117 protein-coding genes and 1 tRNA gene (2 of these 118 running past the window's edge) are annotated in these 111960 nt (G+C 58.5%); 57 read left to right on the forward strand and 61 right to left on the reverse strand.

Annotation, left to right across the window (positions count from 1 at the left end; translation table 11 throughout):
• On the reverse strand, positions 1–200 hold the beginning of the coding sequence (metH, locus tag AC13RC_RS12090; RefSeq protein ID WP_488557254.1) for a methionine synthase. Its footprint begins 3577 nt before the window's first position; 200 of the gene's 3777 nt are visible here — the first part of the coding sequence; it begins with the start codon at positions 198–200; its stop codon lies beyond the left edge, outside the window.
• Positions 201–468: 268 nt separating this feature from the next.
• Between metH and AC13RC_RS12095 the strand changes: the two genes are divergently transcribed.
• Positions 469–1725 (forward strand): AGE family epimerase/isomerase, encoded by a 1257-nt coding sequence (locus tag AC13RC_RS12095; protein ID WP_488557255.1) that lies wholly within the window; start codon positions 469–471, stop codon positions 1723–1725.
• Positions 1726–1767: 42 nt separating this feature from the next.
• On the opposite strand, the gene AC13RC_RS12100 is transcribed toward AC13RC_RS12095, so the two are convergent.
• Together AC13RC_RS12100 and AC13RC_RS12105 are read right to left on the reverse strand one after the other, a co-directional pair.
• Positions 1768–2256: a heme-degrading domain-containing protein gene (locus AC13RC_RS12100; RefSeq protein WP_113332860.1), complete on the reverse strand. Its 489-nt coding sequence runs from the start codon at positions 2254–2256 to the stop codon at positions 1768–1770.
• A 59-nt stretch (positions 2257–2315) separates the two neighbouring features.
• Positions 2316–3275: an ATP-grasp fold amidoligase family protein gene (locus tag AC13RC_RS12105; RefSeq protein WP_488557256.1), complete on the reverse strand. Its 960-nt coding sequence runs from the start codon at positions 3273–3275 to the stop codon at positions 2316–2318.
• Between the two features lie 72 nt (positions 3276–3347).
• On the opposite strand from AC13RC_RS12105, the gene AC13RC_RS12110 reads away from it, so the two are divergent.
• The gene (locus AC13RC_RS12110; protein WP_488557257.1) at positions 3348–4856 is read left to right on the forward strand and encodes an oligosaccharide flippase family protein; all 1509 of its coding nucleotides are present in this window, start codon (positions 3348–3350) and stop codon (positions 4854–4856) included.
• A gap of 4 nt (positions 4857–4860) precedes the next feature.
• On the opposite strand, the gene AC13RC_RS12115 is transcribed toward AC13RC_RS12110, so the two are convergent.
• A complete protein-coding gene (locus AC13RC_RS12115) occupies positions 4861–6021 on the reverse strand; it encodes a GumK N-terminal domain-containing glycosyltransferase (protein ID WP_488557258.1) in 1161 nt (386 codons plus the stop codon).
• 334 nt (positions 6022–6355) lie between these two features.
• On the opposite strand from AC13RC_RS12115, the gene AC13RC_RS12120 reads away from it, so the two are divergent.
• From AC13RC_RS12120 to AC13RC_RS12130, 3 genes are all read left to right on the forward strand, one after another.
• Positions 6356–7324 (forward strand): polysaccharide lyase family 20 protein, encoded by a 969-nt coding sequence (locus AC13RC_RS12120; protein ID WP_113388870.1) that lies wholly within the window; start codon positions 6356–6358, stop codon positions 7322–7324.
• 131 nt (positions 7325–7455) lie between these two features.
• Positions 7456–7752 carry a hypothetical protein gene (locus AC13RC_RS12125; RefSeq protein WP_069612587.1) on the forward strand — a complete coding sequence of 99 codons (297 nt, stop codon included), beginning with the start codon at positions 7456–7458 and terminating at the stop codon, positions 7750–7752.
• 309 nt (positions 7753–8061) lie between these two features.
• On the forward strand, positions 8062–8268 hold the full coding sequence (locus AC13RC_RS12130; RefSeq protein ID WP_488557259.1) for a hypothetical protein: 207 nt from the start codon (positions 8062–8064) through the stop codon (positions 8266–8268).
• A 92-nt stretch (positions 8269–8360) separates the two neighbouring features.
• Here AC13RC_RS12130 and AC13RC_RS12135 read toward each other — a convergent pair whose 3' ends face one another.
• The 4 genes from AC13RC_RS12135 to AC13RC_RS12150 are packed head-to-tail and all read right to left on the reverse strand — an operon-like array spanning position 8361 to position 11522.
• Positions 8361–8576: a hypothetical protein gene (locus tag AC13RC_RS12135; protein ID WP_488557260.1), complete on the reverse strand. Its 216-nt coding sequence runs from the start codon at positions 8574–8576 to the stop codon at positions 8361–8363.
• Positions 8573–9685 carry a DUF1073 domain-containing protein gene (locus AC13RC_RS12140; RefSeq protein ID WP_488557261.1) on the reverse strand — a complete coding sequence of 371 codons (1113 nt, stop codon included), beginning with the start codon at positions 9683–9685 and terminating at the stop codon, positions 8573–8575. Before AC13RC_RS12140 ends, AC13RC_RS12135 begins: the two co-directional genes overlap by 4 nt.
• A gap of 48 nt (positions 9686–9733) precedes the next feature.
• Positions 9734–11218, reverse strand: coding sequence for a phage terminase large subunit (terL, locus tag AC13RC_RS12145; protein WP_488557262.1), 1485 nt, complete (start codon positions 11216–11218; stop codon positions 9734–9736).
• On the reverse strand, positions 11175–11522 hold the full coding sequence (locus tag AC13RC_RS12150) for a hypothetical protein (RefSeq protein ID WP_145632572.1): 348 nt from the start codon (positions 11520–11522) through the stop codon (positions 11175–11177). The genes terL and AC13RC_RS12150 overlap by 44 nt, the downstream gene beginning before the upstream one ends.
• On the opposite strand from AC13RC_RS12150, the gene AC13RC_RS12155 reads away from it, so the two are divergent.
• A complete protein-coding gene (locus AC13RC_RS12155) occupies positions 11521–11736 on the forward strand; it encodes a hypothetical protein (RefSeq protein ID WP_113388873.1) in 216 nt (71 codons plus the stop codon). The two genes, AC13RC_RS12150 and AC13RC_RS12155, sit on opposite strands and share 2 nt — an antisense overlap.
• A gap of 101 nt (positions 11737–11837) precedes the next feature.
• Positions 11838–12554 (forward strand): 50S ribosomal protein L11 methyltransferase, encoded by a 717-nt coding sequence (locus tag AC13RC_RS12160; RefSeq protein ID WP_210296478.1) that lies wholly within the window; start codon positions 11838–11840, stop codon positions 12552–12554.
• Between the two features lie 31 nt (positions 12555–12585).
• On the opposite strand, the gene AC13RC_RS12165 is transcribed toward AC13RC_RS12160, so the two are convergent.
• From AC13RC_RS12165 to AC13RC_RS12185, 5 genes are all read right to left on the reverse strand, one after another.
• Positions 12586–13251, reverse strand: coding sequence for a DUF6362 family protein (locus tag AC13RC_RS12165; RefSeq protein WP_183813019.1), 666 nt, complete (start codon positions 13249–13251; stop codon positions 12586–12588).
• Positions 13226–13642, reverse strand: a complete 417-nt coding sequence (locus tag AC13RC_RS12170; RefSeq protein WP_069612591.1) for a hypothetical protein — start codon at positions 13640–13642, stop codon at positions 13226–13228. The genes AC13RC_RS12165 and AC13RC_RS12170 overlap by 26 nt, the downstream gene beginning before the upstream one ends.
• A 55-nt stretch (positions 13643–13697) precedes the next feature.
• The gene (locus AC13RC_RS12175) at positions 13698–13982 is read right to left on the reverse strand and encodes a hypothetical protein (RefSeq protein WP_145316635.1); all 285 of its coding nucleotides are present in this window, start codon (positions 13980–13982) and stop codon (positions 13698–13700) included.
• Positions 13983–14056: 74 nt separating this feature from the next.
• The gene (locus tag AC13RC_RS12180; RefSeq protein WP_113388877.1) at positions 14057–14281 is read right to left on the reverse strand and encodes a hypothetical protein; all 225 of its coding nucleotides are present in this window, start codon (positions 14279–14281) and stop codon (positions 14057–14059) included.
• Positions 14278–14484, reverse strand: a complete 207-nt coding sequence (locus AC13RC_RS12185) for a hypothetical protein (protein WP_113332826.1) — start codon at positions 14482–14484, stop codon at positions 14278–14280. Before AC13RC_RS12185 ends, AC13RC_RS12180 begins: the two co-directional genes overlap by 4 nt.
• Before the next feature lie 158 nt (positions 14485–14642).
• On the opposite strand from AC13RC_RS12185, the gene AC13RC_RS12190 reads away from it, so the two are divergent.
• The 3 genes from AC13RC_RS12190 (at position 14643) to AC13RC_RS12200 (ending at position 16590) form a co-directional block, all read left to right on the forward strand.
• Positions 14643–15431: a LexA family transcriptional regulator gene (locus AC13RC_RS12190; protein WP_145316633.1), complete on the forward strand. Its 789-nt coding sequence runs from the start codon at positions 14643–14645 to the stop codon at positions 15429–15431.
• A 122-nt stretch (positions 15432–15553) separates the two neighbouring features.
• The gene (locus tag AC13RC_RS12195) at positions 15554–16147 is read left to right on the forward strand and encodes a hypothetical protein (RefSeq protein ID WP_488557263.1); all 594 of its coding nucleotides are present in this window, start codon (positions 15554–15556) and stop codon (positions 16145–16147) included.
• A 47-nt stretch (positions 16148–16194) separates the two neighbouring features.
• On the forward strand, positions 16195–16590 hold the full coding sequence (locus AC13RC_RS12200) for a nuclear transport factor 2 family protein (protein ID WP_488557264.1): 396 nt from the start codon (positions 16195–16197) through the stop codon (positions 16588–16590).
• Positions 16591–16658: 68 nt separating this feature from the next.
• Here AC13RC_RS12200 and AC13RC_RS12205 read toward each other — a convergent pair whose 3' ends face one another.
• From AC13RC_RS12205 to AC13RC_RS12235, 7 genes are all read right to left on the reverse strand, one after another.
• Positions 16659–17309 carry a response regulator transcription factor gene (locus AC13RC_RS12205; protein WP_488557265.1) on the reverse strand — a complete coding sequence of 217 codons (651 nt, stop codon included), beginning with the start codon at positions 17307–17309 and terminating at the stop codon, positions 16659–16661.
• 3 nt (positions 17310–17312) lie between these two features.
• Positions 17313–18377 carry an ATP-binding protein gene (locus AC13RC_RS12210; RefSeq protein WP_183813010.1) on the reverse strand — a complete coding sequence of 355 codons (1065 nt, stop codon included), beginning with the start codon at positions 18375–18377 and terminating at the stop codon, positions 17313–17315.
• A gap of 208 nt (positions 18378–18585) precedes the next feature.
• Complete coding sequence (locus AC13RC_RS12215) at positions 18586–18951, reverse strand: hypothetical protein (protein ID WP_113388882.1); 366 nt, start codon at positions 18949–18951, stop codon at positions 18586–18588.
• Positions 18952–19126: 175 nt separating this feature from the next.
• A complete protein-coding gene (locus AC13RC_RS12220; RefSeq protein ID WP_488557266.1) occupies positions 19127–20458 on the reverse strand; it encodes an ABC transporter ATP-binding protein in 1332 nt (443 codons plus the stop codon).
• 21 nt (positions 20459–20479) lie between these two features.
• Positions 20480–22240, reverse strand: a complete 1761-nt coding sequence (locus AC13RC_RS12225; RefSeq protein WP_488557267.1) for an ABC transporter permease — start codon at positions 22238–22240, stop codon at positions 20480–20482.
• A 1-nt stretch (position 22241) separates the two neighbouring features.
• Positions 22242–22568 (reverse strand): hypothetical protein, encoded by a 327-nt coding sequence (locus AC13RC_RS12230; protein ID WP_488557268.1) that lies wholly within the window; start codon positions 22566–22568, stop codon positions 22242–22244.
• A gap of 709 nt (positions 22569–23277) precedes the next feature.
• Positions 23278–23613 carry a hypothetical protein gene (locus AC13RC_RS12235; RefSeq protein ID WP_488557269.1) on the reverse strand — a complete coding sequence of 112 codons (336 nt, stop codon included), beginning with the start codon at positions 23611–23613 and terminating at the stop codon, positions 23278–23280.
• A 135-nt stretch (positions 23614–23748) separates the two neighbouring features.
• Here AC13RC_RS12235 and AC13RC_RS12240 point away from each other — a divergent pair, with 135 nt between their 5' ends.
• Together AC13RC_RS12240 and AC13RC_RS12245 are read left to right on the forward strand one after the other, a co-directional pair.
• On the forward strand, positions 23749–24711 hold the full coding sequence (locus AC13RC_RS12240; RefSeq protein ID WP_488557270.1) for a hypothetical protein: 963 nt from the start codon (positions 23749–23751) through the stop codon (positions 24709–24711).
• Positions 24712–24726: 15 nt separating this feature from the next.
• Positions 24727–25224, forward strand: coding sequence for a GNAT family N-acetyltransferase (locus tag AC13RC_RS12245; RefSeq protein WP_488557333.1), 498 nt, complete (start codon positions 24727–24729; stop codon positions 25222–25224).
• A gap of 199 nt (positions 25225–25423) precedes the next feature.
• Here AC13RC_RS12245 and AC13RC_RS12250 read toward each other — a convergent pair.
• Positions 25424–25499 (reverse strand) — tRNA-Ile (locus AC13RC_RS12250).
• Between the two features lie 163 nt (positions 25500–25662).
• On the opposite strand from AC13RC_RS12250, the gene AC13RC_RS12255 reads away from it, so the two are divergent.
• A complete protein-coding gene (locus AC13RC_RS12255) occupies positions 25663–26406 on the forward strand; it encodes an SIMPL domain-containing protein (RefSeq protein WP_092711542.1) in 744 nt (247 codons plus the stop codon).
• 125 nt (positions 26407–26531) lie between these two features.
• Here the strand turns inward: AC13RC_RS12255 and AC13RC_RS12260 are convergent, their stop codons facing one another.
• The 4 genes from AC13RC_RS12260 to AC13RC_RS12275 all read right to left on the reverse strand — a co-directional run bounded on the left by AC13RC_RS12260 (position 26532) and on the right by AC13RC_RS12275 (position 28463).
• Entirely contained in the window at positions 26532–26870 is a 339-nt protein-coding gene (locus tag AC13RC_RS12260; protein WP_092711544.1) for a hypothetical protein, read from the reverse strand.
• A 247-nt stretch (positions 26871–27117) separates the two neighbouring features.
• Positions 27118–27423: a hypothetical protein gene (locus AC13RC_RS12265; RefSeq protein WP_069612602.1), complete on the reverse strand. Its 306-nt coding sequence runs from the start codon at positions 27421–27423 to the stop codon at positions 27118–27120.
• A gap of 178 nt (positions 27424–27601) precedes the next feature.
• Positions 27602–28027 (reverse strand): secondary thiamine-phosphate synthase enzyme YjbQ, encoded by a 426-nt coding sequence (locus AC13RC_RS12270; RefSeq protein ID WP_488557271.1) that lies wholly within the window; start codon positions 28025–28027, stop codon positions 27602–27604.
• Between the two features lie 82 nt (positions 28028–28109).
• Positions 28110–28463 (reverse strand): DUF1428 domain-containing protein, encoded by a 354-nt coding sequence (locus AC13RC_RS12275; RefSeq protein ID WP_488557272.1) that lies wholly within the window; start codon positions 28461–28463, stop codon positions 28110–28112.
• Positions 28464–28607: 144 nt separating this feature from the next.
• Between AC13RC_RS12275 and AC13RC_RS12280 the strand changes: the two genes are divergently transcribed.
• Positions 28608–29000, forward strand: coding sequence for a GNAT family N-acetyltransferase (locus AC13RC_RS12280; RefSeq protein WP_113352045.1), 393 nt, complete (start codon positions 28608–28610; stop codon positions 28998–29000).
• A gap of 14 nt (positions 29001–29014) precedes the next feature.
• Here AC13RC_RS12280 and AC13RC_RS12285 read toward each other — a convergent pair whose 3' ends face one another.
• From AC13RC_RS12285 to rpoD, 8 genes are all read right to left on the reverse strand, one after another.
• Complete coding sequence (locus AC13RC_RS12285) at positions 29015–29941, reverse strand: LysR substrate-binding domain-containing protein (protein ID WP_488557273.1); 927 nt, start codon at positions 29939–29941, stop codon at positions 29015–29017.
• Between the two features lie 288 nt (positions 29942–30229).
• The gene (locus AC13RC_RS12290) at positions 30230–31459 is read right to left on the reverse strand and encodes an MFS transporter (protein WP_488557274.1); all 1230 of its coding nucleotides are present in this window, start codon (positions 31457–31459) and stop codon (positions 30230–30232) included.
• A gap of 94 nt (positions 31460–31553) precedes the next feature.
• Positions 31554–32285 (reverse strand): B3/B4 domain-containing protein, encoded by a 732-nt coding sequence (locus AC13RC_RS12295; RefSeq protein ID WP_488557275.1) that lies wholly within the window; start codon positions 32283–32285, stop codon positions 31554–31556.
• 81 nt (positions 32286–32366) lie between these two features.
• Entirely contained in the window at positions 32367–33173 is an 807-nt protein-coding gene (locus tag AC13RC_RS12300; protein ID WP_488557276.1) for an AraC family ligand binding domain-containing protein, read from the reverse strand.
• Between the two features lie 92 nt (positions 33174–33265).
• Entirely contained in the window at positions 33266–34243 is a 978-nt protein-coding gene (locus AC13RC_RS12305; protein ID WP_488557277.1) for a DMT family transporter, read from the reverse strand.
• 138 nt (positions 34244–34381) lie between these two features.
• A complete protein-coding gene (locus AC13RC_RS12310; protein WP_488557278.1) occupies positions 34382–35836 on the reverse strand; it encodes a DUF930 domain-containing protein in 1455 nt (484 codons plus the stop codon).
• Positions 35837–36071: 235 nt separating this feature from the next.
• A complete protein-coding gene (locus AC13RC_RS12315) occupies positions 36072–36872 on the reverse strand; it encodes an APH(3')-II family aminoglycoside O-phosphotransferase (protein WP_488557279.1) in 801 nt (266 codons plus the stop codon).
• Between the two features lie 101 nt (positions 36873–36973).
• Positions 36974–39034, reverse strand: coding sequence for an RNA polymerase sigma factor RpoD (rpoD, locus tag AC13RC_RS12320; protein ID WP_113332283.1), 2061 nt, complete (start codon positions 39032–39034; stop codon positions 36974–36976).
• Positions 39035–39142: 108 nt separating this feature from the next.
• On the opposite strand from rpoD, the gene AC13RC_RS12325 reads away from it, so the two are divergent.
• Positions 39143–39373: a hypothetical protein gene (locus tag AC13RC_RS12325; RefSeq protein ID WP_145316595.1), complete on the forward strand. Its 231-nt coding sequence runs from the start codon at positions 39143–39145 to the stop codon at positions 39371–39373.
• A gap of 111 nt (positions 39374–39484) precedes the next feature.
• On the opposite strand, the gene tdh is transcribed toward AC13RC_RS12325, so the two are convergent.
• Both tdh and AC13RC_RS12335 read right to left on the reverse strand, forming a co-directional pair.
• A complete protein-coding gene (gene tdh / locus AC13RC_RS12330; protein WP_488557280.1) occupies positions 39485–40522 on the reverse strand; it encodes an L-threonine 3-dehydrogenase in 1038 nt (345 codons plus the stop codon).
• A 21-nt stretch (positions 40523–40543) separates the two neighbouring features.
• The gene (locus tag AC13RC_RS12335) at positions 40544–41731 is read right to left on the reverse strand and encodes a glycine C-acetyltransferase (RefSeq protein WP_488557281.1); all 1188 of its coding nucleotides are present in this window, start codon (positions 41729–41731) and stop codon (positions 40544–40546) included.
• Positions 41732–41993: 262 nt separating this feature from the next.
• On the opposite strand from AC13RC_RS12335, the gene AC13RC_RS12340 reads away from it, so the two are divergent.
• Complete coding sequence (locus AC13RC_RS12340; protein ID WP_488557282.1) at positions 41994–42764, forward strand: SDR family oxidoreductase; 771 nt, start codon at positions 41994–41996, stop codon at positions 42762–42764.
• A 39-nt stretch (positions 42765–42803) separates the two neighbouring features.
• On the opposite strand, the gene recQ is transcribed toward AC13RC_RS12340, so the two are convergent.
• Together recQ and dnaG are read right to left on the reverse strand one after the other, a co-directional pair.
• On the reverse strand, positions 42804–44684 hold the full coding sequence (gene recQ / locus AC13RC_RS12345) for a DNA helicase RecQ (protein ID WP_488557283.1): 1881 nt from the start codon (positions 44682–44684) through the stop codon (positions 42804–42806).
• Positions 44685–44691: 7 nt separating this feature from the next.
• Complete coding sequence (gene dnaG, locus AC13RC_RS12350) at positions 44692–46677, reverse strand: DNA primase (protein ID WP_488557284.1); 1986 nt, start codon at positions 46675–46677, stop codon at positions 44692–44694.
• Between the two features lie 569 nt (positions 46678–47246).
• Between dnaG and AC13RC_RS12355 the strand changes: the two genes are divergently transcribed.
• Both AC13RC_RS12355 and AC13RC_RS12360 read left to right on the forward strand, forming a co-directional pair.
• Positions 47247–47480, forward strand: coding sequence for a hypothetical protein (locus tag AC13RC_RS12355; protein WP_092711581.1), 234 nt, complete (start codon positions 47247–47249; stop codon positions 47478–47480).
• A 349-nt stretch (positions 47481–47829) separates the two neighbouring features.
• Positions 47830–48732, forward strand: a complete 903-nt coding sequence (locus AC13RC_RS12360; RefSeq protein WP_488557285.1) for a hypothetical protein — start codon at positions 47830–47832, stop codon at positions 48730–48732.
• Here the strand turns inward: AC13RC_RS12360 and AC13RC_RS12365 are convergent.
• Positions 48713–49165, reverse strand: coding sequence for a GatB/YqeY domain-containing protein (locus AC13RC_RS12365; RefSeq protein ID WP_488557286.1), 453 nt, complete (start codon positions 49163–49165; stop codon positions 48713–48715). The genes AC13RC_RS12360 and AC13RC_RS12365 overlap by 20 nt on opposite strands.
• A 299-nt stretch (positions 49166–49464) precedes the next feature.
• Between AC13RC_RS12365 and carA the strand changes: the two genes are divergently transcribed.
• Positions 49465–50673, forward strand: coding sequence for a glutamine-hydrolyzing carbamoyl-phosphate synthase small subunit (carA, locus tag AC13RC_RS12370; RefSeq protein WP_113332276.1), 1209 nt, complete (start codon positions 49465–49467; stop codon positions 50671–50673).
• 116 nt (positions 50674–50789) lie between these two features.
• On the opposite strand, the gene AC13RC_RS12375 is transcribed toward carA, so the two are convergent.
• The 4 genes from AC13RC_RS12375 to AC13RC_RS12390 form a co-directional block, all read right to left on the reverse strand.
• Complete coding sequence (locus AC13RC_RS12375) at positions 50790–51362, reverse strand: EVE domain-containing protein (RefSeq protein ID WP_488557287.1); 573 nt, start codon at positions 51360–51362, stop codon at positions 50790–50792.
• A gap of 92 nt (positions 51363–51454) precedes the next feature.
• Positions 51455–52852: an MATE family efflux transporter gene (locus AC13RC_RS12380; protein ID WP_488557288.1), complete on the reverse strand. Its 1398-nt coding sequence runs from the start codon at positions 52850–52852 to the stop codon at positions 51455–51457.
• A gap of 148 nt (positions 52853–53000) precedes the next feature.
• On the reverse strand, positions 53001–54257 hold the full coding sequence (locus AC13RC_RS12385) for a TCR/Tet family MFS transporter (protein WP_488557289.1): 1257 nt from the start codon (positions 54255–54257) through the stop codon (positions 53001–53003).
• A gap of 159 nt (positions 54258–54416) precedes the next feature.
• Positions 54417–55328 carry a LysR family transcriptional regulator gene (locus AC13RC_RS12390; protein WP_113332273.1) on the reverse strand — a complete coding sequence of 304 codons (912 nt, stop codon included), beginning with the start codon at positions 55326–55328 and terminating at the stop codon, positions 54417–54419.
• 121 nt (positions 55329–55449) lie between these two features.
• Between AC13RC_RS12390 and AC13RC_RS12395 the strand changes: the two genes are divergently transcribed.
• Positions 55450–56442, forward strand: coding sequence for an aldo/keto reductase (locus tag AC13RC_RS12395; protein WP_488557290.1), 993 nt, complete (start codon positions 55450–55452; stop codon positions 56440–56442).
• Between the two features lie 51 nt (positions 56443–56493).
• Here AC13RC_RS12395 and ypfJ read toward each other — a convergent pair whose 3' ends face one another.
• Positions 56494–57417, reverse strand: a complete 924-nt coding sequence (gene ypfJ / locus AC13RC_RS12400) for a KPN_02809 family neutral zinc metallopeptidase (protein ID WP_488493421.1) — start codon at positions 57415–57417, stop codon at positions 56494–56496.
• Positions 57418–57510: 93 nt separating this feature from the next.
• Positions 57511–58002 carry a DUF2306 domain-containing protein gene (locus tag AC13RC_RS12405; protein ID WP_488557291.1) on the reverse strand — a complete coding sequence of 164 codons (492 nt, stop codon included), beginning with the start codon at positions 58000–58002 and terminating at the stop codon, positions 57511–57513.
• An 85-nt stretch (positions 58003–58087) separates the two neighbouring features.
• Between AC13RC_RS12405 and AC13RC_RS12410 the strand changes: the two genes are divergently transcribed.
• The 6 genes from AC13RC_RS12410 to AC13RC_RS12435 all read left to right on the forward strand — a co-directional run bounded on the left by AC13RC_RS12410 (position 58088) and on the right by AC13RC_RS12435 (position 66556).
• The gene (locus tag AC13RC_RS12410; protein WP_488557292.1) at positions 58088–58909 is read left to right on the forward strand and encodes a LytTR family DNA-binding domain-containing protein; all 822 of its coding nucleotides are present in this window, start codon (positions 58088–58090) and stop codon (positions 58907–58909) included.
• 354 nt (positions 58910–59263) lie between these two features.
• Positions 59264–59851, forward strand: coding sequence for a DUF1190 domain-containing protein (locus AC13RC_RS12415; RefSeq protein WP_488557293.1), 588 nt, complete (start codon positions 59264–59266; stop codon positions 59849–59851).
• An 11-nt stretch (positions 59852–59862) separates the two neighbouring features.
• Complete coding sequence (locus tag AC13RC_RS12420; RefSeq protein WP_488487011.1) at positions 59863–61032, forward strand: glutathionylspermidine synthase family protein; 1170 nt, start codon at positions 59863–59865, stop codon at positions 61030–61032.
• A 222-nt stretch (positions 61033–61254) separates the two neighbouring features.
• Positions 61255–64740 (forward strand): carbamoyl-phosphate synthase large subunit, encoded by a 3486-nt coding sequence (carB, locus tag AC13RC_RS12425; RefSeq protein ID WP_488557294.1) that lies wholly within the window; start codon positions 61255–61257, stop codon positions 64738–64740.
• Between the two features lie 253 nt (positions 64741–64993).
• A complete protein-coding gene (greA, locus tag AC13RC_RS12430; RefSeq protein ID WP_069612629.1) occupies positions 64994–65470 on the forward strand; it encodes a transcription elongation factor GreA in 477 nt (158 codons plus the stop codon).
• A 6-nt stretch (positions 65471–65476) separates the two neighbouring features.
• Positions 65477–66556 carry a glycosyltransferase family 4 protein gene (locus tag AC13RC_RS12435; protein ID WP_488557295.1) on the forward strand — a complete coding sequence of 360 codons (1080 nt, stop codon included), beginning with the start codon at positions 65477–65479 and terminating at the stop codon, positions 66554–66556.
• A 9-nt stretch (positions 66557–66565) separates the two neighbouring features.
• On the opposite strand, the gene AC13RC_RS12440 is transcribed toward AC13RC_RS12435, so the two are convergent.
• Genes AC13RC_RS12440 through AC13RC_RS12450 form a run of 3 tightly spaced genes read right to left on the reverse strand, consistent with a single transcriptional unit; the run spans position 66566 to position 68916 of the window.
• The gene (locus tag AC13RC_RS12440; RefSeq protein WP_488557334.1) at positions 66566–67480 is read right to left on the reverse strand and encodes a glycosyltransferase family 92 protein; all 915 of its coding nucleotides are present in this window, start codon (positions 67478–67480) and stop codon (positions 66566–66568) included.
• A gap of 55 nt (positions 67481–67535) precedes the next feature.
• Positions 67536–68444 (reverse strand): glycosyl transferase, encoded by a 909-nt coding sequence (locus tag AC13RC_RS12445; RefSeq protein ID WP_488557296.1) that lies wholly within the window; start codon positions 68442–68444, stop codon positions 67536–67538.
• A 4-nt stretch (positions 68445–68448) separates the two neighbouring features.
• Entirely contained in the window at positions 68449–68916 is a 468-nt protein-coding gene (locus tag AC13RC_RS12450) for an Lrp/AsnC family transcriptional regulator (RefSeq protein ID WP_015340578.1), read from the reverse strand.
• Positions 68917–69154: 238 nt separating this feature from the next.
• Here AC13RC_RS12450 and trxB point away from each other — a divergent pair, with 238 nt between their 5' ends.
• The 4 genes from trxB (at position 69155) to AC13RC_RS12470 (ending at position 73170) form a co-directional block, all read left to right on the forward strand.
• Positions 69155–70129 (forward strand): thioredoxin-disulfide reductase, encoded by a 975-nt coding sequence (gene trxB, locus AC13RC_RS12455; RefSeq protein ID WP_095435379.1) that lies wholly within the window; start codon positions 69155–69157, stop codon positions 70127–70129.
• A 23-nt stretch (positions 70130–70152) separates the two neighbouring features.
• Complete coding sequence (locus AC13RC_RS12460) at positions 70153–71049, forward strand: LysR family transcriptional regulator VtlR (protein WP_092711607.1); 897 nt, start codon at positions 70153–70155, stop codon at positions 71047–71049.
• A gap of 564 nt (positions 71050–71613) precedes the next feature.
• Positions 71614–71907 (forward strand): ArsR/SmtB family transcription factor, encoded by a 294-nt coding sequence (locus AC13RC_RS12465; protein ID WP_069612851.1) that lies wholly within the window; start codon positions 71614–71616, stop codon positions 71905–71907.
• Positions 71908–72057: 150 nt separating this feature from the next.
• Complete coding sequence (locus AC13RC_RS12470; RefSeq protein ID WP_113332265.1) at positions 72058–73170, forward strand: alkene reductase; 1113 nt, start codon at positions 72058–72060, stop codon at positions 73168–73170.
• A gap of 137 nt (positions 73171–73307) precedes the next feature.
• On the opposite strand, the gene AC13RC_RS12475 is transcribed toward AC13RC_RS12470, so the two are convergent.
• Positions 73308–74285 carry an SDR family oxidoreductase gene (locus tag AC13RC_RS12475; protein ID WP_488557297.1) on the reverse strand — a complete coding sequence of 326 codons (978 nt, stop codon included), beginning with the start codon at positions 74283–74285 and terminating at the stop codon, positions 73308–73310.
• Positions 74286–74377: 92 nt separating this feature from the next.
• On the opposite strand from AC13RC_RS12475, the gene AC13RC_RS12480 reads away from it, so the two are divergent.
• Both AC13RC_RS12480 and AC13RC_RS12485 read left to right on the forward strand, forming a co-directional pair.
• Positions 74378–75292: a LysR family transcriptional regulator gene (locus AC13RC_RS12480; protein ID WP_145632449.1), complete on the forward strand. Its 915-nt coding sequence runs from the start codon at positions 74378–74380 to the stop codon at positions 75290–75292.
• A gap of 2 nt (positions 75293–75294) precedes the next feature.
• Positions 75295–75810: a GrpB family protein gene (locus AC13RC_RS12485; protein ID WP_145632825.1), complete on the forward strand. Its 516-nt coding sequence runs from the start codon at positions 75295–75297 to the stop codon at positions 75808–75810.
• Here the strand turns inward: AC13RC_RS12485 and AC13RC_RS12490 are convergent.
• Positions 75807–76088 (reverse strand): DUF2188 domain-containing protein, encoded by a 282-nt coding sequence (locus AC13RC_RS12490; RefSeq protein ID WP_092711617.1) that lies wholly within the window; start codon positions 76086–76088, stop codon positions 75807–75809. The genes AC13RC_RS12485 and AC13RC_RS12490 overlap by 4 nt on opposite strands.
• Before the next feature lie 271 nt (positions 76089–76359).
• Between AC13RC_RS12490 and AC13RC_RS12495 the strand changes: the two genes are divergently transcribed.
• The gene (locus AC13RC_RS12495; RefSeq protein WP_371864925.1) at positions 76360–77421 is read left to right on the forward strand and encodes a calcium:cation antiporter; all 1062 of its coding nucleotides are present in this window, start codon (positions 76360–76362) and stop codon (positions 77419–77421) included.
• 140 nt (positions 77422–77561) lie between these two features.
• Here AC13RC_RS12495 and AC13RC_RS12500 read toward each other — a convergent pair whose 3' ends face one another.
• Positions 77562–78764, reverse strand: a complete 1203-nt coding sequence (locus tag AC13RC_RS12500) for a pyridoxal phosphate-dependent aminotransferase (protein ID WP_113351865.1) — start codon at positions 78762–78764, stop codon at positions 77562–77564.
• A gap of 517 nt (positions 78765–79281) precedes the next feature.
• Between AC13RC_RS12500 and AC13RC_RS12505 the strand changes: the two genes are divergently transcribed.
• From AC13RC_RS12505 to AC13RC_RS12525, 5 genes are all read left to right on the forward strand, one after another.
• Positions 79282–80442 (forward strand): PQQ-dependent sugar dehydrogenase, encoded by a 1161-nt coding sequence (locus AC13RC_RS12505; protein ID WP_269244961.1) that lies wholly within the window; start codon positions 79282–79284, stop codon positions 80440–80442.
• Between the two features lie 99 nt (positions 80443–80541).
• Positions 80542–81432, forward strand: coding sequence for a DMT family transporter (locus AC13RC_RS12510; RefSeq protein WP_488557298.1), 891 nt, complete (start codon positions 80542–80544; stop codon positions 81430–81432).
• Positions 81433–81930: 498 nt separating this feature from the next.
• Complete coding sequence (locus AC13RC_RS12515) at positions 81931–82146, forward strand: cold-shock protein (protein WP_004116423.1); 216 nt, start codon at positions 81931–81933, stop codon at positions 82144–82146.
• Positions 82147–82294: 148 nt separating this feature from the next.
• Positions 82295–82732: a BA14K family protein gene (locus AC13RC_RS12520; RefSeq protein ID WP_488557299.1), complete on the forward strand. Its 438-nt coding sequence runs from the start codon at positions 82295–82297 to the stop codon at positions 82730–82732.
• Positions 82733–82964: 232 nt separating this feature from the next.
• Positions 82965–83513 (forward strand): AAA family ATPase, encoded by a 549-nt coding sequence (locus AC13RC_RS12525; protein ID WP_488557300.1) that lies wholly within the window; start codon positions 82965–82967, stop codon positions 83511–83513.
• A gap of 8 nt (positions 83514–83521) precedes the next feature.
• Here the strand turns inward: AC13RC_RS12525 and AC13RC_RS12530 are convergent, their stop codons facing one another.
• Positions 83522–84166 carry an MBL fold metallo-hydrolase gene (locus tag AC13RC_RS12530; protein ID WP_488557301.1) on the reverse strand — a complete coding sequence of 215 codons (645 nt, stop codon included), beginning with the start codon at positions 84164–84166 and terminating at the stop codon, positions 83522–83524.
• Between the two features lie 244 nt (positions 84167–84410).
• Between AC13RC_RS12530 and AC13RC_RS12535 the strand changes: the two genes are divergently transcribed.
• The 6 genes from AC13RC_RS12535 (at position 84411) to AC13RC_RS12560 (ending at position 89265) form a co-directional block, all read left to right on the forward strand.
• Positions 84411–85049: a DUF1236 domain-containing protein gene (locus AC13RC_RS12535; RefSeq protein WP_145316556.1), complete on the forward strand. Its 639-nt coding sequence runs from the start codon at positions 84411–84413 to the stop codon at positions 85047–85049.
• Positions 85050–85296: 247 nt separating this feature from the next.
• On the forward strand, positions 85297–85560 hold the full coding sequence (locus tag AC13RC_RS12540) for a hypothetical protein (protein WP_092711633.1): 264 nt from the start codon (positions 85297–85299) through the stop codon (positions 85558–85560).
• Positions 85561–86017: 457 nt separating this feature from the next.
• A complete protein-coding gene (locus AC13RC_RS12545; protein ID WP_488557335.1) occupies positions 86018–86488 on the forward strand; it encodes a MarR family winged helix-turn-helix transcriptional regulator in 471 nt (156 codons plus the stop codon).
• A gap of 76 nt (positions 86489–86564) precedes the next feature.
• Positions 86565–87266, forward strand: a complete 702-nt coding sequence (locus AC13RC_RS12550) for a response regulator (RefSeq protein ID WP_069612646.1) — start codon at positions 86565–86567, stop codon at positions 87264–87266.
• Positions 87267–87289: 23 nt separating this feature from the next.
• Positions 87290–88672, forward strand: a complete 1383-nt coding sequence (locus AC13RC_RS12555) for an ATP-binding protein (protein ID WP_069612647.1) — start codon at positions 87290–87292, stop codon at positions 88670–88672.
• 11 nt (positions 88673–88683) lie between these two features.
• On the forward strand, positions 88684–89265 hold the full coding sequence (locus AC13RC_RS12560) for a DUF1349 domain-containing protein (protein ID WP_488557302.1): 582 nt from the start codon (positions 88684–88686) through the stop codon (positions 89263–89265).
• A 34-nt stretch (positions 89266–89299) separates the two neighbouring features.
• Here the strand turns inward: AC13RC_RS12560 and AC13RC_RS12565 are convergent, their stop codons facing one another.
• The 4 genes from AC13RC_RS12565 to AC13RC_RS12580 form a co-directional block, all read right to left on the reverse strand.
• Complete coding sequence (locus AC13RC_RS12565; RefSeq protein ID WP_152096218.1) at positions 89300–89641, reverse strand: tRNA-binding protein; 342 nt, start codon at positions 89639–89641, stop codon at positions 89300–89302.
• A gap of 93 nt (positions 89642–89734) precedes the next feature.
• On the reverse strand, positions 89735–90574 hold the full coding sequence (proC, locus tag AC13RC_RS12570; protein WP_113351860.1) for a pyrroline-5-carboxylate reductase: 840 nt from the start codon (positions 90572–90574) through the stop codon (positions 89735–89737).
• A 1-nt stretch (position 90575) separates the two neighbouring features.
• Positions 90576–91076: a type III secretion system chaperone family protein gene (locus tag AC13RC_RS12575; RefSeq protein WP_069612651.1), complete on the reverse strand. Its 501-nt coding sequence runs from the start codon at positions 91074–91076 to the stop codon at positions 90576–90578.
• Positions 91077–91466: 390 nt separating this feature from the next.
• On the reverse strand, positions 91467–91727 hold the full coding sequence (locus AC13RC_RS12580) for an accessory factor UbiK family protein (RefSeq protein ID WP_069612652.1): 261 nt from the start codon (positions 91725–91727) through the stop codon (positions 91467–91469).
• Between the two features lie 264 nt (positions 91728–91991).
• Here AC13RC_RS12580 and lgt point away from each other — a divergent pair, with 264 nt between their 5' ends.
• From lgt to AC13RC_RS12610, 6 genes are all read left to right on the forward strand, one after another.
• Complete coding sequence (gene lgt, locus AC13RC_RS12585; RefSeq protein WP_488557336.1) at positions 91992–92879, forward strand: prolipoprotein diacylglyceryl transferase; 888 nt, start codon at positions 91992–91994, stop codon at positions 92877–92879.
• A gap of 77 nt (positions 92880–92956) precedes the next feature.
• On the forward strand, positions 92957–94054 hold the full coding sequence (locus AC13RC_RS12590; RefSeq protein WP_113332252.1) for a class I SAM-dependent methyltransferase: 1098 nt from the start codon (positions 92957–92959) through the stop codon (positions 94052–94054).
• A 136-nt stretch (positions 94055–94190) separates the two neighbouring features.
• Entirely contained in the window at positions 94191–94973 is a 783-nt protein-coding gene (gene pgeF / locus AC13RC_RS12595; RefSeq protein ID WP_488557303.1) for a peptidoglycan editing factor PgeF, read from the forward strand.
• Between the two features lies 1 nt (position 94974).
• On the forward strand, positions 94975–96126 hold the full coding sequence (locus AC13RC_RS12600; RefSeq protein ID WP_488493428.1) for a M24 family metallopeptidase: 1152 nt from the start codon (positions 94975–94977) through the stop codon (positions 96124–96126).
• Positions 96127–96181: 55 nt separating this feature from the next.
• Positions 96182–97060, forward strand: a complete 879-nt coding sequence (locus AC13RC_RS12605) for a hypothetical protein (RefSeq protein WP_488557304.1) — start codon at positions 96182–96184, stop codon at positions 97058–97060.
• A 104-nt stretch (positions 97061–97164) separates the two neighbouring features.
• Entirely contained in the window at positions 97165–98097 is a 933-nt protein-coding gene (locus AC13RC_RS12610) for a ribose-phosphate pyrophosphokinase (protein ID WP_069612657.1), read from the forward strand.
• Positions 98098–98111: 14 nt separating this feature from the next.
• Here AC13RC_RS12610 and AC13RC_RS12615 read toward each other — a convergent pair whose 3' ends face one another.
• The 3 genes from AC13RC_RS12615 to AC13RC_RS12625 all read right to left on the reverse strand — a co-directional run bounded on the left by AC13RC_RS12615 (position 98112) and on the right by AC13RC_RS12625 (position 102370).
• The gene (locus AC13RC_RS12615; protein WP_152092630.1) at positions 98112–99347 is read right to left on the reverse strand and encodes an MFS transporter; all 1236 of its coding nucleotides are present in this window, start codon (positions 99345–99347) and stop codon (positions 98112–98114) included.
• A 25-nt stretch (positions 99348–99372) separates the two neighbouring features.
• Complete coding sequence (locus AC13RC_RS12620; protein ID WP_488557305.1) at positions 99373–100833, reverse strand: hypothetical protein; 1461 nt, start codon at positions 100831–100833, stop codon at positions 99373–99375.
• A gap of 94 nt (positions 100834–100927) precedes the next feature.
• Positions 100928–102370 (reverse strand): hypothetical protein, encoded by a 1443-nt coding sequence (locus AC13RC_RS12625; RefSeq protein WP_488557306.1) that lies wholly within the window; start codon positions 102368–102370, stop codon positions 100928–100930.
• A gap of 301 nt (positions 102371–102671) precedes the next feature.
• Here AC13RC_RS12625 and AC13RC_RS12630 point away from each other — a divergent pair, with 301 nt between their 5' ends.
• From AC13RC_RS12630 to AC13RC_RS12650, 5 genes are all read left to right on the forward strand, one after another.
• Entirely contained in the window at positions 102672–103289 is a 618-nt protein-coding gene (locus AC13RC_RS12630; RefSeq protein WP_113332245.1) for a 50S ribosomal protein L25/general stress protein Ctc, read from the forward strand.
• A 244-nt stretch (positions 103290–103533) separates the two neighbouring features.
• Entirely contained in the window at positions 103534–105900 is a 2367-nt protein-coding gene (locus AC13RC_RS12635; protein ID WP_488557307.1) for an EAL domain-containing protein, read from the forward strand.
• Between the two features lie 14 nt (positions 105901–105914).
• A complete protein-coding gene (locus AC13RC_RS12640) occupies positions 105915–106646 on the forward strand; it encodes a substrate-binding periplasmic protein (RefSeq protein WP_488557308.1) in 732 nt (243 codons plus the stop codon).
• A 73-nt stretch (positions 106647–106719) separates the two neighbouring features.
• Complete coding sequence (gene pth / locus AC13RC_RS12645) at positions 106720–107436, forward strand: aminoacyl-tRNA hydrolase (RefSeq protein ID WP_488557309.1); 717 nt, start codon at positions 106720–106722, stop codon at positions 107434–107436.
• Between the two features lies 1 nt (position 107437).
• Positions 107438–107917 carry a GNAT family N-acetyltransferase gene (locus tag AC13RC_RS12650; protein ID WP_113388934.1) on the forward strand — a complete coding sequence of 160 codons (480 nt, stop codon included), beginning with the start codon at positions 107438–107440 and terminating at the stop codon, positions 107915–107917.
• A 16-nt stretch (positions 107918–107933) separates the two neighbouring features.
• Here AC13RC_RS12650 and clpS read toward each other — a convergent pair whose 3' ends face one another.
• Positions 107934–108245 carry an ATP-dependent Clp protease adapter ClpS gene (gene clpS / locus AC13RC_RS12655; protein ID WP_069612856.1) on the reverse strand — a complete coding sequence of 104 codons (312 nt, stop codon included), beginning with the start codon at positions 108243–108245 and terminating at the stop codon, positions 107934–107936.
• 233 nt (positions 108246–108478) lie between these two features.
• On the opposite strand from clpS, the gene ychF reads away from it, so the two are divergent.
• A complete protein-coding gene (gene ychF / locus AC13RC_RS12660) occupies positions 108479–109582 on the forward strand; it encodes a redox-regulated ATPase YchF (protein ID WP_069612665.1) in 1104 nt (367 codons plus the stop codon).
• 44 nt (positions 109583–109626) lie between these two features.
• On the opposite strand, the gene AC13RC_RS12665 is transcribed toward ychF, so the two are convergent.
• Positions 109627–110387 (reverse strand): IS5 family transposase gene (locus AC13RC_RS12665; protein ID WP_488557310.1). Its coding sequence is split into 2 segments (ribosomal slippage): positions 109627–110060 and positions 110060–110387, totalling 762 coding nucleotides; the frame shifts between segments, so codons are not numbered across the junction.
• A gap of 179 nt (positions 110388–110566) precedes the next feature.
• Positions 110567–111691, reverse strand: coding sequence for a hypothetical protein (locus AC13RC_RS12670; RefSeq protein WP_488557311.1), 1125 nt, complete (start codon positions 111689–111691; stop codon positions 110567–110569).
• A 184-nt stretch (positions 111692–111875) separates the two neighbouring features.
• Between AC13RC_RS12670 and AC13RC_RS12675 the strand changes: the two genes are divergently transcribed.
• Positions 111876–111960: the 5' end (the start) of a MaoC family dehydratase gene (locus AC13RC_RS12675; RefSeq protein WP_488557312.1), read on the forward strand. Its footprint extends 380 nt past the window's final position; only the first 85 of its 465 coding nucleotides appear in the window; it begins with the start codon at positions 111876–111878; the stop codon falls past the right edge of the window.

The raw sequence follows: 111960 nt of genomic DNA on the forward strand, positions 1-111960 counted from the left end.
TTGTTGCCCTTCTGGTGGCAGGCACAGCCGACGAAACGATGACCGCGAAACTGATCTTCGTCAAAGCCAAGGCCTTGAATCTGCGTGCCCATGGCGCCATCAAGCACGAGGATTCGCTCGCTCGCAGCCTTTCGCAAGGCCTCAAACACCTCGCTGCCGTCGCGCTTCGCCGTTCCCGAACCAAAAAGATTGTCAAACATAAGCGAACTCCTCTGGCCTGATTGCGACTTCACAACCAGATCACATAAAGATATCTTTATGTCAACATATCTATGCTTTTAACCACTCGATAGCAAGAACGATGCGTCCATCCTTCCGGCCGTTTCAGGAAAATAACCGCACCATGGGCTAATTGCCGATCCGACCATGGACAACGCAGTGCCGACGACACAGTTTCGTCCATAACGCCATGACAGCGCTTTCGGGCGGCGCTATACGGCGTCAGGAAAAGAATCCATGGAGGACGGCATGAACATACAGGTTGAACCCGCAGCGCTCGGAAACTGGAGCACGCGCGCCTACCATCGGCGTTGGCTGCTTGATCAAGCGGACGCGCTTTTCGATTTCTTCCAGTACCGCGCCGTCAATCCCAAAGGCGGCTTCTACGACATGGATGATGCCGGCAAGCCGTTGGATAAGGCAAATCCCGTGCGCGGCATTCATTCGACCGCCCGCATGGTGCACTGCTTCTCGATCGGGTCGTTGCTCGGTCGTCCCGGCGCAAACGAAATTGTCGACCACGGCATGAACTATCTATGGAATCATCATCGCGACACGGAGCATGGTGGCTACTTTTGGTCGCTGAACAATGACGGCCCCGTCGATTCCAGCAAGCAGGGCTATGGCCACGCTTTTGTGCTGCTTGCTGCCTCATCCGCAAAGACGATCGGCCATCCAATGGCCGATGGCATGTTGGCAGATGTCACGGAAATTCTGAATACTAAGTTCTGGGAAGCGAAGTACGGAGCGATTGCCGAGGAATTCAATCGAGATTGGTCATTGATCGATGGAGGCACCTATCGCGGCCAGAACTCCAACATGCACCTGACGGAAGCCTTGATGGCCGCATTCGAAGCGACCGGCGACAAGACATATCTCGAAAAAGCAGAAAGTATCGCCGATCTCGTCATTCGCCGCTCGGCTGGATCCGTCGGCTGGCGCGTTGCCGAACACTTCAACGCCGATTGGGTGCTCGACAAGAATTACCGCGGCAACGAGATGTTCCGTCCATCGGGAACGACACCAGGGCACTGGCTGGAATGGGCGCGTCTCATTCTGCAACTCTGGGCGCTTGGGGAAAAGCGTCATGACTGGATGCCGGAAGCAGCCAAGGGTCTCTTCTCCCAATCCATGTCACTCGGCTGGGACAACAAGAAGAATGGATTCTTCTATACACTCGACTGGGAAGATATGCCGGCAAAGCGCAACAAGCTTTGGTGGACTGCATGCGAGGGTGCCGGTGCGGCCCACTATCTGAATGAACACGTCCCGAGCGATTTCCACGAAGAAAGCTACCGCAAGATCTGGAGCGTAATCGGCCAGGCCTTTATCGATCGTGCCAATGGCGGCTGGCATGAGGAACTGACGGAAGATCTCGTTCCCGCTCACACGCTGTTCCCGGGCAAGGGCGATATCTATCACGCCCTGCAGGCATGCCTCATCCCCCTCTTCCCGGCAACGGGAAGCTTGACCAAAGTCATCGCCGAGGCTGGCGGCAAGATCTGAAATCGGCGGCGGCGCCCGATCGACGTGCGCCACCTCGCCGCTTTATGCGAGGCTGAGATTGTGAAGCTCGTGGCCGAGAGTGAGAGCCAAGGCTTCGACAACGAGATTATGGTCTTCCCGCTGCGGCAGCCCAGAAACGGTGACGGCGCCGATGCAGCCCGTGCCGTTGACGAAGATCGGAAAGCTGCCACCAGACGCGGCATATTCGGTGCTGGAAAGCCCGTTGTCTTCGATCGTTTTGCCCTGCTGCTGCAGCCGCAACGTGCTGGCGTAGCTGCTTCGGAAGTAACGCAGCACCATGTTGCGCTTCCGACGGATCCAGTTGGAATTGTCGGGCGTCGAACCGGGCAAAGCTATGTAGAAAACCGGCATGGAATGAAGCGTGATATCGATAGCAACACCCATGTTGCGCTCGCTGGCGAGGTCGCGCAACAGCTTGCCGAGTACCCAAGCGGTCGAAAGGTCAAAAGCATCGAAACGCAGCGTTTCCTCTTGCAATTCGATTCGAGCAAGGTCCTGGTCGATCGTCATGGAAAACCTTCTTTAAAAATAGATCGGCCTATCAAACGCGCAGAGAATGATTTGTCCACCTATCTCTTCGGTATTTCGAAGCCAAGCTGCCACTTCTGACCGATTGAGAAGTCATATTCATCCGGCTCGAATGCCTCGAAACCTCCGCCTGGATAGAAGGTCAGCTCCCCGACGCGGACCCATTCTGCCGACGCATAGAGATCGACACGAACGAAGTCGATATCGCGAGCGACCGTTTCAGCGACGTGAATCATCTCCTCAAGCCGCGACGGGCGGGCTACTTCGCCTGGATAGAGACCGAGATAGTCCCGGTCATAGAACGGCAGCTTCTGCCAGTCGGGAGTGTAGTTGCACGAATAGCCTCGACCATTTTCGCGTATGTCGATCTCGATATGCGAGACCTTCCCGCCAAATGTGAAGAACCGGTAGTCCCACGGAACTCGCCCATCAATGAGCAGCATGCTTTCAATAAGAATACGAGGCTTTAATTGGCTGTAAGCCCACTCTCTGTTGTAACGGGAATGATTGATTGCCAGCCACTCGCCGGACGGATCGTTCTTAAGGAGACGATCGACGTCGGCTTCACCGTAGAGAAATCGCCCCACACCGCTCGCATGGGTTGGCTTCACAACGGCCGGCAATGAAATCCCTGACCAATCCACGGAGGCTAGATCGTTCCCAACCCAAAGCGTCGGGATAACATATTGGCTGCCAACCCTTTCTCCAATCAACCCTTTCGCATCGGCCTTGTCTACGAGCTGCGGAAAGAGAGGGTTGCGATCGTATAATTTGCGCGCCTGTACCTTCTCAGTAAAGGTTTGAGGGGATGACAAATTAGGGAATTTGCCGCGAATGGCGCGATATTTAAGTGCGCAATAGGTCTTATCGGGCAAAGGCGACATGAGCCGCCAGAGAAAGTTGTGCGCGCGCTCTTGCAATCCCTTCTGCAGATATCCCGGGATGAGAAATCCATCTTGATCGGCGGCTCGATCTATCATGGTGACGGTCTCGAATTTCAACTAGAAAGCAAGTGAAAACTATCAGCCGCCCTTTAACACAAGGTTATGCGTAAGCCTTCAAGATAGATAGCCATGAGCGCGTTCGTATCCAATCTCCTGAAAAGCTCGTTGATTAGCTTGGCGGCGACATCCATCTCGCTTACCGCGGGCTTTGCGAGCAGCATCATCGCAGCCCGCCTGCTCGGTCCTGCGGGGTCTGGCAACGTCGCCTACGCATTATGGATTGCAACGTCAGCTGCAGCATTGGCCGACATGGGCCTGCCTCAGACCCTGCTGCGCAATGCGGGCGGTCACGCGGACGATGGTGATGCATGGAAGGCGTTGGTCGTCACTGCGCTCCGCAGTTTCCTTATATCGGTCAGCATGGTCAGTACAGGGATTCTTCTCTTTGCCGCGATCACCTATGCTTATCGCGATGCATGGCATGCGTGCTTCTGGCTGGTCACCGGGCTCCTCTTTCTTAGTTATGCGTTCTACGCATTTTCCACAGCCGTGGCACGCGGAAGAAACCGGTTCGGGCAGACCGCCCGCACTACCCTGCTCGGCGGGGCTATGCAGGTCCCACTTGTATTCATCGGAGCCTGGTTGCTAGGCCCGACGGGAGCTTTAATCGGCTATATCGCCCGCTACCTACCGCAAGCCTTGAAATTGCGCGACTATGTCCACCCCACCGCAAGATACTCGCGGAAAAATCTATCGCCGGAACTGTTGCGCTATGGCCGGTACATCTGGTTCAGCGATCTCATCGAGATCCTCATCCTCTCCCGCATTGAATTCCTTTTTCTCGGCATCTTTCTTTCTCCCACCAGTATCGGCTACTTCGCTGCCGGACTCGGTCTGGCCGGTCTTATCGAACAGATCATGCTCCAGATATCGCCGGCATTAATCGTCAACTTCACCGAAGCTCACGCAAGAAGCGATCCGCAGTCTCTCAATGCAGCTTACAGGCGCGTCATCCGCATAGTCGCCCTGGTCATGCTGCCGATCAGCATGGGTGGCGCAGCCATCATGCCTGAGCTTTTGCCGACGATCTTCGGCGATGTTTTCGAGCCCGCCGTGCCGGCTGCAACCACACTGCTAGCCTTCGTATGGCTTGCCGGCATGTCCGTGGTCCCCTGGGGTATCATCAGTGCAGCTGGACGAAGCGCCATTGTGCTACGCGTGCAGATTACAAGCGCTGTAGCAACGATACTCTTGCTAATCGCTTTCGTGCCATCCCTCGGCCTGGAAGGCGCGGCTCTAGCTCGCGCGATGACCGTGACATTGACGTTTGTGTTGCTTTGCTGGATGGCCCGGAAATATGTCGGCGTCACAGTCCCTTTGACTGCGTTGGCGAAAACGGTTCTTGCGGCAGCTCTCTGTGCGGGTGCAGCAAGCCTCGGCATTTACAGTCTCGATGGGCTACCGGCACTTTTAAGCGCCATTCCCGCTGGAGCAATTACCTATCTGTTGGCTATTCGTTTCTTACGCTTGATTACGACCGAAGACGTACAAATTCTGATGACGACGGCTGGTGGAAGATTGCCGAGCGTATCACGTCTTTTCGCTGGCAGATTGCTAAGCTTCCTTGTACCCGGCTGAGCGATTATTGGGCTTCGTATGCGGCAGCCAGAGTTTGCCGCGCAACCTCGTCCCAGGTCATTATTCCATCGCGGAAAGCCGCCGAACGCTGCATCGCCAGCGCTGCGTCGATCTTTTCTCGCCAGGCGACCTCGCCATCCAATCGATAGGCAATCCCGTTGGTGCGGGTAAAGGGTACGAGGTCAGGTAACAGGATCGGCAGACCACAATAGCTGTATTGGGCGAGTTTCAGGCTCGATTCCGCGAGATAGACCTCATCCGCGGTCAAGCGATAGGGAGCAATACCGAAATCAGCATGTTGCACGTAAGGGATGATGCTCTCAAAGTCCCTTTCGCCGTAGATGGTGACATTCGGTCGGGCCCAGCCATTCCATGTGGCACCAAAAACATGAAAATTCACATCCGGCGCGGCAGCAGCCATCGCGGCGACGGAAGTTTGGTCAAAAAGCATATTGCCGATGGAAATTGCATTGCGGCTACCGGGGGTATAGGGGGATGGCAGTTCGCGATCGAACAGAGTCGCATCAACGCCTTGCGGGATAGTACGCACACGCCCGCCAGGGGGGAGCATGGCACCCAGCCGCTGTGAAGGAACGCAAATCGCATCAAAGTGGGCGATCTGCCGAACTTCGATATCCTGTAGCGCCGAGGCAGCCCCGATGGTTCTCAGTAGATCGCGACAAAAATACAAAATCCGCGCCCTTGGATTTATTTTCTTGACCTTGGACAAGAAAGCCAGAGCGGAACCGCTCTCAATCAGCACCAGATCTGCGTCGGCTATAGCACGGCGCGCAAAGGGAGGGAAAAAGCTGCCATAGAGCCAAAATAGCGCGGGGCTAACTGCATTGATAAAACGGTTACCGGAACTGAAAGCATGTAGTGGAGGGAGATATGCGCCGGCTCTCAAATTAGCAGCGATGGTCTGAAACCGGTTTGCCTGATCTTGGGACAAAGCACGAAAGCGCCGGCGATCCTTAAGCAAAGTGAGCCAGCTGTGGCCGATAGTGAGAAAATGGACTTCATGCCCCTGCTCGGCCCAGCGGGATGCAATGAAGTGAATTGACGCCTTGCGGTAGCCGCGCAAAAACGCATGCGACGTCAAGATCACGATTTTTCGTCGTAGCTGCGCCTCTCGGCTGCCCAGCTCTAGTTCACCATTTGCCAAAGGCGGTCCCCAACAGCGACCCTCAGCCGGTTTATGTCATGACCGACATTCAAACATCGATGAGGTCGCAGCGACGAACAGTCATGTCCGGGGCATTGATAGCCGCAACCAAAGCCCAATTCCGCGGGATATGAGCCGCAAGCGCCTAACATGCGGTTAAAGTTGTATCACCAATCATCACATTCATAGGCTGCAGCTCGCCTGGAGTTGATCAGAATTGAACAGTGGGTCATCAACCCGGCCTTTTAAAGTAACACGGCTCTCGCTTGCCTGTGGGAAGCGAACAGGTCATTGATAAAGCTTTACGAATGTCTCGCCACAGGAATAGCCCAGCATGAATGCAAAGTACGCACTGCCCGCCATATTGGCCTGCACCTGCGCCGCAACACCGGTTCTGGCCGATAGCCCCTCACAAATGGTGCTGCGTGATGGTTTCGACGGCACAGATTTCGCCCCCTCTGGCCATCTTTATTATCGCGACAACTTCGAGCAAGAGGCCGGAACGATCGAATTTCAATCGGAAGTCAAGCATTCTGGAACCGGCGCATTGAAATTGAGCGTCAGACCATTCTGCCCACCGGGTAAAGCAAACTGCAGCGAGAGAGCCGAAATATGGGAGCGCACAAAGTATCGCGTTCCATACGACCAGGGGGTTTGGTACGGTTTTGCCGTAAAATTCGCCGATCCCGTACCCTCAGGCGACCATCGCTACCTTATCGCGCAATGGAAGCGAGAAATCGGGCCGAACGCCAAAGGGGATTTCAGCCCCTTCCTCGCACTGCGGCTCAATAATGGCAAACTCTTCGCAACCGTTGAAACCAACTACGTTGCTCCCATCAAGAAACACAAGCCCGAAAGCAACGGCAAAGCCTGCAGCGATGACGAAGCGCCGGTCTGGTTCCGTCCCGACACCAATCAAATGCGCGCATTGGTGGCCACCGACGACAACTGGGACGTATCCGACGGGCAAGAATTTACAGGCTGCACAGACGCCATAAAAGTAATAAATCGTGGAAACAAGTTGCCAACACCGACATCAGGCTGGATCGACTTTGCCATTTACAGTAAACCAGGCCCCGATGGCTCTGGCCATATTGAGATATTCGCTAACAACAAATGGATCGTTACAGTTACCGGTCACATAGGACATGCCGATCACGGATTAGGAAAGAATCAATACTTCAAATTCGGCCCTTATCGCGCCGCCGATACAACAGTGTGGACGCTTTACTATGATGATTTCCGCCGCTCACCCCACTGCGCCGATGTATTATCGGATCCCAGCCTTTGCCCTATCAAGTGACAAGGTTGCCAAGGATGCGTGCCTCTAGATCAATTGAGCGACCCACATCCCGAGCGTGCGCTTTTTTTGAGAAATGGCCGAACTTTTTCCTTTCTCGATAGTTATCTTTTTTCGTGAAGGAGGTGACCGAAATGCTTACTACCCATCGCGATTGCAAACAGCATGTGAAGAGGAATGCGATACCCTCACTAGGTGAAATTGAAGGGCGAGTTGCGGTCCTGGAAATTGTCGCCCAGTCTGCGCTGACACATGTGTTCGACGAAGGTGAAGTCGATATCGATGCGGCCTTGCTGGCCCAGATCCGTAGAGCGATGCACCGCAAATGCAAGGACTTGAAACTTGACGGCGACGATACGGCATCGGCACTTTTATACGCCGAGGAATTGATTGAGGCCGCGGTTAAGGCGTCGCACCCAATCCATCAATGATGCCTTCTCCGCCAAGGCTGGTTTTGTCCCTCTTAGTGGCGCTGGCAATTACGCTCGGCGTCCTCTTGTTTGTTGCACCACACGATACAGCGGTGAAGATTGTCCCTTCCGTCGCACCGCCCGGCGGGCATCAAAATCGGCAATAATTTGCCCAAGAATAGACCTGTGTCACGTTAAGACACATGCAGTCTGTCCCATATCAGGCTGCCGTTAACGTCGCGCGATGAACTCGGTTGCAAATTTCCAAAATCCAAGCAGTGTTCGCTTCACCCGCCCGATGCCAAGCTCCAGCAATGAATGGTGTAGCGAATGTCTATGATGGTCAATGCGCCGCTTTACCCCGATGACATCGATGTTCTCGCAGGCGCACTTTTTGCATGGTGTGCCGAACGCAGTATTAAATTACAAAGTCAGGAAGGTCTGTCGGCAGCCAATCTGGCCATAGATCTCTATAATGCCGGCTATCAAACACAAGATCAGTTGCTTGGCGCATTGCATGGCTACGATTTTCATTGATGCCTCGCCCGGACATCCAGCTTTGCATCTAAAACCCGAGCACAATTTCTCCAGGGAACGTATCGAAAAATGCGGCGGTAGTGACCGCTGTTTTATGCCGCATTCTCTTTGAAGGCATTAGCGATACAGTCTCGCTCTTCGAGAATTCCGGACCATTCATCCTGATAATATGTAGAGTCGTAGATCAACGTGAAAGGACCTTGATAGCCAGCCGCGTTGGAAAGCTTAATGCAGCGGACATAATCCTCTGCATCAAGACCCGTTGCTGAATAACGCCCCTTTGCATGACAAAGTTCGGCCCGGCTCATGATCTTTGCGAGATCCTCGTATTTGCCGTCCCGCTCCCAGTTGCCGAAATCACCGTTGAGGCCGACTTTGCCGTGCAAAGCATCAAGAATCCGATTGACCTCCGTCGGTCCGGGTAACAGGTTGAACCAGTTTTCTTCATATCCGCCGTGCCGGTCGCGTTCATTCCGGCGGGAGACTGACCAAGCAATCGCGTGACCGGAATATCGGCCGCGCCGGCGACGATCTGCAGGAAGGCCATCAGAATATCCGTAAGACCAGAGAGCGGTGCGCTCTTGCTGTCGTATTCCTCTTCGGCATCGAGGATCAGGGTGCCGTTGACCCCCTTGATGGTGTTGGCGAGCGCGTAGCGACGCAGCACCGCATCCTCATAGGCCTGATTGCCGATATTCGCCGAGAACTGCGGAACCTTGATGATGTCGATCTTCGCCTCGAAGACGAGGCTCGCGATGTTGGCCGCCGTACTGTCGGCATTCTTGATCACGTCGAAGGTCGCGGCCAGCACGCTTTCGCCCCAAGCATGATTACCCATGCCACCAAAATCCTCATTGGTCGCCATCACCCCCTTGAAGATGACGAGCCGAGACGGATGGATGGTCACCTGAATGCCGTTAGCACCGGTCAGCGTGTAGAATTTCGGCGTGCCATACCATTCCGAGGTCGGATCGCTCTCGATGTCCCCGGCAGCCACCTGACGGCGCGTCAGCACCGTCAGGTGTTTAAGGCCGCCCTTCCCGATCCGATCCGCCTCAAGCGGCAACGCTGGATCGGCATCTTCCGCGCCAATGAACAGGGCAGCGCCACCGAAAAGCCGTGCTTTCGTCGCTGCTTCCAGCACTTTGCCGCGTAGATTGAGACGTCGTTCCTCCGCATCGAGCAAGCCGATTTGATCGCTCGCCGCCTGCCAGTTTCGCCATTTCCGGCAGCTATCCAGCGCCGGAATGTCGACGATCTTGCGCGGCAGCCAGGAGCCGCGATAGGCGGCAATGATCTGCTCGTCCGTCAGGATCGGCTGCGTATAGAAAACGGATGCCGCCTTGTCGCGTTCGGTGCCCATGCGGGATGCAAGGCTCACCAATCCGTCGCGAACCATCGAGAATACCTGCCCCATGGATTGTCCTTTGATATGATGTGATGAAGAGGCACGCACGAGGCGAGCCTAGAAGTTGCTGAAGCTGAAGGACGAACTCAGCGCGAGTTCGTTCAAAGCGTCGGCGAAGGCATCGACCTGATCGTCAAACTGCCCATTCGGAAAGGCGCAGACCTCATCCAGAAATGCTTCGTTCCAGTCCCCGCGCAAAAGCTTGACATTTCCTGCTTCAGCCTGCGCCGAGGCCGGCTTGGCGCGCATCGCCTTGTCACCGGTTGGCGATATGGTTTTTACAGGAAAGCCGGCGAGCAGTTTGATCTTGGTTTCCGCATCGGCCTTGCCGGCCGCACCCGGATCTTGCGGCATGCGGATCGTCACCGTCGGCCCGTCCTGCGATGCAGTATTCTTGAGATTGCGCTCCACCTCGGCGGGTGACCAGCGTCCGCGCGCGATGGTTTCGACATAGAAAACACCGCCGATCAAAGCCATGCGCAGACCGACTGTCCAGTCCGGCTTGCGACCGGGACGCGCTTTCGAAGCCGCGAAATCCCAGGCGCGGCAACGCTTTGCGCCTGCAGGCAGCGCTTCGACGATCTCGAAATCGTTGCGCTGAAATAAACCGCCCGAGCGAGGCGCAGGCCGCTGCTGAAACTGGCCTGCCACCGCATAGGAGCCAAGCGGGACCTTGTCCCGCTCGACCACCGAACGAGGAAAGCGCTGCGGAAAAAGCAGTTCGCCCTCCTCAGTCCTGGGATCGACAAATCCGATCGAGGTCCGGCATCGGCGCTCCGGCTCGAATTCCATCGGCAGCATGAGATGTTCGTAACCGAGCCCGAGCGCTAGGATAGTGCCGGAGACATCCGCCTCATGCAGCCGCTGCATCACAACGACGATCGCCGAGCGTTGAGGATCGTTGAGCCGCGTCGGCACGGATTCGCGAAATGTGCGAACCGTGGACAAACGTTCTGCTTCGGATTCCGCACCATCGACCGAATGTGGATCGTCGATGATGACACGATCGCCGCGACCACCGGTCAACCTCGAAAACGGCACCCCCTGGCGCGAACCAATACGGGTGTTGGCGAAAGCCATCTCGCCCGTTCTCGTCAGCTTGACGACATCACCCCAAAGCGCCTGATACCATTCGGAGGCAACGAGGTCGCGCATGCGCCTGTTGTCGCGCTTGGCGTAATGTTCCGAATAGGAGGCGCCGAGATAGCGCAGCTGCGGCTTGCCTTTCGGCCCCCATTCCCAAGCCGGCCAGAAGACGCCGCAAAGAAGCGACTTCATCGTACCTGGCGGCACGTTGATCAGCAGCCGGGTAATCTCGCCTGAAGTTACTGCTTCGAGATGTTGGCAGATGGCATCGATATGCCAGCCATGAACATAGTCAACGGAGGGCTCGACGACGTGCCAGGCCTCCCGAACGAACCCCGTCAGCGATTGGCAGTTGGCTCGAATTCGTTCAGCATCCAAGGCAAGCCGGGTGGCGACCTCGGCCTGTTCGCGCTCAGTTCTCCGTTTTGCCCTCTCCTCCTGGATCGCCGCCATCATCGTCGCCGGATCCGGCAAGCGGACTGAAGAGGGATTCGAGTATCGCAAGCTGCTCATCCGTGGCATTGGTTAGGTCGATGGTGACGCCGCGGCCTCCTTTGGTCCCGGCGCCAGAGCGCTCGCTAGGTTTCTGATGAACATAGGAGGCTGCTATCTTTGCCATTTCATCGCGCCGCTTCTGATCCGCTTCGTCGTCGCGCATTACTTTCAGCATGTAATCAAGCGGCGTGTCGTCGGCGGAAACGGCCTTGCGACGGCGCGCACGCGGTTTGCGCGGCGCGACCGGCTTGTCGGCATTGGTCATGCTTCAGATTTCCGATGGGATTTTGAAAGAAAACAAGCGGTTCAAAACAACGCTTGCGGTCGACAGTGCGTCGCTGCAACTGTTCTCATCATGCCAAAATAGATACCGCATTTCGGCGCAGTTGGCGACACCCTTGAAGGCCGATCGTCGCGCAAGGAATGAGGACTTTGACGGAGGCAGAAAACAAGCTATTGAAATTGCAGATAAATATTAAATTTTTCGGTCCGACAAATTGAACGATATACCCGTCAACGCTTACCCGTTGGCATCGAAATATCCGAGACATGTGCAATCAAATTCAGTCAAGGGAAGCTCTTGAGCAGATCCGCGCCAGATGACGATCCGGATGGTCCCGCGGGCCGGGATTGGGTTCGGTGGTTCATCGCCGCCAATCTCCCGGTCCTGCCCGTTCCCGGTATCCCCGGTATGCGCCTGCATAAAGCAGGCCCGCAAAGCGGACTGCGGCGCCTCGCCGAGCGCGATCCGCAATTCGGCTCACCTTACTGGGCGCATTATTGGGGAGGAGGTCTGGTTCTGGCTCGTCATCTTCTCGACAGGCCCGAAAGCGTGGCTGGTCACCGCGTATTAGATCTCGGTGCCGGCTCGGGAATTGTCGGGATTGCCGCTGCAAAGGCAGGCGCAGCAAAAGTCTATGCCGCCGATGTCGATCCCTATGCAATTGCAGCTATCGAGCTCAATGCCGCACTCAATGACGTGATGATCGATCGCCTACTCGCAGACCTGACGAAGAGCGAGCCGCCTGAGGTCGACGTCATATGCGTCGGAGATCTTTTCTATGAGGCAGCGCTTGCGGAGAGCGTCATTGCTTTTCTGGACCGCTGCCTGGCTCGGGAAATCATGATTCTGATCGGCGATCCTTGGCGGGCTCATCTGCCGACAGCACGGCTTCGACTTCTCGCAGAATACGCCGTCCCAGACTTCGGCGAGGTCACCACAAAGACCCGCCCAGCCGGCGTTTTTGCGCTTGGGAGAGCAAGGTCACCAAACGGAGATATTGGCACATCACAATGATGGCGGGTTCGGACCGCGTCATTACGACGGCTCAGGCTTTCATCTTGGCACGCCTGCGGTTTTCCCGCTCCAATCGCTTGGCCAGTTCGGCAAGTTCGGGACTTGCCGCATCGAAGACAGGCCGCGCATCATCCGGCAACCAGTGTGTCTTATGCCTGGGTGCCACTGGTTTCACTCGTTCGATGCCGCCCGGCGAGTTGGGCATCATCGGTGCAATGCGCGACCAATCAGGCTCTTGCAAGATCGGAGAGATGACAAGGAGCGCACCTGCAAGACTCTGAAATTCGCTTTGAATACGTCGTTCGGCCGTGCGCCGGACGCGCCCCGTCCGCCCGCAAAAATCCCGAAACGAGCCGGCAATATAGGGCGCGGCAAGGCAAATGGACCATCGCGAAAGCAAGATGCGCCGCTCCTCATCCTTGACGTGAACCCGAAGCCATTCCTGCAAGACCTCCTCTGCCCGGCTGATCGCCGCAGCGCTCGGACGATAGCGAACGCGGATATCGGCCTGATCCATCGGTTCGGGCAAAACCTCCGGCCAGAGCGTCCGCATCCTGTCGGGCCGGATGCCGCGTACGTCGAGATGAACCATCGTATCGGCAGCTTCGACGAAACGTGCACGGATGATCAGGCTCAGATCGGCGATCTCGGCCGCGCGAAGGGACAGGTCATCAAACTGCAAGGCGGACCGGTGCATCAAGTCGTTTCTCCAATTCCTGATAAATCAGCGTTCGCAATGTCGCCCGAACTGGCCACGGCCGCCGCGCCACCGCATCCGTGCGCAATGTGGCAAGCGCGATATCATCGAAGGCGCCCAGAAGATCGCCGGGTCGCTGCAGCGCCCAATCCTGTCGTTGCGCTAGAACATCGGATACGGCGCCGATCGTGTCCGACCAGAGTTCATCGCGATTGCTCCCGGTTTGCCGGATGCATCGTAGAACGAAGACCAGATGGCCATCGCCGTAGCGGCCTCGGATTTCCTGCATCGTGCCGCGCGCATGGCTCTCCGCAGGCGCACGGCGCCGATGGACAGGAACCAGCTTGATGCCGAGTCCATCGAGAAGAAGATCCAGCCTGCCTTTGGTCATGACAGTTCAACTCCTTTCGTCGGTGAATTTGATACTTTTTTCATCCATGGACCGCTCATGAAGCGCTTCCAGTGACGGCGATAGGGCTGTGCGATTTGGGTTTGAAGAAGGCCTCCGCCTTGGAAATTGCCTCCACCCTCGCCCCATCACGCAGCATAGGCGTGTTGAGATAAGCGACCATCGCCTCGCCGGCTGCAGCCTTGGCAGCATCCTGCGTTTCGAAGACGATCGGTTCGCCCCGACTATCTCGAAGGATCTCATTTGTGGCTCGGTGAACCTTGCGAATCCAGCCGAGGTGGCCACCGGCAACGGCCTCTGTTCCGATTTGAAATTCGTTCATAGCAACCTCCCCCGGCTCGCTTGGCCAGGTCTATCTCTAGGTTTCCGATTGAGTTTTGACGTTCTGGTGCCCGTCTACCGCCTGCGCAGCTTTGCTGCCTGCGCCGGCTTTCTGGGCTCAAGCGAGGAGTCTTCGACAATGCGGAAGTGAATTTGGTCTCCTTCCGGGGCACCGGAGTCTTCATCCTTGAGGGATGGCATTGGCGAATTCCAAATGACCGGCTTTATCGCGATCACCAGAGCGGCGAAAAACAACGCCCCGCCGATGCAAGCGAGAAGGCCCTGAAGCATTTCGATCATGGCAGCACCTCCTGCTCGGCTGCTTGCACTGCGGACTTCGCCTCCACCATCTCCATCGGCTCGACAGCTGCATCACAATCCTCGCAATGCTGTTCGATAATCTCCGCGATCGACAGAATTCCGAGGCAGCCGGGGCATCCCCAGAAGCGATCGAAATATCCTGCGCGAAAAGCCGCCGCTCTCCTCCTGCTGCCTGTGACCATGCCTACATCCCTCAAACATTACCTGCCATATGCAGCGTTAACCCGTTTGACAGCCAAGCCGCGGATTATGCCGCTGCCGACTTGATAGACACAAATTATGTTGATAATAATGGTGATGTCAACATGATTTATGTCAAAAATTTTGCAAGGGTCTAGCGATGCAGAAATCCATGGGCGAACGACTGAGAGCGGCCCGCGAAGCCGCAAATTATCCATCAGCCACGAAGGCGGCAGAAGCGCTGGGCGTCAGCCTGTCCACCTATCGCGCGCATGAAAACGGCCAGAACGAATTCAGTGCCGAAGTCGCCAATCGATATGCGAAGAAATTCGGCACGACGGCGGCCTACCTGCTGACTGGCGAAGGCCTGCGCAAAGCCGCACGACCGTCGCCGAACATCGTCATGTCATTCGACCCGGACGAGCAGGATCAGGACGGATTTGCCGAGAGTGGCGACGAACTCAGCTACAGCCGGGAACACTGGAAGCCACAGATCGAAGGCGCAACACCGGAGGTGGACGTCAAGCTCGGCGCCGGCAGCGGCATCGTCGGCGAAGTCATCAACCTTCCCGTCGGCTCTGGCAATGTCGCCGGGCATAAGATCGTAGCGGAATGGCTTATCCCCACCGGCTATCTACGAAACGAGGCAAAGGCTTCGCCGAATCATACGATCATCATGGAAGTCGTCGGCGATTCCATGCAGCCCACCTACATGCCGGGCGATCGCGTCATCGTCGATCTCTCACAGAACCAAATGACCACTGATACCGTCTACGCGATCAGCGACGGTTATACGGAGCCGCAGATCAAGCGCCTGCAGCGAGTTCCCTTCACCCATCCGGGCCAGGTCAAGATCATTTCCGACAATCCAGCTCTGGAGACCTTCACCGTCCAGCTGGATCGACTGACCATTATCGGCAGAATCTGCGGCCACATTGCTCGAAAATAGAAAGCAAATATAGGCCGCAAACACCTTCGATGTTCCCAATCGCGCATGTGAACACAAATAGTGTTGACACGTATCGTGTTGAGTGGCAATTTCATCGATAAGAGCCGTTGGTCCTGAATGGAATGAGCCCGGGCAGCGTAGGATCTAGCCCGAAGTCAGCGAAACCGGATGCACCAGGCGCTACGATTGAAAAGGCTACAAGGCCATCGAAGGAGAGTGCCATTCATGCCGAAAAAGCCGAATGCTTTCATCATCGCACCGACCGATGCGTTGAGGGGAACCGGTATTGCCGGGATATCGCCGATCGCCAAGACGGGAGAATGACGGTGTACGCTCGGGAATTTTCCTGCGAATATTCGTTTGATGAGCTCAACATCCGCCTATGCGATCGCTGGGAAACCGGATTGCTATTATATGGGTGCGCTGAATTGACGTCGGCAGGTGCCGATTACGAGGATGAGTTCTACGTTTCGGCAATCAGATTGGATGGCGGCGCAAGGCTTGCGCGGCCGAATGCCTTGAACAATGCAGGCGGCTTCGAGTCCGAATTGTTTCGGCGGATAGCTGCCGTCATCGAAGACGACAGAACACAGGCAGGCCGTCACGCCGCCGAACTTTTTGCCATCGAATTGGAGCAATCCCGGCAAACCGACTATGATCAAAACCATAAGATCAGACAGGAAAGAAACCTGGAGATGCTTGCACCAACACATTGAGGCCTATTGCAGCCGAGCATCAACACCCAATGGAGGTTGCCGAGACCATGGACGTCTCCCAACACGAGCTTGAAGAGATCCGCCTACTGGAGCAGAAGCTGCATCTCCCTCAAATCCGGCAATCGCCAGCGATCGTGGCGGAACTATTGGCGGAAGGCTTCGTTGAATTCGGCAGCTCCGGAACGGTCTATGACGATAGAGATGAACTAATCTCCCGTCTGGCTGCAGAAAAATCGCAAGAAGCCGCTCCGCCCATTATTTCCCGCGACTATGTCTTTCGATCGATCTCACCGGATGCCGTCCTCGTCACTTATCGAAGCATCCGAGAGGCTCGAGAGAATGGCCAGGAGCGGCATACTTTACGGAGCTCGATCTGGCAGCGCATCGATGGGCGATGGCAGATGATCTTTCACCAGGGAACGCCCACGGTTTCGCAGGATTGAATCCACAACCCGGTGCCACCGCATTTGCAAGCCATGAAATCCTTGCGACTGGGGTAAATGCGCTAAGTTTAGTGGAGCCCAGGCGCTGTATCGTTGGCTTTACCGTCCGTGAGGCCGAGGTTATCTGCCATCCGAATGAGATCGGCAACGGAGTCGGCCCGCATCTTGCGCATGGCCTGACCGCGATGGACCTTTACGGTGATTTCGCTGAGGCCGATCTCGGCGGCGATCTGCTTGTTCAGGAGGCCTCGCGCAACGAGCGCCATCACCTCACGTTCGCGTGGCGTGAGCGTTGAAAACCGCTCGTGAAGATCAACCTCCGCCGCCTGCTTGCGCAGGCGGGCGCGATCGATTTCGAGCGCTTGCCTGATGGCGTCGAGCAGATCCTGTTCCCGGAACGGCTTTAGAAGAAACTCAACCGCGCCGGCTTTCATCGCCCTGACGGACATCGGCACATCGCCGTGCCCGGTGAGAAAAATGATCGGGATAGCATAACCCCTCCGGGCAAGTTCATCCTGAAAGTCAAGCCCGCTCGCATCCGGCATCCTGACATCCAGGACGATGCAGGCAGGCCCCTCGGACCGCGAAGACGCCAAGAAGTCCCGCGGCGACGCAAAGCCATGCGTATCGTAACCGACAGAGCGCAACAGACTGTCCAGCCCCTCGCGTACGGATGGATCATCGTCGATGACGTAAACGGTAGGCTGCCGTCCCTGCATTCCCTACCCCTTCGCCTTTTCGCGGACCGGCAAAGTGAAACCGAAGACAGCTCCGCGTGGAAAATTCGGCGCGGCATAGATAGCCCCGCCATGCGCCTCGATGATGGACCGGCTGATAGCAAGCCCCATCCCCATGCCTTTCGGCTTCGTCGTGTAGAAGGCTTCGAATATCCTGTCGAGCATTTCGGCCGGCATGCCGCCACCGGTATCGCGTACGCTGACGGTCACCTTCCGTTCATCCGCGGCGGCGCTGACGAGCAACTCGCGCGTTCCCGCATCGACCTCAGCCAGAGCTTCGATCGCATTCATGACGAGATTGAGAAGCACCTGTTGAAGCTGGACACGATCGCCAACCATCAACGGCAGATCGCCCGCCAATTCCGAACGGAACAGGATCTGATTCCGACGGATTTCGCTGCGGACGAGTTCCAGCACATCATTGATGGCTTCGACCAGATCGATCGTGTCGCTAGACGGTGACGAGCGCGCCACCAGTCCACGGACACGGCCAATGACATCGCCTGCTCGCCCGGCATCCGCGACAATTCGCTCGATGGCGCGGCGGGCTTCGTCGTGATCGGCCGGTGTTGCAGAAAGCCATCGAAGCGCGGCATTGCCGTTGGCGGCAATTGCAGTGATCGGCTGGCTGACCTCATGGGCTATCGACGTACCCAACTCACCGACGATCATGAGACGCGACATGCGCGCGAGCTCCGATTGTGCCTGCCTCGCCCTGGCATCGAGCATTTCGATCCTGATTGCCAGGTAAGTGGTCGCACCGATCGCGACCAGACTAAGCGTACTGTTGATCAGGCCGGCCTGAGAGGCGCCATGGCTCGTCAAAAAATAACTGATGACGGTCAGGGCGGCACATGCAATCCCGACCATCGCGATAGCTCCGGGTCGACCGGAATAGACCGCCAGCAAGATTACCGAGACATAAAGAACGGCAAAGGCGATCTCCAGATCCGTGATGGTATCGCCGATGAAAATGAGACCGGCGAGGATCATAATGCCGAGCCAAAGAAAGGGCATCTCGAAAAGATACTTCAGAAATTCGCGCCTCATCCCTTGCATCCCTGCATCACCATTTCCGCAGCATTGCGTGCGGAAGCTGCAAACTGCCTGACCCGAAGCGCCAAGACAACAGCCGCACTCTTTGACTTTCGTCTCGCATGACATTCCCCGCAGCTGACGAGCGCTCAGGCTCGCATATGCCCGCCCATTGCAAACAGCGTCAGATACTGGTGCCACACTCGAGGAGACGGCGGCCTGATCAAGCACGACGGTCATTGTTATTGTTTCCGACATAGCGGCCGACGAGACGCCGGCGCTGGCTGCGCCGGAGAACGACAAGGCTCGCCCTGTTGAGACCTGCGGCCCAGCGGAGAAGCGTGCGCGTCTTGCTTGCAGACATGAATCCGTTGAGGAACAAGCGTGTCGCCGATCGCATGAGCCAGTGCGCACCCCAGAGAAGCGCCAACATGTATATGAGATCGATAAAATCCTTCAGCCGTGCTATCCGCCCACCGAAGCGCTTGACAATGTGGGATAGGCGGCACTTTTCCTTATCTGGCCTATTTAGCTTGTTCCCGTTGAGCGCTTCCAGGAAACGGCCGAGTTCTTCGTTGTCTCTGGGCATGTCAATCCGTCCCGCAGCCAGACAGGCCGCGCGACCTCAGGCCGCCAAAGTGGCGATCTGCCGGATCTCATGCGCTAAGCTCTGCCGTGGCAGCCTATCAAATCCTGAAATATAAGGGGAGCGGCCGCCGCCTCAGCCGGCGGCAACCCTTTCACATTCGCTTCGGCTGAAGGTTTCAACTTGGGTTCTCCAGCGTGAACAGATCGGCATTTTCGTCATAGGCGAAATATTCCGCATAGCGGGCCCAGTTCGTAACAGCCTTGAGGGTGGTGTCGGCATAATCCTCGGACATGTAATCCTCCAGCTCGTCGCGGAAACGCCGTGCAGGCGCGCGGTGGGTCGGCCGCTCGTCGAGCACGCGGCGAATGTGCGCAGCCAGCGGCACATAGGTCGCCAGATGCTGCTCGAAGAGCTTCTTGCGTTCGTCGACATCGCTGTCGGAGAAACGCAATCCCGGCGCCGTCAGCTTGATGTCGCCCCCTTCCAGATCGGCGAAACGCAAGAGCTGAAGCGTTTCCGCAACCGGAAAGAGGTCATCGATACCGAGGTGCAGATGAGTGGCCAGCGGCGGCAGATCGGCCTGCCCTCGATAGGGCTCAGCGGCGACCGTTTCGATCAGACCGGACATAAGGTTGGTCGACACGCGTGGCAGCGCCATGGCAATGCCGGTGCCGGGAAAAAGGCCCTCGCGCGTCGGCGCACCGGTCTTCACCGTCATCCGCGCATAGATGTCTTCGACCAGCATGCGGAAGGCAGGATCGAGACGGTTGCGCGGCTGCGGCAGATCGACATGGATCTCCGCAATCACACGGCCGGGATTCGATCCGAAGATCAGAATGCGGTCGCACATCAGCACGGCTTCTTCGATATTGTGGGTCACCATCAGAACCGACTCGATCGGCATCCGGCCTTCACACCACAGATCGAGCAGATCCGTACGAAGCGTTTCCGCCGTCAGCACGTCGAGCGCCGAAAAGGGCTCGTCCATCAGCAGCACCTTCGGACGGACGACGAGCGCCCGCGCAAGGCCGACGCGCTGGCGCATGCCGCCCGAGAGCTCCTTCGGATAGGCGCTTTCGAAACCATCGAGGCCAATGAGATCGATGGCTGCCAGCGCGCGCTTGCGCCGCTCGGAAGATGCAACGCCTTGCGCTTCCAGACCTAGCTCAACGTTTTGCAGCACGGTCAGCCAGGGAAAGAGCGCGAAGCTCTGGAAGACCACGGCAACATCGGAGTTGGGGCCAACGACCGGCCGGCCTTCGAAGGTAATGTCCCCTCTGCTCGGGCGGATCAGGCCGGCAATCGCACGCAGCAGCGTGGACTTGCCGGAGCCGGAACGGCCGAGCAATCCAACGATTTCATTGGGATAGAGCTGAAGATCGACATTTTCGAGTACGACGAGCGAGCCGGACGCTCCCTTGTCGTAGGCCTGGCACACCTGCTTGGCGAGAACCAGCGGCGCATTCCTTGCAATATCGATCTTCTTGGAGATGACAGCGTTTTCCATATTCGGTTCTCCGATCTTGAATTAATCGAGGCGCATGCGGCGTTCGGCGAAAACGTAGAGCGGCCGCCAGAGCGTTCTGTTGAAGAGTGTCACGAAGATCGACATAACAACGATGCCGAGGATGACCCGCGGAAAATCGCCTGCTTCTGTCGCCTTCGCGATGTATGATCCAAGTCCGAAGGCTTCGAGTTTCGTGTTGCCCCAGCTTGCTAGTTCAGCGACGATGCTGGCGTTCCATGAACCGCCGGACGCCGTCAGCGCTCCCGTGACGTAGTAAGGGAATATTCCCGGCAGCATCACGCGCCGCCACCATGTCCATGAGCGCAGCCGATAGACCGAGGATGCCTCCCGCAGATCGGTAGGAAATGCACTCGCGCCGGCGATCACGTTGAACAGGATGTACCATTGTGTGCCGAGGACCATCAGCGGCGACAGCCAGACGTTCGGGCTAGCACGCGTCGCAACGATCGCAACGACCGCCACCGGAAAGAGCACGTTTGCCGGAAACGCCGCCAGGAACTGTGCCAGAGGCTGAACACGCTCAGCAACCGCGGGCCGCAGGCCAATCCAGACTCCGATCGGAACCCAGATGACACTGGCGACCGCAATAAGAACGACAACACGAACGAGCGTTACAAACCCGCCGGCAAAAGCGATCCAGACATCGCCCCAAGAGAGCGTCTGGCTGAGATAGGAAACCGCATCCCAGATACTCCAGGCACCGACGACGGCGATCAACGCATACCAGGCGATATCGATGGCCCAGCTGACGGCTCGCTGCCCGCCTCGCTCCTTTGCAACCGTACGCGACGTCGGCAGCAGCCGCACGAGCATCAGCCTACCCCATGCAGCGGCTAAAGGTGTAATCACGTACTTCAGGAGACGCGTGCGACGGATCAGCGAATAAACCCAGGAGTGCGGCTTCTGCTGCCCGGCCGTCTGCTCGAAGCGAAACTTGTCTGCCCAGGCGACGATCGGGCGGAAAAGCAGCTGATCGTAAAGAAGGATGACGACCGCCATGGCAAGTACAGCCCAGCTTACGGCGGCGAAATCCTGCTTGTCGATGGCAACCGCCAGCCATGAGCCGAGCCCGGGAAGCTGCACGGTAGTATCGCCGACCGTGATCGCTTCGGAAGCAACCACGAAGAACCAGCCGCCGGACATCGACATCATCGTGTTCCAGACGAGGCCAGGCGCAGCAAAGGGAGCCTCCAGCCGCCAGAAGCGCTGCCAGCTCGACAGGCCGAAACCGCGGCTGACCTCATCGAGATCGCGCGGAACCGTCCGCAGCGACTGATAAAAGGAGAAGGCCATGTTCCACGCCTGGCTGGTAAAGATCGCAAAGATCGAAGCACATTCCGCACCAAGCTGGCTTCCGGGGAAAAGTCCCATGAAGAAGGTGACGGTGAAGGTCAGAAAGCCGAGCACTGGGACGGATTGCAGAATGTCGAGAGCCGGAATGATGATCTTCTCGGCGCGGCGGCTCTTTGCGGCTAGCGTTGCGACGACGAAGGTGAAGATGAGGGAGGCAACGATTGCCGCCATCATCCGCAAGGTCGTCCGCAACGCATATTCAGGCAGATAGGCCGGGTCGAGCGACAGCGGTGCCGTGGACAGGCTCGCCAGCGGTGCGCGCATCTCGGCTACACCGTGAAGTGTGAGATAGGCGGCAGCGGCAATGAAGGCGAATGCGGCGAGATCATAGCCATTCGGCAGAATACGCGAACCGGCCAACGCAGCAACGGCGCTACGCTCGCGTCGATCGTTTGCAAGAAAAACCATGTCATAACCCTTTGAAACAGGATGTCATCGGCCAGGGCGCGGTCGGTATGGCGCCGCATTCGCGACGCCACCGGTGCGCTTGTTTAAGAAAGGAGACGTAGGCCGCGTGACGGCTGCCATCCTCGTCGAGGACCGGCTCGCCTTCTGTCGTCCAGAAGCACTCGAGCTTTCCCGTAAGGGAATTGATGTGCCAGATGGCAATCAGGCGCGGACGCTGCGGCGGCACGGAGCGCTCAGCCGGACGGCTGCCGGCCGATATCGCGAAAGTGTTCGGGGCGGAAAACTTGGCTGCGAACCTGCGTTCGCGGAAAAGAACGATGTTGTTCATGGCTCACCTCTTCGGCCCACCTGACGGCAGATCCGAAGGGCGAGCCGGACAGGCTAGGCCCGACCGACGCTCGCCCGGCGAATGCCGGCAGCGGTCCAGGTTGCTGCGATGACCGTCCGGGTGCAGCATGACGCCGCAACCGGACAGCGACTAGGGTAGCTGTCCATTGGTTTCTTGATCTGCTGGTTTCGTTAGCCTTCGCATTGCGTTGCGAAGACATGGCCGTATTGTCACAGCCGCCGAGAGCGGTCAATCAGGCGATGGTGCACCGCCATTATACCAAAGTATATGGCGCACGATCTCGATGACGGACAGCACGGCGGCAACAATGCAAGCCTGTATTCAACGGTCCTGCCGCGAGCGAGCACGTGAAAATCCGCAAATCTCCGAGCCTTGCAGCAGCGATCCATTCTCCGATCGCCCAGCCCTCACCGAGGAAGATATCGCTCAACCGAGCTGAAGTGTCTCTCCGCAGGCCCGATGTGAAACGGCCTTACGGCGCTCCGCGGAAATGGAGCCGAAAACCAAGCTTTTGTGCAACAATAACTTTCAAAATAGAGGCAAGAGAATAGTTAATTTGCAAATATTCATGCCTTGCATCAGAAATATATAAGCGACTCCACTGTCGTTTCGGCGTTTATCCGGTCGGGTCGCCGAAGGACGACGGCCATTATATATCTGAGACAATATAGAAGGCGCGATGAAATTTTTACTCAGAACTTTTGGTGAAATCGCTCTTCTGGATAGCGACGAACACCAAATAGCGTTTCCGAAGAAGGCGCTTCTGATTATTGCCTATTTGCTCGCGAGTGACAGCAAGTCCGTCAGCAGAACAAACATGGCGCGATTTCTTTGGGGTGAAGGTGACTTGGCGAATTCGCTGACAAACCTTCGCAAGCTCGTTTCCCGTATCAAGAGCCGGCAATGGGACTTGAACGTCGAACTTCTGACCTTTGATGATACCGACATTCACATCGCAAATGGCTCGTTCACGAGCGATATTGTCTTGACGCGGGTAAGCACAACTGGGAATCCAGCCGAGCATCTCCGCACCTTGATGGAGCGCTCGCAGTTAAAATTCCTGGAGAGAGCCAACTGCCAAACCCGAGCGTTCATCGATTGGCGAGAGAGCGAAAGAAGGCGACACCTCGCCATGTTAAAGGAAGCGCTGGATGCAGCGGTGACGACTTCAGTCGCGTCGTCCGGCGATATCGCGCTTATCAAGGAGGCCGCGCTCCTTCTTTTTGAAGCCGAACCGCAAGACGAGACCACACGCCGTATATTGCTGAAGGCGTTTGACGCCGAAGGCGGCGTGGACCAGCTAAAGCGCATATTCGCGCGTCGCAAGGATCTTGTCTTGCCTTGGCTGGCAACCCTGGCGGCATCGCCCCGCTCTCCGACGCCAGTTGCTCCGGCGCATTCGCCGGCCATATCCGAGCAGGATACTGCCACGCAGCCTGTCTTGCCCATCCCTCGCCTCGCCTTGCTGCCGCCAGACAACGACGGCTCCGATGGTACCGCGACCATGATCGCCTCCTCGCTCATAGAAGACATCACTCTCGGCTTTTGCGCCTTGCACAGCCTGCGAGTGGTTGCCACCTACTCCGCTATCCAGATCGGCCGCCAAGCCGAGGATAAAGGCGCGCTTTTCGAGCGATATGACATCAACTATGTCCTGGAAACCCGATTGAGCGGGCCGGATGACGACCTTTCGCTCTTCACACAACTCGTCTCCCTGCCGGGTAGCGAGATCCTGTGGGCAGAGCGCTTCAATTTCGGCACGCTTGATCTTGCGCGCAATAAGCGCGAAATCTCAAGGCAGATCGTGCTCGCCGCGGCCGCGGAAGTCGAGCGGCACGAGACGGCGCGTGCCTATTTCGAGGACAACCCCGTCGCCGACCATCAATATCTCGTCGGTGCGCTCGACTATATCAGCCGGATGATCGATCCCAACCTCGCAGACAGGCTCGCGGCGGCAAGCTTGGCGATGCTGAGACATCAGGACGAGGCGCGCACACTCGCACAACGCGTGCGCGAGGCCAATCCCGATTTCGATGTGGATAGATGGCCGTCACTCATCCCGAGCAAAGAGCAACGACACAGGGATCCATATCGCGAAGGTCTGAAAAAGTCGGGGGTTTGAATGGCAATATCGTTGATCCACATTCGCGCAGAAGAAGCCAAAGATATCGACACTATTCATGCAATCACCTCTGCTGCCTTTGAAGGAAAGAACTATAGTTCCGGCACCGAGGCGGCAATCATCGATGCGCTGCGAACGGCCGGTGCGCTGACCCTTTCCCTCGTCGCCGTGGAGAACGATGAGATCGTCGGTCACGTGGCCTTCTCGCCCGTGACAATCGAATCCGGAGCCGAAGAGTGGTTCGGCCTTGGCCCGGTATCCGTCCGCCCCGACCGACAGGGCAAAGGCATCGGAAAGGCTCTGATTGAAAACGGACTGGCGCAACTGAGAGAGCGCGGCGCCAATGGCTGCGTGGTTCTGGGCAATCCCCGCTACTACAGCCGTTTCGGCTTCACGAGCGACGGAACCCTTCATTACGCTGACGTACCGGTCGAGTATTTTCAGCGGATCATGTTCAAGGGACCAACCCCAAAAGGGGCGGTTGTGTTCCACGCAGGCTTCGACGTAGCGTAGGAGAACCCAAGCCTTCAGAAGAGATGCGGCTCCGGATTCGGCGGTCTATTGGCAACCGCCGCAGGCACCGGAAGCGGGGAAGACCTAACGCGAACGGAGACTAGCCGGAAATAGCGTTGACCAGGTTGTTGAAGCGATCTTGCATCGCTTGGACAGTCGCGTCGGAGAGATCATCGTAGTTTTGCAAGCTGGAAACAAATGGTGGGCCCGGAGGGACTCGAACCCCCAACCAAGCGGTTATGAGCCGCCGGCTCTAACCATTGAGCTACAGGCCCAGCGCAAGATTGAGACTCCGCGCTCGCGACTCCGGAGCAATGGTTCCCCGAAGACGACTTGGCTCTAACCCAATTTCTGTTTTCCGACAAGGGACTGCCGTAATACCTTCACAATCAATCCGCAAAAGCGGATCTCGAGGGATCATCAACCAAGGAACGAATCATGCTTCTGACGAAAACCAGAGATTTTGCTCTTGCCGCTCTTGTCAGCGCCACTTTCTTCGTGCCTGCGGCTGCAGCCTTTGCCGAAGATGCCAAGCCGCGCGAGGCTGTCATCACCGTCACCGGTGAGGGACATGCTTCCGTCGCGCCGGATATGGCTGTCGTAACGCTCGCAGTCGTTCAGCAGGCCAAGGCGGCCCAGGATGCACTCGATCAGAACAACAAGGCCATGGGCGCCGTGCTGGCAACGCTGAAGGAAAGCGGCATTGCAGAGCGTGATCTGCAGACCTCCGGCTTTTCCATTCAGCCGCAATATACCTATCCGAACGACAAGGACGGCCACAACCAGCCGCCGGTTCTGAACGGCTATCAGGTGACGAACGGCTTGACCGTTCGCGTGCGCGATCTCTCCAAGCTCGGCGGGCTGCTCGACCAGGCGGTCAAGCTCGGCATCAATCAGGGCGGCGATATCCAGTTCACCAACGACAAGCCCGACGCCACGATCGAAGAGGCCCGCAAGAAGGCAGTCGCCGACGCTGCCGCCAAAGCAAAGACCTTGACGGATGCCGCCGGTGTCAAGCTCGGCCGCGTTATCGCGATCCACGAAGGCGGCATTGCAGCCCCGCCGCAGCCCTATATGCGCAGCATGGCCGCGGCGGCTCCGATGGACAAGGCAGTTCCCGTCGCCACCGGAGAAAACGAATACAACGCATCGGTGAGCATCACCTACGCGATCCAGCAGTAATCAAAACAAAACCGCCCTTCGCTCAGATCCGATCGGAGCGAGCAAAGGGCGGTTCCGCGGCCCCCGCCAAAAAGGCGAAAAGGTCAGAGAGTGAAAACGGGCGCCTCGTGCGCCCGTTTTGCTTGTCAGCGGCCCAGGAGCGGGCAGCCGCGAACATTGGCAAACATCATCGTATCCGGACCGCGGCGGCCGAAACCGTCGACGACGACGCGACGCGGCGTCACATCCACGACACGGGCGCGACGCAGGCCATAGCTGCGGGCAACGTCCACGGCCTGGCGAGGATCGCAGCCGCGGCGGTCAAAACGCGGCGGCGGACGGTCATAATCCGGCGGTGGCGGGCGATGACGGCCCGGATTGACATAGATATCCACACCCTGTGCGGAGGCAAAATCCGCCGTGCCCGACAGGGCGGTCACTGCAACGCAGGCGGCGACTCCCAATTTTGCCAGCATTTGTTTCATTATATTCTCCATGAAGCAGAGGGCTTCTTTCTCACGCCTGCAATATTTGCTGAGCGAGTGCCCAAGAGGTAACGGCGCTATGCTGAATGAGCTCAGAATCAGCCATTCATCCATTATTCAGCTACATTGAACGCTAAAGGGAAACCAGATAGCCGATAATAGCACAACATAAAAAATAAAGCCGCCTCCCCTTCGGAGGCGACTTCGAATCCATCGAATAGATGTGGAAAACTTGGGAGCGCTGCAATTAGCGGCGGATCAGCGGGCAACCCGGTGCGTTGGCGAAGACAACCCGATCCGGACCACGGCGGCCGAAACCTTCAACAACGACGCGGCGCGGCGTGACATTGTCGATGCGGGCGCGGCGCAGACCCATGTCCCGTGCTTTCTCGACGGCGAGGCGCGGCGAGCACATGCGACCGCGCGGGTGGTCATAGCGAGCCTGCTGAATACCGGGATGGAAGTCGTTGGCGGAGGCCGTGACGACCGTTGCGGACATGGCGCCGAGCGCGATGAGAGCTGCAATACCTGCCTTGGCGAAAAGATTGGTCATGGTGTTTCTCCTTCAAATCCTTGCTGCGGATCGTTGCAATCCCATTATTGGCCTCGCCATCGGCAATGCCTCGGGATTGGGGCCACGTTAGGTCAGCCAAGCTGAACCGAACACGAATTGGCCGTTCAGATTGTATTCACGACGGTTAACAATCTATTGACCCAATAAGGAGCGCGGCTCAGGCGGAAAAATGCAGCACGATTTCGCGCCGATGCGGCCGGTCGCGATGCTCGAAAAGGTAGATGCCCTGCCAGGTGCCGAGCGCCAGCCGACCGTGCATCACCGGAATGCCGATCGAGACCTGCATCAGTGCGGCTTTGATATGCGCCGGCATATCGTCCGGCCCCTCCATCGTGTGCACGATCCAGCGCATCGAAGGATCCGAGGATGGCGGCACGAGCCGGCTGAAGAAGGTCTTGAGATCGGTCTTGACATCGGGATCGGCATTTTCCTGGATCAGAAGGGAACAGGAGGTGTGGCGGACGAAGACGGTCAGAAGCCCCTCACCGCCGCCTGCCGCGGTTCGGACGAATTCCGCCGCCTGATCGGTAAATTCATAGAGCCCCTGGCCATGAGTCGAAAGCGTGATCACTGTTTGCGGCATGGCATCCTCCGGGCATGGCGATAGCGATCCGCATCAGGTCGGGCGAGTGGCCGGAATGTCAAGCCCGGCCACCGCGTTGAGCCTATAGCGAGATGATGATGTTGAAACCACCATAGATCAGGCGTTTGCCGTCAAAGGGCATGTTTTGCATGTCATCCTTCAAATGCGGGTCGGCCATGACCTTCGCCAATACTGTGTCGCGGCTCTCTCGCGATTCGTAGGTGATCCATGAGAACACAACGACCTCGTCTTCCTTCGCCTGCACGGCACGCGGGAAAGAAGTAAGTTCGCCATACGGCACGTCGTCGCCTATGGCCTCGACATAGCTGAGCGCGCCATGCTCCCGCCAGACATCGCCGGCCCTGCGCGCCTGCGCCTTGTATGCTTCAATCTTGTCTTTCGGCACGGCAAGGATGAAGCCATCGACATAGGACATTTCTGCCTCCTCTGTTCTATGTTCACCTTTGAAAGACGGTTGACGGCAATCAGATCCGACATTGGCGGCAGATATTTTTCGCACGCCTGCCGGTTGGTCGGAAACGGCCGCGAATTCGCTGAACGATCCCGCGGAGGGACGCCAATGACGATAGAATACCAGAATGATCCCAAGCTCAAAAATGAGGTGCTCAATGCCCTATGGGCAACCGCATGGGGCAGCTCCTCCCCTCGCGATTTCCAGCCCATTCTCGCCAGAAACCTCGCGCATGTAGGCGCATTCGCGGCTGCAAGACTGGTGGGCTTCGTCAATGTCGCGTGGGATGGCGGCATTCATGCCTTCATTCTCGACACCTGCGTCGATCCGGAATTTCGGCGAAGAGGTATCGCAAGCGCTCTGGTCGAGCGGGCGAAAACCCTGGCCGGCGAACGTGGCGCGGAATGGCTGCATGTCGATTTCGAACCGCATCTCACCGGCTTTTATCGAGGGCTCGGTTTTGTTCCCACTGAGGCCGGCCTCATTCGGCTGCGCGATTAACAGACCATCACCCGCTAGCTCGGCGAATGAGCTTGCGAGAGCAGCCAGTTGCGGAACAGTGCTGCGGCTGGATTGAGCAAGGCCGTCGGCGGATAGACTAGATTATAGCTGGCAGCAGCCGGCTGCATCTCGACGAAGCACCTGACCAGCTTTTTCTCAGAGAGATCGCGCGCCACTAATGAGCTTCGCACGAGAGCAAAGCCACGGCCTTGCCGGCAGGCCTCCAACATCTCTGCGAAGGAATCGAAGAGAGGTGCCTCCTCCACAGCCCGCGCAATATCGAAATGCGCCCCATCCTCGCCGCTGTTCTCGCCAATCACCTGCTCGTGCCAGCGCTGCCAATCCAGAATTGTGTGCCGCATGCCGGAGTAACGCAAAAGCGGAGCGGCCCTTATAGCCCAGCGCGGCGGCAGTCGTTTGGACAGTTCCGGCGAACTGACGACGAACTCCTCGTCAGTCAACAGTTCTTCATGCGTAAGACCGGCATCGGCGCGACCGAGCCAGACGGCAAGATCGGTGCCATCAGGCTGAAAATCCGGGCGCTGGTAGCCGACGGCCAGCTTCACCTCAATGTCCGGATAGCGCTGGCAGAAATCCGGCAGCCGCGCCGCCAGCCACTGGCTGGAAAACTCCGGCGAGACGGATATCGCGACGCTGCGAACCGAAATACTCGCGCGCGCCTGGTACAAGGCGGTTTCCAGCTCGGCGATCACGCTTGAAATTGCGGGGTGCAGGCGCGCACCCAACGGCGTCAGCCGCGCCCCATTTCGGCCTCGGTCGAACAGGCGCCCGCCGATCCAGTCTTCCAGCTGTGCAAGCTGATGGCTGACGGCGGTCTGTGTCTGCCCGATCCGCTCGGCCGCACGACCGAAACCGCCAGTCTCTACAATGGCACAGAATGTCTGAAGCACCGAGAGCGGTGGCAGCGGCCTCTTTCCCATGAAAATCCCTCATGCTTTGCAGCCTGAGAATTCATTATACATAACTATATTCTAAGCGCATCTATCTATTGGCCAGGCACTTCGAGGTCGTAGATATATGAACATTCTTCATATTATAAGCTGGAGAGTATGCGCCGTCCAACTCCTGACCCGACGAGGGGGCATGGAATGGCGATCGTATAAGGAAAATGCCCGGAAGCGAGATATGCTACCTCAGGCAAACCAACATCTATTGCGAGATATCGGGCTAAGCGACCTTGCGGAAAAGCAATCCAATGATGGACGTCGCTAGCCTTTGAGCGTCTTCACTCTGATCAGGTCCGGAAAGAGGCGCATCCAGAGCACAACCACCACAATGGTCCCGACGCCGCCGATAATGCCGGTGAGGACGGGCCCAAGTGCCGTGGCCAGCATGCCGGACTCGAATTCGCCGAGCTGATTGGAGGTGCCGATGAAAAGCGAATTCACGGCATTGACGCGGCCGCGCATGGCATCCGGCGTCAAGAGCTGCACGAGTGAGCTGCGCACGACGACGCTGACCGTATCCGAGGCGCCGACGACGAAGAGCGCAGCGACCGAAAGGATGATATTGCTCGACAGCGAAAAGACGATGGTGGCGACCCCAAAGACGAGCACGGCAAACAGCATCTTCTTGCCGACATCGCTCTGCAGCGGCCGGCGTGCCAGCCAGATCGACATAATGAGCGCACCGATGGCCGGCGCGGCGCGCAGCAGGCCAAGTCCCCATGGCCCGGCATGCAGAATATCCCGCGCAAACATCGGCAGCAGCGCCGTCGCGCCCCCAAGCAGCACCGCGAAGAGATCGAGCGAGATCGTCCCCAGCATGACCGGCCGGCTCTTGATGAAGGAGACGCCGGCAAAGACGGAGCTCAGCGTCACCGGCTCGCGCGACGACGGCTGCTCGCGTTCGACCCGGATCGAGATAACGTTGATGCTGGCGATGACATACAGCGCAGCCGAAACGGCAAACGGCGCAACGGGGCTGACGCCATAAAGCAGACCGCCGAGCGACGGCCCGATGATAAAGGCGGTCTGCATCATCGAGGTGGAGGTCGCGATGGCAACCTGCAGCAGCGACGACGGCACAATATTGGGCAAAAGCGCCGCCATGGTCGGACGTTCGAAGGCCGTCGCCGCACCCATGATGGCAACGGCGGCTAGAATACCGGCAGGTCCTATCCAATGAAACCAGACAGCTATGGCAAGGACCAGTGCGGTCAGCGCTTCGATCAGCTGACAGGCAAGGCCGATGCGGCGCCGATCGAACCGATCGGCGACATGCCCGACGACAAAGGTCAGGATGACCATAGGCAGGAACTGGCAGAAGCCAACGAGACCAAGGAAAAAAGCGCTGTGGGTCTGATCGTAGATCATCCAGCCCATGGCAACCGTGACAGACTGAAAGCCTATCGAGGAAAAGACACGCGATGAAGCGAATGAGCGATAGCCGGGGTGACCAAGCACGCTTGGCCGGTCTTGAGTCTGCAGGGTATCCATGAGCCTTCTTAGTCTGCCGCCACGGACGCTTGCAGACATGCTTCTCGACAGTCGGAAATTCTACAGTCCCTGCTCTGCCTGAACGCGCCTTCTGTCAATCTCGTTTTTGCTGCGGCTGCAAATTCATCGCGGCCGATAGATCAAATCGCGGTGATGGCAGGCTGAGGAGGCCCTGCGTGGCCTCGATCGACCAGATGGCCGTCAACTCCGATGCAATCGCATCGATCAGCCTTGGAACATCGCTGCCTGCCGATTCGTGCAGCGCCTCTGTGACGATCAGCACCGAACCTGTATCATTGCGCACGGCGGACAAACCACTCTGGCGATTGGTCCAGCGCCGGGCATGCGCCCGTCCTGCTCCATCGGCAAAGATCACTTCTCTGACTGCCGGATGCTCTATTTCGCCGGAAAAGGTCAAATAGGTTTCGCTGCCGCTCGCATGCCGCACTTCGAGATCGCCAGAGATTTTCGCAAGATCAAACACTGCAACGGGAATTGCGAAAGCGATCGAAATCGCATTGCAGAGATCGACAAGCGGATGCACCCGCGGCAACGACCCTTCCTGGCGAAATCGGCGCAGCAGCGCTTCGGATGCGCACCGATATTGTGTCGGCTTCAAGCCCATTTTGGAGAAAGCACGACGCCAGGCCTGGATTTCAGCCATCTCGCTCTCTGGAGCTTGCTTTAGCCGGTCTGCAGCAATCGCATGATATTTGGCAATCCGATCTTCGACATCGACAGTCGAGGTGATCCCTTCAGCAAACAACACGCCGGGAACCAGCTCGGGAAACTCGCTCCATATCTCATTCGAATGGCGGAAAAACATGGCACCTCCTGATAGGCATCTGCTTGGCGCAGCAGAAAACCTCGCCGCTGTCCTCCGGTCTTGAATAAAATTGCAGAAGCTTCAGCCGATCGCCGCCGCATAGGCGCCGGGCGAGACGCCGAAATTGCGGGCGAAGAGGCGCGTCATATGGCTCTGATCGGAAAAACCGCTGGCAAAGGCCGCTTCGGCTAAAGACATGCCCACCGCAATCAGTCGGCGCGCTTTATGAATCCGGCGCTGCATGAGGTAAGCATGCGGCGTCAGCCCCGTCGCCTTGGTGAAGGCCCGCAGGAAACGAAATTGGCTTAGACCGCACAACTCCGCAAGCTCGGCAAGGGTCAGGGGAGCGGCTGGATCGTCATCGATCAGCTCGCGCGCCTTTTTGATATCAGTGGAAATGGCATCTTCACGCAAGGCACCGGATCCCTCACGCATCACAGCGGCGATGAGCGACAGCAGCAGGCCATCCCGCAGGAGAACATTTTCAGCCGCATCCTTGACCAGAAGCGAAAACAGGCTTCTGAAATGCCCAGCCATCTCCCCGTCGCGGATGACAGGCGACGGAAATTCCATCACACCGAACCTGCCCTCACCGACATCGCGAAACAGATCACCGATCAGACTGGGATCGAAATAGAGCATGGACCATGCGCGGCTCTCGCCGACGGGCATGCCGTCATGCACCTCATTTGGATTGACGCTGATGACGTCTCCGGTCTCTGCCTGCACCATCCCTCGCCCGCTAAGCGATCTCTGCGCGCCGGTTTCGATGACTCCGATGCCGAACTGGTCATGCGTGTGCTTGGGGAAGCTGTGGCCTGTTTCGGCCCGGACTGCCTCGATGCCGGCAAGGCGAGAGCGGTATATCCTGAATTGACCGGACTTCATCGCTGATACCTCTCATCCCGTCTATTCGCTGTATCAGCTATAGCATGCAACACGAGCGATAATGTTGCCTACCCGCAATCGGGACACAAGAATTAAACGCCGCCTGCAGCCTTGTCTTCCTCCGCCGTCACCAATGCGGCCTGCGTATTGCCGGCAACCGCCGTCGGCAGCGGCGTGCCGCGCTTGCGCTCCCGCGCCAATGTCAGCAGGCCGGAAAAGATGATGAGGACGATGCCGACGGCCATCGGCATATCGATGCTGTCGTTGAACAGCAGGTAGCCAAAGGCGATCGCCCAGAGCATCTGACTATATTGCGGCGGCGCGACCAGATTCGCAGGCGCGATCTGCGCAGCCGTCAAGAGCAGGACACTGCCGCACGCGCCAAGCAGGCCGTAGCTCGCGAGGAATATCCACTGCGTCGGCGTGGGCATGGTGACTTCGGAGAGCATGAGGAGGCCGCTGACGATAAGCGTTCCGAAAAGGCCTGCCCCATAGAGCGAGATGCGCTTCTCCTTCGAACCGAGCGCGCGGTTGATGACAATGGAGATGGCCGCCGCAAGGCCACCGATCGCCGCGCAAAGGTGCCCGACCGAGAGCTCGCGAAAACCCGGACGCAGGACGATCAACACGCCGACGAAACCGAGAATGACCGCCGTCCAGCGCTGCCAGCGCACATCCTCTTTAAGAAAAATCACAGAGAGAATGGTGACAAAGGACGGCAGCAGAAACAGCAGCGCAAAGGCTTCCGCCATTGGAAGTTTGGTGAAGGCGACGACGGAGCAGATGGCGCCTGCCGCGCCGCAGACGAAGCGCAGCAGCCACAAGGGACGGTTTGACGTCCGCACCATATCGAGCCACTCGTCTTCCCGCTTCTTCAGGAAAGGTATGGCGGCAAAGCCGAACAGCGCACCGATGAACGCGACCTGATAGGAAGGGATCGTCCCGTGAAGGATCTTGATCGACGCATCGCTGAAGGCGAAGACTGCATAGGACGCGAATGCCACGAGGACACCACGCAGAGCGGAGCGGCCCGCTGCCGCAGAACTGGAATCGGCTGTAATCGAGGACATTGGAATCTTGAGAAAAGGGCGATGGAAGCACACTGAATCAGTGGAATGCAGGCAATTGTATGATGAAATGGAGTGGATTTCGATTGGGGTGGGAATAAACTATTGTTTCAACCAGACGCTTGAGGCGACCCAGCCAAATCAATTTCCAAGAAAGCCCAGCTTGTCGAGTTGGCTAGGAGAAACGCGCCCCCTGACGGTGTAGGAAAAAGCGGTAACCTTCAATGCATCACTATCGACTTCGCAGGTGAATGCTACTCTCTGCCAGCCATTGGGAGTCTGCACGGCGACGCCGTCTCCAAACAGAGCAGCATCGGAAACCATCGCCTGCGATAGCGCGGAATTCACATAGCCAATAGCCTGCAAATCGTGGCGGTATTGAAGTTTTTCCTCCGAATTGCAGAGATAGGCCACGCGTTGGCGCCGTGGCAACTTCTTCCAAGCGTCGTATTCGCTTTTGGACAGACGCGCCATCTCGGCACCTGAATAAAGCTTCTTGGCCTGAATAGCTCGCTTCGGCGCAACCGATTTGGGAGCTTGCGGCTCGGTAACCAATGCAGTGCCGCCTTCAGCCGGGTTACTTTGGCCTCCCGAAGCAGACTGGCTTTGAGCACTCTGCTGTGAAGGAGATGGCTTCACCGCCGGAACAACAATCTGCGGCGGGTCTTTCGCTTCGTCCGTGGCCTGCTCGGCAGGAGACTGCTGCTGCGGATCGGATGATGGTGGGGCAGGAGCTTGTGCTTGCGGATCATTCTGATCTGCCGCTGGGGTCTGCGGTGGCTGCACTTGCGAATCCGAAGGTTCGTTGGTCGCCAGGACGTCTGGTGCGGTCGACGAGGCTTTCGCGGACGAGTCGCTTGCCGGCGGTTGGGCCGCATTTGTCTGCGGATCCTTAGCGTCAGCTGGCTGCTGCGCTTCCTGCGCTTCCTGCCGCGCCGCCTGTGCCTGAGCCTCGGCTTGCGCAGCCGCCTGAGCATCCGCTTGTTGTTCAGCCGCAGCATCGTTCGGAGGCGTTGGGGGGTTATCGTCCTTCGACTGTTCCGACGCGTCTGCCTGCTGCGTGGTATTTGCGTCCTTCTGATCGCCCTTCATGTCCGGAAGCGGCGTTTCGGTCGCAGAAGGCTGCTGTTCCGCTTTCTCAACAGGCTTCTCAGCGCCGGGATCATCAGGTTTGGGCTCAGACTTCGCCTGCTCTACAGGCTTATCAGCCTTGGCCTCGTCAGGCTTGGATGCAGGCTTCTCTGCCTGCTTCTTGCCCTCAGGGTTGGATTGCTTTGGCGGCTGTTCGTCCGCCTTCTTTCCCTCCGGCTGCTGAGGCTCCTGTTGAGCGTCCGCCGTCTGCTCTGCCGGCTTCTCGTCAGGTCTTGGCGTCGGTTTGGGAGGCTGGTCGGGCTTCTCATTCGCCTTCGTCGCCAGTTCCTGTTTTTCCTCCTGCTGCGGCACCAGCTCGACATTGACGCTCTGCTCGGGCTTCGCCTCTGGCGGCGCGGGAAACAGCGGCAGCAAAAAGAGCGCGACAAACAGGACGTGCAGAAGGATCGACAGGACAAAGCCCGGCCTTATCTCCCTATCCCGTTTTTCCGCGCCCTTTTCCATCGTTCAGCCGAGGACTCGCGCAGAGAAAGCAATCAAGAGGAAATTGCGCATCGATTCATTCGATCCTTGCTGGCAAACAGATCAGAAGACTTTTCGGTCGCTGACATATGGTACCCGACCACACGCCGGGAAAGAGGTATCGGCCGAAATCGAACTTGTCAGGCATCTGCGCGATCCGCAATGGCGCAAAAACAAACCTGCGTGATCGCGCAGCGCGGGATAGCCGCATCTCCCGCTAGAAGAACTCATCCAGTAGCCGATAATAGGCCATCTTTTCGGCCTGCGGTTCAAAATCGCCATAGGCTTTCAAAAACTCGCCAACCAATTCCTGTCCGAAATTGTGCTCGACGCTACCGCAGGCCAGCGCGATATCCTGATGACGATCAGCCACGCCGAGGCGGCCGCAATCGATATAACCGCTGAATCTATCGCCATCGACTACGAAATTCGGAAGGCAGGCATCGCCATGAGTGACGACAAGATCCTCCGTCGGCGGTCTCGTGGCCTGAAGTTCGCGGAAAAGATCCGCCGCCGACTTTCCGAGGCGGGCCTCATCAAAGTCGTCCTCATCGACGCGGCCGGCAAGCAAGTGTGCCCTTGCCGTGCCCATTCTGCTCTCCAGTCGATGATCGAAAGGGCAGGCAGCGATATCGACTGAGTGCAATCGCCGCAAAGCACCCGCGAAAAGCCGCACCCGCTCAAGCGGCTGTAACCACTCGGCGTTGACGAAATCGCTGCCGGGAAGAGCGCTCATCAAAAGCCATTCGCGTTCGCCGTCCTTCTCATGGGCAATGATATCAGGGCACACAAGGCCCTGCGAGGCGAGCCATCGCAGCCTCGCAACCTCGCCTGCCAATTCACCCAACGGATCGACCAGCTCGCTCTTGAGATAAACAGGCACGCGTCCATCAGCCTCAAGTCGGAAAACATGGGCCGAAGAGCGCCCGAGCGCATCCTGCCGCCATTCATATCCAGCCAATGCATCGCGTAGCCGCATTGGGATGGCTGTTTCCATGAATTGCGGCTTGCTCGCCATGATCACCCTCTTTGAATCCGATATCGCCAATGAAAAGCCCGGCTCGCTTTCGCGAACCGGGCCTGGCTTTGTAAACTACCGATGTCGGCTTGCGCCAGACCTCAACTGTCGAGGAAGCTCCGGAGCTTGCGGCTGCGGCTCGGGTGCTTCAGCTTGCGCAAAGCCTTGGCTTCGATCTGGCGGATACGTTCGCGCGTGACCGAGAACTGCTGGCCGACTTCTTCGAGCGTGTGGTCGGTGTTCATGCCGATGCCGAAACGCATACGCAACACGCGCTCTTCGCGCGGCGTCAGCGATGCCAGAACGCGGGTCGTCGTTTCGCGCAGGTTTGCCTGGATGGCGGCGTCGATCGGCAGAAGCGCGTTCTTGTCCTCGATGAAATCGCCGAGATGCGAATCTTCTTCGTCACCCACCGGGGTTTCGAGCGAGATCGGCTCCTTGGCGATCTTCAGAACCTTGCGCACCTTTTCGAGCGGCATGGCGAGCTTTTCGGCCAGTTCCTCCGGCGTCGGCTCACGGCCGATTTCGTGCAGCATCTGGCGCGACGTACGGACGATCTTGTTGATCGTTTCGATCATGTGCACCGGAATACGGATGGTGCGCGCCTGGTCGGCGATCGAACGGGTGATCGCCTGACGAATCCACCAGGTGGCGTAGGTCGAGAACTTGTAACCGCGGCGATATTCGAACTTGTCGACCGCCTTCATCAGGCCGATATTGCCTTCCTGAATGAGGTCGAGGAACTGCAGGCCGCGGTTCGTGTACTTCTTGGCGATGGAGATGACGAGGCGCAGGTTGGCTTCGACCATTTCCTTCTTGGCGATGCGCGCTTCGCGCTCGCCCTTCTGCACCATGTGAACGATACGGCGGAATTCCGAGATCGAAATACCGGTTTCGGTCGCAAGATTCTGAATTTCCTGGCGAATATCGCGGATCGTCGTGTTTTCGCTCTTGGCGAATTCCTTCCAGCCGCGCGCGGCCAGATTGCCGATCGACTTCATCCAGTTCGGGTCGAGTTCGGCGCCCTGATACTGCTCCAGGAAGCTGTCGCGCTTGACGCCGTAGGATTCGGCAAGACGCAGCAGGCGGCCTTCGTTTTGAACGAGACGCTTGTTGATGTCGTAGAGCTGCTCAACGAGCGCGTCGATGCGGTTCTGGTTCAGCGACAGAGACTTGACCGACTTGACCAGCTCATCCTTGAGTTCCTTGTAGCGGCGTTCCTGGGCGGAGGACAGCGTGCCGGAGGCCGACAGGCGCTGCTCGACCTGCTGGTCCTGCAGCTTGCGCAGCTTCTTGTAGGTTTCGGCGATGATGTCGAGCGTCGTCATGACCTGCGGACGAAGCTCGGCTTCCATCGCGGCGAGGGAGAGGTTGGACTCATCTTCGTCCTCTTCCTCCTCCTCGATCGGTAGACCTTCGCCGCCGACATTGGTGATGTCGTCGTCGCCGGAAGGAGCACGGCCGCGACGTGCCTTTTCCTTCTCTTCGGCCGCCTTGCGGTCAGCCTCGATCTTCTCCGGGCTCTGGAACTGCGGGGCAGCCTTGGCCTCGGGACCGGAATAGGTGGTTTCGAGATCGATGATCTCGCGCAGCAGCGTCGTGCCTTCGTTGAGTTCGTCGCGCCAAATAATCAGCGCCTGGAACGTCAGCGGGCTCTCACAGAGGCCGCCGATCATGGTTTCGCGACCGGCTTCGATGCGCTTGGCAATCGCGATTTCGCCTTCGCGCGACAGAAGCTCGACGGAGCCCATTTCGCGCAGATACATGCGTACCGGGTCGTCCGTGCGGTCGGTCGGTTCTTTCTTCTTTGCGGTCGCGAGCGCGGAACCGGTGGATGGGGCCAATTCGCCGCCTTCACTGTCGTCATCGCCGCCGGCATCGTCGTCGTCGCTGGCCGCAGCGCCAGCCTCTTCGACGTCTTCGTCCTCAATGACGTTGATGCCCATGTCCGAAAGCATGGCCATCGTATCTTCGATCTGTTCGGACGTCACTTCCTCGGACGGAAGAACGGCGTTGAGCTCGTCCATCGTCACATAGCCGCGCTTCTTCGCGGCCTTGATCATCTTCTTGACCGCGTCGTCGGAAAGATCGAGAAGTGGGCCGTCGGAGGTGCCGTCGCGCTCGACTTCAGCTTCTTCGTTCTCTTTGACCTTTGTTGCCATCTTTATATCGTCGCTTTCCCTGACGCTGCAAACTTACACGCGGTGAAACAATCACACTGACTGGCGCGCCCTGCACCAGCCGCGACTCACCGACGAACACCTAACGGAATGACCTTTAATGCCCAATTAACCACGATCACCGCCACCGGAGTGCAAAGCTGGATTGCGTTTGGATTTCCGGCCATGATATCAGGTGATCCGCTTGATCCAGTTTTACCGTTCTTTCCGAAGTCAAACGGTGATTCCCAGAATTTTAGTTCTCGTCAAGCTTTTCCAGCAAAAAAGCCCGTTAAATGCGCGAAAAAGCCTTATCCACAGGCTCCGCACGCAGCGATTTAATGTTTCCCGTATTTAGGAAGTCCCCACGCGATGACAAGAGCATTCTGAGCAAAGCCTCACATTTCCAGCATCGGCAGGTATTACCGAGGCCGGAAGTGTGTCCGAATGGCATCAATTCCAGTCCATGACGACCTTGCCGGAATTGCCCGAGCGCATTGCTTCGAAACCATCGCGGAAATCATCGATGCCGATACGATGCGTGATGAGGGGCGATACATCGAGACCGCCTTGCACGAAGGCGATCATCTTGTACCAGGTCTCGAACATCTCGCGGCCATAAATGCCCTTGAGGTTCAGCATCTTGAAGATGACCTTGTTCCAGTCGATCTCGAAGCCGGCCGGCGCGATGCCGAGAATGGCGATTTTGCCGCCATTGTTCATCTTGTCGATCATGTCGCGGAAGGCGGGAGCCGCGCCCGACATTTCCAGACCGACGTCAAACCCCTCGGTCATGCCGATGGACTTCATCACATCTGCGAGGTTTTCCTTGGAGGCGTCGACGACATGATCGATGCCGACCTTGCGGGCAAGTGCCAACCGGGTGGGATTGATATCGGTGATGACGACCTTGCGCGCACCGGAGCGCTTGGCGACCATGGCCCCCATGATGCCGATCGGCCCCGCACCGGTCACCAGCACGTCCTCGCCGACCAGATCGAAGGAGAGCGCGGTGTGGACCGCATTGCCGAACGGGTCGAAAATTGCCGCGATCTCATCCGGGATGTCATCGGGAATCGGCACGACGTTGGATTCGGGAATGCAGACGAACTCGCCGAAGGAGCCGGGGCGGTTGACGCCGACGCCGAGCGTGTTACGGCAGAGATGGCCCCTGCCCGCTCGGCAGTTGCGACATTTGCCGCAAACGATATGACCTTCGCCCGAGACGCGCTCACCGACATGATATTTCGTCACGGACGAACCGATCTCAGCGATCTCACCGCAAAATTCATGGCCGACGACCATCGGAACAGGAATGGTCTTTTGCGCCCATTGATCCCAGTTCCAAATATGGACATCGGTCCCGCAGATCGCCGACTTCTTGACCCGGATCAGGACATCGTTCGGCCCGACTTCGGGAACCGGCACATGCTCCATCCACAGCCCGACCTCCGGCTTGGATTTGACCAACGCTTTCATCATGTTCGACATGATCGGTTCTCTCCAACCAATTCAAATGATTCCAAGTTCTTTTCCGGCTTCGGCAAAGGCCGCGATCGCCTTTTCGACATCGGCCTTCGAATGAGCGGCCGACATCTGCGTGCGGATGCGCGCCTGCCCCTTGGGCACCACAGGGAAGGAAAAGCCGATGACATAGACGCCCTTCTGCAGCATGAGCGCCGCCATGTCCTGCGCGAGCTTCGCGTCGCCGAGCATGACCGGGATGATCGGGTGATCCGCCCCCGCCAGCGTGAAGCCGAGCTTGGTCATTTCACGGCGGAAGAGTTCGGCATTGCCTTGAAGGCGCGCGCGCAACTCGCCGCCGTTTTCGATCAGATCGAAGACCTTCAGCGAGGTGGCGGCGATGACCGGTGCCAGAGTATTGGAAAACAGATAGGGACGCGAGCGCTGCCGCAGCCACTCGACGATTTCACCTCTGGCCGACGTATAGCCCCCGGACGCCCCGCCAAGCGCCTTGCCGAGTGTGCCGGTGATGATGTCGATCCGGCCTTCGACGCCGCAATATTCCGCCGAGCCCCGACCATGCTCGCCGACGAAGCCGACCGCGTGGCTGTCATCGACCATGACCATCGCGCCATATTTTTCCGCCAGATCGCAGACGCCGCCGAGATTGGCGATGATGCCGTCCATCGAAAAGACGCCGTCGGTCGCGATCAGCTTGAAGCGGCTGCCTTCGGCCTTCTTCAGCTCCTCTTCAAGCGCTGCCATGTCGTTGTTGGCGTAACGGAAGCGTTTGGCTTTGGAGAGCCGCACTCCATCGATGATGGAGGCATGATTAAGGGCATCCGAGATGATGGCATCTTCTTCCGAAAGCAGCGTCTCGAACAGCCCGCCATTGGCATCGAAGCAAGAGGAATAGAGGATCGTCGCTTCCCTGCCGAGGAAAGCTGAAATCCGCGCCTCGAGCTGCTTGTGCTCTTCCTGCGTGCCACAAATGAAACGTACCGAGGCCATGCCGTAGCCATAGCGATCGAGCGCCTTCTTCGCGGCCTCGGCAAGTTCCTCATTGTCAGCGAGGCCGAGATAATTGTTGGCGCAGAAATTGAGGACGCGCGCGCCACCAAGCACGGCGATTTCGCCGGCCTGCTTGGAGGTGATGACGCGCTCGGCCTTATAGAGGCCGGCTTCTTTCAGGCCGAGAAGCTCGTTGCGCAAATGGGATATGAACGCTGAAGTCATGGTCGCATTCCGATGCTGGTCAAAGGGCCTAATTCATGAAGGAATAACATAGGATCCGGCCCGTTGCTGCATCCGACAGCGGCAAAAATGCGCAACGACGTGACGTCTGCGCGATAGGCGGCAGTTTCGATATTATCTGTCAAAGCGGACTGAATACACGCAACTTTCCAGCCAGCCCTCATTGCTCACTATCTCAAAAATTACTTGACTCAGTCCAATATTTCACAGCAGATTAGCGTTACTCTGAAAATAAGGGAGAGCCATGAGCATATTCCATAGATTCTCCCTCGCAGGACGGGTTGCCCTCATCACCGGAGGCGGACGCGGGCTCGGATTCGAAATCGCGAAGGCTCTTGCCGATGCCGGCGCTCACGTCATCGTCAATGGGCGAACCGCAGCGACATTGAATACGGCCGTCGGGATCATCCAGGCGAGAGGTGGCTCCGCAGAAACCGCCGCCTTCGATATTTCCGATCGCGACGCTCAGCACGCAGCAATAAGTGACATCGAAAACAACCACGGCCGGCTCGACATATTGATCAACAACGTCGGTGCGCGCGACAGGCGCCCGCTGGCCGACTTCGACGACGAGGCGATTCTCGCCTTGCTCAACACGGATCTCGCCGCCTCGATCATGCTCTCCCGCGATGCCGCGCGCTTGATGAAACGAAACAATCATGGGCGGCTGATCTCGGTCACTTCGATCAGCGGTCAGGTCGTCATGCCGGGTGACTGTGTCTATCCCGCCGCCAAGCAGGGCCTGACGGGCCTCATGCGCAGCATGGCTGTGGAATTTGGCCCTCACGGCATCACAAGCAACGCCATCGCACCAGGCTGGTTCGCAACGGAAACCAACGCGGCCATGGTCGCGAACGAAGACCTGATCCCCATCGTGCGCCAGCGCATACCCGTTCAGCGCTGGGGACGTCCGGACGAGATTGCAGGCGCCGCACTGTTCCTCGCCAGCGACGCCGCATCCTTCGTCAACGGCCATGTCCTGACCGTGGATGGGGGCATGACGGTGCGCATGTAGCTGCCAAACCGCCTGGCCAGCACGCTCCGCCGCCAGAGATCAACGACTGACGAAATCCGAGATGACGGCAAGGAACGCATCGCCGTAGCGTTCGAGTTTTGACTGACCGACGCCGGAAATCCCCAGAAGCGTCTTATGATTTTTCGGCCGCTCCGTCGCAAAGGCGATAAGGGTCGTATCCGGAAAAACGACATAAGGCGGCACGCCCAATTCCTTGGCGATCCTGGTGCGCTCGGCGCGCAGCGCATCGAAGAGAAGCTGGTCTTCGCCGGTAAGACCGTGAGCCTGCTTCTCCGGTCGTCCCGCCTTCTTGCCGCGACGGCCCGTTTCGGGCCGATCCTTGCGGAAGAAGATCTGCCGTTCGCGCTTGAAGACAGCCCTTGCCTGCTCCTCGAGCTTCATGGCACCGAAGGCCGTGTGGTCGATGCTGATGAAACCGCTCGCCAGCAACTGCCGGAAGATCGATTGCCAGGTGCGGGCGGGAATATCCTTTCCCGCGCCGAAAACCGGCATGTCGACATGGCCGAAGCGCTCGGTCTTCTCGTTGACGGTGCCCATCAGCACATCGATGACATGGCCGGTGCCGAAACGCTCGCCGGTGCGATAGACGGCGGCGAGCGCCTTGATCGCCGCTTCCGTCCCGTCCCAAGTCTCGACAGGCTTGAGGCAGGTATCGCAATTGCCGCAGCCGCCGCCGTGCGCCTCACCGAAATGCGCGAGGATCGACTGCCGCCGGCATCCGGCCGTTTCACAAATGGCGAGCAGCGCATTGAGCTTTGCCCGCTCGACACGCTTGATCTCCTCGGATGCCCCGCCTTCATCGATCATCCGCCGACGCTGGATGACGTCGGCCATGCCATAGGCCATCCAGACATTCGAGGAGAGGCCATCACGCCCGGCTCGTCCCGTCTCCTGATAATAGGCTTCCACTGAACCCGGCAGATCGAGATGGGCCACATAGCGCACATTCGGCTTGTCGATGCCCATGCCGAAGGCAACCGTCGCCACGAGGCACAGGTCTTCCTCTTTCAAGAAGGCATCCTGATTGGCATCGCGAAGCGCTCGATCCATGCCGGCATGATAGGGAAGTGCGCGGATGCCCTGCCCATTGAGCCATTCTGCCGTATCTTCGACCTTGGCGCGCGAGAGGCAATAGACGATGCCGCTATCGCCACGATGGCCGTCGAGAAAACGCAGCAATTGCTGGCGCGGCTGATCGCGCTCGACAATCTCATAGGTAATGTTCGGACGGTCGAAGCTGGTGGTGAAGACCTTGGCATTGTCGAGCGACAGCCGTTCGATGATGTCGTCGCGCGTGTGCGGATCGGCCGTTGCCGTCAGGGCGATGCGCGGGACGCCGGGAAAGAGCTCGGCAAGCCTGCCGAGATCGCGATATTCCGGCCTGAAATCATGCCCCCATTGCGAGACGCAATGCGCCTCGTCGATCGCGAAAAGCGCGATCTTCGCTCTGCCAAGTATCTGGCAGAAGCCTTCCGTCGCGATACGTTCCGGCGTCACATAGAGCAGATCGAGCTTGCCGGCGGAAATAGCGCGATAGACATCACTAGCTTCCTCGCGCGACAGCGACGAATTCAATGCGGCCGCCCGAATGCCGAGTTGCTTCATCGCCTCCACCTGATCCCGCATCAGCGCAATCAGCGGCGAGACGACGATGCCGATGCCATCGCGGCAGAGCGCGGGAATCTGGAAGCACAGCGACTTACCGGCACCGGTCGGAAACAGCACGACCGCATCGCCGCCGGAAACGACATGCTCGACCACTTGCTGCTGCTTGCCGCGAAAGGCGGAATAGCCATAAACACGCTTCAGGACATCGAGCGGCGCTGGCGCACCGGTATGCTCGGCGAACAACGCCTCGTCTGCGGAAAATCGCGGCTCTTGTCTTTCAGGCTGAGGCATCTATTCCCTATTTTCCAGCGGCACCTTTGACGCGACCGGAGAGCACGCCGAAGCCATCGATGATCGCTTCCTGGTTTTCCAGCCGCAGTGCCTCGAGCTGCACTTCCTGCAAGGCGCGAATCAATGGCTCGATCGCTTCACCGTCGCCTTCTTCCGTCGCCTCGGCAATAGCACCCTCCAGCTCGATCTTATGCCAGCGCAATGCTTTCGAGCGCTTATGGAGCGCGAGCGCCTGGCGATACCCCTCGCGCGCATCCTCCATGGCGGCCTCCTCGGTCGCCGTCCACAGACGGGCATTGCGAATCTGCTGCTCCAGACCCTTCAGCAAGGCGCCGAAATCCTGTTCTTCTAATTGCTCGACCAGTCGCTCGCGGACGAGCTGAGGCCCGACAAGAGTTGCGGCTGCCCCGAGAACCGCGGACCAGAGCCGCTGCAACTCACGGCTGTCATAATCGATCGCGGCAATCTCGTCATATTCGTCCTGCAGCAGCGCCGGATGGTTGACGATGGTCAAAGCCAGCACGCTTTCGCGAAGGCTCGGAATATCCTGATGTCCCTTGATCATGGCCGAGCGCTGCAGGCGGTCGGATGCCGTCGTTGTCATTGCGGCCCCAACACGTGCCTGCCCGCTGCGACCTGCGAAGTTGCGGCCATTGCCGTCACGGGAAAAACCACGCCCCCGCTGGCCGCCCCGCTGGAATTGCGGCTGGAACAGCCCGTTCAGCCGCTCGCGCATATTCTGCTGATAATGACGGCGCACATCTTCATCGCCGATGACCGAAACAATGCGCCGCAATCGCGCTTCCAGCTCCGCACGCGCCTCCGGCGTCTCGAAGGTGCCGCTGCCGGCTTCCCTCGTCCAGATGAGCTCAGCAAGCGGCTTTGCCTGCGCCAGCACCTTGTCGAACGGCGCACGCCCATCCTGCCGCACGAGATCGTCAGGGTCCTTGCCATCGGGCAATAGCGCAAAGCGCACGGTGCGGTTCGGTTTGATGTGCGGCAGCGCCAGATCGGCAGCACGATTGGCGGCACGGATGCCGGCACCATCGCCATCGAAGCAGAGCACCGGCTCCGGTGTCATCTTCCACAGGAGATCGAGCTGGCTCTCCGTCAGTGCCGTGCCGAGCGGCGCAACCGCATTCTCGACGCCGGCCTGATGCAGCGCGATGACATCCATATAACCTTCGACTGCTATAATCGTGCCAGCGCCGTCGGCACCCTGAGCAGCGCGGCGGGCGCGAGTGAAATTGTAGAGCACGTTGCCCTTGTGAAAGAGCTCTGTCTCGTTGGAATTCAGATATTTCGCTGGTGCATCCGGCGACATGGCGCGGCCACCAAAGGCGATCACCTTTTCTCTGGAAGAGAGAATCGGAAACATGATGCGGTCACGAAACCGGTCATAGGAAACCGGCACGTTCTCGTGCACGACAAGGCCACAGGCCTCCATCTGTTCCTTCAGCACGCCCTTGCCGGCAAGATGCTCTTTCAGCGCGTTGCGGCTATCGGGCGAATATCCGAGGCGGAACGTTTCGATGGTGCGACCGCTGAGGCCGCGATCACGCAGATAAGCCCTCGCCCGAGCCCCATTGGCCGTCTGCAACTGATCCTGAAAGAACTGCGTCGCCATCTCCATGACATCGAGCAGCGAGGTGCGTTCCTTCTCTTTCTTCGCCTCCATCGGATCCGCAACGGGCATGGGAACGCCGGCCATGTCGGCGATCTGCTGCACTGCTTCTGGAAAGCTCAGGCCCTCCAGCTCGGTCAAAAAACGGAAGTGATCGCCCGTCACGCCGCAGCCGAAGCAATGATAACGCCCCTTGCGGTCCTCGCAGTGGAAGCTCGGCGACTTCTCGCCGTGGAAGGGGCAGCAAGCCCAGTAATCGCCGCGCGGCACATTCGTCTTGCGCCTGTCCCAGGTCACACGACGACCGATCACGTCCGAAATCAAGACGCGGTCGCGAATCTCGTCGAGAAACGTATTGGAAAATCGCATGGCTACCTCTGGCTCATCCCATATAAACAGGAATACCAGGCATTGCCACGATGACCCGACCGCCTCCCACGCTATTCACAGCCCTTTGTCGGCGATTGCATTCTCGCCATTCGATCACAACTCCGTGAACACGGCGACACATTTATCCGCATTCGTGTCGAAATCCACGGCTGCGTTCGACAGGCCTGAAACGCTCAAAAATCGCCTCGGCGTGACCGAAACTGGTAGGGTTATGTCCATAGGAGTAACTATTTCGTCCGCGAAAATCCGCCAAAAAGCAAAGGCTTGCGCAGCCTATTGTCGATAAACGCGAATAAGAGCACTGCAATAGACAATCAATGGCTGCAAAGCAATGACGCCCGCGGGACACTCTCTGACGGCGCATTTGCGGCAAGGTTTGTAAGCCAAACATTATTTTTTTGTAATTTGATTGTTCGTGTGCGCCGCAATAGCGTTCTTCTCACAGGGCGAGACAAGCCGGCGAAGAAACTTCTTTGCGACGCGACATGCCGAGACGCCCTGACGAACCGGAAGCCACCAGGTACGGGCTTTCAGTTTAGGAGAGGGAAATGCGCATTCTGATCGTACCCTTGGCAGCAGCGGCCATCTTCGCCACAGCGACCTACAGCTCGGCCACGATGGACAGCGGCGCCAGCGAAAAGAATGTGCTCTATGCCGGTGCGGGATATCAGTTGCCGGCGAATATGAAAGTTCCTGCCCTTACGGCAGGCGTAAAGGTTCAAATGTCCGAACTGCCGCCGCAGGCATTGGCTTTGCCCCAGCAGATTAGGATCTTCAGATAAGTTCAGCAGATACTCAGGTGGGGCACCATCCCTACCCCCGGCGCCGCCCCACCTGAGTGCCTTTGCAAAAGACGTTTGATTTTTGGGCCCCACCCTGCGTCATCGAACGTCAGCAAAGCGCAAGAAGGCAGGAGCTCCCCCAGCTCCTGCCTTCTCTAATTTTGGGCCATCTCAATTTCGCGACAACACGAGCATTGAACATAGGCTGCGGACCATCTTTGGTTCGTCGGCGCAAGTATCTTGACGCAACGACCTCGATCGATATCTTTTATTATCTACGTATATGCGATCTTAGTAATTATCTCGTCAGACAATTTGAAACTTTGTTCAGCTGATCGGAGACGGTTGCATGTCTTTATCCGCGAAGGAACTTGTTCAAGACCCCAAATTTTTCACGGAAATCCTCGATTATACACGAGAGATTATATCCACTTATGATGAGAATCAGCGCGTATGCTCTGTCTTTGCTTCGCAGCAACGCTGGCTGATGGCGCTCGCCGGCTTCGCCCTTTATTGCGGCGGCATCGATGGAGAACCGCCCGGCATTCATGCCAATCGCTTCGCCAACTATATCGTCGAACATGAAATCGCCAGCCACAACACCGCGCTCAGCTTCATTCAGGAGATGCTGGCTCTCGGTTTTCTGCGCTATCTGCCGGTCACGAGCGACAGGCGCGCGCGGCCGATGCAGCCGACGGAAGAGGCAGCAATGCAGCTTGCGAAATGGATGAGCATCCATCTTTCCGTGCTGGATCGATTGGATGGCGGCAAGCGCAACGCCCTGTTCAGCAAAAAACCGGAGCTCATTGGTCTGCTACAGCCCCCGATCTCGGTCGGCATCATAGAAAATGACGACCTGCGCAATCCGGGAGAAACGTTCGATCTGTTCACCTGGGCAAATTCAGGCGGCATCATCATGGATTATCTGATCTCCCGCATCGTCACGATCAACACGACGACTCAGAAAGCGGTCATCGGGCCGGTGGCCTTTACGGATATCTGCAACCGGTTTCTCATCTCCCGAACAAATGCAAAGCGACTCATGAACAAGGCCATAAAGATGCAAAGCGTCGGATGGACGGGATCGCCGGGGCGGAGCCAGCTTTGGCTCTCCACTGCTTTCATTGAGGAATATCGGAACTATCAGGCGGGGAAGCTCGCCATCATAGACGCCGCCTGGCAAACTATCCTCGGCACGCGGCCGGTCCGCATGCCGAGGGTGAAACAGAGTTTTACTTCAGCAGTTCCTTAAGGATGGCCGAGGCTTTTGCGAAATCCATCTGGCCGGCATAGCGCTCGCGCAGGGCGGCCACACACTTGCCCATATCCTTCAGGCTCTGCGCGCCGAGTTCTGCGACAATCGCAACGCAGATCTCACGCACCTTTTCTCCGGAAAGCTGCTCGGGCATGAAGCCCTGGATGACGGCGATCTCTTCGCGCTCCTTGTCGGCGAGCTCCGGGCGGCCGCCGTCGATGTAGATCTTCACCGATTCCTCGCGCTGCTTGATCATCTTGGCGAGCAACTGCAGGATCTCATCCTCGCTCGCCTGTTCCTTGCCGAGACCGCGATTGGCAATGTCCTTGTCCTTGATCGCAGCAAGGATGAGACGGACGGTCGAAAGCCTCGCCGTATCCTTTGCCTTCATGGCGTCCTTCTGGGCATTGGAAAGGGTTTCGCGGATCATGTCTCTAAACTCCTTGAAGCAGGCCGGCGACGATCGCCCCGGCCACTTATGTCATGTTGCTGTCTCTTAAACCAACAGTGCCGATCAACGCAATTGTGCCCGGAAGCCCGAATTCCCTATCAGGAAAGCGAAAGCGCGCATTGACCGGCTCGCCTTGTTTAGCTATGTCCATCACCTGCACATTAGATCGATAGGAAGATCTCAAGCCGCGACCTCGGTCGACGGCTGCACCTTGCTACAAACATGGCGGAACCGCCGGTCTCTTCAAGGCCGCGCCCGACGCCGGAAACGGGATGACTATGACCGCCACAGCCCCATGGACCACTGAAAAGCCGACCGCCCTCCTCGTTCTCGCGGATGGCACCGTGATCGAAGGCAAGGGTATCGGCGCGACCGGCAAGGTCCAGGCCGAAGTCTGCTTCAACACGGCGCTGACGGGTTATGAAGAGATCCTGACCGACCCCTCCTATCTCGGCCAGATCGTCACCTTCACCTTCCCGCATATCGGCAATGTCGGCACCAACGATGAAGATATCGAAGACCTGACACCGGCCGCCCGCCACGGTGCCGTCGGCGTCATCTTCAAGGCCGATATCACCGATCCCTCGAACTACCGTGCCGCCAAGCACCTCGACCAGTGGCTGAAGGCGCGCGGTATCATCGGTCTCTGCGGCATCGACACCCGTGCGCTGACCGCCTGGATCCGCGAGAACGGCATGCCGAATGGCGTGATCGCTCACGATCCGAACGGCGTCTTCGATATCGAGCAGCTGAAGGCGGACGCCAAGGCGTGGAGCGGTCTCGAAGGTCTCGATCTCGCCAAGGTCGCCTCCTCGGGTCAGTCCTCGCAATGGTCGCAGACGCCCTGGGTCTGGAACGAAGGCTATGGTGAACTCGGCGCCGACGACGCCAAGTACCATGTCGTCTGCCTGGATTACGGGGTCAAGCGCAACATCCTGCGCCTGTTTGCCGGCCTCGATTGCAAGGTCACCGTCCTGCCGGCGACGGCTTCGACGGATGACGTGCTTGGTCTCAAACCGGACGGCATCTTCCTGTCCAACGGTCCTGGCGACCCGGCTGCGACGGGCGAATATGCCGTACCGGTCATCAAGGACCTGCTGAAGACCGAAATCCCGCTCTTCGGCATCTGCCTCGGCCATCAGATGCTTGGTCTGGCGCTCGGCGCCAGGACTGCGAAAATGCATCAGGGCCATCACGGCGCCAACCATCCGGTGAAGGACCACACGACGGGCAAGGTCGAAATCGTTTCGATGAACCACGGCTTCGCAGTCGACTCCAACTCGCTGCCGGAAGGTGTTGAGGAGACTCATATTTCGCTCTTCGACGGCAGCAATTGCGGCCTGCGCGTATCGGGCAAGCCGGTCTTCTCGGTGCAGCATCACCCTGAAGCGTCACCCGGCCCGCAGGATAGCCACTATCTTTTCCGCCGCTTCATCAACTTGGTGCGCGAGAAGAAGGGCGAAGAAGCCCTGGCCGAACGCGCCTGATAAAAGCCGACCATCCAATCGCATGAGAAAGCCTCGGATTGGTACCAATCCGAGGCTTTCTTTTTGTGCGTCAACTTGGGAGGTCTTTCGTCACATATGTTCATGCTTGCCAGAGCTCAGGCTTGCAGGCGGCGCTGCTTGACCACTTCGAGCTCGCTCATCAGGATTTCTTCGAGGAACTCGAAATCCGATTGTCCGAATTCAACGAAGCCGAATCTCAGCTTATAACCCCAATTCTTGTCCTGCGTGAAATCGAGCCAGCCCAGGAGCGGACGAAGCGGCTGTTCGGGCGCATCAAGCCAATCGACATCCTTGCGATAAGCTTTTCCGCAACCCATCTCGGCGAGATAAGGCTCACCCTCACGGACAAAGCCGATGGCTGTGAAGCTTTGAAAGCCGTCCCTCTCGCCCATCTTGACGGATGGGGAGTAGTAGACGATGCCGTCGCCCGGCTTGATGCGCTTCAAGGGGGCCCGCTTGCCATGATTCACTTGCATGAAGCCATGTTCGCGCCCAATGCGTACATGCTCAGCACTGGCCACAGCCAACCAATAGGACTTCTGCTCCGGCTCCGGTCGCCGGGACGAAGTGTTGGCGTGCGGCAGGAGGCGTACAGCTGCCCCCCGATTGATCTGGTCGTCCCGCGGGAAAAGCGCGGCATCGTTACGATTACTTGCCTTGAATAACATGGTCGTCTCCCGTCTTTGGTATGTCACCAATATAGACGACCATGCTGTCAAGTTTTGTCAGTAGTCTCGCAACGCAACGAAGACCGTCGCTATCAGGCGGCAGCCTTCTCAGCCCGTACGAGAATGTAGAACCGGGCGCACAGCATCGCCGCCGCAGAGGCAAGGCCGAGCAGGAAGCCGAACCAGATGCCGATGCCGCCGAAGCCGAGCGGAAACGCCAGCAGCCAGGCGAGGAAGAAGCCGATCGGCCAATAGGCGATCAGCGCCAGGATCATAGGCACGCGCGCATCCTTCAGCCCGCGCAGCAGGCCGCTCGCAATCGCCTGCAGCCCATCGACGAGCTGGAAGAAGCCGGCGACGACAATCAGCGGTGCGGCAAAGGCAAGCACCTGCGAGGCCTCGGCCGAATGGACGTCCAGGAACCAGCTTGCCAGCCAGGATGGCACGGTTGCAAACAGGATGCTGCCGCAAACCGCAATGCAACTCGAAACGATGAGCACCACGATGGCCGCGCGCTTCAGGCCGAAATGATCGCCCTGGCCGTGCGCGACGCCGACGCGCACGGTCGCCGCCTGGCTGAGGCCGAGCGGGATCATGAAGGCGATCGAAGCCCACTGCAGCGCGATACCGTGGGCAGCAAGCTCGATCGTGCCGATCTGCCCCATCAGCAGCGATGCCGCGGTGAACAGGCTGACCTCAGCCAGAACCGTCACACCGATCGGAAAACCAAGCCGGATGACATCCCACAAAGCATGCCAGTCGGGCCGCCAGAATCGGACGAAGATCTCGTAGCGCCGCGTTTCCTGGTGGGCCTGCACGTAACCGACGATGAAGAGAAATCCGGCCGTCTGCACGGCGACGGAGACAATGGCCGCGCCATGCAGCCCCATCGCCGGCAAGCCGAAATGTCCGAGCACCAGGATATAGGCCAGCACGGCATTCATGACCAGCATGGCGATGGTGACCTTGAGGATGATGCCGGCACGGCCGATGGCGCTGACCAACGCCCGGATGACATTGTAGAGCAGCCCCGGCAACACGGCGAAGTGGCCGATATCGATATAGCCGCTCGCCAATTTCGCGACGTCAGGCTTTTGTCCGGCCGCCAGCAGAATCTGTTCGGAATAGAAAAATGCCGGCTGCACCAACAACCAATAGGCCGTTACGACCCACAGGCCCATACGCAGCGCACGGCGCACCGAGGTAACGTCGCCTCTGCCATAGGCCTGTGCCACCAGCGGCATGACCGCGATGGAAAAGCCCGAACCGAAAACCAGGATCGTGAACAGGAACTGCGCGGAAAGCACCATTGCAGCAAGCTGCTCGGCGCCGAGCCGGCCGACGATCATCACGTCAGTGGTGTTGATGCCGAGCTGCGCCAATTGCGCGCCGATCAGCGGAATGCCCAGCGCAAGCGTTGCGCGAACATGTGCAGACCACGAATTATCATTGTCATGCGCGTAAGGGCGCGCAGGTACCGGCATATCCATAGCGAAGACTCGATCTTTAGAATCGCGCGGACCGCCCTACCCATGCGTGCGCGAGCCTGCCGCATTAACGCAACTTAGCTTAAAAAGCCAGCAGACAAGCCCATGATGCTAAAGAATTCATCGGAGCATCAAAATATCTGATGATTTTTTAGGCTGCCTCGCCCGCCTGTGATTGTGCGACCGCCTTCGGTTCCGTCTTGCGAACCTTCATCACAAGCACGACAAGCCCGCCGACCACCAGAATTGCGCTCATGATGAAGGGAGCACCGGCAAAAACGACGGGTGCGGTCGGCGCGGTATAATACTGAAACAGATAGGGAAACAGCACCGGCCCGATGATGGCAGTAATACTCGTCAGGCTACCGAGCGCTCCCTGCAATTCGCCCTGTGCGGAAGGCGGAACCTTGCTGGCTGCAATCGATCGCAAAGGCGCATCCGCCACGTTTTCGATGACAGTCAGGACGATAACCGCGTAAACCATCCATCCTTGCCATGAGAAGGCGTAACCGATCAGACCAAGACAGGAAAACACCATTCCGAGCACTGCGGTCTTCCACTCACCGAGCACAGGCACGAGCCGCGGCAGTACCAGACCCATGGCGATGGCGGCACCGATTCCATAGACGGCGAGCGAGAAGCCGATCTGCCCTTCTCTCCAGTCATAGCGATAGGAGGTGACGAAAGCCCATACGGCCGGATAGACGCCGTGCGCCAGCCAGTTCAGGAACATCACGACGCAGACCCAGCCGATGCCCTGGTAGCGGCGCATCTGTCTGAGCGCGCCGAATGGATTGGCGCGTGTGATCTCGAAGGGCCGGCGATGCTTGGCATCCAGCGTTTCCGGCAAGAGGAAATAGGCGCCGACGAAATTCAGGAAGGCCAGAGCCGCCGCGCCGTAGAAAGGCACGCGCGGCCCGAACTCGCCGAGGAAGCCGCCGATAACCGGGCCAAGCACGAAACCGACGCCGAAAGCCATGCCGATCAGGCCGAAATTCTTCGCGCGGTTTTCGTCATTGCTGATATCGGCGATATAGGCCGAGCAGGTCGAGAAGCTTGCGCCGCTGATGCCGGCAAGAATGCGGCCAACGAACAGCATCCAGTAGGAGCCGGCAATCGCGCAGATGAAATTGTCGATGGCGAATGTCAGTACCGAAGCAAGCAGAAGCGGGCGGCGGCCGAAACGATCGCTCAGATTGCCGATCAACGGCGAAAACAGGAACTGCATGGCGGCATAGGCCAGCAGCAGCCAGCCACCCTCGGTCGCCGCCGTGCTGACCGAGGCACCCGTCAATTCCTCAAGATATTTCGGCATGACCGGCATGATGATCGCGATGCCGATGACGTCGAGGAAGAGAATGAGGAAGACGAGGAACAGGCCCCGACGGGCGAATTTCTGATCGATCATGGAGGTGCCTTCTGGCGGCTCCGTCTCGATGAAAGAGACAGAACGTGAACGAAAAACCGGAGCGTCCCCCATACATAAAGATTTTGGCGGAAACAATCCGTGAACGCTTCAATCTTATTGATTTATTGACCGGTTTTTTTGATCTTCGGCGCAAAGCGACTATCTGTCGCGACTGCGTTTCTGCTCGCGATTCAGGAAATCGACGAAGGCTCTGAGTGGCGCCGGCATGTGCCGCCTGCTGGCGTAATAGAGAAACGGACCGGAAAAGACCGTGTCCCACTCTTCGAGGATTGGCACCAGCTCCCCGCGGGCAATTTGCGGCTCAAGAAATTCCTTGAATGTTCGGATGATACCCAAGCCGGCCGCGGCCGCGCTGCGTTCGATATCGATCGAATTCGTCGCAACGACCATCGGCGGGGCGATGAAGATCGTCTCGCCGTTTCTTTCGAACTCCCAGGGAACGACGGATCCGCTCAGGAAGCGATGACGGATGCAGCGATGCTCCAATATATCGCGCGGATGCCTCGGCGTGCCATTTGCCGCGAGGTAGGCCGGTGCCGCAGCCGTAACATAATACTGTTGCCGCGGCCCGATCGGCACGGCGATCATGTCCTTCTCCAGCCGCTCATCATAGCGAATACCGGCATCATAGCCAGCCGCCACGACGTCGATGAAACTATCCTCGGCAACGATTTCGACCGAGATCGCCGGATATTCCCTCAGGAAACGGCTGATGATATCGGGCATGACGACCATGGCAGCAACCGTCGGAACATTCAGCCGCAACGTTCCGCCGACGCTGTCGCGAAAGCTGTTGATGTCATCGAGCGCGACGGCGATCTCGCTCATGGCCGGCGTCAGGCGCTCCATCAGTCGCTCTCCCGCCTCCGTCGGCGTGACGCTTCTCGTCGTGCGATTGAGCAGGCGGACCGCCAGCCGCTCCTCCAGCCGGCGAACCGCTTCGCTCAACGAGGAGGCGGAAACGCCGCGCCTGCGCGCTGCCTCACGAAAGCTGCGCTCGCGGGCGACGGCGGTAAAGGCGACCAGATCGGCCAGCGGCAAATCATCCATTGTACGAAATTCCAAACAACCCGTTTCGATTTACCTGGATTATCGCACAGGCATCGATGGAGTAAATATGACAATAGAAGCCATCGTGAGATGGCGCACGCCTTAGCCAAGGAGAAGCAGGATGGAAAAAACTCAACTGGGTAGGGCCGGCCCGCAGGTATCGGCTCTGGGCCTCGGCTGCATGGGCATGTCCGGCATGTATGGCCCGTCCGATCGCACAGAAAGCATAGCCACCATCCATGCCGCGCTCGACGCCGGGATCAACCTGCTGGATACGGGTGATTTCTACGGCATGGGCCACAACGAGATGCTGATCGGCGAAGCCATCAAGGGATTGAAGCGGGACGATTTCCTGCTGAGCGTCAAGTTCGGCGCACTCCGCGATCCCTCCGGCGCATGGCTCGGTTACGATGCCCGGCCGGCGGCGATCCGGAATTTCGTCGCCTATTCGCTGCAGCGGCTCGGGGTCGATCACATCGATATCTACCGCCCTGCCCGTCTCGACCCGAACGTGCCGATCGAAGATCAGATCGGCGCGATATCGGATCTCATCAAGGCAGGCTACATCAGGCATATCGGCCTGTCGGAAGTCGGCGCTGACACCATCCGCCGCGCCGCTGCCATCCATCCGATCGTTGACCTGCAGATCGAATACTCGCTGATATCGCGCGGCATAGAAGACAAGATCCTGCCGACCTGCCGTGAATTAGGGATCGGCATCACCGCTTACGGCGTGCTTTCGCGCGGTCTCATCAGTGGCCACTGGCAGAAAGATAATGTCCAAAAGGGCGATTTCCGCACGATAAGTCCGCGCTTTCAGGCCGGAAACGTCGAAAAGAACCTGGAACTGGTCGAAGCTTTGCGCGGGATCGCCGAGGCAAAGGGCGCCAGCGTTGCGCAGATCGCAATCGCCTGGGTCGCAGCCAAGGGCAAGGACATCGTCCCGGTCATAGGCGCCCGTCGCCGCGATCGCCTGACGGAAGCCTTGGGCGCGTTCTCGGTTGAATTGTCACAACCCGATATGGCCGCAATCGAACGCGCGATCCCGAAAGACGCTGCAGCCGGCGGCCGTTATCCGGAAGCACAGCTGACGCATCTCGACAGCGAGAAATAATGCGCCAAAGGCTTGCCCGCTCGCCGGTATCACGGGAGCGGGCAAGCAAGATCAGACCGGATTATTCAGCGTATCGCAATCCGAGAGCTTGCCGGAATCAAAGCCCTGTTTGAACCACTTCACGCGTTGCGCCGACGTGCCGTGGTTGAAGCTGTCGGGAACGACATAGCCTTGCGTGCGCTTCTGCAGTGTGTCGTCGCCGATCTGCTGCGCCGCATTCAGCGCCTCTTCGAGATCGCCGGCCTGCAGGATGCCCTTCTGCTGGGTGAACTTGCCCCAGATGCCGGCGAAGCAATCCGCCTGCAGCTCGATGCGCACCGACATCTTGTTGGCATCCACTTCGCTCATGTTGCGGCGGGCCTGATTGAATTTCGGCAGGATTCCGAGCAGGTCCTGCACATGGTGGCCGACCTCATGTGCGATCACATAGGCCTGCGCGAAATCGCCGGACGCGCCGAACTGATCCTTCATCTGCTGAAAGAAAGCCATGTCGAGATAGACCTTCTGATCGCTCGGGCAGTAGAACGGACCGGTAGCCGCGGAAGCCTGACCGCAGGCCGAAGGGAAGCTGCCGGAAAACAGCACGAGCTTCGGATCGGTATAGGTCTGACCCATTGATTTGAAGATGCCGGTCCAGGTGTCTTCCGTATCGGCAAGAACGGTCGCGACGAACTGCTTCATCTCGTCGTTGGCCGGCTGCCCGCCTCCACCGCTGTTGGAGGTGCTCTGCTGATATCCGGAGCCGCCACCTTCCAGCATGCCGCTCTGCTGCAGCAGGCCGATGACATCGACGCCCATGGCTCTCAAGATCAGGAAGATCACGATAAGCACGATAATGGTGCGGAAGCTCAAGCCACCGCCACCGATCCCTCCGCCCGGAAACCGGAAGCCGCCGCCACCCATCCCGCCGCCCATCGGCGATGAGCCGCGTTCGTCTTCGATATTGTCGGATTGCCGACGCCCCTTCCAATCCATAGTGCACCTCCTGGCGATGCCTAAAATCAAAGTCCCTTGAGGCATTTATATATCCAGGATGTGTAACAAAGCCAGTTAGCTATCGACAGAACATCAGCTTAAACGCCGTCGCCGCCATATTTCTTTGGACATGGGCCATAAAAGCGCGATGGCTATACCTGCCGCGACCAGAAATGGCGCAATTTCATCGCCATGGAAGGCCACCTTGTTGATTATCCGCCCCGGAAGAAAGGTAAAAGCTCCGGCACCCGCGATGCCACCGAAGTAAAGGCCTCTGACGATGCGCTTATGCGCGTCAATATTGTGCTTGCGGGCATTGGCGATCGCTCCCCAGCAACCGAAGAGAACGAATATGGAGAGCAGGTGGATGGGACTGAAGCCGTAGAACATGTTGATCTGATGGATGAAAAAGCTCGATAGCGCGGTCACCACCATCAGGACCAGCCAAATCTTGCCCAGCAGGCGATGTCTTGGCGTTCCCTTGGGCCTGACAAAAAGATAGGCTCCAAGCAAGGCGGCCGGAACGACCGCCGCGACATGGATCTGGATCGCGATTGGGGCATCAAAAAGCGGTTCGAACGTCATGATCTCTATCCGGTTGAGTTTACCGAGCCTTTTCGCAATAGTACTGTTCTCTCAACCGAAATTGCGCGAAAGACGAGACATCTTCGTGGATCACACCCTTCTGCAATCCACGCTTCGCGAATTGCAGGTCATCCAGCGTTCACCGCGCTTCTGGGCGACCTTCGTTACGATCGTCCTGATCTTTGCCTTGACCGGACCGTATGGCACCCTTGAAAGGCTGATGCCGGGAGCAAGACTGTGTTACTGGCTTGCGTTGCATGCCATGGCTTGGTCGATCGCGATCGTCTTCTCCATCGTCGCCGAAATTCTGCTGCGGAGATATGTGGCGAGCATGTTCGCCCGGATGATGATCGGTTCCATCGCCGCCGCATTGCCGATCGGCTTCGGCATCACGCTCGTCGATTTCGCATTCTTCGGCACATTGCCCACGGTAGTCGGCGGCCTGCACCAGTCCCTCGGATCGATATCCCTCTGCGCCCTCTTCTGTATTCTCGCCTATATGACCATGCATCGGCAGATAGCGATCGCAGCTGGAGGAACAGAGCTCGAGGAGACAAAAACACGATCCGTCGCGACTGAGCATCAACCGCCGGCATCGCAGCCGCCGATTCTCCTGCGCCTAAAGCCGGAAAATCGGGGAGCCCTGATAAGGCTTACCGTTCGCGATCACTACACCGAGGTCGTCACAAGCCGTGGGCGCGAACTCATCCTGCTGCGCTTTGGCGATGCGCTTACGGAACTCGGCAATACGGAGGGCATACGCCTCCACCGATCCCATTGGATCGCGACGGACCACGTCGACCGGCTGAAACGCGACAACGGCAAGCTTTTCGTCATCACGCGCGACGGCGTGGAAGTGCCTGTCAGCCGCTCTTATGCCGAAGCCGTCCGGCACCGTTTCGGCTGACGACGGCACCGCGGCCGACAGGCCCATTCCAACCCGTAGTGCGCCTCCCGGCAATTCAGGCCCAGGAAGAGAGACGCTTTTTTTCAAATGCTCCCACGGCTTATGAAAGCCGTAAAGCTATTCTTTACGATCACAACCGTTGGTCTTAAAAAAATCAACCGAGTGCACGTCTACGTTCTTTAAATGCGGCCGATCGGCACCTAACTCTTTCTTCGCGCCTATATTCTTTACGTTGTATCCCTTACATATGTGGACAACCGCGATACCGCGCCTGCGTGTTTGCGGCTGATCGACCTAGACCGGTGGTATCCTTGAATATGCGGGCGCATGAACGCGCATTGCGCAGGGGGTTTTATGAAGCGATCGATGAGTGTGTCTCTGCTGCTCATGGGAACAGCGGCATTGGCGGGCTGCGGGCAAAAGCAAGACACCGTCCAGATATACAAGGACGTCGACGCGTGCATCGCGGGGGATGTCTTTTCCGCCGACGAATGCCGAACCCAATTTGCCGCAGCCGAGGAGGAGCGCCAGCGAAATGCGCCCGCCTACGAAACAGCGGCTAATTGCGAAAAGGATTACGGCGTTGGCAGATGTCAGCCGGCAACCAGCGCTCATCAGGCCGGAACGGGTCACTTTATTCCCTTGTTGGCCGGCTATCTCGTCGGCAGCGCCGCCAGATCGTTTAACGCCAAAGCACTTTACCAACCGCGTGGGAGCAGCGACTTCCGAACGGCCGCCGGACGAAGCCTTGCGAATGGCATGTTGCTTGGAAAAACAGTCTATGCGGAAAGAAAGGACGACAATACGCAATCGTCTTCCTCCAGTGGCGGCGGCGGTGGTGGCGGTGGTTCCTGGGGGAAGTCTTCCGAACGATCGACACCCTCAGCCAGCACGGTGGAACGCGGCGGCTGGGGCTCTCGCGGCTTCCACCTTTCGAGCTGACGGGTGAACGGATGAAACGTATTATCATGAATGAGCGGCCGGATTGGAAGGCCGACGCCGAAGCCTGTGGCTTCACCATCCATTCCATGTACGGTCAACGCTATTGGGATGAGAGACACGCCTACGCGTTTACCCTCGAGGAAGTAGAGACGAAACTCGAAGAACCCTCCGCCGAGTTGCTGGACATGTGCTATGCGGCGGTCGAACGGATCGCTTCGGACGATGAATTGATGCGCCGGCTGGCCATTCCGCCGGCCTATCATGACGCCGTACTGCGTTCCTGGCACAATCGGGAACGTGACCTCTACGGCCGTTTCGACCTCGCCTATGATGGGAACGGTCCGGCAAAGCTTCTTGAGTTCAACGCCGACACGCCGACCAGCCTGTTCGAAAGCGCTGTTTTCCAGTGGCGATGGCTGGAAGACATGAAGCGGCGCGGCGAACTCCCCTCCTCGGCAGACCAGTTCAATTCCATTCATGAACGCCTGATCGACGCGCTGCGCCTTCTCGCTGCGCCGTCGGGTCGCATGCACTTTGCCGGTATGCTGGAATCGGAAGAAGACCTTGTGACGCTGAACTATCTTGTCGATTGCGCCGCACAGGCCGGCTGCGAGACGAAGCTGATCGCCATGCCCGATATCGGCGTCGACGACGGCCACCGGCTGATCGATCTTCAAGACGAGCCCATCGACTGCCTGTTCAAGCTCTATCCGCTCGAAGATATGGTGCGCGAGCCCTTCGGCCGCCATCTGCCCTCAACTCCCACGCGGGTCATCGAACCGCTATGGAAACTGACACTGTCCAACAAAGGATTGCTGCCGGTATTGTGGGCAATGTTTCCCGGCCATGAAAATCTATTGCCTGCCTATTTCGAGGACGATCCGCGTATCGGCAATCTCGGCGATCGTTATGTCCGTAAACCGTTGCTTTCGCGCGAAGGCGCGAATGTGACGCTCGTCAATCACGAAGCCGGCGTCGGTACATATCACGTCGAGGGACCCTATGGTGAAGAAGGATATATCAGACAGGCATTACACCTTCTTCCCCGCTTTGGCGATGATTGGACCGTCATCGGATCCTGGATCGTTGCCGGTCAGCCGGCGGGTATCGGCATCCGCGAGGACGATACTCCCGTCACGCGCGACACCTCACGCTTCGTACCCCATTATATCGAGAGCTAGTTGATCGATAGCATCAGTATGGGTTGCCCTTACCCGGCGTTTGGCCGCTCCATGACGATCTCGGCAGAATTCATGTCGATTCCGCCATTTATGGGGTTCCGTTTGCAAATACATTTGCCTATAAGCCGCTTCTAGCCTGAAAATATTGCCCATAGCGCCCCCGGCCGGTGACCTCCCACCCTGGCCGGTTTTTGGCGCAACGAAAAAAACGGATGTGAGCCCATGCCGAAGCGCCAAGATATCAAATCGATCCTCATTATCGGTGCAGGACCGATTGTTATCGGACAGGCTTGCGAATTCGACTATTCGGGCACGCAGGCCTGCAAGGCGCTGCGAGAGGAAGGCTACCGCGTCATCCTCGTCAACTCCAACCCGGCAACGATCATGACCGATCCGGGTCTGGCGGATGCGACCTATGTCGAACCCATCACGCCCGAGGTCGTCGCCAAGATCATTGCCAAGGAGCGTCCGGACGCGCTGCTGCCGACCATGGGCGGCCAGACTGCACTCAATACCGCGCTGTCACTGAAGCGCATGGGCGTGCTCGACCGTTACAATGTCGAGATGATCGGCGCCAAGCCAGCCGCCATCGACATGGCCGAAGACCGCGCTCTCTTCCGCGAAGCCATGGCCCGCATCGGCCTCGAAACGCCGCGTTCCATGCTGGCAAACGCCACCGATATCAAGGACGCCGACCGCAAGACGCATGAGGCCGAGCGGAGCAAGCTGAAGGCATCTCTTTCTGGTCCTGAGCTCGACAAGGCGCTCGACGAACTGGAAAACCAGTGGAACCTCGGCGAAAGCGATCGCAAGCAGCGCTATATGAGCCACGCCATGGCAATTGCCGCGCAGGCACTCGATCATGTCGGCCTGCCCGCTATCATTCGTCCATCCTTCACACTCGGCGGCACCGGCGGCGGTATTGCATACAACCGCTCGGAATTCTTCGAGATCGTCGGCGGTGGCCTCGACGCCTCGCCGACTACCGAAGTCCTGATCGAAGAATCTGTGCTCGGCTGGAAGGAGTATGAGATGGAAGTCGTTCGCGACAAGGCGGACAACTGTATCATCATCTGCTCGATCGAAAACATCGACCCCATGGGCGTTCACACCGGCGACTCGATCACGGTCGCTCCCGCGCTGACGCTGACGGACAAAGAATACCAGATCATGCGCAACGCCTCGATCGCGGTTCTGCGCGAGATCGGCGTCGAAACCGGCGGCTCGAACGTACAGTTCGCGGTCAATCCGAAGGACGGTCGCCTCGTCGTTATCGAAATGAATCCGCGCGTGTCGCGCTCCTCAGCACTTGCCTCGAAGGCAACCGGCTTCCCGATCGCCAAGGTCGCCGCCAAGCTCGCTGTCGGCTACACCCTGGACGAACTCGAAAACGATATCACCGGCGGTGCAACCCCGGCATCCTTCGAGCCGTCGATCGACTACGTCGTTACCAAGATCCCGCGCTTCGCCTTTGAAAAATTCCCCGGTGCTTCCCCGGTTCTGACCACGGCCATGAAGTCGGTGGGTGAAGTCATGGCGATCGGCCGTACCTTCGCGGAATCGCTGCAGAAGGCGCTACGCGGCCTCGAAACCGGCCTGACCGGTCTGGACGAGATCGAGATCCCCGGCATCGAGGAAGGCGAAGGCAGCCAGAACGCCATTCGCGCCGCCATCGGCACGCCGACGCCGGACCGTCTGCGTATGGTTGCCCAGGCGCTGCGCCAGGGCATGAGCATCGAAGAGGTGCATGAAGGCTGCAAGATCGACCCATGGTTCCTCGAGCAGCTGAAGAACATCGTCGATATGGAAGAGCGCATCCGCGAGCACGGCCTGCCGCAGGATGCCGCCAATCTACGCATGCTGAAGGCCATGGGCTTCTCCGATGCGCGCCTCGCGACACTAACCGGCAAGCGCCCGAAGGAAGTAGCCGAACTGCGCAATTCGCTGAACGTCCGCCCGGTCTTCAAGCGCATCGATACCTGCGCCGCCGAATTCGCCTCGCCGACGGCCTATATGTACTCGACCTATGAAACGCCCTTTGTCGGCACCGCTCGTTCCGAAGCACAGGTTTCCGACCGCAAGAAGGTCGTTATCCTCGGCGGCGGCCCGAACCGTATCGGACAAGGTATCGAGTTCGATTATTGCTGCTGCCATGCCGCCTTCGCGCTGAAGGATGCCGGCTATGAAGCGATCATGATCAACTGCAACCCAGAAACGGTTTCGACCGACTACGACACATCGGATCGTCTATATTTCGAGCCGCTGACCGCGGAAGATGTTATCGAAATCTTGCGCGCGGAGCAGGAAAAGGGCGAAGTCGTCGGCGTCATCGTCCAGTTCGGCGGCCAGACCCCGCTGAAGCTCGCCGAAGCCCTGGAAAAGAATGGTATCCCGATCCTCGGCACCGCTCCTGACGCGATCGACCTTGCCGAAGACCGCGACCGCTTCCAGAAGCTCTTGATGAAGCTCGATCTCAACCAGCCGAACAACGGCATTGCCTACTCCGTCGAGCAGGCACGCCTCATTGCCTCCGAAATCGGCTTCCCGCTGGTCGTGCGCCCGTCCTACGTTCTCGGCGGCCGCGCTATGCAGATCATCCATTCGGAAGGCCAGCTACAGGGTTACCTGCTCGATACCGTTCCGGAACTGGTGCCGGAAGACATCAAGCAGCGCTACCCAAATGACAAGACCGGCCAGATCAACACGCTGCTCGGCAAGAACCCGCTGCTCTTCGACAGCTATCTGACCAACGCCATCGAAGTCGACGTCGACTGCCTCTCCGACGGTACCGACGTCTATGTCGCCGGCATCATGGAACATATCGAAGAGGCCGGCATCCATTCGGGCGACTCCGCCTGCTCGCTGCCCCCTCGCACGCTCTCCGCAGCCATGATCGACGAACTCGAGCGCCAGGCGAAAGCAATGGCCAAGGCTCTGAATGTCGGCGGCTTGATGAACGTGCAGTTCGCCATCAAGGACGACACGGTCTACGTGCTCGAAGTGAACCCGCGCGCCTCGCGTACCGTGCCCTTCGTCGCCAAGACCATCGGCGCGCCGATCGCCAAGATCGCCGCGCGCGTCATGGCCGGCGAGAAGCTGGATGCGACCTTTGCCGCCTATGGCGAAAAGCCCGATCCGCGCAAGCTGAAGCATATCGCCGTCAAGGAAGCCGTCTTCCCCTTCGCGCGTTTCCCCGGCGTCGACACTCTCCTCGGGCCGGAAATGCGCTCGACCGGCGAAGTCATCGGCCTCGATACGGATTTCGCGCTCGCCTTCGCCAAGTCGCAGCTCGGCGCCGGCGTGGAACTGCCGCGTGACGGAACGGTTTTCGTCTCGGTTCGCGACGACGACAAGCCGCGCGTGCTGCCGGCCATCCGCATGCTGGCCGAACAGGGCTTCAAGGTGCTCGCAACCGGCGGAACGCAGCGTTTCCTTGCTGAAAACGGCATCGAAGCGACCAAGATCAACAAGGTCCTTGAGGGACGGCCGCATATCGAGGACGCGATCCGCAACCGCCAGGTCCAGCTTGTCATCAATACGACCGACAGCAACAAGGCGATCTCGGATTCGAAGTCGCTGCGCCGGGCGACGCTGATGCAGAAGGTGCCCTACTACACGACCATGGCTGGCGCCGAAGCAGCTGCCATGGCGATCAAGGCGCTGAAAGCCGGAAACCTCGAGGTACAGCCGCTGCAGAGCTATTTCTGACGCAGCCAATTCGACGCGGGGAGCGTGAGCAGGATAGCCGGCTCACGTTCGTTGCGGCCCCGCCAGCCGATCGAATGGTCGGGGAGCTTCAGCAAGGGCTTCTCCTTAAACCTTCGAATTTTCTGGCATTCGTCTGTCGCAATCTGCTATAGGTGACAGAATAACGGCTCTGGATGGTTCCGAAGTACCCCTTCGGGACCTGTTTTCTTTTGTGTCTGCAGCAGAGCAACACAGGGAGTGAAGGACAAGAAAAATGGTTGAAAAGGTACCGATGACGCAGAACGGGTTCGTCAAGCTGCAGGAAGAGCTGCGCTGGCGTCAGCAGGAAGAGCGCCCGCGAATCATCGAGGCAATTGCAGAAGCGCGCGCCCACGGCGACCTCTCCGAAAATGCCGAGTACCATGCAGCCAAAGAAGCTCAAAGCCACAATGAAGGCCGCATCACAGAGCTGGAAGACCTAACGGCGCGCGCCGAAGTCATCGATCTCACCAAGATGTCCGGCTCGAAGATTAAGTTCGGCGCCAAGGTCAAGCTCGTCGACGAAGACACCGAGGAAGAAAAGATCTACCAGATCGTCGGCGATCAGGAAGCCGATGTGAAGGCCGGCCGCATCTCCATCTCCTCCCCGATCGCCCGCGCCCTGATCGGCAAGGAAGTCGGCGATTCCATCGAGGTCAATGCACCCGGTGGCGCCAAGGCCTACGAAATCCTCTCCGTCTCTTGGGGCTGATCGCCCGTGCGCGATCGCGAGACAGCGCATGCGAGCGATCTCCATGAGATCGAAATCATAGCAACGAATTTCAAACGCCGGCTTTCCGGCGTTACGTCTACGATCGTGCAGCTCATCCCCAAGCAGGTCGAGCTCGGCTATCATATCGCCACACTCGGCCCCGGCCTGCCGGAAAACCTGCCGAGGCTCGGTTGGCTCCGCCTGCCCGGTCTCTGGATGAAGCCGCGCCGCTATCGCCTCCGCGTTTGGCATGCCCGCCGCAACAACGAAATGCTTGTGGGTTTGCTGCTGCGCTCCGTTCTGCGCATGCGCCTGAAGCTTGTCTTCACCTCCGCAGCCCAGCGCCGCCACACCGGCTACACGCGCTGGCTGATCCGCCGCATGGATGCCGTGATCGCCACCAGCACCCGCTCGGGCAGCTTTCTCGAAGTGCCGCACACCGTCATCCAGCACGGCGTTGACCTCAACAGCTTCCATCCGCCGGAAAAGCCTGACGACCGCATGGCCGCAACCGGCCTGCCCGGCACCTATCTGATCGGCTGCTTCGGCCGCGTCCGCCATCAGAAGGGCACGGATCTCTTCGTCAAGGCGATGATCGAGCTGTTGCCGCGCCATCCGGACTGGACCGCCGTCGTCTGCGGCCGCGTGACAGCTGAGCACCGCAGTTTTGGCGAGCAGCTGGAAAAGATGGTGGCCGATGCTGGCCTCACCGATCGTATCCGCTTCATGGGCGAAGTCGACGATATCAAGCCCTGGTATCGCCGCGCCACCCTCTATGTCGCCCCTTCCCGCAACGAGGGTTTTGGCCTGACACCGTTGGAAGCCATGGCCTCCCGCACCGCTGTCGTCGCCTCTGATGCCGGCGCCTATGCCGAAATGATCGTACCGGGCGAAACAGGCGCCGTGGTGCCGGCGGGCGATGGCGAGACCCTGACTAGAGCGATCGCCTTCTATCTTGCCAATCCAGAGGAAACCCTTCGCCAGGGCGAAAATGCCGTGCGCCATGTGCGCAGCGAGTTCGCTTTGGAAAAGGAAGCGACCGCTATCGGCGAGGTCTACAAGCGGCTGCTTGGCGCCAACAAGTGAACGGACCGATCAGCGGCTAAGATCAATATGGTTGCGCTCGATGAATTCGATCATCGAACGATCCTCCACCATGTCTTCCTCGATGCTTTTGACGATGGACAGGACCTTGTCCCGATATTTGGTCGCACTGCTGTCATAGGTCCACCCCCGCGCCAGCTTCTCCATCAGTTCCTGCCGGGATTTCGTATAGTAGTGGTTCAGCTGCAGAAATCGGTTTGAATAGAACTCAGGGGACTTGCGTGCACGCCGAGTAAACCGCTTGCCGGCGTCATTGGCTGTCAGATCGCCATAGGCACGCGTCTGGAACTGGTGCACACTGACTTCGGTGACTTCGCATGGATCAACGATGCATTTGAAATTGCTGACATTTTCCTTTGCTGTCATCGGATCGGCGCCGCGCATCGTATAATTCAACGTCAAAGGTCCGTCCGGCGGTGTCTCATGGCCGCTGGTCGCAAACATATGCCAGGGCAGCGAGACATTCGGGAAATCGCCGACGACCTCCAGCGCCTGCTCGACCGTCGCGGCGTCCTTCGGCAGCAGGAATTCGTCGACATCGATGAACGCCATCCAACGATAATCGCCGCCAAAATTCAGGATCGCATGGGCGAAGGTGATGACCTGGCCGTTCAGTACCGCTGATGTCGCCGCATCGCGCATGCGCCCAGCCCAGGGAATAATCGTCAACGCGTCTTCGGAGAGTAGGCTTCGAAGAAGCAAGCAGGTCTCGTCCGTCGAGCCATTATCATAGATATAGAAGTGGCGAATGCCGACTGCCTGATGAAAGCGCACCCATTCCTCGATGTAACGGGCTTCGTTCTTCACGCAGGCGGCAATAGCGATGCCATGGCGCCCCGCCCTCGGCTCCGGCGGATCGATGGACAGCTTCTTGGCGTCGGACGCCTTGGGTTTCAGCCAGCGCATAAGCTTCATTCCATCGACCCTAATTTCAAAGCAGCCTCGCCGACTCCATCGAAGATCACGCCCGCGGCTTCAATGCAAACCTGTCGTCGTAACCAAAATCATATTTGAGCAATGCCGAAATGCGGGAGTAGTTGACGAAAGAGACGCCGCGCTCGGCTGCGATCTGCCGCGCAAGCACCAGATGCTCGATGATACGACTCTCTGCCCGCGCAATGCCGGAGAACGCCATGTCGCTGGAAGTCTCATAAAACCGCGGCTCGCCGGCATTGGATATATCGATCCCCAGGAAGCCGACCTGCTGCTTTGCGCAATAAAGGGCAAATTGCAGGGCCGAGACGGCGACGGACCCACCCAAAAACACTCCTCGGTCCGGTGAGAGCGAAAAACCTGCGGACCCCTCGGTATTCAATCGCACATATTGCAGTTTCTTGAGGTCGTCGACCGAACGGCGGCGCGCCCCATACGGCTTGCGGATATCGTCGATCAGGATGATGGTCTTGTCTGCCAGCCAACTTTTGTCGATTTCGCACAGCGCACGCAGCACCGCCACGGAAAACAGGCAAAGAGAACCGGGAGCCACCTTCTCGCGCAGCATGTCGAGATGTCGCCAGACAAAACGCTCATCCTCGACGGCAATTGCTAAAGGCTCGCCGATCCGGTCGCCAGACAGGCCGATGGCACCGTTCAAAAGAATGGCACTGCGGAATTCCAGACCACTCAGATCGCAATCGCGAATTGATGGACCCGAGCCGACGATGTAGACCGCATCGCCGCAACGTTCGCGCAGACGATCCATGCCGGCAAGGCTTGCAACCTTGGCGCCGCGGTAAAGCACCTCGCTGACATTCTGGCTGCGAACGATGCTGAGCCCCGGAAACCAGTCCTGCACATGAGCCCGGGAGCCGCCTAGAAAGAGGCGCACGCCAGACTTAATCACCGACCGATGCCAGGGGCGATCCGCCATTCGCCTAGAGCTCCACCAGGCCGAGCTTCTTGACTTGCCGAATGGTCAGCATGGTGCGCACGGTGTCGACATGTTCATTCGCCGTCAGAACTTCGATGACGAAATCCTGGAAACGAGTGAGATTTTCCGCAACGCAGTGCAGCAGGAAATCGCTGTCGCCGGACACCATCCATGCCTGCCGAACCAGCGGCCATGCCGAGGTTGCGCTGGCAAAAGCCTTGAGGTTCGCTTCCGACTGATGCTTGAGGCCGACCATGCAAAAAGCCACGAGATCGAAGCCCAATTTCGGGCTGTTCAACATGGCGTGATAGCCTTCAATAACGCCGGCTTCTTCCAATTTGCGCACGCGGCGCAGACATGGCGGCGCCGAAATGCCGACCCTGTCTGCGAGCTCGACGTTGGTCATGCGTCCGTCCCGCTGGAGTTCCCGCAGAATCTTGATATCGATGGCATCGAGCTCAGCGCGAAGCACTTTCTTGCCTTTCTTTAATTCCCCCTCGCCAGCTTCTATATAAGGCAGGAAAATACGCAAGAAAGTTTCTCTCGCGTAGTTGATTCTTACACAAAGCAGATTTGCTCTGTGTGTAATGCAAGGCTGCCCTTGAATAAATGCATAAGGCAATCATAAATGAAGCCGCGGATCGCGAAATCGCCTGCTTTGCGCGCTTGAAGCCGCGGTTTCCCAATCGCCGAAATTGAAAGGACTGACTATGCCTGCCCGCCACACAAAGGTGCTCATCATCGGTTCCGGCCCAGCCGGTTACACCGCGGCGGTTTACGCCGCGCGCGCGATGCTGCAGCCGGTTCTGATCGCTGGTCTCGAACAGGGCGGCCAGCTGATGATCACGACCGATGTCGAGAACTATCCGGGCTTTGCCGATCCTATCCAGGGACCATGGCTGATGGAGCAGATGCTTCAGCAGGCACAGCATGTCGGCGCCGAAATCGTCAACGACCTCGTGACCGAAGTCGATACCAGCAAGCGTCCTTTCGTTGCCCATACAGATAGCGGCCAAGTCTGGACCGCCGACACGCTCATCATTGCCACCGGCGCCAAGGCGAAATGGCTGGGTATCGAGAGCGAACAGCATTTCCAGGGCTTCGGCGTCTCCGCCTGCGCCACCTGCGATGGCTTCTTCTACCGCAACAAGGACGTGATCGTGGTCGGCGGCGGTAACAGCGCCGTTGAAGAGGCGCTCTATCTCTCCAACATCGCCAAATCGGTGACCGTGGTGCATCGCCGCGATACTTTCCGTTCGGAAAAGATCCTGCAGGAGCGCCTGTTCGCCAAGGCAAACGTCAAGATCCTCTGGAATACTGAGGTTGCCGAAATCACCGGCACGCCCGCCAAGCCGCCGATGCCGCCATCGGTCACGGGCGCACGCCTGCGCGATGCGCGTACCGGCGCCATCACGGAAATGCCGATCGACGGTGTCTTCGTTGCCATCGGCCATGCGCCGGCGACCGAGCTCTTCAAGGGCAAATTGAAACTCAAGGACAATGGCTATCTCTGGACCGCTCCTGATTCGACCGCGACCAGCGTCGAAGGCATCTATGCCGCGGGTGATGTGACCGATGATACATTCCGCCAGGCGATCACGGCAGCCGGGATGGGCTGCATGGCCGCGCTTGAGGCGGAACGCTATTTGACCGGGCACATGCCCGTCGCCGTGGCTGCGGAGTGATGCAGCCGATGAGGGGAAACGGCATGCCATTGGATTGGGATAAGCTGCGTATCTTTCACGCGGCTGCCGAAGCGGGTTCATTCACGCATGCGGCCGACAAGTTGCACTTGTCTCAATCCGCCATTAGCCGGCAGGTCAGCGCTCTCGAGCAAGACGTTGGCATTAAGCTTTTCCACCGCCATGCGCGCGGCCTCATCCTGACCGAACAGGGTGAGCTGCTCTATCGCACGGCCCATGACGTTTTGCTGAAGCTCGAAACGGTCAAGATGCAATTGACCGAAACGACCGACAAGCCGAGCGGCAAGCTGCGCGTGACGACCACAGTCGGTCTCGGCCAGGGCTGGCTCACAGACAAGATCCAGGAATTCCTGCAGCTCTATCCGGACATGCAGATTCAGCTGATCCTCGACAACGAGGAGCTGGATGTGAACATGCGCCATGCGGACTGCGCCATCCGTCTGCGCCAGCCGCAGCAATCGGATCTCATCCAGCGCAAGCTCTTCACCGTGCACATGCACGTCTATGCGGCCCCCTCCTATATCAACCGCTACGGCGAGCCGCAGTCGGTAGAGGATCTAGACGAACATCGCATCATCAGCTTCGGCGAGCCGGCACCAAACTACCTGCTCGACGTCAACTGGCTGGAGATCGCCGGCCGGTCTTCGGACAACAAGCGCGTGCCGCACCTGCAGATCAACAGCCAGACGTCGATCAAGCGCGCCTGCCTGCTTGGTATCGGCATCGCGGTATTGCCTGACTATATCGTCGGCCGCGACCCCGGCCTCATTCAGCTTGCCATCAATGCCGACGTGCCGTCCTTCGACACCTATTTCTGCTATCCCGACGAGATGAAGAACGCGGCCAAGCTCAAGGTTTTTCGTGATTTTATTGTCGCGAAGGCTCGTAACTGGAACTTCTGACGAAGGTAAGTCACTGATAACGAACTCTTTTTACGGCTAGTATATCAGCCACGCATATGATGCATAGCTGATATGCACAAATGAGAGTTGAAGCCTGCCCATTTAACTACCATATCGCACATAGCTGATGCACACGGTGGCTTTTCCTCCCAGTTCCACCGCATTGGCTGTTCCCCTCTGGAGGTTTTTGACCTTCATACCTATAGGGCCCTGGTTCACTCCGGAGGCCCTTTTTTTTGCCCTTTTGCCGCCGACGTAGCAAACGCATAACTGCCATGCACAAAAAAGCATTGCGCACTGCACAAATTAGCATCATAACGCACTCAGCTGATGCACACGGTGGCTTTTCCTCCCAGTTCCACCGCATTGGCTGTTCCCCTCTGGAGGTTTTGACCTTCACACCTATAAGGGCCCTGGTTCATTCCGGTGGCCCTCTTTTTTTGCCTAATTTCTAAGCACGCACGTCGACGGCCTTGCCGAAAATAATCTTCAGCGTCGCCCTTGATATATCGAAAATCGTCGATACATAAATCGCAATTATTCGATATTCATATGGTGAACGCCATGGACAAGAACGAGATATTGAAGGCTCTGGCCCACCCGGCCCGGCTCGAAATCCTCAATCACCTCAAAGATCCGCACACCCATTTCCCGACCCAGGAGCACCCGTTGGAGCTCGGCGTCTGCGCTAGCCAGTTCGAGCGCTGTGGCCTGTCGCAATCGACCGTCTCAGCGCATCTCGGCACGCTGCATCGCGCCGGCCTGGTGACGACGCGGCGCCTTGGCCAGTGGATTTTCTACAAGCGCAACGAGGAAACGATCGCCGAATTCCTCGCGGCCATGCAGAAGGAACTCTGAAAATGTCTGCTGCGCTCCCTGTATTTGCGCCCATGCCCCCCGTCACCGACGCAATCTTCCCCGAGAAGCTGCTGCCTTAACCACCATAGTTCTTCGGACCTGGCGATCGCCTCGTCCTGATTTCCCCGCCCCCTATAGAAAGGACGATCCATGACCAAATTATTCGAACCGACGAAGCTGGGTGATATTTCCATCGCCAACCGCATCGTCATGGCACCTCTGACGCGCAATCGCTCGCCGAATGCAGTGCCGAATGAACTGAACGTAAAATACTACGCCCAGCGCGCCACTGCCGGCCTGATCATCACCGAAGCAACGGCGATTACCCATCAGGGTCAGGGCTACGCCAACGTTCCCGGCCTCTACAGCAAGGAAGCGCTCGATGGCTGGAAGAAGGTGACGGATGCCGTGCATGCCAACGGCGGCAAGATCGTCGTGCAGATGTGGCATGTCGGTCGTATCTCCCATACGACCCTGCAGCCGAATGGTGGCAAGCCGGTCTCGTCGACCTCCAAGCGCGCTGAGAATTCGAAGACCTATCTGGTCAACAGCGACGGCACCGGCGGCTTTGCCGATGTTTCCGAACCGCGTGCGCTAGAAACCTCAGAAATCCCGGGCATCATCGAGGATTACCGCAAGGCGGCCCGCGCCGCGATCGATGCCGGCTTTGACGGTGTCGAGATTCATGGCGCCAACGGCTACCTGATCGACCAGTTCCTACGCGGCAACGTCAACGACCGCACCGACCAGTATGGCGGCGCAATCGAGAACCGCGCGCGTTTCCTGTTCGAAGTGGTCGATGCCGTCACCAAGGAAGTCGGTGCCGGCCGCACGGCGATCCGCATCTCGCCTGTCACGCCATCCGGCGATGCCAGCGATCCGGCGCCGCAACAGCTCTTCACCTACGTCGTCGAAGGCCTGGCAAAATATGACCTCGCCTATATCCACGTCATCGAAGGCCAGACCGGCGGTAAGCGCGACTTCCTGCCCTTCGACTATGACGCTCTCCACTCGGCCTACAAGGCTGCAGGCGGCAAGGCCGGCTGGATGGTCAACAATGCCTATACCCGCGAGATGGCGATCGAAGCCGTCGACAGCGGCAAGGCCGATGTCGTTGCCTTCGGCAAGCCGTTCATCTCCAATCCGGATCTCGTCCGCCGCCTGAAGGAAAACGCACCGCTCGCCCAATGGGACCAGGCAACGCTCTACGGCGGCGGCGCCAAGGGCTACGACGACTATCCGACCCTGGACGAAGCAGCATAACCTCTCTGACGGACCGGCCTCTACCCCAGTGGCAAGGCTGGCATAAAGCTAACGATGAGCCCCGCACCAAGATGTTGCGGGGCTTTTCCACTCGCTGTTGTAACCAGTGCCCTTGGACAGAATGCCTGACCGGCGGCTCAAGCTGCCGGAAGACAGCCGATAGAGGCAAGGCTTGCCCTCACCGCCTCATCGATCGGCGTATGCGGCTCCTCGCCAAGAACAGCCACCAGCCTGTCGTTCCGCATCTCCAACGGCACATCCCAGAGATAGCTCATCTCGCGCAGTTCCCGCATGAATGTTACGAAGGGAGAGGCTAGCGGTACGATCCACCAGGGAAATGATTTCACCTTTACCTTGCGTCCAACGACGCGCTGCACGGCTTCGATCATCTGTCTGCCGTCTCCATCCCAGTGACCACGCATATGATAGACGGCGAAAGCCGGCAGCTTATCGCCTTTCTCTATCAGCCGGATCATGGTCTCTGCTACATCAGGCAGATAGGCCCATTGATGGCCGACACCGCGCTTGCCTGGATAGGTCACGGTGCTGATCGCCTTACCCGGCGTCACCATGGCCTGCGAAAACCAGCTATTGGCCCGAGAGCCGCCGAAGAAATCGCCGGCGCGAACGATGATAACAGGCGTACCGCCCTGCTCTGCCGCCGCCCGCAGGCGCCGTTCCATCTGCACGCGGATAGCGCCTTTGCGGGTCTTCGGCCGTTGCGCGCTATCTTCCGTGACATTCGGGAAAACATCGGGACCGAAATTATAAACCGTACCGGGCAGCACGATCCGTGCACCAACCGCCTTGGCGGCGGCAATGGTATTGTCGAGCATCGGCAGGACGACCTTGCCCCAATTGCGATAGCCGGGCGGGTTGACCGCATGCACGATGACATCCGCACCTTGCGCCGCCTTCAGAACATCATCCGCCTGCATGGCATCGCCCTGGAACCAGTCGAACTTCGGCTGGCGGCGAGCCGCCTCGGCCGCATTGCGGTTCAGCGCCCGGATGCGCCAGCCACGAAGGGCAAGCCCTTCCGCGACAGAACCGCCAATGCCACCGGTCGCGCCGAGTATCAGTGCCGTCTTCGTGCTTTCCTTATTGTTGCTCATCGTCATCTCCATCGGTTTCGATGGGCTGACTATGCTTGGTATCGGCGATAAACGAAATTGCTGAAAAATCTGCAGATGATATACATAAATGTATGGCGTCGCTATCTGAACCAAGCTGGGATTTCTATCGCACCTTTCTTGCCGTGCTGGAGCATGGCTCGCTGTCGGCCGCTGCCCGCGAACTCGGCCTGACACAGCCGACGGTCGGCCGTCATATCGACGCCTTGGAACAATCGGTGGGTGCGGAGCTGTTCACTCGTTCGCAACAGGGGCTGTTGCCGACCGACACCGCCCTCGTTCTGAAACCTTATGCCGAGACTTTAGCGAGCACGACCGCCGCACTGTTGCGCGCGGCCTCCGGCTCGAAGGACAAGGTCCGTGGAACAGTGCGCGTCAGCGCGAGCGAAGTCATCGGCACGGAAGTGCTGCCGCCGATCCTTGCCAAATTGCAGGCAATCTATCCCGACCTGATCGTCGAGCTTTCAGCCTCCGATACGGTGGAAGATCTGCTGCAACGTGAGGCCGATATCGCCGTGCGCATGGTCGCACCGGCGCAAGAAGCACTACTCGCCCGGCATATCGGCATCATCTCTCTCGGCCTCTTCGCCCATCGCGATTATATCGAGCGGTACGGCAAGCCCGAAACCCTCGAGGAACTGCGTCGGCACAAGCTCATCGGCTTCGATCGCCAGACTGCCTATATACGCATGATGCTGAAGCGTTATCCGATGCTCGAAGGCGCTTCCTTCAGCTTTCGTTCCGATCACAGCATCGCGCTCCACAATGCGCTGCGCGCCGGCATCGGCATCGGTTTCTATCAGATCCCCTTGGCAAGCCGCGATCCAAACCTCGTGCAGATATTGTCCGAGATAAAGGTGGAGATCGACACCTGGATCGTCATGCATGAAAACCTGAAGACGTCGCCACGCTGCCGCGTGACGTTCGATGCCCTCGTTGCGGGTTTGCTTGATTACATCAAGGAAAACAACGTGGAGAATGGATTTTGACCATGGGAACAGCGGTGGAACTTGTGCCGTACGACCCATGCTGGCCAGGGGATTTCGAACGCATCCGCGAAAAGCTCGAACGATTGCTGGCGCCCTATGTCGTGACGATCGAACATATCGGCAGCACATCCATTCCCGGGATCGCCGCAAAACCGCTCATCGACATCGATATCATCTTGCACAGCTCAGCCGATGTGCCTGCGGCGACCCAGATTCTTCTGCGGGAGAATTACGAACCGCGTGGCAATCGCTATGACGACGATGTCTGGGCCTTCATGCGGCGCGACGGCAGGCCGCCGGAGCGCGTCTATCTCTGCCCGCCGAACAACCGGACCCACGAGCGCCGGGTGATCTTTCGCGATTATCTTCGAGCGCATCCTGCAGAAGCGGCAGCCTATGCCGCGCTGAAATTGGAGCTCGCCGGAATGCATCGACATGATGGCGATCGCTACACTGCCGAGAAACGTCATTTCGTCGACGCGGTTATCGAAAAGGCAGTCGGCCAGCGGCAGATCTAGGCGCCTGGAGCGGTATCCACCGGCGGAAAATGCATCTGGCCGTCGATGACTTCCGTTTCCGGTCGGTCACCGCCATCGGCATATTCCTCATGCCATTTGCCGCTCTCGTCCTGCCAGCTGATTTCGGCTGAATCTCCCCCGATTTGCTGTTCCGCCGCCACGATCCTCGCGGCCTCCACCGCCTCGGAATGTGTTGGAAACGCTTCCGAATAAACGTCACGGAAGCGATAAGCCCACCCACCGTCATGCGGCACGATTTCGTAAACGACCTTGACCATTCAGACCCTCCTTCTCATCTGCCAAGACCTTCGAACCGGACGTTGCCGGCAGAATCGCGTGCATCTGAGACGGGTTCGAGGATGCCGCGACATTGTGATTGGGCAGACCTGTCCGCATAGTATTCCATTAAACCGCGTTAACTGCAAATTTCGCCCTCCTCCCCGCAAGCTTGATGTGCGAAATCCTTGCTTTAGAGTGCAACCGTGAATCGGCGCAAAGGTGGGGAAAGTGATCATAACGAAATGGTTTAAGCAGGAGAAAAACCTGCTAGTGGCACTGGCGATTGCTGTCGTCGCCTATGTCGGCGAGCATTCCATACTGGAAATGGGCCAAGGCACTGCGATGGTCGCCGCCGTGGCATTGATCGCGACGATTGTATTAGCATCCATGCGCGTCGCCCACCACGCAGAGACCCTCGCCGTCAAGGTCGGCGATCCCTACGGCACGATGATCCTCACTCTTTCGGCCGTTGCGGTCGAAGTCATCATCCTCGCCATCATGATGAGCGGCGAGAGTTCGCCGACGCTGGTGCGCGATACCATCTATGCCGCCGTCATGCTCGATATCAACGGCATCCTCGGTCTTGCTGCTCTTCTCGGCGGTCTGAAACATGGCGAACAGCCCTATAATGACGATTCCAGCCGGACCTATGGCGTTATGATCTTGACCGCTATGGGCATTTCGATGATCGTGCCCGAGTTCATCCCGGATGCGAAATGGCACTACTATTCGGCCTTCACCATCGTCGCGATGATCGCCCTCTATGCGCTGTTCCTGCGCATGCAGGTCGGCCGGCACAGCTATTTCTTCAGCTACAGCTATCCGCGCTCGGAGAAGAAACTCGCTGCCGGAGAGGCTGAAGAGCATCATGAAGAAGAATCCACGACAACTTCGATCGTCACGATCTTGATCGGCGTCGTGCTGATCGGCGTGCTGGCGGAATTCATGTCGGCCTTCATGGATACCGGCCTCAAGGGCACGGGCGCTCCGCCCGCCATCGCCGCGATCGTCGTTGCCGCCATCTCCGCCGCACCGGAAATTCTGACTGCTCTGCGGGCGGCGCTCAGAAATCGCATGCAGGCGACAGTCAATATCGCTTTAGGCGCCTCTCTTTCGACCGTCATCCTGACGGTGCCGGTCATGGAGGCGATTGCGCTCTATACCGGCCAGCCCTTCATGATGGCCATGTCGCCAGTGCAGACGGTCATGGTAATGATCACCCTGATCGTCGCCGCCATCAACCTCAACGACGGCGAAACCAACGCCATTGAGGGCATGACCCATTTCATTCTCTTTGCCACTTTCATCATGCTGACAGCGCTCGGTCTTTGATTCCGATTTCAAAGACTTGCGCCGACTGGCGGATTCAAATTGCGAAACGCTTGAATCAGTTGATGAAGATGAAACCGGCAAGCTGAATGCAAAAAGCCCGCCATCTCTGGCGGGCTTTTCAATTGAACGATTATGGCCGCTTACTTGCAGGCGCCGCAGAAGCGCTGGATGCGGCGGCAAGCTTCCTCGAGCAGCTCCTCCGAAGTCGCGTAGGAGATGCGGAAGTTCGGGCCGAGGCCGAAAGCGGAACCGTGGACGACCGCCACACCTTCCGATTCCAGCAGTTCGGAGACGAAATCCTCGTCCGTCTCAATGACCTTGCCGGTCGGAGCCGTCTTGCCGATCAGGCCGGCGCAGGACGGATAGACGTAGAAGGCGCCTTCCGGAACCGGGCAGGAAATGCCCTTCGCCTGGTTCAGCATCGAGACTACGAGATCGCGGCGACCTTCGAAGATCTTCTTGTTGCGCGGAATGAAGTCCTGCGGCCCGTTCAGCGCTTCGACGGCAGCCCACTGGGCGATTGAGGTCGCACCCGAGGTCTGCTGACCCTGGATCATGTCCATCGCCTTGATGAGCTGCAGCGGGCCGGCAGCATAGCCGATACGCCAGCCGGTCATCGCATAGGCCTTCGACACGCCGTTCATCGTCAGCGTGCGGTCGTAGAGGCTCGGCTCGACCTCGACCGGAGTGGCAAACTTGAACTCGCCATAGGTCAGGTGCTCGTACATGTCGTCGGTCAGGATCCAGACATGCGGATGCTTGACCAGCACGTCCGTCAACGCCTTCAGCTCAGCATGCGAATAGGCCGCGCCCGACGGGTTGGACGGCGAGTTGAACATGAACCACTTGGTCTTCGGCGTGATCGCCTTCTCAAGATCGGCCGGCTGAAGCTTGAAGTTGTTGGCCTGTGTCGTGGCAACGAAAACCGGCGTGCCACCGCACAGCGACACCATTTCCGGGTAGGAAACCCAGTACGGCGTCGGGATGATGACTTCATCGCCGGGGTTCAGCGTCGCCATAAAGGCGTTGAACAGGATCTGCTTGCCGCCCGTGCCGACGATGGTCTGCTCGGGAGCATATTCCAGATTGTTCTCGCGCTTGAACTTGGCGGCGATCGCCTTGCGCAGTTCCGGAATGCCGGCAACCGGCGTGTACTTCGTCTCGCCGCGATTGATCGCGTCGATGGCCGCCATCTTGATATTATCGGGCGTATCGAAATCCGGCTCACCGGCGCCGAGGCCGATCACGTCGCGTCCTTTTGCTTTCAGCTCGCGCGCTTTCTGGGAAACGGCGATGGTGGCAGAAGGCTTTACACGGGAAAGAGCGTCGGCAAGAAAGGCCATGGTGATCGGTCCTATTCGGTTGAAAATGGCAGAAAGCCTGTGGACCAGATTTCTGCGCTAAGCTCTATGTCGAATATGGGCCGACGTTTCAAGCACAAAGGCGTCACAGTGGCTTTATTTCATGGGTTTCCGGGCCATGTGCATAAGCTTTCCTTACCCGGCTAGAAGCCTGACCGCGAGCGCGCTTGCCGATTTTGCCCGGACCGCATGGATCGTAGCCAGGCATCGCCGCTCGATCCAAACTTGAATCATTACGCGAAGCGCCTGAATCGGATTCTGAGGATGCTGGGAATTTCTAATAGAGATCAAATACTTCCCTCGGTATCATCTTCCCACGGGGCCGGCCGGATGCCTCTTGCGTGCAAAACGCCTCCCTCGCAAGCAGGCTTGAATGAGCCGAAAAGCATCCATCAGTCAAAAGCGAGAACACAAAGGCGTTATCGGCTCCGCAACTAGCCTTGAATGGCAACTGAACGGCCCCACCTTGCAAAAGCGAGGCTATTGGGAGGTCAGACAGATGCGTGAGGCAAAAGCGGATTCAGGCGGAAACCGATTTGCGATCGCCTTGATGGTCTGTGCCCTGCTGACGGCAACATCGGTGTTTGCCGAACCTATACAGACCATCCAGACGCAAAAGGTCGACGTCAAGGTCGAGACGATCGCGGCCGGGCTGGAACATCCCTGGGCGGTTGCCGTACTGCCCGATGGTGCCTATCTCGTGACCGAACGGCCAGGCCGCATGCGGCTCATCCGTGATGGCAAGATTTCCGCTCCAATCTCAGGCGTCCCCAAGGTTTATGCCCATGGTCAGGGGGGCTTGCTGGATGTGGAACTCGATCCGAAATTCTCCAGCAACCGCACCCTTTATTTCACCGCCTCGGTGGCAGGCGACGGCGGAAGCGGTACGGCCGTATTCCGCGCCACACTATCTCCTGACGAAAAGCAGCTGACCGATGTGAAGCGCATTTTCGTGATGAACAAGCTGTCGCGCGGAAATCTCCAATACGGCTCGCGCATCGCGATCGCCCGCGATGGTAGCCTTTTCGTCAGCCTTGGCGATCGCTTCCAACAGGATCGCGCACAGGATTTTCACGACGATGCCGGCTCCATCATCCATATCGGCGCCGATGGCAGCATTCCTGCCTATAATCCGTTCAGAGACGGAAAGCGTGCCCTTCCCGAAATCTGGACGAAGGGCCATCGCAATCCTCAGGGCATCACCTTCGACAGCCAGACGAACAAACTCTATACGGCAGAGCACGGCGCCCGGGGCGGCGATGAGATCAACACGCCCGAAGCCGGCAAGAACTACGGCTGGCCGGTCATCTCCTATGGCGTCAATTATAACGGCACGAAAATCGGCATCGGCACCGCAAAGGCAGGTATGGAGCAGCCGCGCTTCTATTGGGACCCTTCGATCGCCCCCGGCGCCATTGCAGTCTATCGCGGCAAGATGTTTCCCGAATGGAACGGTGATTTCCTCGTCACGGCGCTGAAGTTCGAGCTGCTCTCACGGCTAAGCCAGAACGGCAAAGGCAAAATCACCGAGCGGGAACGCATGTTTGAGGGAAAATTCGGCCGCTTGCGCGACATAACGGTCGCGCCCGACGGTGCGTTGCTGATCACGACGGATGAAAGCGACGGTGCGCTTCTGAGGATTTCGAGAGCAGCAAGTTAGGCTCAACGCGCCGCTTGGAGCATCTTTCGGCCTTGCCGCAAGCAAAAGCAGCTGCTAACGGTCGGCCTCATTCTTTCCTCCCCTTCCCGCAGGATGCAGATGTCTCGCATACAGGCGAATTTGTTGTTGTTGCTTGCCGCCGCGATCTGGGGCGGCGGTTTCGTTGCGCAATCGACAGCGATGAAGGCGATCGGACCCTTCTGGTTCATCGGCCTCAGATTCGCCGTGGCCACCATGGTCGTCCTGCCTTTCGTGTGGATGGAAAACAGGAAGGCCGCCAAGCCGCTGACGCCTCGCAACTGGCTCTCCTTTCTGCTGATCGGCCTCGCTCTCTTCGGCGGAGCGGCAACGCAGCAGCTCGGCCTGCTGACAACGACGGTCACGAATTCTAGCTTCATCACCGGTCTCTACGTGGTCTTCGTGCCGCTGATCGCCGTTATCTTCCTGCGCCGCTCGCCGCATTGGATCATCTGGCCCGCGGCATTGATGGCGCTTTGCGGCATCTACCTGCTGTCGGGTGGCTCCTTCTCGCGCCTCACCGTCGGCGATTTCCTGACCGTGATCTGCGCACTCTTCTGGGCAGCGCAAATCACGCTCGCCGGCTCCGCCGTCAACGACACCGGCCGGCCGCTTGGCATCTCCGCCACGCAATTTGCCGTCACCGCCGTTCTCGCTCTCGCGGTTGCCGCCGCCATCGAACCAATCAGCATCGCCGATATTAGCGCCGCACTCGGCGAGATCCTCTATGTCGGCATCTTTTCCTCAGGCCTGGCTTTCGCGCTGCAGATCATCGGCCAGCGTTATACGACCGCTCCCCAAGCCGCGATCTTCCTGTCTTCGGAGGCACTGTTCGGGGCTTCACTCGGCGCCTTGCTGCTCGGCGAAACCATCGGCCCTCTCGGCTATGCCGGCTGCGCCTTGATGTTTACGGCGATGCTGGCCGTGGAATTGGTGCCGGAATTGACTCGGCGGCGCGACGCCACAGCATAAAAAACGCCGGAAATGCGCGCTTTTAGGCGCTTGACAGCATGGCACGCCAAAATTTTTCGAACAATCGAAAACGGCTGTTCACACCAGCGGATTTGGGGAAATTTCGCCAAAACTATATCGCGAGCGATGCAAAACCCTTAGAAACTTGTTTCAAAGTGGGAAAATTTGCGAATCGCCTTAACATATTCGCGTTACGGTATTGTGCCTGTTGTGCCACGTTAAAAAACTTTTGCTTGCCAATTTCCCATAAACACAGCACTCTCAACAGTGTTCGGGCATTTTTAGAGCATGGGAAGTCCTAATAGAATTGCGAGCCGGAAACGCTAATATTCCGGTCAGCTTGGTCGAGAAGCGGGGTGGCAAACATCGCATCGAGATCATGCCGAGTTACGGGGACCTTTTCCTTCAAATTTCGAGAACTGCCTGCAAGCGCCCGCAAGGGCAACTGAAGTAATGCTGCCCGTGTGGATGGTGGGCAGAGAGAAAAGGACCTGAGGCATGGCCGAGACTGGCACTGTAAAGTTTTTCAATACCGATAAGGGCTTCGGTTTCATCAAACCGGACAAGGGTGGCGCGGACATCTTTGTACACATTTCTGCAGTTCAGGCTTCTGGTCTGGCAGGATTGTCGGAAAACCAGAAGGTAAGCTTCGACACGGAACCGGATCGCCGCGGCAAGGGGCCGAAGGCCGTCAATCTGCAGATTGCTGGCTAAGACACCTTACGGCTTTCAAATTCGAGTTGAGGCCCGGCAGCAATGCCGGGTTTTGTCATTCAGTCTGCATTCAGTTTGCCACGTATAATTTGCCTCCCATGAAAGGGCGGGAATGACTTTTGTCCCGCTTCCGTTAGAGGATAGGCCAATGACCATACTCGGCAAAACGCTTGTCATGTCCGCCGTCGCGGCGGCATTGACGATCACTTCCATGAGCGCCGCTTCCGCCGGCGAATACTGGCGCCATCATAACCGAGACGGCTGGGCATTCGGCGCCGCCGGGCTCGCAACCGGCCTGATCGTCGGCTCCGCCATTGCCAGCCAGCCGCGCTACGTCGAACCGGCCCCGGCCTATGTCGACCCAGGCTACGACGCTCCTCCCCCTGGCTACTACTATCGCCCAGCACCGCGCCGCGTCTATGTCGAGCGCGACGTCAGCTATTATGCGCCAGCGCCGGCATACGGTCTGCGTCCCTGGTCGTCCGCATGGATGCGCTATTGCTACGACCGCTACAGAAGCTTCGATGGCCGCACCGGCACCTATGTCGGCTTTGACGGCATGCGCCATTTCTGCACGGCCGACTGATTTTCGACAGATAGCCCGAATGAGAATGCAGGAACCGAGGCGCCGCTTTCAAGCGGCGCCTGATTGATTTGTAGCCGCCTCTCCTCTCAGAAAAACGTCTCCGATAGAACGCCGGCGTACGCGTTCTGAGCTGCCGTCCAGACACTCTGTGATAATATCCCGCATGATCACGCTGGCATTATGTGCTCGTTGCCATCATTTTAACCGTGCGGCAAAGGTTTCCAGGTCGAGGATGGGCATCAAAAATCATTTGATCGAAGGTGTTTCGGGAACCGGCAAGACCTCTGTCGCCACCGAACTGCAGCGGCGCGGCTACCATGTCATCCATGGCGATCGGGAGTTGGCCTATAAGGGCGATCTGGAAACGGGTGAACCGCTGGATGCCTCTGCCCTTCGGGAGCACATTGGCGATGTGGCCTTCGGGCACAGACATCACCTTTGGGATGTCGGCAAGGTCAAATCCCTCGTCGCCGATCGAAGCAATCCGACCACTTTCTTCTGCGGCGGCTCCAGGAATTTTCATCGCTTTATCGATCTGTTCGATGAGGTCTTCGTGCTCAACGTAGATCCGGACACGTTAAACCGCCGGCTTGCCACCAGACCGGAAGATGAGTTTGGCGGCAAGCCCGCCGAGCGAGACGTCATCGTGCGATTGCACGCGACGCAGGAGGACATTCCGAAGCATGCGATAAACATCGACGCTACAGTGCCGCTCGCCAATGTTGTCGACGATATTCTTTCCAGATGCTACGGGAATGCGGGGCAAAAGGCCCGCTGGTAACGCTTTGCCTACAGCCCACGCAGGAAGGGATTGGTGCGGCGCTCGTCGCCGATCTTGCTCCCCGGCCCGTGACCACAGATGAAGCCGACTTCATCGCCAAGCGGGAAAACCTTGTCGCGGATCGATTCCAAAAGCTGCTGATGATTGCCGCCGGGCAGATCGGTTCTGCCGATCGACCCGTTGAACAGCACGTCGCCGAGATGGGCAAAGCCCTGCTTCCTGTTGACATAGATGACATGGCCGGGCGCATGGCCGGGGCAATGGAAAACCTCGAATTCATGCTCGCCGAAGGAAACCTTGTCGCCCTCCTTCAGGAAGCGGTCCGGCGTAACGTTGCGCACGCCGCTGATGTTGAACATCTTGCCTTTGGCTTCGATATCCTCCAGCAGGAAGCGATCGTCCTCATGCGGGCCGATCACCTCGATGCCGAGTGCCTCACGCACCTCGTCGGCACCGCCGGCATGATCGATATGGCCGTGTGTCAGCCAGATGGCCTTGAGGGTAATGCCGTTCTCGCGCACCGTCTGCAGGATGATATCGACATCGCCGCCCGGGTCGACCACCACGCCTTCCTTGGTCTCCGGATCGAACAGGATGGTGCAGTTCTGTTCGAAAGGGGTCACCGGAATGATGCCGGCCTGGAGCATGCCCATGGAGCGCCTCGTCTGTTTGATCGTCGTACTGCCGGTATAACGGCAAACATCAGACAAAACAGCCCCCGAAGCTTCAAAGTGATCCAAACGCGGCAACCGAACCTCAAGATTCGATAATACCCATGTTTTCAAACGCTTATTTGATCCTCTCATCGAACGATGACCTATTGGTGTCCGGCAAACCGGAACACTCAGGCACTCGAAACGTTGAAGATAGGTCTTTCAAGACAGAAGGAGAAAACCAATGTCCTTGAAGAGAAATCTGTTGCTGACCGGCTTTGTCCTTCTCGGCAGCGCGGGTCTCGCCCAGGCCGAGATGGCCGCAACCACCGCCACGGATATAGAAGTTCGTTCCGGGCCCGGTGCGGAATTCCCGACCGTTGGTGTCGCCACTCGCGGGTCCGAAGCAACACTCGACGGCTGCGTCGAAGGTAGCCGCTGGTGCCGGGTCGACGTCAATGGCATGCGCGGCTGGGTCTATGCGCAATATCTGAGCGTCGAACAGAATGGCACCTCGGTCGTCGTTCAGGACCACCGGGATGATCTGGGCATTCCCACCATCACCTATGAACAGACCGATCCGATCCAGACCGGCAGCGTCCAGCGCGTTCAGCCCGATCCGAGCGACGAATTGCTGGGGCCCGTCGATCAGAGCGGTGGCGATGTAGTCGCAATCACCCCGCCTGAGGAAGTCCGCACCTATATCGACGACAATCCGGTCGATACTGTTCAGTTGCGTGGAGATCTGGTGGTTGGCGCCACCGTTCCGCAAAGCGTGGAAGTACACCGTATTCCAGACTACCAATACAGCTACGTCGAGGTAAACCACCAACCCGTATTGGTCGATCCGGGTACACGCCGCATCGTCTACGTCTACCGCTGATTCGCCTCGCAGGACAGCATAAGACGGCGAAATTGACATGCGGCGGGTCGGCCGCATGTCCAAACCGAGGATTTCCCCTGAAATTATTAGGGAATTCTCCCGTTTGAGTTGCTCTTCTATTTCCAGCGATCCGTGCATGATGTAATCCTAATATCGATGAAGGATTATCGCCGCTCCCTGGCATCGATCCGGGACGCCGCGAGAGGGCATCCGGAAGCGTCTCCGGAACTATGGGAGAAGGGCAGTCATGGAAAGTCTAGGGCCTATCATTACGCAATTGATTGCCGGTGCGATCGGTGGCAACGCCGCGAGCGCCGTTTTGAAGCAGGATGGGATCAATCTCATTGCGAGAACGATTGCCGGAGCCGTGGGTGGCCTTGGCGGCGGCCTGATCCTGAACCTGATCGGCAGCGAAGCTCTCACCGGCCTCATCGCGCAAGGCATATCCTCGTTGGTCGCCGGCGGCGTGCTCTCCGCGATCGTCGGTGCCGTTCTCGGCCGTAAGTCGTAACTAGATCGGATCGCACAAGCCGGGCCGACAAACACCCGGCTTGTGCGGATCAACATCAATTCCGTTTGGCAACAGGCGCATCTCGCCCCTGCCTTGAAGCTGATGGCGCGGAAAAGATACCCGCTTTCACGATGGTTGCCGCTCGACGGCCGGGCATGCGCGACCTTCAGCAAGGGCGCCTGCCTCTCGCCCCATTGTTCTCTAACAATCTCGCCACCTCAAGGCATGATTGCTATCGGCCATATTCTGCCCCTGTGGCGACGGATTAATATACAGGATATGTTGGAGTTTTTGCGGGACCGCGCTTAATTTCCCGATAGGGCAGCCCATTCGGGCCGCACAGCATTGTGCGAAAGCGGGCAACGACGTAGAAATGCGTCAATAGAGCTGACATATTTTTGCGGAAATTTCCCGGATGCTCCATAATAGGAAAGGAAATGTCACGGTGCCACGACAGATGAGCCAGAATGCGGCAAAAACGGAGCTGCTGGGCACACCGATGCAAAACGCGGGAAGCATCGATTTCGAGATTATCGAGCTGCTTTTCTTCGCCTACCGTGATTTTGTCTCCGATCCCGACCAGATCCTCGTCAAGAGCGGTTTCGGCCGGGCCCATCATCGTGTCGTCCATTTCGTTAACCGCGAACCCGGCATGACGGTTGCGGACCTTCTGGAAACATTGCAGATCACCAAACAGAGTTTGGCGCGGGTTCTCAAACAATTGATCGATTCGGGTTATATTCGCCAGGTCGCAGGTCCGGAGGACCGGCGGCAGCGCAAGCTGTATCCGACGCAAGCCGGCCGCGATCTGGCGCTGGCGCTGGCCGAGCCGCAATCGCGCCGCATTGAAAGGGCATTCGAAGGCGCGTCGGAAGCGACGCGCGAAAGCGTGAAGCGTTTCCTGAGGGGAATGCAGACGTTGAAATGACGGCGATTCAGCCCGCTGTGCCGGTGCGGAGTGCCTCAATGCAATCGATGGGTAGGACAGGATCGAGACGGACCGAATGACGACAAAAGCAGCAATCTCGGATGACGCAGCACATCTTTTGGTGGTGGACGACGACACACGTATCCGTGCCCTCCTCAATCGTTACCTCATGGAGAAAGGTTTTCGCGTCACGTCTGCTGCCGATGGCGCCGAAGCCCGCCGCAAGCTGGAAGGGCTCGACTTCGACCTCATCATCATGGATGTGATGATGCCCGGCGAATCCGGCATCGCGCTGACGTCGAGCCTGCGGGCGATCAAGAACATTCCGATTATCATGTTGACGGCACTGGCTGAAGCCGACTCCCGTATAGCGGGCCTTGAGGCCGGCGCGGACGACTATCTGCCAAAGCCCTTTGACCCGCGTGAGTTGGTATTGCGCGTCAACAATATCCTTCGCCGCAATGCGCCCGCCGATTCCCCGAAAATCGAGCTTGTGATGTTCGGACCTTACACGTTTTCGCTCACCCGCAAGGAGCTGAAGAAGGCGGCGGAACTCATCCGGCTTACCGACCGCGAGCAGGAAATCATGCTGTTGTTTGCCAAGCGTGCCGGCGAGACCATCCCGCGTCACGAGCTCATCGGCAATGACGCAGAGGTGGGCGAACGAACGATCGATGTGCAGATCAACCGGCTGCGCCGAAAGATTGAAGACGACCCGGCCAACCCTATCTGGCTGCAGACGGTGCGTGGCATCGGCTACCGCCTTAGCATAGACTGAGATCGGCTCCGCGGGACCAGGTGATGGTGACATTCGATTCGATCAGACGCGACCAGGATCACACGCCGTCCAACGGATTGCGGTGGCTTTCGCGCTGGATGCGTCGCTATATCCTGCCGACCGGCCTCTATGCCCGCTCATTGCTGATCTTCATTCTGCCGATGATCATCTTGCAGGCGGTGGTTACCGTCGTCTTCATGGAGCGCCACTGGCAGATGGTGACTCAGCGCCTGTCGATGGCGACAACGCGCGACATCGCCGCCATCATCACCATCATACAGACCTATCCGCAGGATGCCGACTATTCCGCCATCACCCAGATGGCGCGCCAGAAGCTCGATCTCGCCATTTCGATCGAACCGGGTGGCGAGCTGCCGCCGCCCGCCGAAAAACCGTTCTTTTCGATCCTCGACGGCATTCTGAGCGACGAGATCCGCGATCAGATCAACCTGCCCTTCTGGATCGATACCGTCGGCAACTCCAGCCTGGTCGAAATCCGCATCAAACTGCCCGACAAGGTGCTGCGCGTTTTCGCCAAGCGCAGCCAGACTTATGCGTCCAATACCCATATCTTCATCCTGTGGATGGTCGGCACGTCTCTGGTCCTGATCGGTATCGCCGTCCTGTTCCTGCGCGGCCAGATCCGTCCGATCCTGGCTCTCGCCCAGGCGGCGGAAAGCTTCGGCAAAGGACAGCGACTGGAAAACTATTCCCCGCGGGGCGCCGACGAAATACGCCGCGCCGGTCTCGCCTTCATCCTGATGCGCGAGCGCATCGAACGGCAGATCGAGCAGCGCACGGCGATGCTCTCCGGCGTCAGCCATGACCTGCGAACCGTTTTGACCCGCTTCAAGCTGCAGCTTGCCCTTGTCGGGGAAAATCCGGATCTTGCCGGCCTTAGCGAAGATGTGGAGGACATGCAAAGCATGCTAGAGGGCTATATGGCCTTCGCACGCGGCGAGGCAGAAGAAGATGTCGGTCAGTTCAAGCTCAGCGATATCTTCGAGAAGATCCAGCAGGACTTCACGCTGCACGGTAAATCCATGAGCTTCTCCATCGACGGTGACGATCAAATCTCCGTCCGGCCGAATGCCTTTACCCGCCTGGTGACGAACCTTGCCACCAACGCCCGGCGCTATGCCAACAGCCTTCGCATCGAAGCAAGGCACAGCGCCAAATGGCTGACGATCATTTTCGATGATGATGGCCCCGGCATTCCAGCCGCGGCACGCGATGACGTCTTCAAACCGTTCTTCCGGCTGGATTCGGCCCGCAATCTCGACAAGTCGGGCACAGGCCTCGGCCTTGCCATCGCGCGCGACATCGCCCGCAGCCATGGCGGCAACGTCACGCTTGGCGACAGCCCGCTCGGCGGCCTGCGCGCCACTATCCGCATTCCTGCCTGAGGAGGCGTCACATGGCGATCGATATCGATGGCATGCACTGGCTGAATGCGCCGCCGATGTGGGAGGTGAACCAAGGACGATTGTTTGTCCGTTCCGGCGACAAGACCGATTTCTGGCAGGAGACCTATTACGGCTTCCATCGCGACAACGGTCATTTTCTCGGCACGCCGCGCCGTGGCGATTTCACCGCAGCAGTCACCTTTGTCGGCCACTATCGCGAGCTTTACGATCAGGCCGGCCTGATGATCCGCCACGATGCCAGGCGCTGGATGAAATGCGGGATCGAATATACCGACGGCGCCAGGCATTTCAGCGTCGTCGTCACCAATGGCAATTCCGATTGGTCGGCCTTCCGGCTCGATCATGAATTCGATGCCATGTCGGCACGGGTCACGCGCAACGGCGATGCCCTCTTCATCCAGTATCGCACCGACCGTATGAGCGAGTGGCGCATGGCGAGGCTCGCCTGGTTCGATCCGATGCTGGAGGAAGTGTCGGTCGGTCCCGCCTTCTGTTCGCCGCAACGCGAAGGCTTCGAAGTGGAATTTCTCGATTTCAGCCTGAGCGACCCGCTATCGAGGGACATCCACTGAGGGCACTTCCCTTCGATTGCGAAAGGGATACAGCTCACATCATCTTCTTACCGTTCGGCACCGGCTGGGTCACCGCAGCGAGAACGATTGCGCCGGACTCATCCTCGAAACCGAGCGTCAGCACTTCGGAACGCACCGGTCCGATCTGGCGTGGCGGGAAATTGACCACGGCCAACACCTGCCGGCCGATAAGAGATTCCGGCGTATAATGTACGGTGATCTGTGCGGAGGAACGCTTGATGCCGATCTCCGGCCCGAAATCGATTCTGAGCTTGTAAGCAGGCTTGCGTGCTTCCGGAAAAGTCTCCGCTTCGATGATCGTTCCGACGCGGATATCCACCCGCTCGAAATCGCCATAGGTGATCTCTTCCGTCATGCCCTGTCCTTTATCGAAAACCTGGAACGCTTTAGCGCTTCGCAGAACGGCTAATTCCAGGCGGAAAACCGCTATGCACTTTTCCTGAAATTGTTAGCCTGCCAGCTCTTGCGCCCGCTTGCGCGCTGCTTCCAGAGCCGCATCGAACAATGGCTGCATGCCGTCTTCCGCCATTAGCACGCCGAGCGCCGCTGCAGTCGTTCCGCCGGGAGACGTCACATTCTGGCGCAGGCGCGAAGCGTCGTCGGGAGACTGGTGCAACAATTCACCAGCCCCCGCGACGGTTTCCCGTGCGAGCCGCATGGCGAGGTCCGCCTGCAGGCCAAGCTTTCGGCCCGCCTCCGCCATGCATTCCACGAGATAGAAAACATAGGCAGGCCCGCTGCCCGAAACCGCAGTCACCGAATCGATATCGGCTTCGCCAGGCACCCATTCGACCGGACCGGATACCTTCAACAGGTTCTGGACCAGCTGCCGCTGGCGATCGCTTACACGCGCATTGGCAAAAGCGCCGGTCACGCCGCGCCCGACCATGGCGGGCGTATTCGGCATGGCGCGTACCATGGCCGCGTCTCCCAGATGCCTCTCAAGCGCAGAGAGCGTCTTGCCGGCCGCAATGGAGACGACGACGGTCGTCTCTCCGACGAGCGGTTTGAACGGCGGCAGAACCGCGTCCATGAGTTGCGGCTTGACGGCGATGAAGAGAACGCCCGCCGTCAAGCCTTTCGGAACTTCGGTGACATGGCTTGCGCCCGCATCCGCAATCATTTTCCGCATCGCTTCGGCCGGATTGGGATCAACGACAACGACCGAAGAGCCCGGCACGCCGTTTTTCAGCCACCCCGTCAGCAATGCGCCCCCCATATTGCCCGCGCCGATCAGAACGATCGGCCCGGAGGATGCAAATGCATTGGCGGATTGTTCACCTGTCATGTCACGCTTCGCCTACCGTTTCAAAGAGTACGGCTTCCATGGCACGGTTTGCATCGAGCCCGGACCATACGACAAATTGGAAAGCCTGATAGTAAGCCTCGCATGTATCAAGCGCGTTGGAAAGCAGCACTTCCACCTGCCTGTTCGTGGGCTCCGCCCCACCCGACAAGAGCAGCGATTGACGGAAGATGACGATGTCTTCCTGACGCCACAGATCGAAGTGGCCCATCAGCACCTGCCCGTTGATGCAGGACAAGAGCTTGATCACCTCGTTGACGCGCGGGTCCGGAACCTTGACATCGAATGCGCAGGCTATGTGCAGCGCCTCGAATTCCTCCATCCAGGAGAACGAGACGTGATAGTCGGTCCATCGCCCTTCGACGGTCATGGCGATTTCGTCTTCGCCCGACCGTTCGAACGACCAGTCGTTGTTGGCAGCAACGAATTCGATCATGTCGACCGGATTCGATTGTCGTTCGGCTTCCATTTCCATAAGGCTCATGCAGCACCTTCTTGACCGGATCGGTTGCAGTTTTCCCGTGGCTCGACACTGAAAGAACGCAAACAATTTTACTCCGGAAACATCCTCGGGATGATGTTGAACGGCTGCCAGACTAACGCTTCCACCATGCCCGGGGCTTACCAAGTCCGTTTCGAATCATCATTTAAAATCAGTGTATAGCGGCATGCCCGGCATGCCAGCCCCTGAACGGTGATTTTGGAAACGGCACTGTGGAAAGCTCTTCCGACGTCTATTCAGAAGGGAGTCATAACCGACTCTGGCGATTGGCTTTTTTGCCTATGTCCACAGGTGGAAAAACTGGCGGAAATTTTCAGAGAAAAAAGGCGCGCCAAACGGGTGCCGCGCCGATCAGCAAACAGAAGTCCAGGCTTATTTGCCCTTTGAAGCGAGCTTGGCTTCGAGCGCTTCGATTCTCGCCAGCAGTGCCTCGTTTTCGTCGCGCGCCTTGATCGCCATTTCGCGAACGGCCTCGAATTCCTCGCGCTTGACGATATCCATGCTGTTCAGCCAGCGCTCGGCATGGGCATTGAAGGCGGTCTCGATTTCGCGGCGCACGCCCTGGGCAGCACCGGCGGCATCGGTCATCAGCTTGGCGAATTCATCCAAGATTCGGTTCGGTCCAGTGCTCATTGCAATCTCCTTGCGGCCGTCGGCCCTCAACGGTCAGGCATCGATATGGGCCAGATAGTGCTGAGGTAGGATTTCCAAGGGGCCGATGCAAGCAAATTGAGATAGGACTGGACAACCGGAGCTGCCATCTCGGCGAGATCAACAATCGACTTGACCGTTTCGACAGCGAACGCCATGTTCCGCGCACATTTTGGATATTTAGCATGATCCTGCCCCGAAATGGCACGGTGCTTTCGGGAACATGCTGCAACGGGCCTGACGATCTTGCTGACATCCGCCAATCTCGCCGCCATCCTGCCTTTTCCGGATATCGATCCGGTCGCCGTTTCTCTCGGCCCGGTTTCAGTCCATTGGTACGGACTTGCCTATGTCGCTGGCATTCTGCTCGGCTGGTTCTATGCCAGGCGGCTGGTCGATAACGGCAGGCTCTGGCTGAACGATACAGCACCGATGACGCGCCAGCATCTGGATGACTTCATTCTCTGGGTAGCCTTCGGCATCGTTCTCGGCGGCCGCATCGGCTATATCCTTTTCTACGATCTCGATCCGGTCCTGGCCAATCCGATCCGTGCCATCGAAGTCTGGAACGGCGGCATGTCTTTCCACGGCGGATTAATAGGCACCACCATCGCTATGATTTTGTTCGCAAGGCGAAACAAGATTCCCGTCTGGAGCCTGTTCGATATCGTCGCCGCCGTCGCCCCGATCGGGCTTTTCTTCGGCCGTATCGCCAATTTCATCAATGGCGAGCTCTGGGGTCGCGTCACAGATGTTCCCTGGGCGATGGTCTTCTGCAGCCCACATGTGATCGCCGCCCATAACGGCGTGTGCCCCGCAGGCCCAGACCCGCGGCACCCGAGTCAGCTTTATGAAGCCGGCATTGAAGGCATCATCCTCTTCCTTATCCTCTTTGTGCTTACGCGCTGGGCGCTGACGCTGAAGAAACCGGGCACGGTCAGCGGCATTTTTGTCATCGGCTACGCTTTCTCGCGTATTTTTGTCGAATTCTTCCGTCAGCCTGACGAGCAGCTCGGTTATCTGCTCGGCACGAACTGGCTGACGATGGGGATGGTGCTTTCGCTTCCGATGGTGGCGATAGGCCTTTGGGCCGTTATCCGCGCCCGTCAGGCAGCGGCGAGACAGATAGCTTGAGATGGAGTTCAATATCGCGTGGTCTTCTTGAAAGACGCTCCCAGTCTGTCTGGGCCACGCATTAGCGAAAGCATAGAATGACGACGGCGCTCGGGGAAAAAATCAAAGCCATCATCCGCACCAATGGGCCATTGAGCATCACCGATTATTTTTCGCTGTGTCTCGCCGATCCGGTGCATGGTTACTACAAGACGCGCGAACCTTTCGGCCAATCCGGCGACTTTGTCACCGCGCCCGAAGTCAGTCAGCTATTCGGTGAGATGATCGGCGTCTTCATGGTGCATGCCTGGCAGCGACATGGAACTCCTGCCGAGGTGCGTCTTGTCGAAATCGGTCCGGGCCGTGGCACGATGATGTCCGACATGCTGCGCGTCATCGGCAAGCTGGCCCCGCCGCTCTATGATGCCATGACGGTCCATCTCGTCGAAACCAGCGAGCGCCTGCAGGGCTTCCAGCGCCAGACCCTTGATGCCTACGGCGCAAAAATCTCCTGGCATACGGATTTCGGCGAGGTGCCTGAAGGTTTCACCCTGCTCGCCGCCAACGAACTCTTCGACGCCATTCCCATCCGCCAGTTTGTTCGCACCGCCAACGGCTTCCGCGAGCGCACGGTCGGCCTCGACGCCAACGACGAGCTGAGCTTCACGGCGGGCGTCGCCACGCTCGATCCTGCACTTCTTCCAGAGGGCGGACTGCCGCCGATCGGTACGATTTTCGAAATCGCACCCGCCCGTCAGGCCGTTATGACGACGATCTGCGATAGGCTTGCCGCTCATGGCGGCACGGCGCTTGCCATCGACTACGGCCACATGGCGACAGGCTTCGGCGATACGCTGCAGGCCGTGCGCATGCACGAATACGATCCGCCGCTGGAACATCCGGGCGAAGCGGATCTCACCAGCCATGTCGATTTCCAGCATCTGGCGCAAACCGCGCTGGCCTCCGGCATGCACATTAACGGCTGCTGTCATCAGGGCGATTTCCTGGTCGGTCTCGGCCTGCTGGAGCGGGCGGCAGCCCTTGGCAGAGACCAGGATGCGGCGACCCAGGAGAACATCCGTGTCGCCGTTGAAAGGCTGGCAGGCGCCGGCGAAGGCAAGATGGGTGAGCTCTTCAAGGTGCTGGCGGTCTCCAGCCCGGCGATCGATCTCCTGCCCTTTCGTCCCGTCGGCTGAAACGTGACCATCGATCCCTACGCATTGACAGTGCGCGCCGGACTGGGCCAACATCCCAGTCAAATCGAACTGCTTCGCCGCGGCTGCGTTATCCATCGCACGACAGGCTGAACCAAGACATCAAGGGACACTGCAGTTGCCGACACCACTTGCAAGCACGCTGCTGAGCGCCGCCGAGGCTGCCGGCATTCGCCATGGCTATTTCACCCGCGCCGGCGGCGTTTCTGAAGGCCTTTATCGCGGGCTGAACGTGGGCTTGGGTTCACATGACGATCGCGAGCACGTGCAGGAAAACCGCCGCCGCGTAGCCGGCTGGTTCGGTCTGCCCGTCGAACGGCTCGCTACCGTGCATCAGATCCATTCACCCGATGTCGTGACAATCGGCACATCTTACGATGGCAGCCGGCCGCAGGCCGATGCTATGGTCACGGCGACACCGGGCATCGCAATCGGCGTGCTCGCCGCCGATTGTGGCCCTATCCTTTTTGCCGATCCGGAAAATCGGGTCATTGGCGCCGCTCATGCGGGGTGGAAGGGCGCGCTGACCGGCGTGCTGGAAAATACCATCGATGCAATGGAGGCGCTTGGCGGGCGGCGTGAGGCGATCCTTGCCTGCCTCGGCCCGTCGATCAGCCAGGCGAGCTATGAGGTAGGTCCCGAATTCGTCGAGCGCTTCATCACTCATGATCCCGATTATGCCAAATATTTCGCCCCTTCGGAACGCGACGGTCATGCCATGTTCGATCTGCCGTCCCTCACGGTCGATCGGCTGCGCAAGGCGGGCGTCACCGCCGAAAGCCTGAACCTGTGCACCTATCCGGATCCTGACCGCTTCTTCTCCTATCGGCGCACGACGCATGCGAAGGAGCCGGATTACGGACGGCAGATTTCCGCCATCGCCATCGGAAAGGCAGCTTGATATGGCCGTGCATTTCGAACGCAGCGAATTCGATGCTCGTCTGGCACGGTTGCTGGCGAGAATGCAGGAAGAAAAGCTCGATGCCATGCTGCTCTTCGCACAGGAAAGCATGTATTGGCTGACGGGCTACGACACGTTCGGCTTTTGCTTTTTCCAGACGCTGGTCGTCAAGGCGGATGGGTCGCTGACGCTCCTGACGCGCTCGGCCGATCTGCGTCAGGCGCAGCTGACCTCCGTCATCAGTGACATCCGCATATGGGTCGACCGCGTCAACGCCGATCCGACGCTCGATCTCAAGGAGCTCTTGTCCGATCTCGATCTGCTCGGTGCCCGTATCGGCGTCGAATACGACACTCACGGCATGACGGGTCGCATCGCTCGCCTGCTCGATCATCAGCTTGCAAGCTTTGGACAGATCATCGATGCCTCTTATCTTATCAGTCGTCTGCGTCTGACGAAGAGCCCGGCGGAAATCGCCCATGTCGAACGGGCCGCCGCACTGGCCGACGATGCCCTCGACGCAGCCCTGTCTGTGGTCAAGGCCGGCGCGGACGAGTCGGATATTCTCGCGGCCATGCAGGGCGCCGTCTTTTCGGGTGGAGGCGATTATCCCGCCAACGCATTCATCATCGGCTCGGGTGCGGAAGCCCTGCTCTGCCGCTATAAGTCCGGCCGCCGCAAGCTCGACGCCAATGACCAGTTGACGCTCGAATGGGCCGGTGTGGATGCGCATTATCACGCTGCCATGATGCGCACGGTCGTCATCGGCACTCCCAGCCATCGCCATCGTGAGCTCTACAGCGCCTGCCTGGAAACCCTGCAGGCGATCGAAACGATCCTGATGCCGGGGCATACTTTCGGCGACATCTTCGACATGCATGCGAAGATCATGGACGAGCGCGGCCTTGCCCGCCACCGGCTGAACGCCTGCGGCTACTCTCTCGGCGCCCGCTTCTCGCCGTCATGGATGGAGCACGAAATGTTCCATATGGGCAATCCCTTGGAGATCCAGGAGAACATGTCGCTCTTCGTCCATATGATCATCATGGATTCCGACAGCGGCACCGCCATGACCCTCGGACAAACTTATTTGACGACCTCACAGGCGCCAAAAGCCCTTTCTCGCCACCCTCTCGAATTTCTTAACCGTTAGGGGCGTAAGATAGCGATCCTGGACGGTAAGACCGTCGGGAGAAAGGATCGCGTCTATGGGACTGGTCAGGATAACGTTGACTGTCGCCGGCTTTTGCCTCGCGCTCTCCGCCTGCAATACCACGGACGCCCTGACGCCGCCCGAAGCCATCGGTGATGTCAGCTCCAGCCCGGTCACGCAGCGCGACGTCGAGCGCATGGCTTCAGCGCCCCAGCGCCGCCAGGTCTATCAGGACACGCAGGACAGTTACGGTTATCGGCAGCAGACCTCCCAGCAAGCCTATCAGCCGCAAAGCTACGGCGGGAGTGGCACGCTCGACGAGCAGGCCTCGGCGCTGAGGTCGAGCGGCAGCAATCCATATGCCTCCCGCCCGCTCGACGGCTCCCGGACCGCTTCCATCGCTCCGTCTAACAATCAGTTTTCGGAGGCCGACGAACAGCGCGAGGCCGACCGGCGCCTGTCGGACGACCCACCGCCACAGCAGCAGCAACAGAGTGCAGACGATCCTCAACCGGAACAGCGGCAGCCGGATCAACAGGCGTCGCTGCCGCCCACCGCCGCGGCCGGCGGCAACAGCGTCCGCTTCCTGCCGATCATCGGCGCTCCCGTGGAAGCCGTCACTCCGCTGTCGCGCCAGCTTGGTGCCGACGCCCGTTCGCTTGGCCTGACGATCAAGAGCTCAAGCGATTCCAGTGCCGCCTATATTCTCAAAGGCTATCTTTCCGCCTTTGAAGACGGGCCGCAGATTTCCGTGACCTACGTTTGGGATGTGCTTGATAGCAATGGCAACCGCGTCCACCGCATCCAGGGTTCAGAAAGCGCGCCTCTGAAGCGTGGCGACCCTTGGTCGGCCGTTCCTCCAACGGTCATGCAGAAAATTGCCACCAAAACCATGTCGGAATTCAATTCCTGGCGCGAATCCAACGGTGGATAGCTAAAAGCTTTTCAGAAATATGAAGCTAACGTGTCTCTCCCTCTTGCATTCGAGAGCAAGGCGGTTAAAAGCGCGGCTATCAGGTTGGTAATAGGCGGGCCACAATGAAGGTTTTCGCAGGCAATTCGAACCGGCATCTTGCCGAAGCGATCTGCAATTATCTCAACGTTCCCTTGGGAAGAGCTAGCGTCCGTCGGTTCGCCGACCAAGAGATTTTCGTAGAGATCCAGGAAAATGTACGTGGCGAGGATGTGTTCCTCGTGCAGCCGACGTCGTTTCCGACCAACGATCATCTTATGGAACTGCTGATCATGATCGATGCGATGCGCCGCTCGTCGGCGCGGCGCATAACCGCGGTTATCCCCTATTTCGGCTATGCCCGCCAGGATCGTCGCGCCTCGGGGCGCACCCCGATCTCGGCCAAGCTGGTGGCCAATCTGATCACCGAGGCCGGCGCTGACCGCGTACTGACCCTCGACCTGCACGCCGGCCAGATCCAGGGTTTCTTCGATATTCCCACGGACAATCTCTATGCGGTTCCGATCCTGACGCGCGATATCAAGGCGAATTACGATATTGGCAACGTGATGGTTGTCTCGCCCGATGTCGGCGGTGTCGTGCGCGCCCGCGCCCTGGCAAAACGTCTCGACTGTCTGTTGGCGATCGTGGACAAGCGCCGCGACCGCCCGGGTGAGTCCGAAGTGATGAACATCATCGGCGAAGTGGCCGGGAAGGATTGCATCCTGATCGACGATATCGTCGATTCCGGCGGCACGCTTTGCAATGCTGCCGAAGCACTGCTCGCACAAGGTGCGGCAAGCGTTACCGCCTATATCACTCATGGCGTTCTCTCCGGCGGCGCGGTGACCCGCGTGGCAAACTCGAAACTGAAGGAACTGGTAATTACCGATTCCATCCAGCCGACGACCGCCGTACTTTCGGCGCCGAATATCCGCGTCATCACGACGGCGACCCTCATCGGCGAAGCCATCAACCGCACCAGCCAGGAAGAATCGGTTTCAAGCCTGTTCGACTGAGCCTGAGGCCCACCTCAGGTGGCCTTTGCTCCCGCAGGATGCGCCTGTTTCCATGCGAGCAGACCAATGCCCAACAGCCCCGAGATGAAGACGGCCGCGCCCGATCCCATAATCGAAGGCCCGATGCCGAACCACGCAAACAGGGTTGGCGACATCAGGTAGGCCAGAAGCAGGCCGGTGAATATGGCGCACATCAATAGACGATAGACCTGCGCCAAACGATGCGGCTCGCAGCGCGTCTGCATCAGGTGCAGCGTGGCAAGGTTCTCGAAGGGACCGTTGATCGCCGCAAAGCAGGCAACGATCATCAACCCGATCCGATCATGCATCAGAGGCAGCAGGAAAACGCCAGATCCGAAAATGAGCTTCGCCACGATGATCCAGACCACCGGCCGGCGCGGCTTGACGCTGCCGAGGATCAGGTTGGTGGTCAGGTTGCCGACGCCGTAGGCCGTCATCATCAGGCTATAGTCGGTCAACGGGTTGGCGCTGGTTTCGCGCAAATGCAGGATCATGCCGAGCAGGATGCCCATCGCCCAGGCAACGTTTCCCATCAGGTTGGTGAAGAGGCCATAGAGGATTGCCGCATGGCCCCGCGCTGCGCGCCAGCCACCGAGAACGCCGTCCACCACAGCCGCCATTCCGGAGAAATCCCGGCGCCGCGGCGGCGTCGGAAGTTTCGCCACCGCCAGCCACACGGCAAGCGCCGACAATATGAAGGTAGCAGCCGTGACCGTGAAGAACTGAGATTTCGGCAGGAGCCCATTCACAAGCGCGATCAGGCTCGGGCCGAGAATACGCGCCATGCGGCGGGTGGCATCGAACAAGCCGTTGGTCGCATGCCGGACTTCGGCATCGACGGCAATCACCGGCAGAGTCGCCTGCAGCGACGGATCGAACGTCGACGTCAACAACGCGATGCTTCCGGCAAGCACGATCAACAGCGGCAGGCTCATCAGATGCAGAAGACCTGCCAGGGACAGCATCAGCAATAGAGCCGCACGCAGCAGATCGGCAGTAATCATCGTCGTGCTGTGCCGCCAGCGATCCGTGACGATGCCGCCGAACAGGCTGCCGAACAGCAGCGCACCGGACTGCAATGCGGAGACATATCCCGCATCGCGGCCGATGAAGTCGGCCGCAATCCAGACGACTGCGACCATGTAGAATTCGGAACCTGTAGCCGCCAGCACCTGGCCGGCCCATAAGAGAGAGATCGAGCGCTGGCTCAGCGGCTTCAGGACGAACATGATCGCATTCTGATTTCGGAGTGGCTTATTTCATGACCTGCCCGTTGACCGTCACGTGACCGTCGTCGGAAAGATCGATATCCCAGCGCGAGCGTCCATCGGCATCCGTCTTGGCAAAGCCCTTGGCCATCATCAGGCCGAAGGAGAGCTGAGACAGATCCTCCTTGGTCTTTGCGGCCTCCTGGATGGCGGCGATCGTCTTATCGAGATCGCGGGCAAGAACCGTCATCTTCATGGCGACGCGGTCCTTTTCGGTCAGCCAGCCGCGCATACTGCCCGAAGCCTCGACATCATAAAGACCCGAGACGGCGCTGATCTTCGGGAAGTTGATGGTCATCGTCCCGTCGGGGAACATGGCCTTCTGCAGCTTCTCGTCCAGGGCTTTATCGCTCTCCGGGTTCTTCAAATCGGCTTGCTGGAACACATCCGCCAGAGCGGAGAAATTCAGGTTCGGCACCTGTACCTGTATATCGGCCGTATCGGGAATGAAGGCGACATAGTCTTCAGGGATCAGGCCCGTTTCCAGGGCAAGCTTCTCGGCATTCAGGCCGAAATCGGCGTTCATGGCATTGGCTGGCCCGGCTACCTTGAAGAAATAGCCCATCTTCTGCAGGCCGCCGTTGCCGAATGGCGTCGTGACCGCAATGTCCTTGATCGCGACGGACTCCTCGAAGGAGCCGACAATCGGCATCGCATCCATCAGCAGGGCCTTGACCGCCTTGCTGTCGGCATCGGAAAGCGTCTTCTCATCCTTGTGTTCGGAGACGAATTGCAACAGGGAATTCACCGCCTTCAGCGGCAGCCTGGTCGCGCCAGCGTTGAAGTCGATCGCCGCGATCTTGATTTCTCCGAGCGTCGCATCGTCGGCCGAAATCTTGTCGTAGAGCGATTGCAGGCTGCCGTTCATCTTGAGATCGAGCCTGCCCGGCTCACCGCTGTCTGCCGATGACAGGGTATAGACGATACTGTCGGCCGTCGCGTCATTCTTCTGGACGCTCTTATCTGCGTCGGTGGTCTTTGTCGCGATGGTGATGCCATTGCCCTTCATATCCATGGAACGCAGATAGTGAAGCGCAGGGTCGAACACGCCCTGGAAGGTCGATGACGCCAGGGCATAGCGAAATTCGGTGTCGGGACCGCTGCCGGGCTTGGACTTCGCCGTGATATCGAAGGCATTGTTGCCTTCGATGTTCCAGAGGCCGCTATCGAGCGGCGTCGCCAGCATCATCAAAGGCTTGAGGCCGCTGATGGCGAAATCGCTCACGTTCAACTTGTCGAGCAGCTTCTGCACATCATAGATGACTTCATAGTGCGTGCTGACCGGCTTGACCGAAATCGCACCGCTCTTGGCGATATCATCAGGCAGGAAATAGGTCAGATTGCCGTAGAGATCCTTGGCACCTTGCTCGCTGACGTCAGCCGCCTGCACAAGGCCGGCCACGCCGGCAGCGAGAACAGCCGCCGTGGCAACCGCTTTGAAACGCATAATTCACCCCCAAATATGATGGAAAAGAAACGTGGAAATCTGGAAAGAGCCGAGCGGCCTTTCGCATGGAACTTTATGGGCTTGCCCTCAAACCTCAAGGCTTCTTCATCACTTGTCCGTTGACCGTCACCGTCCGGTCTTCATCCATGGTGATATCCCAGCGGAGACGGCCGTCCGGGTCGGTCTTGGCAAAACCCTTGGCGGCGAGCAGGCTGAAAGAAACGCTATTCAAACGAGGCTGAGCCTTGGCGGCCTCCTGAAGTGCTGCAACCGTCTTGTCGAAGTCGCGCGCCAGGATCGTCGCCTGCAGCGAAATGCCGGAATGCGGCTTGGTGGAGCCCTTCAGCGCGCCGGAAACCTCGACGTCATAGACGTCAGACTTTGCGCTGATCTTCGGGAACTCTAGCGTTCCATAGCCGCTCGGGAACATCGTGCGTTTCAGAGCCTCGCCGGAAACCGGCGTCGCCCGTGTTGCAATCGAATCGAGCCCGGCATCGATGAGACCGGCAAAGTTGATATTGGGCACGCCGAGCTGAACGTCCAGCGCCGCAGGCAGGAAGGGCGTAAAGGCAGCCGGCACGAGATCGGCACCGGGGGCGAACTGCTCAGCCCTAAGCTCGAGATTGACGTTCGAAGCCTGGGTTAGGCCGTCCATCTTGAAACTATAGTCGATGCGCTTGACGCCGACCTTGCCCCTCTCCGTTGCCACCAGCGCGTTGTTCACCGTCACGGTCTTGCCGAGCGAACCGAAAACCGGCAGGGCCTGATGGACCAGCTGTTCGAACTTCTCGCTGCCGCTTTGCGACAGCTGCTTAGCCTTTACGTGTTGAACGAAGAAACGGATGAGCGCGCGCAGATCCTTCACCGGCAGGCTTGTCGCTGTGACATTGGTATCGACGCTATCGGCACTAAAAATGATGGGCGAAGCGTCCGGACGCACAGTGAACTGCTCACGCAAGCGCTGCAGCGTTCCTTGCAATTGCAGGTCGACCTTGCCGGCTTCGCTGCTGTCGGTAACCGTATGGGCAAAGGAGGCGCTGTCGATTGTCGCATCGATCTTGCGCCCGCTTTTCGGGCCGCTGCCGGCACTCGAAAATTTCACGCCACTGCTCTTGATACCCATCGACCGCATCATTTCGATGGTAGGGTCAAAAATGCCGTCGAAAGAGCTGGAAACGATCGAATAGGCAATGTCCGAGGTCGGCGAATGCAGGGCGACATCGAGGCTGTTGTCGCCCGTCAGATGCCACCGTCCCTGTTCGACCGGCTGCGCAAAAAGCGACAGCGGCTTGAAACCCGTGACCGAAAACGCATTCGAATTGATCTTGTCGAAGAATTTCGCGAGATCGTAGGTAATCTCATATTGATCGCCGGCCGGCTTGACGGTCACGAAATCGCTGCGGGCAAGGTCCTGCGAAAGCGAATGGGTCAGGATGTTGCGGAGTTCCTTGGCGCCTTGCTCATTGACGTCGGCAGCCTGTGATGCGCCAGCAAGACCCATGGAAAAAACCGCGGCGGCGATTGCTCTGGAACGCATGCCCGACCTCTCCTTCTGACGCCAATCGATTGCATTCGACTGTTGATGGGGCCGAGGGTATATGTCAAGGCGTTGATAGACATGCCACCTCAGGCTTGTTCGCGGCAGTTGCAATGTCACCACAAGGCTTCGCATTCCGGGGGTGCTTGCACCTTTGGCCGCTTTGTATTATACGCCACGCGTCCGCGTAGACACCCTTGGAGGCAACGCGGATGAGGCAGGGTACGCCCTCCTCCAGTTCAATCGATACGGCGCATGACCGAGCGAATGAACTCTCCAAATAACCTCGAAAGGAATAGCTATGAGCCACGAAAGCTACGAGCTCAAGGCCGAGGCGCGCGAACGGGTTGGTAAGGGGTCCGCCCGTGAACTTCGCCGCAATGGTCTCATTCCCGCTGTCATCTATGGTGACAAGCAGGCCCCCATTTCTATCGCTCTCAACACCAATGAGGTGACGAAGCGCATCCACGCCGGCGGCTTCCTCACGACGATCGCAACGATCGACGTCGACGGCAAGAAGATCAAGGTTCTGCCGAAGGACTACCAGCTCGATCCGGTCCGTGACTTCACGGTTCACGTCGACTTCCTGCGCGTTTCCGGCAACACGGCGGTCACCGTCGAAATCCCGGTTCATTTCGAAAACCACGAGAAGTCCCCGGGCCTCAAGGCTGGCGGCGTGCTGAACATCGTTCGCCACGAAGTCGAAGTTCATTGCCCGGCCGATGCGATCCCGGAATTCTTCACCGTTGACCTCTCCGGTCTGAAGAGCGGCGACAGCATCCACATCTCGGCTGTCAAGCTGCCGAAGAACGTGACCCCGGTCATCGCCGACCGCGACTTCACGATCGCAACGATTGTTGCCCCGGCAGCCGGCCTTGCTGAAGACGAAGCAGAAGGCGGCGAAGAAGCCAGCGCCTGATTGGCATCTTCGACCTGAAGCATTTGAGACCCGCCTCCCTTTTGGGACGGCGGGTTTTTCATGCCCGGGAATAAATATTAGAGAAAGTAAAAATAAGAACGTCTTGGATCTATACTATCGTTGATTTCCATTAACCTCACAGTTTCAGCAACATTTAACGGATTCATGAAAATCTACGCGAAAGAGTTGTAGAAAGCGGCGCGCCCAAAATCCGCTGGTCTATGACCGGGGAGCTAACGGAACTATGAGCCATTCGGTCGAAAACAGGTTTTTCGCGATCGTTTGCGGTGCGCTGCTGATTTTCGTAGCGCCGCTCTTCGTCCTTTTCCTTTTTCTGTCGTCCGAACGCGCCGAAAAGGAAATCAAGGATCACATAACGGTTCTCCTCGTCGCTAATGCCCAGGCCCTCGCAAAGCCGCTATGGGACCTCGACGAAGACAGCGTCACCCAGATCAGCGCGACCACCGTTGCCGAAGGCGCGATCGTCCGTGTCAACGTCCGCGATCTTTCCGGCCAGCTCGACGTCACGCAATCGACCATCCCGAAATCTTACAAGGGCAATCTGGAGTCCGTTGACCGGCCAATCATCTACAACGGCGTCGACGGTGCGAAGCGGCTTGGCACCATCACGGTCTATTATCCTCAGCTCGGCCTATTCGACGGTCTGAAGAGCGAAGAGATCGTCTTCATCTCCATCTTCATCTTCGCTGTGTTGACGGTCTTCGGCGCGGCGCTGATCGGCAATCGTATCTTTGTCATCCAGCCCCTGATGCGGCTGACGCATGCCATTGAGGCCACACGGCGGCTCGGCTCGCGTCATCATGTCGACTGGCAGTCGAACGACGAAATGGGCCGGCTTGCCAGCAGCTTCAACGATATGCAGAGCAAACTCCAGCGCGAGGAAAACGAACTGAAGCTGGCCCATCGCCGGGCGACGGACACCTATAATCTGACGCCCGCCATGCTTTTCTCGCTCGACAAGAATGATTGCATCGCTGCCGTCAGCGACTACTGGCTCGCGGCGACAGGCTATGATCGCGCCGAGGTGATCGGCCGCGAGTTTGCAAGCCTGATCCTGCCGGATTCGCGCATGCAATATATCGAGCGCAAACGCGGCAACCCCGACAGTGCCGCCCGCCTCGCCGTGACGGTGAAATTCCTTTGCCAGGATGGGCGGATCATGGATGTCCTGATCCTCGAAACAACTGCGATCCAGGACGGTCTGTCGCTCTCCGTCATGACCGACGTCACCGAACTCAAGCAGTCGGAAGACCGTAATCTGCGGCAGGCGATTACCGACCATCTGACCGGCCTTCTCAACCGCCAGGGCTTCGAGAGCGCGCTGGACGCAAAGATCAATGAAGCCGATCTGCGCAGACGTGAGCTCGCCTGCCTCTTCATCGATCTCGATCGCTTCAAGTGGATCAACGACAATATGGGCCATGCCGCCGGTGATGCGGCACTGCGCGAACTGGTATCGCGCCTCCAGAAATGCCTGGCGCCGGGCGATATCGCCGCGCGCCTCGGCGGCGACGAATTTGCCATGCTGCTGCTGGCCGAGAATGCGGAAGCAAGAGCGATCGACATGGCGGCCCTTATCGCCGAGGCCTTCGAGGCACCCTTCATCGGCGATGCGCGCCTCAGCGCCAGCATCGGCATTGCGATCTACCCGCGTCAGGCAGCCAACGCGGCCGAACTGCTGCTGAAATCCGATATCGCCATGTATGCCAAGAAACGCGATGGCAAGAATGGCGCACAAATTTTCGACAACAGTATGCTGGACGATTCCCGCCGCCGGGCCGAACTGGAGAACTATATCGAAACCGGCCTCAGCGAAGACTGGTTCGAAGCTTATCTGCAGCCCGTCGTGAATATAGACGACCGCTCGATCGCCGGTTTCGAGGCGCTGATGCGCCTGCATCACCCGCAGAAAGGCATCCTGCCGCCTGGCCGCATCATCGAGGTCGCGGAGGAGACGGGCTCCATCATTCGCATCGGCAACCGCATCATGGAGAAGGCTATCGCCGATTTTGCTCGCCTCTCTCGGATCGAGGGCATGCAGGACACCTATCTCGCCATCAACTTCTCGCCGCTGCAATTCGAGCAGGAGTTGCCACTGCGCATTGCGGCCCTGCTGGCGCGCTACGAAATCGCACCCCAGCGCATCGTCGTGGAAATCACCGAGGCCGTCCTCATGGATGACAATCCGGAGACGCGCATGGTCATCAACGAAATCTGCCGCTACGGCTGCCGCATCGCGCTCGACGATTTCGGCACCGGTTATTCGTCGCTGAGCTATATCAATCGCTTCCCCGTCGACATTATCAAGATCGATCAATCCTTCATCCGGGCGATCAACGATACTGCGTCCGATGTCAGCGCCAAGAGCCGCATGCTGGTCGAAAGCATTACCACGCTGTCGCACAAGATGAACTGCACGGTCATTGCCGAGGGCGTGGAGACCGAGGAGGAATGCGCAACCCTGCGCGCCATGGGTATCGACTATGGCCAGGGCTATCTATTCTACCGGCCGCTGCATCCGGACAATCTGGTAAGGACGCTGGTCGGCTCGCACCAACATCACCCTTCCCCCGTAGCACAAGCGTCATAGCGATGAGGAACCGCATGCGAAAACCGCTGCTTATGATTGCTACCAGCCTGTTTTCGCTCACGCTCTTCTCCTCCGTCCACGCCGAGACGATCCATTTCACCACTGAGGAATATCCGCCCTTCAACTATCGCGAGGGTAAGACCGTTGTCGGAGCGACCACCGACCAGGTGCAGAAGATGATGACCAATGTCGGCGTCGACTATACGATCGACATCATGCCTTGGGCGCGAGCCTACAATCAGGCGCTGATGGAACCCATGACCTGCGTATTCGTCGCAGCTCACAACGAAGAACGCGACAAGCTCTTCAAATGGGTGCAGCCGCTGCTGATCGACCGCAACGTTTTAATCAAGCATAGCGGCTCCGGTGTTACCGCCGGCAACATCGCCGAAGCCAGGAAATATCTCGTCGGCACCTGGCGAGAGGATTATACGGAAGCGCTCCTGCGCCGGAACGATTTCCCGCGCATCGACGTCGGCAGCGACTTCAAGGCCGCGCTCAAGAAGCTGATGAGCGACCGTATCGACCTGATGCCGATCTCGGAATTCTATTTCGACAAGTTGCAGAAAGAGGGCAACGCCGTGGAAAAGGTGACCCTTCTCTCGCAACAGCCCATGGGGATCGCCTGCCACAAGGATTTCCCGACCGATCTCCTGAACAGGATGCAAGTGGCTCTGAATGCGCTGATTGCCGACGGAACGCAAAAGCGGATTTTCCTTAAGTACGGCCTGCACCTCGGCGACTGACCGCATCCCGCCTTGACTTTGCCGTCAAATCGCTGTGGTGAAGGACATCGGCATTTTCGAAGGGGTGAAGCGCATGCTTCTCATCGCAGGCCTCGGCAATCCGGGCGCCAAATATCAGGGCAACCGCCACAATATCGGCTTCATGGCCGTGGATGCGATCCACCGCCGTCACAGCTTTTCGCCCTGGTCGAAGAAATTCAAGGCGGAGATCGCCGAAGGCGAACTCGGCGGCCAGAAGGTGCTGCTCATCAAGCCGCAGACCTTCATGAACCTCTCGGGCGAAGCCGTCGGCGAAGCCATGCGCTTCTACAAACTCCAGCCGTCCGATCTCGTCGTCATCTACGATGAACTCGATCTGCCAGGCGGCAAGGCGCGACTGAAGACCGGCGGCGGCCATGGCGGCCATAACGGTATCAAATCGATCGACGCCCATTGCGGCAAGGACTATCGCCGCCTCCGGCTCGGCATCGGTCATCCCGGCGCCAAGGAACTGGTGCACAATCACGTTCTCGGCGATTTCGCCAAAGCGGATCAAAGCTGGCTGGAGCCGCTGTTCGACGCGCTCGCCGACAATGCCGACATGCTGGCGCGCGGCGAGGATTCGCAGCTGATGAACAAGATCGCGCTTGCCCTCGGCGGCAAGGCGGAAGACGACGCGCCCAAGCCGGAAAAGAAGGCGCCAGCCAAGTCCCACATTCATCAGGCGCGCAATCATATCAAGCCGAACATCCCGGAAACCGGTCCTATGGCGGAAATGCTGAAGCGGATGTTCGGCAAGAAGGACGATTGAGATGTCGGAAATAGCGGTGGAAAGCGCGGCGGATATCGTCATCCGGTCGGTCGCGATGGCGGACCTCCCGACGCTGCTTGCACTTTACCGGCACCTGCATACGGAAGATCCGATACTGGACCTAAGCCTCGCGGAGAGCCGCCTTGCGGAAATCCTCGCGCATTCCGGCATGACGATCTTGGCCGCCTTTGACGGCGACAAGGCCGTCTCCTCGGTGACGCTGACCGTCATCCCGAATCTCACGCGGGGCGGCGCGCCCTATGCCCTGATCGAGAATGTGGTGACCCATGCCGACTACCGTCGGCGCGGTCTTGCCGGCACGCTCATCCATAAGGCGTTCGCAAGCGCCTGGGAGAGGAACTGCTACAAGGTCATGCTGCTGACCGGTTCGAAGAACCCAGCAACGCTGCGTTTCTACGCCAATTGCGGCTTCAAGCAGGACAAGACCGGCTTCCATATCCGCCGACCCGCAGCCACCTAACAGGCCGCAACCGTTCCTATTCCTCAGGCTCGGTCGTGAACATCAGCGGAAAACCGGCGCTCTTGGCAAGATCGACCGCCTCCTGCGCCTTCGTCTCGGCAATATCGCGCGCGCAGACCATGACCACGCAAGTGCCGAGCTTATGTGCCGTCATCATCACCCGATAGCCGGTCTCCTCGCTCATGCGGAAGACGGCCTTCAACACCATGATGACGAATTCCCGCGGCGTATAATCATCGTTCACGAGAATAATCTTGTAGAGCTTCGGCCGTTCGACCTTCGGCTTCGTTTTAGTCTTCGGTTTCAGGACGACATCATTGTCACTCATCGGCATCACCGTTGACGACAGGGAAAGAGGCTTTGGGCTAATAGGGAAATTATAGTGCAGCGCACTACACGGTTCAAGGACGACAGCGCCTCTCAGGTAATACAAAGGAGTATTCGCACGACTTCTGCCTCTCTTTCGGCAGAAAAAAGCCTCCTTGCCCGCACAAGACTTGACCCGCAACGGCCCTTCCCCCATAGGCACAGCAAAGATTTTCAAGATATGGACAAGGTGCCATGGGTTTCAAATGCGGTATCGTCGGGCTGCCGAATGTCGGCAAGTCCACTCTGTTCAATGCGCTGACCAAGACGGCGGCGGCACAGGCGGCCAACTATCCGTTCTGCACGATCGAGCCGAACACGGGTGAAGTGGCCGTTCCCGATCCGCGCATGCGCAAGCTTGCCGACATCGCCAAGTCGAAGGAACTAATCCCGACGCGCATCTCCTTTGTCGATATTGCCGGCCTCGTGCGCGGTGCATCGAAGGGTGAAGGTCTCGGTAACCAGTTCCTCGCCAACATCCGCGAAGTCGATGCCATCGTGCATGTGCTGCGCTGCTTCGAAGATAGCGACATCACCCATGTCGAAGGCCGCATCAATCCCGTCGCCGATGCCGAAACGATCGAGACCGAGCTGATGCTCGCCGATCTCGAGAGCCTTGAGCGCCGCACCGAGCAGACGCGCAAGCGCGCCACCGGCAAGGACAAGGAATCCATGGCCATGCTGCCGATCATGGAAGCCTCGCTGAAGCTGCTGCAGGAAGGCAAGCCGGTTCGCACGCTGCTCTCGAAGCTCGATGCCGAAGAGATCCGCATCCTCAAGAGCCTGAACCTGCTGACCTCGCATCCGGTGCTCTACGTCTGCAACGTCGCCGAAGGCGATGCCGCGACCGGCAATGAGCATACGGCGGCCGTGGCTGCCATGGCCAAGGAGCAGAATTCGGAGGTCGTCATCATCTCCGCAGCCATCGAGGCGGAAGTGGCGCAGTTGCCCGACGAAGAGGCGAAGGAATTCCTTTCCGCGCTCGGCCTCGACGAAGCTGGCCTCGATCGCCTGATCCGCGCAGGCTATAAGCTCCTGCACCTCATCACCTATTTCACGGTAGGCCCGAAGGAAACGCGCGCCTGGACCATCGAACAGGGCACGAAGGCTCCGCAGGCAGCCGGCGTCATCCATTCGGATTTCGAGCGCGGCTTCATTCGCGCCAACACGATCGCCTATGACGATTACATCGCCTACAACGGCGAAACCGGTGCCAAGGAAGCCGGCAAGGCACGCGACGAAGGCAAAGAATACGTCGTCCAAGACGGCGACGTCATCCACTTCCGCTTCAACACCTGATCGCCTTTTTTCTTGCCGGCGCCTAGGCAGTAGTGACGATTTAACTATCGCAGCCAAATGATTATGGCAGCGATGATGACGAAGCCTCTGAAATTGGCGAGCAACTTGTCGTATCGGGTGGCAACACGGCGGAACTGCTTGAGCTTTGCAAAGAAGCGTTCGATGAGGTTGCGCTCTTTATAGAGCCGCCAGTCGCAGCGGTGCGGGCGACGGCGCTCCGGCCGCGGCGGAATGACGGGGGTGGCACCAGCGTCCAGAATGGTGTCGTGGAAGTGTTCGGCATCATAGGCTCTGTCGGCGATGACGTGGCCGGGGTTGAGGCCATGGAGCAATTCCCTGCCATAAATCACATCGCCACGGTGTCCCGGTGCAAGGACGAAGCGCACCGGTAGCCCCAAAGCATCGACGACGGCGTGGATCTTGGTGCCTAGCCCGCCGCGTGAGCGGCCAAGGCCCTGGGCGTCCGCTCCCCCCTTTTTCGCCGGGCGCCAGCGGCTTGAGGCTGGGCACGGATGGAGGTGGAATCGATCGAGACCCAGTCAAGGTCCGCTTCTCGCGCTAACGCCTCGAACAAACTTTCGAGGACACCCATCTCGATCCAGCGGTAATAGCGCCGCTTGACGGTCTGGTAGTCACCATAGCGTTCGGGCAAATCACGCCAACGTCCACCAGAGCGGGCCATCCAGACCAGCGCCTCGACGAACCGTCTGTTGTTGGAGCGTGGACCCCGGCGCCCCTTGCGCCCGCCTGGCACAAACGGCTCGATCCGAGACCACTGTTCCGCACTGAGCCTATCGATATCCATGACCGACCTCCAAAAGTCAGCCTTGAATCTGATTTGCTCCTAATTGGGAATCCCAAACCCTTAATTCGTCACCACAGCCTAAGCAATTCCAGGAAAAGTGCGAAGCGGTTTTCTGTCCGGAATTGCGTTAAAATAAAAGGATAGAGCGTTTTCGCGATTCGAAGAAAAGCGGAAAAGCTCTATCTCAGCGCCGGCAATCTCGCCTGCAGACCGGCAGGCAGGCGTCGCACGACGATGCGCCGCAGATCGGCCCAGCCGATGCCGATAACGAGCACGAACAGACCGACAATCATCAGCACCAGGAATCCGACCTTGTCGAGCTCGGCATTATTGTGCCTGAGGATGGCTGCCGTCGCCAAGCCCAGCGACACGAGGCCGGCAGTCACAAAGGCGCGGCGATCGATGACGAGCCCGATCAGCATCATCACCAGCACCGCAACGAGGACGGTCACCGCCTGCAGATAGCCCCCGAAGAGGGCATCGGTGAGATTGGTGAAGACCATGCCGCTACTGGCGAGCTCGAGGCGCAAGGCCAAGAGGATCGTCGAATAAAGCAGAGCCGGCGCCGTTGCGAGATGCAGCCAGAAGGCAACGTCGGACCGGCGCGTAACTCTCTGCGGATCGCTGAGATCATAACGCATTGCCAATACAAAGCTGCCAAGCGCGGTCACCAGCAAGATCATCATCGCCTGGATGGGGTAATCCGCTGGCACATTCGAAGAGCCAGTTACCGTGCCGGCGACATAGAAAACCGCGGCGAGAAACAGGCCAAACAGCGAAAACAGGAATAAGGCCAGCGACAGCGGGACGCGGTAGCGCCAGTAAAACAAGGCCAGCGACAGCGGAAATGGCGCCACCAGCACGATTGCGCCGATCGTAAAATTATCGCTCAGCGCCGGTGTGGAACTCACATAGCTGACCACCATGTAAAAAATCCAGACAACGAGCGCGACGGTCAAGACCACGGCCGGAAGCGCCAGCCGCTGTCGGCGCACCAGGATCTCGGCCAGGACGACGATTGCCAGCAAGGGCGCATAACGGTTCGCCAGCCCCCATAGCCCGATGAGCAAAACGACGAGACCGATAGTGATGAGCACATCGTGAAAGCCCCGCACGAAACGCGGCGCTTCCGTATCCTCCAGAGGGTTGGGATCATCTGGAAAACGCGGTGCAGAGAGACCCTGTCCGGTCGGCAACGCACCGATGTTCTTGTCCGCCAGATAGGGCAGCAATCTCTCGGCCTGACTGGAAGAAATGATCCCCGCGCCCGCTGCCTCTTCCAATGCGACTTTGAGTTCGCTCATTCCAGCTCTCACATCATCTTGCCACGACCAAGCCTCAACATATCGCCGGCGTACAATCAAGAGCTGTCGGCGGCCAATAGACAGTCATCGTCGTCCCTTCTTTGTATTGACCGTGAAAATGCTTGCGCCAGCCCCGCGGGCCATGCGATTGCCGATAAACGAGACGTGGAGGACGACAGAAGATATGACGAAATTCGTCTACGAAGACTTCCTGCCGGGACAAGAATTTCCGCTCGGCCCAAAGCATGTAACGGCGGCGGAGATCATCG

Source organism: Martinezella sp. CNPSo 3890 (assembly GCF_057784455.1).

What these genes read in the sequence shown, in the direction of transcription:
- AC13RC_RS12095 (WP_488557255.1), top strand. Translation starts at nt 469, where the DNA reads ATGAACATACAGGTTGAACCCGCAGCGCTCGGAAACTGGAGCACGCGC.
- AC13RC_RS12100 (WP_113332860.1), bottom strand. Translation starts at nt 2,256, where the DNA reads ATGACGATCGACCAGGACCTTGCTCGAATCGAATTGCAAGAGGAAACG.
- AC13RC_RS12110 (WP_488557257.1), top strand. Translation starts at nt 3,348, where the DNA reads ATGAGCGCGTTCGTATCCAATCTCCTGAAAAGCTCGTTGATTAGCTTG.
- AC13RC_RS12120 (WP_113388870.1), top strand. Translation starts at nt 6,356, where the DNA reads ATGAATGCAAAGTACGCACTGCCCGCCATATTGGCCTGCACCTGCGCC.
- AC13RC_RS12125 (WP_069612587.1), top strand. Translation starts at nt 7,456, where the DNA reads ATGCTTACTACCCATCGCGATTGCAAACAGCATGTGAAGAGGAATGCG.
- AC13RC_RS12130 (WP_488557259.1), top strand. Translation starts at nt 8,062, where the DNA reads ATGTCTATGATGGTCAATGCGCCGCTTTACCCCGATGACATCGATGTT.
- AC13RC_RS12135 (WP_488557260.1), bottom strand. Translation starts at nt 8,576, where the DNA reads ATGAGCCGGGCCGAACTTTGTCATGCAAAGGGGCGTTATTCAGCAACG.
- AC13RC_RS12140 (WP_488557261.1), bottom strand. Translation starts at nt 9,685, where the DNA reads ATGGGGCAGGTATTCTCGATGGTTCGCGACGGATTGGTGAGCCTTGCA.
- terL (WP_488557262.1), bottom strand. Translation starts at nt 11,218, where the DNA reads ATGATGGCGGCGATCCAGGAGGAGAGGGCAAAACGGAGAACTGAGCGC.
- AC13RC_RS12155 (WP_113388873.1), top strand. Translation starts at nt 11,521, where the DNA reads ATGCTTCAGATTTCCGATGGGATTTTGAAAGAAAACAAGCGGTTCAAA.
- AC13RC_RS12150 (WP_145632572.1), bottom strand. Translation starts at nt 11,522, where the DNA reads ATGACCAATGCCGACAAGCCGGTCGCGCCGCGCAAACCGCGTGCGCGC.
- AC13RC_RS12165 (WP_183813019.1), bottom strand. Translation starts at nt 13,251, where the DNA reads ATGCACCGGTCCGCCTTGCAGTTTGATGACCTGTCCCTTCGCGCGGCC.
- AC13RC_RS12170 (WP_069612591.1), bottom strand. Translation starts at nt 13,642, where the DNA reads ATGACCAAAGGCAGGCTGGATCTTCTTCTCGATGGACTCGGCATCAAG.
- AC13RC_RS12175 (WP_145316635.1), bottom strand. Translation starts at nt 13,982, where the DNA reads ATGAACGAATTTCAAATCGGAACAGAGGCCGTTGCCGGTGGCCACCTC.
- AC13RC_RS12180 (WP_113388877.1), bottom strand. Translation starts at nt 14,281, where the DNA reads ATGATCGAAATGCTTCAGGGCCTTCTCGCTTGCATCGGCGGGGCGTTG.
- AC13RC_RS12185 (WP_113332826.1), bottom strand. Translation starts at nt 14,484, where the DNA reads ATGGTCACAGGCAGCAGGAGGAGAGCGGCGGCTTTTCGCGCAGGATAT.
- AC13RC_RS12190 (WP_145316633.1), top strand. Translation starts at nt 14,643, where the DNA reads ATGCAGAAATCCATGGGCGAACGACTGAGAGCGGCCCGCGAAGCCGCA.
- AC13RC_RS12195 (WP_488557263.1), top strand. Translation starts at nt 15,554, where the DNA reads ATGAGCCCGGGCAGCGTAGGATCTAGCCCGAAGTCAGCGAAACCGGAT.
- AC13RC_RS12200 (WP_488557264.1), top strand. Translation starts at nt 16,195, where the DNA reads ATGGACGTCTCCCAACACGAGCTTGAAGAGATCCGCCTACTGGAGCAG.
- AC13RC_RS12205 (WP_488557265.1), bottom strand. Translation starts at nt 17,309, where the DNA reads ATGCAGGGACGGCAGCCTACCGTTTACGTCATCGACGATGATCCATCC.
- AC13RC_RS12210 (WP_183813010.1), bottom strand. Translation starts at nt 18,377, where the DNA reads ATGAGGCGCGAATTTCTGAAGTATCTTTTCGAGATGCCCTTTCTTTGG.
- AC13RC_RS12215 (WP_113388882.1), bottom strand. Translation starts at nt 18,951, where the DNA reads ATGCCCAGAGACAACGAAGAACTCGGCCGTTTCCTGGAAGCGCTCAAC.
- AC13RC_RS12220 (WP_488557266.1), bottom strand. Translation starts at nt 20,458, where the DNA reads ATGGAAAACGCTGTCATCTCCAAGAAGATCGATATTGCAAGGAATGCG.
- AC13RC_RS12225 (WP_488557267.1), bottom strand. Translation starts at nt 22,240, where the DNA reads ATGGTTTTTCTTGCAAACGATCGACGCGAGCGTAGCGCCGTTGCTGCG.
- AC13RC_RS12230 (WP_488557268.1), bottom strand. Translation starts at nt 22,568, where the DNA reads ATGAACAACATCGTTCTTTTCCGCGAACGCAGGTTCGCAGCCAAGTTT.
- AC13RC_RS12235 (WP_488557269.1), bottom strand. Translation starts at nt 23,613, where the DNA reads ATGCTCGGCTGGATTCCCAGTTGTGCTTACCCGCGTCAAGACAATATC.
- AC13RC_RS12255 (WP_092711542.1), top strand. Translation starts at nt 25,663, where the DNA reads ATGCTTCTGACGAAAACCAGAGATTTTGCTCTTGCCGCTCTTGTCAGC.
- AC13RC_RS12260 (WP_092711544.1), bottom strand. Translation starts at nt 26,870, where the DNA reads ATGAAACAAATGCTGGCAAAATTGGGAGTCGCCGCCTGCGTTGCAGTG.
- AC13RC_RS12265 (WP_069612602.1), bottom strand. Translation starts at nt 27,423, where the DNA reads ATGACCAATCTTTTCGCCAAGGCAGGTATTGCAGCTCTCATCGCGCTC.
- AC13RC_RS12270 (WP_488557271.1), bottom strand. Translation starts at nt 28,027, where the DNA reads ATGCCGCAAACAGTGATCACGCTTTCGACTCATGGCCAGGGGCTCTAT.
- AC13RC_RS12275 (WP_488557272.1), bottom strand. Translation starts at nt 28,463, where the DNA reads ATGTCCTATGTCGATGGCTTCATCCTTGCCGTGCCGAAAGACAAGATT.
- AC13RC_RS12280 (WP_113352045.1), top strand. Translation starts at nt 28,608, where the DNA reads ATGACGATAGAATACCAGAATGATCCCAAGCTCAAAAATGAGGTGCTC.
- AC13RC_RS12285 (WP_488557273.1), bottom strand. Translation starts at nt 29,941, where the DNA reads ATGGGAAAGAGGCCGCTGCCACCGCTCTCGGTGCTTCAGACATTCTGT.
- AC13RC_RS12290 (WP_488557274.1), bottom strand. Translation starts at nt 31,459, where the DNA reads ATGGATACCCTGCAGACTCAAGACCGGCCAAGCGTGCTTGGTCACCCC.
- AC13RC_RS12295 (WP_488557275.1), bottom strand. Translation starts at nt 32,285, where the DNA reads ATGTTTTTCCGCCATTCGAATGAGATATGGAGCGAGTTTCCCGAGCTG.
- AC13RC_RS12300 (WP_488557276.1), bottom strand. Translation starts at nt 33,173, where the DNA reads ATGAAGTCCGGTCAATTCAGGATATACCGCTCTCGCCTTGCCGGCATC.
- AC13RC_RS12305 (WP_488557277.1), bottom strand. Translation starts at nt 34,243, where the DNA reads ATGTCCTCGATTACAGCCGATTCCAGTTCTGCGGCAGCGGGCCGCTCC.
- AC13RC_RS12310 (WP_488557278.1), bottom strand. Translation starts at nt 35,836, where the DNA reads ATGGAAAAGGGCGCGGAAAAACGGGATAGGGAGATAAGGCCGGGCTTT.
- AC13RC_RS12315 (WP_488557279.1), bottom strand. Translation starts at nt 36,872, where the DNA reads ATGGCGAGCAAGCCGCAATTCATGGAAACAGCCATCCCAATGCGGCTA.
- rpoD (WP_113332283.1), bottom strand. Translation starts at nt 39,034, where the DNA reads ATGGCAACAAAGGTCAAAGAGAACGAAGAAGCTGAAGTCGAGCGCGAC.
- AC13RC_RS12325 (WP_145316595.1), top strand. Translation starts at nt 39,143, where the DNA reads ATGACCTTTAATGCCCAATTAACCACGATCACCGCCACCGGAGTGCAA.
- tdh (WP_488557280.1), bottom strand. Translation starts at nt 40,522, where the DNA reads ATGTCGAACATGATGAAAGCGTTGGTCAAATCCAAGCCGGAGGTCGGG.
- AC13RC_RS12335 (WP_488557281.1), bottom strand. Translation starts at nt 41,731, where the DNA reads ATGACTTCAGCGTTCATATCCCATTTGCGCAACGAGCTTCTCGGCCTG.
- AC13RC_RS12340 (WP_488557282.1), top strand. Translation starts at nt 41,994, where the DNA reads ATGAGCATATTCCATAGATTCTCCCTCGCAGGACGGGTTGCCCTCATC.
- recQ (WP_488557283.1), bottom strand. Translation starts at nt 44,684, where the DNA reads ATGCCTCAGCCTGAAAGACAAGAGCCGCGATTTTCCGCAGACGAGGCG.
- dnaG (WP_488557284.1), bottom strand. Translation starts at nt 46,677, where the DNA reads ATGCGATTTTCCAATACGTTTCTCGACGAGATTCGCGACCGCGTCTTG.
- AC13RC_RS12355 (WP_092711581.1), top strand. Translation starts at nt 47,247, where the DNA reads ATGCGCATTCTGATCGTACCCTTGGCAGCAGCGGCCATCTTCGCCACA.
- AC13RC_RS12360 (WP_488557285.1), top strand. Translation starts at nt 47,830, where the DNA reads ATGTCTTTATCCGCGAAGGAACTTGTTCAAGACCCCAAATTTTTCACG.
- AC13RC_RS12365 (WP_488557286.1), bottom strand. Translation starts at nt 49,165, where the DNA reads ATGATCCGCGAAACCCTTTCCAATGCCCAGAAGGACGCCATGAAGGCA.
- carA (WP_113332276.1), top strand. Translation starts at nt 49,465, where the DNA reads ATGACCGCCACAGCCCCATGGACCACTGAAAAGCCGACCGCCCTCCTC.
- AC13RC_RS12375 (WP_488557287.1), bottom strand. Translation starts at nt 51,362, where the DNA reads ATGTTATTCAAGGCAAGTAATCGTAACGATGCCGCGCTTTTCCCGCGG.
- AC13RC_RS12380 (WP_488557288.1), bottom strand. Translation starts at nt 52,852, where the DNA reads ATGGATATGCCGGTACCTGCGCGCCCTTACGCGCATGACAATGATAAT.
- AC13RC_RS12385 (WP_488557289.1), bottom strand. Translation starts at nt 54,257, where the DNA reads ATGATCGATCAGAAATTCGCCCGTCGGGGCCTGTTCCTCGTCTTCCTC.
- AC13RC_RS12390 (WP_113332273.1), bottom strand. Translation starts at nt 55,328, where the DNA reads ATGGATGATTTGCCGCTGGCCGATCTGGTCGCCTTTACCGCCGTCGCC.
- AC13RC_RS12395 (WP_488557290.1), top strand. Translation starts at nt 55,450, where the DNA reads ATGGAAAAAACTCAACTGGGTAGGGCCGGCCCGCAGGTATCGGCTCTG.
- ypfJ (WP_488493421.1), bottom strand. Translation starts at nt 57,417, where the DNA reads ATGGATTGGAAGGGGCGTCGGCAATCCGACAATATCGAAGACGAACGC.
- AC13RC_RS12405 (WP_488557291.1), bottom strand. Translation starts at nt 58,002, where the DNA reads ATGACGTTCGAACCGCTTTTTGATGCCCCAATCGCGATCCAGATCCAT.
- AC13RC_RS12415 (WP_488557293.1), top strand. Translation starts at nt 59,264, where the DNA reads ATGAAGCGATCGATGAGTGTGTCTCTGCTGCTCATGGGAACAGCGGCA.
- AC13RC_RS12420 (WP_488487011.1), top strand. Translation starts at nt 59,863, where the DNA reads ATGAAACGTATTATCATGAATGAGCGGCCGGATTGGAAGGCCGACGCC.
- carB (WP_488557294.1), top strand. Translation starts at nt 61,255, where the DNA reads ATGCCGAAGCGCCAAGATATCAAATCGATCCTCATTATCGGTGCAGGA.
- greA (WP_069612629.1), top strand. Translation starts at nt 64,994, where the DNA reads ATGGTTGAAAAGGTACCGATGACGCAGAACGGGTTCGTCAAGCTGCAG.
- AC13RC_RS12440 (WP_488557334.1), bottom strand. Translation starts at nt 67,480, where the DNA reads ATGCGCTGGCTGAAACCCAAGGCGTCCGACGCCAAGAAGCTGTCCATC.
- AC13RC_RS12445 (WP_488557296.1), bottom strand. Translation starts at nt 68,444, where the DNA reads ATGGCGGATCGCCCCTGGCATCGGTCGGTGATTAAGTCTGGCGTGCGC.
- trxB (WP_095435379.1), top strand. Translation starts at nt 69,155, where the DNA reads ATGCCTGCCCGCCACACAAAGGTGCTCATCATCGGTTCCGGCCCAGCC.
- AC13RC_RS12460 (WP_092711607.1), top strand. Translation starts at nt 70,153, where the DNA reads ATGCCATTGGATTGGGATAAGCTGCGTATCTTTCACGCGGCTGCCGAA.
- AC13RC_RS12465 (WP_069612851.1), top strand. Translation starts at nt 71,614, where the DNA reads ATGGACAAGAACGAGATATTGAAGGCTCTGGCCCACCCGGCCCGGCTC.
- AC13RC_RS12470 (WP_113332265.1), top strand. Translation starts at nt 72,058, where the DNA reads ATGACCAAATTATTCGAACCGACGAAGCTGGGTGATATTTCCATCGCC.
- AC13RC_RS12475 (WP_488557297.1), bottom strand. Translation starts at nt 74,285, where the DNA reads ATGAGCAACAATAAGGAAAGCACGAAGACGGCACTGATACTCGGCGCG.
- AC13RC_RS12480 (WP_145632449.1), top strand. Translation starts at nt 74,378, where the DNA reads ATGGCGTCGCTATCTGAACCAAGCTGGGATTTCTATCGCACCTTTCTT.
- AC13RC_RS12485 (WP_145632825.1), top strand. Translation starts at nt 75,295, where the DNA reads ATGGGAACAGCGGTGGAACTTGTGCCGTACGACCCATGCTGGCCAGGG.
- AC13RC_RS12490 (WP_092711617.1), bottom strand. Translation starts at nt 76,088, where the DNA reads ATGGTCAAGGTCGTTTACGAAATCGTGCCGCATGACGGTGGGTGGGCT.
- AC13RC_RS12500 (WP_113351865.1), bottom strand. Translation starts at nt 78,764, where the DNA reads ATGGCCTTTCTTGCCGACGCTCTTTCCCGTGTAAAGCCTTCTGCCACC.
- AC13RC_RS12505 (WP_269244961.1), top strand. Translation starts at nt 79,282, where the DNA reads ATGCGTGAGGCAAAAGCGGATTCAGGCGGAAACCGATTTGCGATCGCC.
- AC13RC_RS12510 (WP_488557298.1), top strand. Translation starts at nt 80,542, where the DNA reads ATGTCTCGCATACAGGCGAATTTGTTGTTGTTGCTTGCCGCCGCGATC.
- AC13RC_RS12515 (WP_004116423.1), top strand. Translation starts at nt 81,931, where the DNA reads ATGGCCGAGACTGGCACTGTAAAGTTTTTCAATACCGATAAGGGCTTC.
- AC13RC_RS12520 (WP_488557299.1), top strand. Translation starts at nt 82,295, where the DNA reads ATGACCATACTCGGCAAAACGCTTGTCATGTCCGCCGTCGCGGCGGCA.
- AC13RC_RS12525 (WP_488557300.1), top strand. Translation starts at nt 82,965, where the DNA reads ATGGGCATCAAAAATCATTTGATCGAAGGTGTTTCGGGAACCGGCAAG.
- AC13RC_RS12530 (WP_488557301.1), bottom strand. Translation starts at nt 84,166, where the DNA reads ATGGGCATGCTCCAGGCCGGCATCATTCCGGTGACCCCTTTCGAACAG.
- AC13RC_RS12535 (WP_145316556.1), top strand. Translation starts at nt 84,411, where the DNA reads ATGTCCTTGAAGAGAAATCTGTTGCTGACCGGCTTTGTCCTTCTCGGC.
- AC13RC_RS12540 (WP_092711633.1), top strand. Translation starts at nt 85,297, where the DNA reads ATGGAAAGTCTAGGGCCTATCATTACGCAATTGATTGCCGGTGCGATC.
- AC13RC_RS12545 (WP_488557335.1), top strand. Translation starts at nt 86,018, where the DNA reads ATGAGCCAGAATGCGGCAAAAACGGAGCTGCTGGGCACACCGATGCAA.
- AC13RC_RS12550 (WP_069612646.1), top strand. Translation starts at nt 86,565, where the DNA reads ATGACGACAAAAGCAGCAATCTCGGATGACGCAGCACATCTTTTGGTG.
- AC13RC_RS12555 (WP_069612647.1), top strand. Translation starts at nt 87,290, where the DNA reads ATGGTGACATTCGATTCGATCAGACGCGACCAGGATCACACGCCGTCC.
- AC13RC_RS12560 (WP_488557302.1), top strand. Translation starts at nt 88,684, where the DNA reads ATGGCGATCGATATCGATGGCATGCACTGGCTGAATGCGCCGCCGATG.
- AC13RC_RS12565 (WP_152096218.1), bottom strand. Translation starts at nt 89,641, where the DNA reads ATGACGGAAGAGATCACCTATGGCGATTTCGAGCGGGTGGATATCCGC.
- proC (WP_113351860.1), bottom strand. Translation starts at nt 90,574, where the DNA reads ATGACAGGTGAACAATCCGCCAATGCATTTGCATCCTCCGGGCCGATC.
- AC13RC_RS12575 (WP_069612651.1), bottom strand. Translation starts at nt 91,076, where the DNA reads ATGAGCCTTATGGAAATGGAAGCCGAACGACAATCGAATCCGGTCGAC.
- AC13RC_RS12580 (WP_069612652.1), bottom strand. Translation starts at nt 91,727, where the DNA reads ATGAGCACTGGACCGAACCGAATCTTGGATGAATTCGCCAAGCTGATG.
- AC13RC_RS12590 (WP_113332252.1), top strand. Translation starts at nt 92,957, where the DNA reads ATGACGACGGCGCTCGGGGAAAAAATCAAAGCCATCATCCGCACCAAT.
- AC13RC_RS12600 (WP_488493428.1), top strand. Translation starts at nt 94,975, where the DNA reads ATGGCCGTGCATTTCGAACGCAGCGAATTCGATGCTCGTCTGGCACGG.
- AC13RC_RS12605 (WP_488557304.1), top strand. Translation starts at nt 96,182, where the DNA reads ATGGGACTGGTCAGGATAACGTTGACTGTCGCCGGCTTTTGCCTCGCG.
- AC13RC_RS12610 (WP_069612657.1), top strand. Translation starts at nt 97,165, where the DNA reads ATGAAGGTTTTCGCAGGCAATTCGAACCGGCATCTTGCCGAAGCGATC.
- AC13RC_RS12615 (WP_152092630.1), bottom strand. Translation starts at nt 99,347, where the DNA reads ATGTTCGTCCTGAAGCCGCTGAGCCAGCGCTCGATCTCTCTCTTATGG.
- AC13RC_RS12620 (WP_488557305.1), bottom strand. Translation starts at nt 100,833, where the DNA reads ATGCGTTTCAAAGCGGTTGCCACGGCGGCTGTTCTCGCTGCCGGCGTG.
- AC13RC_RS12625 (WP_488557306.1), bottom strand. Translation starts at nt 102,370, where the DNA reads ATGCGTTCCAGAGCAATCGCCGCCGCGGTTTTTTCCATGGGTCTTGCT.
- AC13RC_RS12630 (WP_113332245.1), top strand. Translation starts at nt 102,672, where the DNA reads ATGAGCCACGAAAGCTACGAGCTCAAGGCCGAGGCGCGCGAACGGGTT.
- AC13RC_RS12635 (WP_488557307.1), top strand. Translation starts at nt 103,534, where the DNA reads ATGAGCCATTCGGTCGAAAACAGGTTTTTCGCGATCGTTTGCGGTGCG.
- AC13RC_RS12640 (WP_488557308.1), top strand. Translation starts at nt 105,915, where the DNA reads ATGCGAAAACCGCTGCTTATGATTGCTACCAGCCTGTTTTCGCTCACG.
- pth (WP_488557309.1), top strand. Translation starts at nt 106,720, where the DNA reads ATGCTTCTCATCGCAGGCCTCGGCAATCCGGGCGCCAAATATCAGGGC.
- AC13RC_RS12650 (WP_113388934.1), top strand. Translation starts at nt 107,438, where the DNA reads ATGTCGGAAATAGCGGTGGAAAGCGCGGCGGATATCGTCATCCGGTCG.
- clpS (WP_069612856.1), bottom strand. Translation starts at nt 108,245, where the DNA reads ATGAGTGACAATGATGTCGTCCTGAAACCGAAGACTAAAACGAAGCCG.
- ychF (WP_069612665.1), top strand. Translation starts at nt 108,479, where the DNA reads ATGGGTTTCAAATGCGGTATCGTCGGGCTGCCGAATGTCGGCAAGTCC.
- AC13RC_RS12670 (WP_488557311.1), bottom strand. Translation starts at nt 111,691, where the DNA reads ATGAGCGAACTCAAAGTCGCATTGGAAGAGGCAGCGGGCGCGGGGATC.